General features: G+C 67.8%; 72 protein-coding genes, 7 tRNA genes, 2 rRNA genes and 2 pseudogenes. 49 read left to right on the top strand and 34 right to left on the bottom strand.

Annotated elements, in window-relative coordinates; all coding sequences use genetic code 11:
* The first annotated feature begins 167 nt into the window (after positions 1 to 167).
* The 5 genes from NBY65_RS28260 to NBY65_RS28240 all read left to right on the top strand — a co-directional run bounded on the left by NBY65_RS28260 (position 168) and on the right by NBY65_RS28240 (position 3,899).
* Positions 168 to 244, top strand: a tRNA-Ile gene (locus NBY65_RS28260).
* A 24-nt stretch (positions 245 to 268) separates the two neighbouring features.
* Positions 269 to 344 (top strand) — tRNA-Ala (locus NBY65_RS28255).
* A 433-nt stretch (positions 345 to 777) separates the two neighbouring features.
* A 23S ribosomal RNA gene (locus NBY65_RS28250) occupies positions 778 to 3,514 on the top strand.
* 127 nt (positions 3,515 to 3,641) lie between these two features.
* Positions 3,642 to 3,756: ribosomal RNA gene (gene rrf / locus NBY65_RS28245) — 5S ribosomal RNA — on the top strand.
* Between the two features lie 66 nt (positions 3,757 to 3,822).
* Positions 3,823 to 3,899, top strand: a tRNA-Met gene (locus NBY65_RS28240).
* 58 nt (positions 3,900 to 3,957) lie between these two features.
* Here the strand turns inward: NBY65_RS28240 and NBY65_RS28235 are convergent.
* Positions 3,958 to 7,509, bottom strand: a complete 3,552-nt coding sequence (locus NBY65_RS28235) for a PAS domain-containing protein (protein WP_150038909.1) — start codon at positions 7,507 to 7,509, stop codon at positions 3,958 to 3,960.
* Positions 7,510 to 8,162: 653 nt separating this feature from the next.
* Between NBY65_RS28235 and NBY65_RS33935 the strand changes: the two are divergent.
* Positions 8,163 to 9,893 (top strand): annotated as a pseudogene (locus NBY65_RS33935) (methyl-accepting chemotaxis protein); the annotation flags it as partial.
* Between the two features lie 190 nt (positions 9,894 to 10,083).
* On the opposite strand, the gene NBY65_RS28220 reads toward NBY65_RS33935, so the two are convergent.
* Positions 10,084 to 10,174: transfer RNA gene (locus tag NBY65_RS28220), tRNA-Ser, on the bottom strand.
* Positions 10,175 to 10,268: 94 nt separating this feature from the next.
* A complete protein-coding gene (locus tag NBY65_RS28215; RefSeq protein WP_162530368.1) occupies positions 10,269 to 11,642 on the bottom strand; it encodes an MFS transporter in 1,374 nt (457 codons plus the stop codon).
* 629 nt (positions 11,643 to 12,271) lie between these two features.
* Between NBY65_RS28215 and NBY65_RS28210 the strand changes: the two genes are divergently transcribed.
* Both NBY65_RS28210 and NBY65_RS28205 read left to right on the top strand, forming a co-directional pair.
* Positions 12,272 to 13,387: an NADH:flavin oxidoreductase/NADH oxidase gene (locus NBY65_RS28210; RefSeq protein ID WP_150038906.1), complete on the top strand. Its 1,116-nt coding sequence runs from the start codon at positions 12,272 to 12,274 to the stop codon at positions 13,385 to 13,387.
* 368 nt (positions 13,388 to 13,755) lie between these two features.
* Positions 13,756 to 14,868 carry a LacI family DNA-binding transcriptional regulator gene (locus NBY65_RS28205; protein WP_150038905.1) on the top strand — a complete coding sequence of 371 codons (1,113 nt, stop codon included), beginning with the start codon at positions 13,756 to 13,758 and terminating at the stop codon, positions 14,866 to 14,868.
* 61 nt (positions 14,869 to 14,929) lie between these two features.
* Here the strand turns inward: NBY65_RS28205 and NBY65_RS28200 are convergent, their stop codons facing one another.
* Entirely contained in the window at positions 14,930 to 16,258 is a 1,329-nt protein-coding gene (locus NBY65_RS28200; protein ID WP_162530367.1) for a glycosyltransferase, read from the bottom strand.
* Positions 16,259 to 16,585: 327 nt separating this feature from the next.
* Between NBY65_RS28200 and NBY65_RS28195 the strand changes: the two genes are divergently transcribed.
* The 4 genes from NBY65_RS28195 to pyk all read left to right on the top strand — a co-directional run bounded on the left by NBY65_RS28195 (position 16,586) and on the right by pyk (position 20,886).
* Positions 16,586 to 17,536, top strand: coding sequence for a sugar kinase (locus tag NBY65_RS28195; protein WP_150038903.1), 951 nt, complete (start codon positions 16,586 to 16,588; stop codon positions 17,534 to 17,536).
* 30 nt (positions 17,537 to 17,566) lie between these two features.
* On the top strand, positions 17,567 to 18,211 hold the full coding sequence (eda, locus tag NBY65_RS28190; protein WP_150038902.1) for a bifunctional 4-hydroxy-2-oxoglutarate aldolase/2-dehydro-3-deoxy-phosphogluconate aldolase: 645 nt from the start codon (positions 17,567 to 17,569) through the stop codon (positions 18,209 to 18,211).
* Positions 18,212 to 18,234: 23 nt separating this feature from the next.
* Positions 18,235 to 19,251, top strand: coding sequence for a type I glyceraldehyde-3-phosphate dehydrogenase (gene gap, locus NBY65_RS28185; protein ID WP_150038901.1), 1,017 nt, complete (start codon positions 18,235 to 18,237; stop codon positions 19,249 to 19,251).
* A 138-nt stretch (positions 19,252 to 19,389) separates the two neighbouring features.
* The gene (pyk, locus tag NBY65_RS28180; RefSeq protein ID WP_150038900.1) at positions 19,390 to 20,886 is read left to right on the top strand and encodes a pyruvate kinase; all 1,497 of its coding nucleotides are present in this window, start codon (positions 19,390 to 19,392) and stop codon (positions 20,884 to 20,886) included.
* Between the two features lie 105 nt (positions 20,887 to 20,991).
* On the opposite strand, the gene NBY65_RS28175 is transcribed toward pyk, so the two are convergent.
* The 17 genes and pseudogenes from NBY65_RS28175 to NBY65_RS28095 all read right to left on the bottom strand — a co-directional run bounded on the left by NBY65_RS28175 (position 20,992) and on the right by NBY65_RS28095 (position 41,626).
* The gene (locus tag NBY65_RS28175) at positions 20,992 to 21,813 is read right to left on the bottom strand and encodes an ABC transporter ATP-binding protein (protein ID WP_150038899.1); all 822 of its coding nucleotides are present in this window, start codon (positions 21,811 to 21,813) and stop codon (positions 20,992 to 20,994) included.
* The gene (locus tag NBY65_RS28170; protein ID WP_150038898.1) at positions 21,810 to 22,607 is read right to left on the bottom strand and encodes an ATP-binding cassette domain-containing protein; all 798 of its coding nucleotides are present in this window, start codon (positions 22,605 to 22,607) and stop codon (positions 21,810 to 21,812) included. Before NBY65_RS28170 ends, NBY65_RS28175 begins: the two co-directional genes overlap by 4 nt.
* Positions 22,604 to 23,455 (bottom strand): nickel ABC transporter permease subunit NikC, encoded by an 852-nt coding sequence (gene nikC, locus NBY65_RS28165; RefSeq protein WP_239002638.1) that lies wholly within the window; start codon positions 23,453 to 23,455, stop codon positions 22,604 to 22,606. The genes NBY65_RS28170 and nikC overlap by 4 nt, the downstream gene beginning before the upstream one ends.
* Positions 23,452 to 24,393: a nickel ABC transporter permease subunit NikB gene (gene nikB / locus NBY65_RS28160; protein ID WP_150038897.1), complete on the bottom strand. Its 942-nt coding sequence runs from the start codon at positions 24,391 to 24,393 to the stop codon at positions 23,452 to 23,454. The genes nikC and nikB overlap by 4 nt, the downstream gene beginning before the upstream one ends.
* 7 nt (positions 24,394 to 24,400) lie before the next feature.
* Positions 24,401 to 25,981 (bottom strand): nickel ABC transporter substrate-binding protein, encoded by a 1,581-nt coding sequence (nikA, locus tag NBY65_RS28155; RefSeq protein ID WP_150038896.1) that lies wholly within the window; start codon positions 25,979 to 25,981, stop codon positions 24,401 to 24,403.
* Positions 25,982 to 26,294: 313 nt separating this feature from the next.
* On the bottom strand, positions 26,295 to 28,319 hold the full coding sequence (locus NBY65_RS28150) for a PHA/PHB synthase family protein (RefSeq protein WP_150038895.1): 2,025 nt from the start codon (positions 28,317 to 28,319) through the stop codon (positions 26,295 to 26,297).
* Positions 28,320 to 28,388: 69 nt separating this feature from the next.
* The gene (locus NBY65_RS28145) at positions 28,389 to 29,570 is read right to left on the bottom strand and encodes an acetyl-CoA C-acetyltransferase (RefSeq protein ID WP_150038894.1); all 1,182 of its coding nucleotides are present in this window, start codon (positions 29,568 to 29,570) and stop codon (positions 28,389 to 28,391) included.
* 62 nt (positions 29,571 to 29,632) lie between these two features.
* On the bottom strand, positions 29,633 to 30,355 hold the full coding sequence (gene phbB, locus NBY65_RS28140) for an acetoacetyl-CoA reductase (protein WP_150038893.1): 723 nt from the start codon (positions 30,353 to 30,355) through the stop codon (positions 29,633 to 29,635).
* A 60-nt stretch (positions 30,356 to 30,415) separates the two neighbouring features.
* A complete protein-coding gene (locus NBY65_RS28135) occupies positions 30,416 to 30,658 on the bottom strand; it encodes a hypothetical protein (protein WP_150038892.1) in 243 nt (80 codons plus the stop codon).
* Positions 30,659 to 30,955: 297 nt separating this feature from the next.
* Positions 30,956 to 31,276: a sll1863 family stress response protein gene (locus NBY65_RS28130; protein WP_150038891.1), complete on the bottom strand. Its 321-nt coding sequence runs from the start codon at positions 31,274 to 31,276 to the stop codon at positions 30,956 to 30,958.
* A gap of 30 nt (positions 31,277 to 31,306) precedes the next feature.
* The gene (lpdA, locus tag NBY65_RS28125; protein ID WP_150038890.1) at positions 31,307 to 33,001 is read right to left on the bottom strand and encodes a dihydrolipoyl dehydrogenase; all 1,695 of its coding nucleotides are present in this window, start codon (positions 32,999 to 33,001) and stop codon (positions 31,307 to 31,309) included.
* A 34-nt stretch (positions 33,002 to 33,035) separates the two neighbouring features.
* Positions 33,036 to 34,400, bottom strand: a pseudogene (aceF, locus tag NBY65_RS28120) (dihydrolipoyllysine-residue acetyltransferase); the annotation flags it as partial.
* The gene (gene aceE, locus NBY65_RS28115) at positions 34,393 to 37,050 is read right to left on the bottom strand and encodes a pyruvate dehydrogenase (acetyl-transferring), homodimeric type (protein WP_150038889.1); all 2,658 of its coding nucleotides are present in this window, start codon (positions 37,048 to 37,050) and stop codon (positions 34,393 to 34,395) included. The gene aceE and the pseudogene aceF, both read right to left, overlap by 8 nt.
* A gap of 262 nt (positions 37,051 to 37,312) precedes the next feature.
* Entirely contained in the window at positions 37,313 to 37,768 is a 456-nt protein-coding gene (locus NBY65_RS28110; RefSeq protein WP_150038888.1) for a CopD family protein, read from the bottom strand.
* A complete protein-coding gene (gene parA / locus NBY65_RS28105) occupies positions 37,765 to 38,394 on the bottom strand; it encodes a ParA family partition ATPase (protein WP_150038887.1) in 630 nt (209 codons plus the stop codon). The genes NBY65_RS28110 and parA overlap by 4 nt, the downstream gene beginning before the upstream one ends.
* A 68-nt stretch (positions 38,395 to 38,462) precedes the next feature.
* Positions 38,463 to 38,999, bottom strand: coding sequence for a cytochrome b (locus NBY65_RS28100; RefSeq protein WP_150038886.1), 537 nt, complete (start codon positions 38,997 to 38,999; stop codon positions 38,463 to 38,465).
* A gap of 101 nt (positions 39,000 to 39,100) precedes the next feature.
* Entirely contained in the window at positions 39,101 to 41,626 is a 2,526-nt protein-coding gene (locus NBY65_RS28095; RefSeq protein WP_162530366.1) for an ATP-binding protein, read from the bottom strand.
* Positions 41,627 to 41,905: 279 nt separating this feature from the next.
* On the opposite strand from NBY65_RS28095, the gene NBY65_RS28090 reads away from it, so the two are divergent.
* From NBY65_RS28090 to NBY65_RS28080, 3 genes are all read left to right on the top strand, one after another.
* On the top strand, positions 41,906 to 43,336 hold the full coding sequence (locus NBY65_RS28090; RefSeq protein WP_150038884.1) for an NAD(P)H-hydrate dehydratase: 1,431 nt from the start codon (positions 41,906 to 41,908) through the stop codon (positions 43,334 to 43,336).
* A 129-nt stretch (positions 43,337 to 43,465) separates the two neighbouring features.
* Positions 43,466 to 45,844 (top strand): transketolase, encoded by a 2,379-nt coding sequence (locus NBY65_RS28085; RefSeq protein WP_150038883.1) that lies wholly within the window; start codon positions 43,466 to 43,468, stop codon positions 45,842 to 45,844.
* Positions 45,845 to 45,903: 59 nt separating this feature from the next.
* Positions 45,904 to 46,611, top strand: coding sequence for a hypothetical protein (locus NBY65_RS28080; protein WP_150038882.1), 708 nt, complete (start codon positions 45,904 to 45,906; stop codon positions 46,609 to 46,611).
* 31 nt (positions 46,612 to 46,642) lie between these two features.
* Here NBY65_RS28080 and panD read toward each other — a convergent pair whose 3' ends face one another.
* A complete protein-coding gene (gene panD / locus NBY65_RS28075) occupies positions 46,643 to 47,119 on the bottom strand; it encodes an aspartate 1-decarboxylase (RefSeq protein WP_162530365.1) in 477 nt (158 codons plus the stop codon).
* A 209-nt stretch (positions 47,120 to 47,328) separates the two neighbouring features.
* Between panD and NBY65_RS28070 the strand changes: the two genes are divergently transcribed.
* The 31 genes from NBY65_RS28070 to dnaE all read left to right on the top strand — a co-directional run bounded on the left by NBY65_RS28070 (position 47,329) and on the right by dnaE (position 83,167).
* Positions 47,329 to 49,776 (top strand): recombinase, encoded by a 2,448-nt coding sequence (locus tag NBY65_RS28070; RefSeq protein WP_150038880.1) that lies wholly within the window; start codon positions 47,329 to 47,331, stop codon positions 49,774 to 49,776.
* Positions 49,777 to 50,032: 256 nt separating this feature from the next.
* Positions 50,033 to 50,117: transfer RNA gene (locus NBY65_RS28065), tRNA-Leu, on the top strand.
* Positions 50,118 to 50,158: 41 nt separating this feature from the next.
* Entirely contained in the window at positions 50,159 to 51,526 is a 1,368-nt protein-coding gene (tig, locus tag NBY65_RS28060) for a trigger factor (RefSeq protein WP_150038879.1), read from the top strand.
* 109 nt (positions 51,527 to 51,635) lie between these two features.
* On the top strand, positions 51,636 to 52,277 hold the full coding sequence (locus NBY65_RS28055) for an ATP-dependent Clp protease proteolytic subunit (protein WP_150038878.1): 642 nt from the start codon (positions 51,636 to 51,638) through the stop codon (positions 52,275 to 52,277).
* A gap of 218 nt (positions 52,278 to 52,495) precedes the next feature.
* A complete protein-coding gene (clpX, locus tag NBY65_RS28050; RefSeq protein WP_150038877.1) occupies positions 52,496 to 53,749 on the top strand; it encodes an ATP-dependent Clp protease ATP-binding subunit ClpX in 1,254 nt (417 codons plus the stop codon).
* A 381-nt stretch (positions 53,750 to 54,130) separates the two neighbouring features.
* Positions 54,131 to 56,467: an endopeptidase La gene (gene lon / locus NBY65_RS28045; protein ID WP_239002641.1), complete on the top strand. Its 2,337-nt coding sequence runs from the start codon at positions 54,131 to 54,133 to the stop codon at positions 56,465 to 56,467.
* Between the two features lie 223 nt (positions 56,468 to 56,690).
* Positions 56,691 to 56,954: an HU family DNA-binding protein gene (locus NBY65_RS28040; RefSeq protein WP_150038875.1), complete on the top strand. Its 264-nt coding sequence runs from the start codon at positions 56,691 to 56,693 to the stop codon at positions 56,952 to 56,954.
* Positions 56,955 to 57,039: 85 nt separating this feature from the next.
* Positions 57,040 to 57,111, top strand: a tRNA-Val gene (locus tag NBY65_RS28035).
* Positions 57,112 to 57,629: 518 nt separating this feature from the next.
* Positions 57,630 to 57,706 (top strand) — tRNA-Asp (locus NBY65_RS28030).
* A gap of 171 nt (positions 57,707 to 57,877) precedes the next feature.
* Positions 57,878 to 58,243, top strand: coding sequence for an NADH-quinone oxidoreductase subunit A (gene ndhC, locus NBY65_RS28025; RefSeq protein ID WP_150038874.1), 366 nt, complete (start codon positions 57,878 to 57,880; stop codon positions 58,241 to 58,243).
* A 7-nt stretch (positions 58,244 to 58,250) separates the two neighbouring features.
* Complete coding sequence (locus NBY65_RS28020) at positions 58,251 to 58,808, top strand: NuoB/complex I 20 kDa subunit family protein (RefSeq protein WP_150038873.1); 558 nt, start codon at positions 58,251 to 58,253, stop codon at positions 58,806 to 58,808.
* Positions 58,801 to 59,466 (top strand): NADH-quinone oxidoreductase subunit C, encoded by a 666-nt coding sequence (locus NBY65_RS28015; RefSeq protein WP_150038872.1) that lies wholly within the window; start codon positions 58,801 to 58,803, stop codon positions 59,464 to 59,466. Before NBY65_RS28020 ends, NBY65_RS28015 begins: the two co-directional genes overlap by 8 nt.
* A complete protein-coding gene (locus NBY65_RS28010; protein ID WP_239002637.1) occupies positions 59,463 to 60,683 on the top strand; it encodes an NADH-quinone oxidoreductase subunit D in 1,221 nt (406 codons plus the stop codon). Before NBY65_RS28015 ends, NBY65_RS28010 begins: the two co-directional genes overlap by 4 nt.
* A gap of 3 nt (positions 60,684 to 60,686) precedes the next feature.
* On the top strand, positions 60,687 to 61,334 hold the full coding sequence (gene nuoE / locus NBY65_RS28005; RefSeq protein ID WP_150038871.1) for an NADH-quinone oxidoreductase subunit NuoE: 648 nt from the start codon (positions 60,687 to 60,689) through the stop codon (positions 61,332 to 61,334).
* Positions 61,335 to 61,338: 4 nt separating this feature from the next.
* Positions 61,339 to 62,631, top strand: a complete 1,293-nt coding sequence (gene nuoF / locus NBY65_RS28000; RefSeq protein WP_150038870.1) for an NADH-quinone oxidoreductase subunit NuoF — start codon at positions 61,339 to 61,341, stop codon at positions 62,629 to 62,631.
* A 4-nt stretch (positions 62,632 to 62,635) separates the two neighbouring features.
* The gene (nuoG, locus tag NBY65_RS27995) at positions 62,636 to 64,696 is read left to right on the top strand and encodes an NADH-quinone oxidoreductase subunit NuoG (protein ID WP_150038869.1); all 2,061 of its coding nucleotides are present in this window, start codon (positions 62,636 to 62,638) and stop codon (positions 64,694 to 64,696) included.
* A gap of 7 nt (positions 64,697 to 64,703) precedes the next feature.
* Complete coding sequence (nuoH, locus tag NBY65_RS27990; RefSeq protein ID WP_150038868.1) at positions 64,704 to 65,711, top strand: NADH-quinone oxidoreductase subunit NuoH; 1,008 nt, start codon at positions 64,704 to 64,706, stop codon at positions 65,709 to 65,711.
* A 48-nt stretch (positions 65,712 to 65,759) separates the two neighbouring features.
* Positions 65,760 to 66,248 carry an NADH-quinone oxidoreductase subunit NuoI gene (gene nuoI, locus NBY65_RS27985; protein ID WP_150038867.1) on the top strand — a complete coding sequence of 163 codons (489 nt, stop codon included), beginning with the start codon at positions 65,760 to 65,762 and terminating at the stop codon, positions 66,246 to 66,248.
* A gap of 54 nt (positions 66,249 to 66,302) precedes the next feature.
* Positions 66,303 to 66,995 carry an NADH-quinone oxidoreductase subunit J gene (locus NBY65_RS27980; RefSeq protein ID WP_150038866.1) on the top strand — a complete coding sequence of 231 codons (693 nt, stop codon included), beginning with the start codon at positions 66,303 to 66,305 and terminating at the stop codon, positions 66,993 to 66,995.
* Positions 66,995 to 67,303, top strand: a complete 309-nt coding sequence (nuoK, locus tag NBY65_RS27975; protein WP_150038865.1) for an NADH-quinone oxidoreductase subunit NuoK — start codon at positions 66,995 to 66,997, stop codon at positions 67,301 to 67,303. Before NBY65_RS27980 ends, nuoK begins: the two co-directional genes overlap by 1 nt.
* 4 nt (positions 67,304 to 67,307) lie before the next feature.
* On the top strand, positions 67,308 to 69,245 hold the full coding sequence (nuoL, locus tag NBY65_RS27970) for an NADH-quinone oxidoreductase subunit L (protein WP_150038864.1): 1,938 nt from the start codon (positions 67,308 to 67,310) through the stop codon (positions 69,243 to 69,245).
* A 5-nt stretch (positions 69,246 to 69,250) separates the two neighbouring features.
* Positions 69,251 to 70,771, top strand: a complete 1,521-nt coding sequence (locus NBY65_RS27965; protein ID WP_150038863.1) for an NADH-quinone oxidoreductase subunit M — start codon at positions 69,251 to 69,253, stop codon at positions 70,769 to 70,771.
* Positions 70,771 to 72,195 carry an NADH-quinone oxidoreductase subunit NuoN gene (gene nuoN / locus NBY65_RS27960; protein ID WP_150038862.1) on the top strand — a complete coding sequence of 475 codons (1,425 nt, stop codon included), beginning with the start codon at positions 70,771 to 70,773 and terminating at the stop codon, positions 72,193 to 72,195. The genes NBY65_RS27965 and nuoN overlap by 1 nt, the downstream gene beginning before the upstream one ends.
* A complete protein-coding gene (locus NBY65_RS27955; RefSeq protein WP_150038861.1) occupies positions 72,192 to 72,950 on the top strand; it encodes a biotin--[acetyl-CoA-carboxylase] ligase in 759 nt (252 codons plus the stop codon). The genes nuoN and NBY65_RS27955 overlap by 4 nt, the downstream gene beginning before the upstream one ends.
* Before the next feature lie 3 nt (positions 72,951 to 72,953).
* Positions 72,954 to 73,766, top strand: a complete 813-nt coding sequence (locus NBY65_RS27950; RefSeq protein ID WP_150038860.1) for a type III pantothenate kinase — start codon at positions 72,954 to 72,956, stop codon at positions 73,764 to 73,766.
* Positions 73,767 to 73,802: 36 nt separating this feature from the next.
* A complete protein-coding gene (locus NBY65_RS27945) occupies positions 73,803 to 75,449 on the top strand; it encodes a ribonuclease J (RefSeq protein WP_150038859.1) in 1,647 nt (548 codons plus the stop codon).
* A gap of 5 nt (positions 75,450 to 75,454) precedes the next feature.
* Positions 75,455 to 75,715, top strand: coding sequence for a DUF1467 family protein (locus NBY65_RS27940; protein WP_150038858.1), 261 nt, complete (start codon positions 75,455 to 75,457; stop codon positions 75,713 to 75,715).
* Between the two features lie 447 nt (positions 75,716 to 76,162).
* A complete protein-coding gene (proS, locus tag NBY65_RS27935) occupies positions 76,163 to 77,467 on the top strand; it encodes a proline--tRNA ligase (protein ID WP_150038857.1) in 1,305 nt (434 codons plus the stop codon).
* Positions 77,468 to 77,605: 138 nt separating this feature from the next.
* On the top strand, positions 77,606 to 78,859 hold the full coding sequence (locus NBY65_RS27930; RefSeq protein ID WP_150038856.1) for a lipoprotein-releasing ABC transporter permease subunit: 1,254 nt from the start codon (positions 77,606 to 77,608) through the stop codon (positions 78,857 to 78,859).
* Positions 78,852 to 79,535, top strand: coding sequence for an ABC transporter ATP-binding protein (locus NBY65_RS27925; RefSeq protein WP_150038855.1), 684 nt, complete (start codon positions 78,852 to 78,854; stop codon positions 79,533 to 79,535). Before NBY65_RS27930 ends, NBY65_RS27925 begins: the two co-directional genes overlap by 8 nt.
* 212 nt (positions 79,536 to 79,747) lie before the next feature.
* Positions 79,748 to 83,167 (top strand): DNA polymerase III subunit alpha, encoded by a 3,420-nt coding sequence (gene dnaE / locus NBY65_RS27920; RefSeq protein WP_150038854.1) that lies wholly within the window; start codon positions 79,748 to 79,750, stop codon positions 83,165 to 83,167.
* A 75-nt stretch (positions 83,168 to 83,242) separates the two neighbouring features.
* Here dnaE and NBY65_RS27915 read toward each other — a convergent pair whose 3' ends face one another.
* From NBY65_RS27915 to NBY65_RS27880, 8 genes are all read right to left on the bottom strand, one after another.
* Positions 83,243 to 84,208 carry a D-2-hydroxyacid dehydrogenase gene (locus NBY65_RS27915; protein WP_150038853.1) on the bottom strand — a complete coding sequence of 322 codons (966 nt, stop codon included), beginning with the start codon at positions 84,206 to 84,208 and terminating at the stop codon, positions 83,243 to 83,245.
* Positions 84,209 to 84,230: 22 nt separating this feature from the next.
* Complete coding sequence (locus NBY65_RS27910) at positions 84,231 to 86,204, bottom strand: transketolase family protein (RefSeq protein WP_150038852.1); 1,974 nt, start codon at positions 86,202 to 86,204, stop codon at positions 84,231 to 84,233.
* Between the two features lie 100 nt (positions 86,205 to 86,304).
* Positions 86,305 to 88,185, bottom strand: coding sequence for a TRAP transporter large permease (locus NBY65_RS27905; RefSeq protein ID WP_162530364.1), 1,881 nt, complete (start codon positions 88,183 to 88,185; stop codon positions 86,305 to 86,307).
* 5 nt (positions 88,186 to 88,190) lie between these two features.
* Positions 88,191 to 89,234, bottom strand: coding sequence for a TRAP transporter substrate-binding protein (locus tag NBY65_RS27900; protein WP_239002636.1), 1,044 nt, complete (start codon positions 89,232 to 89,234; stop codon positions 88,191 to 88,193).
* Between the two features lie 58 nt (positions 89,235 to 89,292).
* A complete protein-coding gene (locus NBY65_RS27895) occupies positions 89,293 to 90,180 on the bottom strand; it encodes an NAD(P)-dependent oxidoreductase (protein WP_239002635.1) in 888 nt (295 codons plus the stop codon).
* On the bottom strand, positions 90,177 to 91,166 hold the full coding sequence (locus NBY65_RS27890; RefSeq protein ID WP_150038851.1) for a transketolase family protein: 990 nt from the start codon (positions 91,164 to 91,166) through the stop codon (positions 90,177 to 90,179). The genes NBY65_RS27895 and NBY65_RS27890 overlap by 4 nt, the downstream gene beginning before the upstream one ends.
* Entirely contained in the window at positions 91,163 to 92,011 is an 849-nt protein-coding gene (locus NBY65_RS27885; RefSeq protein ID WP_239002634.1) for a transketolase, read from the bottom strand. Before NBY65_RS27885 ends, NBY65_RS27890 begins: the two co-directional genes overlap by 4 nt.
* A 48-nt stretch (positions 92,012 to 92,059) precedes the next feature.
* Positions 92,060 to 92,809, bottom strand: coding sequence for an SDR family NAD(P)-dependent oxidoreductase (locus NBY65_RS27880; protein WP_150038850.1), 750 nt, complete (start codon positions 92,807 to 92,809; stop codon positions 92,060 to 92,062).
* Between the two features lie 109 nt (positions 92,810 to 92,918).
* Here NBY65_RS27880 and NBY65_RS27875 point away from each other — a divergent pair, with 109 nt between their 5' ends.
* Entirely contained in the window at positions 92,919 to 93,845 is a 927-nt protein-coding gene (locus NBY65_RS27875) for a LysR family transcriptional regulator (protein WP_150038849.1), read from the top strand.
* Here the strand turns inward: NBY65_RS27875 and NBY65_RS27870 are convergent.
* A complete protein-coding gene (locus NBY65_RS27870) occupies positions 93,808 to 95,076 on the bottom strand; it encodes an MFS transporter (protein WP_150038848.1) in 1,269 nt (422 codons plus the stop codon). The genes NBY65_RS27875 and NBY65_RS27870 overlap by 38 nt on opposite strands.
* 7 nt (positions 95,077 to 95,083) lie before the next feature.
* The gene (locus NBY65_RS27865; protein ID WP_150038847.1) at positions 95,084 to 95,716 is read right to left on the bottom strand and encodes a flavin reductase family protein; all 633 of its coding nucleotides are present in this window, start codon (positions 95,714 to 95,716) and stop codon (positions 95,084 to 95,086) included.
* Positions 95,717 to 96,009: 293 nt separating this feature from the next.
* Between NBY65_RS27865 and NBY65_RS27860 the strand changes: the two genes are divergently transcribed.
* The gene (locus tag NBY65_RS27860; RefSeq protein ID WP_239002633.1) at positions 96,010 to 97,350 is read left to right on the top strand and encodes an ammonium transporter; all 1,341 of its coding nucleotides are present in this window, start codon (positions 96,010 to 96,012) and stop codon (positions 97,348 to 97,350) included.
* A gap of 211 nt (positions 97,351 to 97,561) precedes the next feature.
* Complete coding sequence (locus NBY65_RS27855) at positions 97,562 to 98,098, top strand: GNAT family N-acetyltransferase (RefSeq protein ID WP_203330346.1); 537 nt, start codon at positions 97,562 to 97,564, stop codon at positions 98,096 to 98,098.
* Here the strand turns inward: NBY65_RS27855 and NBY65_RS27850 are convergent.
* Positions 98,091 to 99,050: a 2-hydroxyacid dehydrogenase gene (locus tag NBY65_RS27850; protein WP_150038845.1), complete on the bottom strand. Its 960-nt coding sequence runs from the start codon at positions 99,048 to 99,050 to the stop codon at positions 98,091 to 98,093. The genes NBY65_RS27855 and NBY65_RS27850 overlap by 8 nt on opposite strands.
* 83 nt (positions 99,051 to 99,133) lie before the next feature.
* Positions 99,134 to 99,532 (bottom strand): hypothetical protein, encoded by a 399-nt coding sequence (locus NBY65_RS27845; protein WP_150038844.1) that lies wholly within the window; start codon positions 99,530 to 99,532, stop codon positions 99,134 to 99,136.
* Positions 99,533 to 99,680: the final 148 nt, after the last annotated feature.

Raw genomic sequence — 99,680 nt, 5'->3', positions numbered from 1 at the left:
GGTCTTGGGAGGCTCCGAAATGGATCCTGTTGCTCACAACGGGATCCGAGAAGTCCTGTGGCGGATGCCATAGGCGACCCGTCTGTCGGGTGCCCTCCGGGCGCCGCCAACGTATCCCTTCCCTGCGACGACGATGATATCTCCTCGAGAGAGGATCTCCTGGCTTAGGGCTAGTAGCTCAGCTGGTTAGAGCACACGCTTGATAAGCGTGGGGTCGGAGGTTCAAATCCTCCCTGGCCCACCACATGCCGGTGGGTCTGTGACGGTTGGGGGTGTAGCTCAGCTGGGAGAGCACCTGCTTTGCAAGCAGGGGGTCGTCGGTTCGAACCCGATCACCTCCACCAATCTTCTGGTGGCCGGTTGAGCTGAGAAGCTCCCGGTGAGAGGGTTCAGGCGTCGCAGTGGAATTCCGAGTTTCCGCGTCTGAGCTGTCCGCATTCCCGAGGGAAGCGGGCCGTTTGGCGTCGGGATGTGATCCGGGTGACCGGGTTGTTGGTCTTTGTCAGTGTGAATCAGGTTCTGGTGCGTCTTTGGGCGCGCTGCCAGGGGAGGGTGGTCCACAGCCATCATTCTCCGAAGCCACAAGTCTGACCGGTACGGATATCTCCGCGAGGGGGTGTCACGACCCGTGGCAGCAGCGAATGCGTTCAAAGGCGTCATGTGTGTGCTGAGTTCGAGGCCTGCCGTGTTGCGGAGTGTCTGCATCACCCGAAAGGGCTGGTGTGGATGGTTCCTGTGCATGGTGGGTCATGACGGACCGTAAGGTTCGTTTGGAGATCTCGAGCGCGATAAGGGCATTCGGTGGATGCCTTGGCACCAGGAGGCGATGAAGGACGTGGCACGCTGCGAAAAGCCATGGGGAGCCGCGAGCAGGCGTTGATCCGTGGATATCCGAATGGGGAAACCCACCCTTAGGGGTATCCTGAACTGAATCCATAGGTTCAGGAGGCAAACCCGGGGAACTGAAACATCTCAGTACCCGGAGGAAAAGACATCAACAGAGATTCCGCTAGTAGTGGCGAGCGAACGCGGAACAGGCCAGTGGCCTGGCGATTGTAAGCAGAAGGGTCTGGAAAGGCCGGCCAGAGCGGGTGATAGCCCCGTATGCGTTTAGATCGTTGGGTCCTTGAGTAAGGCGGGACACGTGAAATCCTGTCTGAACATGGGGGGACCACCCTCCAAGCCTAAATACTCCCTGGTGACCGATAGCGAACAAGTACCGTGAGGGAAAGGTGAAAAGCACCCCGATGAGGGGAGTGAAATAGACCTGAAACCGAATGCCTACAAGCAGTCGGAGCCGCATCTGCGGTGACGGCGTACCTTTTGTATAATGGGTCAGCGAGTTTCTGTTCGCGGCAAGCTTAAGCCGATAGGCGTAGGCGCAGCGAAAGCGAGTCTGAACAGGGCGTTCAGTCGCGGGCAGAAGACCCGAAACCGAGTGATCTAGCCATGGCCAGGCTGAAGGTGGGGTAACACCCACTGGAGGGCCGAACCCACGCCTGTTGAAAAAGTCGGGGATGAGCTGTGGCTAGGGGTGAAAGGCCAATCAAACTCGGAAATAGCTGGTTCTCCGCGAAATCTATTGAGGTAGATCGTCGTGTGATCACCCTCGGGGGTAGAGCACTGGATGGGCTAGGGGGTCCCAAAGACTTACCAAACCTAACCAAACTCCGAATACCGAGGAGTGCAGCGCGGCAGACAGACGGTGGGTGCTAAGGTCCATCGTCGAGAGGGAAACAGCCCAGACCGCCAGCTAAGGCCCCCAAATCGTGGCTAAGTGGGAAAGGATGTGGGAATTCCAAAACAACCAGGAGGTTGGCTTAGAAGCAGCCATCCTTTAAAGAAAGCGTAATAGCTCACTGGTCTAATAGAAATCCTGCGCCGAAAATGTAACGGGGCTCAAGCCACGTGCCGAAGCTGCGGGTGCAGAGCAATCTGCGCGGTAGCGGAGCGTTCCGTAGGCCTGCGAAGGGAGTGGGGTGACCCCTCCTGGAGGTATCGGAAGTGCGAATGCTGACATGAGTAGCGACAAACAGTGTGAGAAACACTGTCGCCGAAAGTCCAAGGGTTCCTGCGCAAGGTTAATCCGCGCAGGGTGAGCCGGCCCCTAAGGCGAGGGCGAGAGCCGTAGTCGATGGGAACCAGGTTAAAATTCCTGGGCCTGCTGGAAGTGACGGATGTGAAACGTGGTGGGGGCTTATCGGATTGTCCCTGCGGCCGGAACATCCCGGGAAACAGCTCCAGCGTATAGACCGTACCCGAAACCGACACAGGTGGACTGGTAGAGTATACCAAGGCGCTTGAGAGAACGATGTCGAAGGAACTAGGCAAATTGCCCGCGTAACTTCGGGATAAGCGGGACCCGGCTGTGGGCAACCATGGTCGGGTGGCACAGACCAGGGGGTAGCGACTGTTTAGTAAAAACACAGGGCTCTGCGAAGTCGAGAGACGACGTATAGGGTCTGACGCCTGCCCGGTGCCGGAAGGTTAAGAGGAGGTGTGCGAGCACTGAATTGAAGCCCCGGTAAACGGCGGCCGTAACTATAACGGTCCTAAGGTAGCGAAATTCCTTGTCGGGTAAGTTCCGACCTGCACGAATGGCGTAACGACTTCCCCACTGTCTCCGGCATCGGCTCAGCGAAATTGAATTCCCCGTGAAGATGCGGGGTACCCGCGGTCAGACGGAAAGACCCTATGAACCTTTACTGCAGCTTTGCAGTGGCATTAGGAGAGCACTGTGTAGGATAGGTGGGAGGCTTTGAAACCGGGGCGCCAGCTTCGGCGGAGCCAACCTTGAAATACCACCCTGGGCGCTTCTGATGTCTAACCGCGATCGGTCAGCCCGATCCGGGACCCTGCATGGCAGGCAGTTTGACTGGGGCGGTCGCCTCCCAAATGGTAACGGAGGCGCGCGATGGTGGGCTCAGGCCGGTCGGACATCGGCTGCTGAGTGCAATGGCATAAGCCCGCCTGACTGCGAGAGCGACAGCTCGAGCAGAGACGAAAGTCGGCCATAGTGATCCGGTGGTCCCGCGTGGAAGGGCCATCGCTCAACGGATAAAAGGTACTCTAGGGATAACAGGCTGATCTCCCCCAAGAGTCCACATCGACGGGGAGGTTTGGCACCTCGATGTCGGCTCATCACATCCTGGGGCTGGAGCAGGTCCCAAGGGTTCGGCTGTTCGCCGATTAAAGTGGTACGTGAGCTGGGTTTAGAACGTCGTGAGACAGTTCGGTCCCTATCTGCCGTGGGTGAAGGAGACTTGCGAGGAGCTGTCCCTAGTACGAGAGGACCGGGATGGACGCACCTCTGGTGAACCGGTTGTCGCGCCAGCGGCACCGCCGGGTAGCTATGTGCGGACAAGATAACCGCTGAAAGCATCTAAGCGGGAAACTTCCCTCAAAACCAGGTCTCCCCGAGGGCCGTGCAAGACCAGCACGTCGATAGGCCGGATGTATACGCGCGGCAACGCGCTCAGCTAACCGGTCCTAATCGCCCAACAGGCTCGATCATCTCCCCCATCACGCACAGCAGTCATCCACACCAACCGCCACTCAGGCCTCACCACGCACACACACCGACGCAAACACCAGAACCTGCCCCCACACCCTGACACACACAATCAGGGTGGGTTTGACGACCTGGTGGCTCTGGCGGGGTCCCCCCACCCGATCCCATCCCGAACTCGGCCGTGAAATACCCCAGCGCCCATGGTACTGCGTCCTAAGACGCGGGAGAGTAGGTCGCCGCCAGGTCTTCAAACCCACCCTGACCCCACCACACCAACACTCCCAACACGCCCCATCAGTCGACAGCTTCGCCGCGGGGTGGAGCAGCCCGGTAGCTCGTCAGGCTCATAACCTGAAGGTCATAGGTTCAAATCCTATCCCCGCAACCACCATACCAACCGCCGCCGATGCCCACGCATCGGCGGCGGTTCGCGTTTGTACACTTCGCTATCCGGCCATCACGCCGACATTCCGGCTCTGTCCAAGAACCCGCTCGAGGCGATCGACCAGCACCTCCGCATCGGCGGGCTTGCGCACCAGTGCGAACGGGCCACCGCGTTCCACCATTTCCAGTTGATCCGGGCTCGCCCCACCCGTGTGGCCGGTCACCAGTACCGCAGGCAGGCGAGGCCAGCGACGGCGCAAGGCGGTGATCAGCCCGAACCCGTCCAACGCGCCCGGCATCGACAGATCGGTCACCACCGCCGCCGGGCGCGGCCCGTGCTCCAGTTGCGCCAGCGCCGCCGCTCCGTGTTCGGCCGCCGCGACGCTGAAGCCGCGTTCCTGCAATTGCGCCACCAGAACCTCGCGCACATCCGGCTGGTCCTCCGCCAGCAGGATGCTGATGCCCCGTTCCCCCGTCATCGCCGCGCCGGCGGCGGTCGGGGCGAGGGCAGGCAGGGCCATGGGACACATCTCCTCCGTCCCTTGGGGCAACCAAAGCGAGACGGTCGTGCCATGGCCGGGCGTGCTCTCGATGGTCAGCGCGCCGCCTGATTGCTCGGCGAAGCCACGCGCCATGGCCAGGCCCAGGCCGGTGCCCTTGCCCTTCGGCTTGGTGGTGAAGAACGGCTCGGTCACCCGTGCCAGTACCTCGGCCGGCATGCCTTCGCCCGCGTCGATGACCGAAAGCCGCAGGAAAGGTCCCGGAGGCAGCCCCGGCGGCGTGTCCCCGGTCCGGATCGAGGCCGCCTCAGCACGCAGCACCAGCGCGCCGCCCCGCGGCATGGCGTCACGGGCATTGTTGGCCAGGTTGACCAGAACGGCCTCGAGCTGGCTGCGATCGGCGAACACCGCCGGAAGCTCTGGCGCCGCTTCAACCCGCAGCGTGATGTCGGCCCCGAGCGTGGAATGCAGCATCTCAGCAAGGTCGCCGAGCAGCGAGGCGGGGGCGATCGGCTCGGGGCAAAGCTCGCCACGTCGTGCGAAGGCCAGCAGCCGTCCGGTCACCGCCGCGCCGCGCTCCGCTGCCTGTTGCGTGCGGTCAAGGAATTGTCGCGCGCTCTCCGGATCGCGCTCCAGTCGCTTGCGCACCAGCATCAGCCCACCCTGCACGGCCTGTAGCACATTGTTGAAATCATGGGCGATGCCACCGGCAAGCCGCCCGAGCGCCTCCATCCGTGCGGCCTCGGCGAGGCGCAGCTCGCTCTCCGCCAGGGCGCGCCCGCGCCGCTCGGCGAGCGCTTCCAGGTGCCTTGCTTCCCGCGTCAGCACCGCCTCGGCCTCGCGCCGTGCCGTCACGTCGAAATTGAGCCCGACCATGTGCGGGGCCTGTCCGTCCCCACCGGGGATCGCGTGACCATGGCCGCCGATCCAGCGCAGACCGCCGCCGGGCAGGCTGACCCTGAACTCGTGGCTGAAGGCGCCGTTGCCCGTCTCCAGCGCGGCCGTGATCGCGGCTTCCAGGCCCGGCCGGTCTTCCGGATATACCCGGTCGAGCACCATTGCGCCGGTAGGCGGGCCCTCCGCCGGATCCAGCCCGAACAGCTCGAACTGCCGCGCGTCCCATTCCAGGCGGCCGGTGGCGAAATCCCACGACCACAGCCCCATTCGCCCTGCTTCCAGCGCCAGGCGCAGCCGTGCCTCGCTTCTGGCCAGCGCCGCCTCGGCCGCGCGCCGCTCGGTCACGTCGAGCTCGACGACCACGCCGCCGATGATGGTGCCGGCGGCATCGCGGATGGGGGCGGCACTGTTGAGGAAGCAGCGCCGGCTCGACCCGCCGAAGGGCAGGCATTCGACCAGCTCCCCGCGCACCACCTCCCCCCGCAGCAGGGCGCGCGACATGGCCCATTCATGCGCCTGGATGCGTTGGCCGGTCGCCGGCCAGAAGCCGACCCAATTGGCGTAGTGCTCCCAGCTTTCCGTCGGCGGCAGGGAGCCCCAGAGGTCACGGTTGGCGGCGTTGTCGCGCAGGATCCGTCCCCTGGCGTCGGCGATGATGACGCCCACCGGCAAGGCGTCGAGCACGACGGCGAGCGTCGCCTCGCTCTCGCGCCGGGCCGCTTCCGCCTTCCGGCGCATCGTCGCATCGAGCAGGATGCCCGCGGCCCGGATCGGCCGGCCGACGGGATCGCGCTCGATCTGGCCGCGCGCCAGCACCCAGCGTTCTCCCTCGCCGGGCCCGAAGGTGGCAGGCCGACACTCGACCTCGTAGGGCCCCCCTTGCGCGAGGGCATGCCGCCAGCGTGCCACGACCCGGGGCCGGTCCTTCGGATGGACCGCCTCGATCCAGTCTTCCGCGGTGAATCGCGTGGTACCCACGCCGAGCAAGGCCGCGGCCTCCGGCGACCAGAAGCCCTGCCTGGAGGTGAAATCGAGCTCCCAGGTGCCGACACCTGCGCCTTCGGTCGCCAGCCGCAGCCGGGCCTCGGTCTGGCGCAGGGCGGCCTCGGCCGCGGCGAAGCCCTGGCGCAATTCTTCCAGTTCGATGATCTCCGCCGGCGGCAGCGCCGCGGCGGTGGCGGTGCTGCCGCCATCGACCGCGATCGCGCGGGCATGCGCGACGAGGCGGCGCACCGGGCGCAGCACCCGGCGTGCCACCAGCAGGGCGAGGCCGCCGGCAAGGGCCAGCGCGACCATGCCACCGGCGGCGAGGCCCAACAGTGGCCGGCGCCAGGCCGCGGCCAGGGTCTCCGTCGGTTCCGCCACGACCAGGGTCCAGCCGGGCGCGCCGGTGACAGTGCGGAAGGCGAAGGCCCGCTCCACCCCGAGCAGACCCCGGCCATAGTACAGACCTGCTTCCTGCCCGGCATAGGCGCGCATGTTCTCGGGCGGGATGGAACGGCCGACGAAGCTGTCGTGCAGGGCGGTTCGCGCCACGATCACGCCCTGGCTGTCCAGCAGCACGGCAAAGGCGTCCGGCGGCAGGTCCGGCACCGACAGCAGATCGCGCAGCCGTTGCACGCCGGGCGAGACCCCGGCCATCAGGGCGACATCCCCCCTGGCGTTCCGGACGGGCACGCCGATGGTCAGGACGAAGCTGCCGGAGGCGGTGTCGGCCAGGTCACCCACCGCGGGCCGGGCGGTGGTGAACACCTGCTCGACCAGATCCCGCGCGGCGATGGCGGATAGTCCCGGCGAAGGCTGGGTGGTCACCAGCGCAGCCCCGTCGCGGCCGAGCACATGCACGCTCGCGCCGAGGTCTTCCGCGATCCGGCGTGCATGGGCGCCGAGCGCCGGCAGGTCGGGCATGCCCGGATCCGGTCCAAAGGCCGGGGAGGCGGCAAAGGCCGTGAGGGCGGCCTTGTTGCCGGCGATCTCGCGGTCCACCGCCGCCGCCAGGGCGCTGGCGGTGTCGCGCAGGCGTCCCTCCGCCGCGCCGCGATAGCTTGCGGCCATCTGCCAGGCGGCGAGGCCGCCAATGGCAAGCGCGGGCACCAGTACCGCCAGGACCAGGCCGAGGAGCAGGACGGCAAGGCGCGGAGAGGGCGGCAGCCTCGCGGGACCGGTATCGGGATGGTTCATCCTGGCGATCCCGGCCTCGTTTCCCACGTCTCTCATGGCAACGGCACCGGGGATCCCTGTGGTCCGCCAGGAGTGCGGAGGGGCGGCCGCCAGGCCAGGAGCGGGCAGCGAAGGCTGTCCAGGTTTCCCTGCCAGGCAGACATCGTCTTGTTCCTTTCGCGGCCGCGATCGATCTCTAACCCAGGGGGCTGACAAATAATATCTGTACCAGGAAATATCTCTTAAAGGGAACAATTTCCGCAGAATGTCAGAATTCTGCCGGCACTGGCGCGCACAGGCTAGCTGATTTCTATCCGTCGATTTATATCGATAAACAATATGTGCAGGATTGTGTGTCTATGATTGGTCGGTTGCGAGTTTTAACTTCAATCATCTCCGATGTTGGCCGCACGACGAAGCTGGTTCCATTTGTCTCCATATAACTTTATATATCGGAAGATTTTCGTAATACTTCAGCGGGCGGTCAATTTGATTACCGCCCGCAACAGGCAGGATTGCGCATGCATTTCGGTCGCCGTCCCCGTGCAGGCCGTGGCTCCGACGCCATTGAACCGGTGGTGTCACCCACCCCTGCGCAAACAGTTTCGCAAGGGCCCGCATCCCCCCCGCAGCTCCGCACTGTGTCGGCGAGTGTTGCCGGGCTGACGCCCGAACTCCTGGCCGGGCTTGGTGCGCCCACCCTCGTGCTTGGCTTCGTCTCGCCGCATGTCGATGGCGAGGCGGTGGCGCGGCGGCTCACGGCGGCATTCGGTGGCGGCACGCGGGTCGTGCTGGTCTCCACCGCTGGCGAACTCTGCGGGCGCCCCGGTGCCACCATCTACCAGCCGGCTTCCGGCACCTGGGACAATGTGACGCTGCTCGCCTTCCCGGCCGGCCTGCTCGCGGATGTCAGCCTGCATGCCGTGCCGCTGCAGTCCGAGGATCTGCGCTCCGGCACGCTGCGGCTCTCGGTCGAGGAACGGGTGGCGGCGATACGGCGCAACCTGGAATCGGTGTCCCCTGCATTCCCACTCGATCCGTGCGACACCGTGGCGCTGACCTTCTTCGACGGGCTTTCGGCCAGCGAAGGTGTGTTCATGGAAGCGGTCTATGCTTCCGGCCGCTTCCCCGTGCTGTTCATCGGCGGCTCGGCCGGCGGCAAGTTCGATTTCGTGGCCACCTGGCTTCATGACGGCCAGCGACGGCTGGAGCATCATGCTCTCGTCATCCTGTTGAAGCTGGCCCCGGGTGTGACCTGGGGGGTGTTCAAGACGCAGAATTTCCGTCCCACCGGCAAGGTCTTCACCTTGTTCGAGGCCGATCCGATGCGTCGCACGGTGACCAGCGTGATTGACCCGCGCACGCTCGAGGTGACGGGATTCATCCCCGCCCTGTGCCGTCATTTCGGCTGCGGCGAGGCCGAGCTGGAGCGTCGCCTGCAACGCCACACCTTCGCGTTGTCGCTCGAAGGCGATCTCTGTGTCCGCTCGGTTGCCGCCATCGATACCGCAGCTTGCGTCGTGCGCTTCTATTGCGATGTCACGTCGGGCGATGACCTGCTGCTGGTCGAGGCCACCGATTTCGTCGAGCAGACCGAAACCGATCTTGCGACCTTCCTGCGTGGCCGGCCCGCGCCGCTCGGCGCGATCCTGAACGACTGCATCCTGCGACGGCTCAACAACGCGGACGCGCTCGCCCGCATGTCCTGCTTCTCGAGCTTTCCTGCCGCCGGATTCTCGACTTTCGGCGAGTTGCTCGGCACCAACCTGAACCAGACGCTGACGGGTCTGTTCCTGTTCCCCGCCGGTGGGGTCGTGGATGATTATCTCGCCCGGTTTCCGGTGCACTATGCCCGCTTCGCCGCGGCCTCTGCCCGGCGCGAGGTCAACCGCCTGCAGCAGATCAACCGCTTGCGCCAGAGCCTGGTGGCCGGCCTCGCGCCCTATACCGACATGGTCGGCATATTGCGCAGCGCCCTCGATGAGATGATGGAGTACGCGACCAGGATGGGGCAGTCGCTGGAGGCGATCGGGCGGGGCCTTGTGCACCATGCCGAGGCCTTCCGCCAGCAACAGGGGCGGCGGGATGAACTGGTGGCCGGCGTCACCAGGCTCGCCGAGGCCCTGAAGGCGGTGGAATCCGTGCTTGGCGTGATCGACGGCATCGCCGGCCAGACCAACCTGCTCGCGCTCAATGCCACCATCGAGGCGGCGCGCGCGGGCGAGGCGGGGCGCGGTTTCGCCGTGGTTGCCAGCGAGGTGCGCAAGCTTGCCAACGACACCCGCGCTACGCTTGGGCGCAGCCAGGAGGCCATCGGGCAGACGCGCGATTCGGCGGGCGGACTCGGGACGCGCATTGCCGACATGGTCGGCCGGCTCACGGAACTTGCTCAGGAGAGCGATGGCCTGGCGGTGACGGTGCGGGGGGTGATGAACGAGATCGGCACCGTGCAGCAACGCATCGCACAGACGAATCTCGCGGTGAAGGAACAACTCGCCGCGTTGCCGCCGACCCTGGAATACGTCGCCTATCTGCGGCGGCTGGAAGAGAAGCGGAAATAGCGTGCCGGCATCGCGAGATGCGGCGATCCGGGACACCGGATGCGATGGATATGACGGTTCAGGTGAAAGCTGGCGGAGGGAGTGGGATTCGAACCCACGGTACGCTGTTAACGCACACACGCTTTCCAAGCGTGCGCCTTAAGCCGCTCGGCCATCCCTCCAGGGTGCCTGCGAGAGGCCGCACCATAGCAGCCGTTCCGGGCAGATCAAGCGCCACCCCGCGGCATTCCTGCATTTCCGTCATCAATCGGGGCATCAGCCATCTGCGGGCGACAGGCACGGGGCCGGCGCGTCCGGTTCCGGGGCGCCGCTGCGCGGGGCGAGCCGGGTTTCCGGCATGACCAGCCAGACCACGACGCAGGCGGCGACTCCGGCAGCCGCCAGGCCCAGGAAGGCTGTGGCGGCCCCGGACGCGTCGGCGAGCGTGCCGGCGGTGCCGGTGCTGACCGCGGCGCCCAGCCCGACCGCAAGCCCGACCACGCCCATGCCGAGGTTGAAGCGGCCATGGTCGTGGGTGATGTCGGCCACCACCAGCGGCAGCATCACGCCGAACACCGCCGCGCTGATCCCGTCCAGGGCCTGGTAGGCGACCATCATCTGCGGGCTGCCGTCGCAGGCGAACAGGGCGGCGCGCAGTGGCAGCACGATGAAGCCGATCAGCAGCACCGGGCGGCGCGCCCAGTGATGCGCCAGCCGGCCGAGTTGCGGCGAGATCAGCGCCGCCAGGATCTGCGGCAGGATGATCGAGGCCGGCACCACCAGGTCGATCAGCCGGTCATGCAGCAATGCCACCCTGCCGCTTCCGCCCGTGGCCAGCGCCAACTCCGGCGCCTGCGTCGTGGCACGGGTGATGGCACTGGCCGCCAAGGGCAGCAGCGCCGCATTGCCGACCTGGAACAGCGCCACGCAGGCGGCGAAGATCAACAGCCGGCGGTCGCGCAGCACCCGCCGGGCCGGCGTGGGCGCGTCTCCGCGACCCAGGCCGCCGAGCGCGCCGCGATGGCTGGTCCGGCTGCGCGCCGCCGCCATCGCGCCCGGGCGGATGAACTGCAGTGTCAGCAGCGCCGCCGGGGCACAGGACGCGGCGAGCAGGAAGATGGCCTGGTGGGAGAACCACAGCGCCACCGCCCCCATGATCCCCGCCGCGACCGTCGAGCCCATGGCGGCGAAGCGCACATTGTGGCCGAGCCGCTCGCCGAGATGCTCCTGGCGCGCCAGCGCCAGGGTGATGGCGGCGATCGCCGGGGCCAGCACGCTGCCGGCCATGCCCTGCAGGATCAGCGCGGCATAGACCGGAAGCCGCAGCTTCATGGTGGCGATCAGCAGCGAGGCGCTCATCAGCGTCAGCAGCGCGGCCGCCACGACGGCCCGCTTGTTGGGAACCCAGTCCACCAGCAATCCCGCCGGCACCTGGCTTGCCACGGCCGCCACAGTGCCGGCGCTCAGCACGAAGCCGATCTCGCTCGCGCTCCAGCCCTGCGTGGTGAGGTGGACCGCCAGGAAAGCCCCGAAGCCCGTCTGCATCAGGGCGACCAGGAAATTGAGCCAGTTCAGCCCGGCGAGGCTGGTCATGACCTCCGGCTCGACCTCGACCACGGTCGGGACGGAACGGCTCAGGGCGACGGACATGGGGGCCCTCCGCACCGGCGCGGGGACCGGTGCCTCTGCTTGACGCGAACACGGCGCACGCGGACGAGGAGCGGCGGCAGGCAAAGGAGGGGAGATGCCCAGGGGGCGAGGGGGGACGGCCGTCGGGTCGCGCGCAGGGGGGCGGCACGCACCGGAGGCACCGAGGCGCCTCGATCCGTCGTGTTGCCCGTCGCGGTGCCCGCTTCGGCATTGTCGTGTCAACCACCGGGCAACATCATCCGGACCGGCGCTGGCCCGCCGATGCAGTTGCCCACCCAAACAAAAATCCGGATTGCGCTGACTGTCAGAGGCCAACGCGAAAGCAGCCGGGGCGCCCAATGCGCCATGGCGACGATGCGCGTCTGTGCCAGTGGCACATTGATCTGCCTCAAGGAAAAGGTGTGGCGGCGCCGTTTTGTTGCTGACTGTGTCCTTGAGAGGTAATGCCTGCTTCATCCATGGGGGGCAGGATCTATTGTCGCTTTCCGCGTCGAGGGCAGGGGGCATGTGCGCAACGGTAATATTCCGGGCGCACCGCGCCGGCACAGCTTGCAGGAACCGCGACCTGGCCCATGATTTGATCGATCGTGCATGACCGCCGCCCGCCCGCGGCATTCCGGAGGAGCGCGATGAGTCGTCTGTTCGAGCCGCTGCAGATCGGCGGCCTTCGCCTGGCCAATCGCATCGTCATCGCCCCGATGTGCCAGTACTCGGCCCGGGACGGCGATGCGAGCGACTGGCACATGATCCATCTTGGCCATCTCGCCCTCTCCGGCGCCGGGCTGATGATCCTGGAGGCGACCGCGGTGTCGCCGGAGGGACGCATCTCGCCGCAGGATCTCGGCCTCTGGTCCGATGCCAACGAGGCCGCGCTCGCCCGGGTGCTGGCGGCGATCCGCGCCTATTCCCCGATCCCCGTCGCCGTCCAGCTCGGCCATGCCGGCCGCAAGGGATCGAGCCGCGCGCCCTGGGAGGGCGGGGCGCAGATCCCTCCGGACGCGCCCGGCGGGTGGAAGACGCTCGCGCCCTCGCCGGTGCCCCATGCCCCCGGCGAGGACGCCCCGCAGGCGCTGGATCGCGCCGGGCTCGATCGCGTGCGCGCCGATTTCGTGGCGGCGGCGCGGCGCGCAGCGCGGCTCGGCCTGGACGGCATCGAGATCCATGGCGCCCACGGCTATCTGCTGCACCAGTTCCTCTCGCCGATCGCCAACCGGCGCGAGGATGACTATGGCGGCAGCCTCGAAAACCGCATGCGCTTCCCGCTCGAGGTGTTCGAGGCGGTGCGCGCCGCCTTTCCCGCCGACCGGCCGGTCTGGATGCGCATCTCCGCCACCGACTGGGTGCCGGGCGGCTGGGACATCGAGGGCACGGTGGCCTTGTCGCGAGAGTTGCAGGCGCGCGGTTGTGCCGCGATCCATGTCACCACCGGCGGGGTGTCGCCCGACCAGGCGATCCGGATCGGGCCAGGCTACCAGGTGCCCTACGCGAAGCGGGTCAAGGACGATGTGGGACTGCCGACGATCGCGGTCGGCCTGATCACCGCGCCCGCGCAGGCGGAAGCCATCATCGCCAATGCCGAGGCCGACGCCGTCTCCCTGGCCCGGGCCATGCTCTACGACCCGCGCTGGCCGTGGCATGCGGCGGCGGCGCTCGGGGCGCGGGTCGTCGCGCCGCGCCAATACTGGCGGTCGCAGCCGCACGAGTACAAGGACCTGTTCGAAAACGCCGGTTCCGGACAACGCTGAAACCGCGCCGCGCTCCCGGTTGACGGGCGGCGCTTTCGCCGGACCCGTCGCGGCGGCCGGGGCAGACGCCAGGAGATATGCAGCTACGCGACGGACGCGGGGCTGATTGGAGGGGCGCCTCGGCCGGCCATCCCTGGGCGGGGGGGCCATCGCCGTGGATGCATCATCCTGACAGCATCTTTACTGGCCGGATCGTGCCAGGCATCGCGCCGGCATCGGCAGTAATCCGCTACCACCGTTCTCGTTCAGGTTGTCGTCTGCACCGATTGCGATTCGGTGAGAATCGCCGCATTGCTTGATCAGGGTCAAGGCGGGCGATGCCGCTTTCGACACTATTATCAGATGCGCCTTTATTCGACGGAGTAGTCATGTTACGGCGTTTGCCTGCCGATGTTCGCCGCGGGACAACCGTCAGGCGTGCGGCAACCATCGCGGACGTGGCAGCCTATGCCGGCGTTTCCAAGGCGACGGTGTCCCGTTTCCTCAGCGGCCGGTCCGATGTTCTGTCGGAGACCACCTGGAAGCAGATCCAGGACGCGATTGCGGCCCTCGACTACCGCCCGAGCCAGATCGCGCGCAGCCTCAAGGGCGGGCGAACCCGGCTGATCGGCATCGTGGTGGCGGATGTCACCAATCCCTATTCGGTCGCGGTGCTGCGCGGTGCCGAGGATGAATGCCAGCGGGCCGGCTACATGCTGGCGCTCTGCAACAGCGGCGGCAGCCATGCCAAGGAACAGGAACTGCTGGCCGGGCTGCGCGCCTACCGCATCGAGGGCCTGATCCTGAATTCGGCCGGCATCGCCGCGGACCAGGTGTCCGACGCGCTGCCGGACGGCCTGCCCATCGTGTTGCTGGACCGCAAGCTGCCGCCGGGGCGGTTCGATTTCGTCGGCCTCAACAACATCGCCGCCGCGACCGAGGCGACACGCCATCTGGTCGGGCACGGCTTCGGCGATATCGCCCTGATCGCCGAACCCATCACCGGGGTCAGCGTGCGCACCGAGCGGGCGCTCGGGTTCCGCCAGGCCATCGCGGAGAACGAAGGCTGCACCGGCACCGTGATCGAGGTCGACCTGCACCAGCCGGACGCGATGCAGCAGGCCGTGGCGCGCTTCCTCGCCACCCCCTCGTCACGGCGCAAGGCGGTGATCGCGGCGAGCGGCCTGGTGACCTTGCGGACCGTGCAGGCCATTCAGTCCCTGGGGCTGCACATGCCCGATGATGTTGGCCTGGTGGGCTTCGACGAACTCGAATGGTCCGCCCTGGTGCCGCCGGGAATCACCACGATCGCGCAGCCCACCTACGACATCGGCGTCGCCGCCGTGCGCAACCTGCTCGCCCGCCTGGCCGGCCATCGTGACGAGCCGCACAGCACCATCTTCACCGGCACGCTGATCGAGCGCGGTTCCTCCGCCAGCGAGGCCGGTCTGCGTCCCATGGCGGTTCCGGCGCCTGCCCAGCCCGCGGCCGGGCTGGTCTGAGCCCTGCCGGCCCCGGGCCGGCTGCCATCCGCCCGGGGCCGGCAAGGCCTTCGCCCGCGTCCTATCCGGCGTCCTCGCAGGCCGGGGCGGGCGTGGCCGCCGGTGCCGCGGCAATCCGTTCCACCAGCGCGGCGACTTCGAAGACAGCCTGATTCCGTCGCACGTTCCGCCGGATCGCCTGCCGGAAGCGTTCCAGATCCGTCGTCATCGTTCGCACCGCGTCGACGATGTTCCGCCGGAAGCTCCGCACCGACAGGCCGATGCCGTTGTTCAGCACCCAGTCCACGTTCGGGCGTTCCTGCGGCATCGTCGCGTTGTTGCACTGGACGATTACCGGACAGCCCATGTGGATGGCCTCGCTGATGCTGCCGGGACCGGGCTTGCCGATGAAGAAATCGGCAAGCCGCATGTAGTCGGCTACGTTCGGCACGAAGCCGACCGCGTGGCATCCGGCCACGCCCTGCAGGGTGCGCAACAGCGTCCGGTTGCGGCCGCACATCACGATCGTCTGCACGTCCGGGGCGAAGGTCCGCAGCTTCTCGACGATCCGCTCGGAGACCAGCGCGCCATTGCCGCCGAACATGATCAGGGCGGTGGGGCGGTCCGGGGACAGGCCGAGTTCGTGTCGGGTCAGCCGTGGTTCCGCGGGCAGGTCGTAGAAGCGGCTGCCCAGCATCATTCCCGAGACGCCGACGATGTTGGCGGGATCGTAGAAGCCGGTCGCGCGCGCCTGCGCGAGGGCGCGATCGGTGCCGCAGACGATGACCTGGTCCTGGTCCTCCATCCAGAAGCGCGGCGGACAATCGACCATGTCCGTCATCACGGTGACGTAGGGGACATGGGCGTGGACGGCGCGCAGGGCCCGGAACATGACGCCGTTGAAATTCGGGATCACCGAAACGACGATATCCGGCCGGGGGCTGCCGGGCTCCGCCCAGTGCCGGCGCAGCTCCTGTTCGAGCCGTGGCGCATGCCGCCGGATATAAAGCTTCAGCATCGGCAAGATGGCGCCGACCCCGTAGGTGACCCCGGTCTTCAGCGCGGTGTTGTAGATCGACTGCGTCTGCACCGGGCCGAAACGGACATTGGGCGCGATCGGCGTCAGCACCCGGCGCAACGGCGTCGTCACCCGGCCGGTCAGCCGGTAGATCGGATCGACCGGCTCGAGCAGCTTCTGCAGGTCGACCGGCACGACGTGCCAATGCGGATTGCGGGCCGTCAACGCTTCCTTCAGGGCAAGCATGGCCGCCCGATGGCCGCCGCCGGCATCGAAATAGAAGATCTCGACGCGCGCCGGTCGGCCCGTGCCGGGATCATTGCCGGGGCGATGCGTGTGGAATGATCCTTCCTGGTCCGGCGAGCCGCCGGTCTGCTGCAGGTCTTGCGTCACACCCATTCCTTCCTCACCGGCGCGAGCCGGCCGTGGCACCGTTCCGGCATGTCCATCGGCAGGAGATACGTTGCCAGGGCCGGGGCGCGAAAGCGGGGATTGCGGTCAGGAGAGGTGATGGCGTCGCTTTCTGGCCGGCCTGTCGCAAATCGCAAGTGGTGGCCGGTGGCAATGCTTAGAATCTTGTTTTTGCACATGATTCTTCTGCCGACCCTGGCAGTGCCGCCAACCACGAGGCATTGATTTGAATCAATGACGAAGCAAGGGGCGGGATTATTGTCATGTCTGTGAAACCGGTTTCATAAAGGGCCGGTCCGGACAAAGAAAATGACAATGACAGAGCTGGATGTCGTGACTTTCGGGGAGGCCATGGCCTTGTTCGTTGCCGAGACTCCCGGCGACCTGGCCAGTGTCGAGAATTTCACCCGGCGCATGGCTGGCTGCGAGACCAACGTGGCCGTCGGGCTGGCGCGCCTCGGCCTGCGGGTTGGCTGGGTCAGCCGGCTGGGCTGCGATCCGTTCGGCCGCTTCATCCGCGCGACCCTGGCCGCCGAGGGCGTGGACTGTTCCCACGTGACCGACGACCCGACCCGGCCGACCGGGATGATGTTCAAGGGCAAGACCCTCGATGGCAGCGACCCCGCCATCCACTACTGCCGCAAGGGCGCGGCGGCGAGCCAGTTGAACGTGGCGGAATACGACCCGGCCTATTTCGGCGGCGCCCGCCTGCTGCACGCGACCGGCGTCGCCGCGGCGCTCTCGCCCGCCAACCTGGAATTCGCCCTGCACGCCATGACGCAGATGGCACGGCTCGGGCGCAAGGTGTCCTACGATCCCAATCTCCGCCCCTCGCTCTGGCCGAGCCGCGACGTCATGGTGGAGCGCATCAACCACATGGCCGCGCAGGCGCACTGGGTGCTGCCGGGGCTGAATGAAGGCCTGATCCTGACCGGCTACGAGCGGCCGCGCGACATCGCCGCCTTCTACCTCGATCGCGGCGTGGAACTGGTGGTGGTCAAGCTCGGCGCCGATGGCGCCTATTTCCGCACCGCCACGCAGGACGGCATCGTGCCGGGCGTGCGGGTGGAGAAGGTGATCGACACCGTGGGCGCCGGTGACGGCTTCGCCGCCGGCCTGATCAGCGGCCTGCTCGAAGGCGAGTCGATCGAGGAAGCCGTCATGCGCGGCAACCGCGTCGGCGCCTTCGCCATCCAGGTGATCGGCGACATGGACGGCCTGCCCACGCGCATGCAGCTCGGCGTGCCCGAGCTGGTCTGATCACGCGTCCCTTCGCAGCGGAGGCCCCATATGACTCATATCGCGACCACCATCGAGACGGTGCTCACGCTCGCCCCGGTGATCCCGGTGGTGACCATCGCCGACCTGCGCCATGCGGTGCCGCTGGCACGCGCTTTGGTCGAAGGCGGCACCCCGGCGATCGAGGTGACGCTGCGCACCCCGACTGCGCTTGACGCGATCCGCCTGATCGCGGCCGAGGTGCCCGGTGCCGTGGTCGGCGCCGGCACGATCATCGAGCCGCGCCAGATCGGCGAGGCGCTGGCGGCTGGCGCCCGCTTCCTGGTCAGCCCCGGCACCACGGACGAACTGGTGCGCGAGGCGGTGCAGTCGGGCGCGCCGCTGCTGCCCGGCGCGGCCACCGCGTCCGAGGCGATGCGCCTGCTCGCGGCGGGGTTCGTGTTCCAGAAGTTCTTTCCCGCCGCCGCGGCGGGCGGCGCGCCGGCGCTTGCTTCGCTGGCCGCGCCGCTGCCGCAGATCCGCTTCTGCCCCACGGGCGGCATCTCCGCGCAGGATGCCCCCACGTATCTGCGCCTGAAGAACGTTCTTTGCGTCGGCGGTTCCTGGCTCACGCCGGCCGACGCGGTTGCTGCCGGCGACTGGGAGCGGGTCCGCTCGCTCGCCCGCGCCACGGCCGGCCTGCGGCCGGCTGTCTGAGACTGGAAGGAAGAATCCGCATTATGCCAGTGAAAATCGCCATTAACGGCTTCGGGCGGATCGGCCGCCTGGTGCTGCGCGCGATCATCGAGAGCGGGCGCGAGGACCTGCTGCCGGTCGCCATCAACGATCTCGGCAGCGTCGAGGCCAATGCCCACCTGCTGCGCTATGACAGCGTGCATGGCCGCCTGCCCGCCGAGGTCGAGGTGTCCGGCGACACCATCACCATCCGTGCCAATGGCCGCGTCTGGGGGCCGATCAAGGTCTCGGCCGAGCGTGATCCGGCCAAGGTGCCCTACCAGGGCGTCGACGTGGCCATGGAATGCACCGGGCGCTTCACCTCCAAGGAAAAGGCCGCGGCGCTGCTGCAGGCCGGCGCGCGCAAGGTGCTGGTCTCCGCCCCGGCCGATGGGGTCGACGCCACCATCGTCTATGGCGTGAACCACAAGGTGCTCACCCCGGACATGACCGTGGTGTCGAACGCCTCCTGCACCACCAACTGCCTCGCCCCGGTCGCCAAGGTGCTGCACGAGACCTTTGGCATCGAGCGCGGCTACATGGTCACGATCCATTCCTATACCGGCGACCAGCCGACGCTCGACACGCTGCACAAGGACCTGCACCGGGCCCGTGCCGCCGCGCTGTCGATGATCCCGACCAGCACCGGGGCGGCGAAGGCGGTCGGCCTCGTGCTGCCGGAGCTGAAGGGCAAGCTGGACGGCAGCTCGATCCGCGTGCCCACGCCGAACGTTTCCCTGGTCTCGCTCGACGTGGTGCTGACGCGCCAGCCGGCCGACAAGGCCGAGATCAACGCGGCGCTGAAGGCGGCTGCCGAAGGCGAGCTGAAGGGCATCCTTGGCTACAACACGGCGCCGCTGGTCAGCGCCGATTTCAACCATGTCCCCGAATCCTCCACCTTCGACGCGAGCCAGACCGCGATCGTCGATGGCGGGCTGGTCCGGGTCATGAGCTGGTACGATAACGAATGGGGCTTCTCCAACCGCATGGGCGACACCGCCGCGCTGTTGGGCAGCCTGTAGAGCAGCACGGGACGGCGCCGCCATGGCGCCGTCCGCCACAACAACAAATCAGCATCGGCACGCGATCGCGCCGGTCGGCAACGGCCAGCGTGGAGGCGCTTTCGCTCGTCCGGCAGCATCGCGAGAGGCAACACCATCATGAACGTCAGCTCCCCCCTCAGCCTGGCCCGCCCGCTGCCCGAGAGCGGATTCGCCGGCGTCGGTGAACGCGGCCGCTTCCGCCGTCATCGCCGCACCAAGATCATCGCCACCCTCGGGCCGGCAAGCTCGACCCCGGAGGTGCTGGCGCGCCTGTTCCAGGGGGGCGCGGACGTCTTCCGGCTCAATTTCTCCCATGGCAGCCACGAGGATCATCGCCAGCGGATCGTCATGATCCGTGAGCTGGAGCAGAAATTCGGCCGCCCGATCGGCATCCTCGCCGACGTGCAGGGGCCGAAGCTGCGTGTCGGCCGCTTCGCCGGCGGGCGCGTGCAACTGCAGACCGGGCAGCGCTTCCAGCTCGATCTCAACCCGACCCCGGGCGATGCCACCCGCGTCAACCTGCCGCATCCGGAAATCATCCAGGCCGCCGCCATCGGCACCACGCTGCTGCTCGATGACGGCAAGCTGCGCCTGCGCGTGGTGCGCAAGCGCGACGACATGCTGGAAACCGAGGTGACCGTCGGCGGCCCGCTCTCCGACCGCAAGGGCGTCAACGTCCCCGACGTGGTGCTGCCGATCCCGGCGCTGACCACCAAGGACCGCGAGGACCTCGCTTTCGCGCTCGACCACGGCGTCGACTATATCGGGCTGTCCTTCGTGCAGCGCCCCGAGGACGTCGCCGAAGCCCGCGCGATCGCCGCCGGCCGCGCCTGGATCATGACCAAGATGGAAAAGCCGCAGGCGCTGGAGAATCTCGACGAGATCGTGCGGCTGTCGGATGCGATCATGGTCGCGCGCGGCGACCTCGGCGTCGAACTGCCGCCCGAGGAAGTGCCACTGGCACAGAAGCGCATCGTCCGCGCCGCGCGGCAGGCGGGCAAGCCAGTGGTGGTGGCGACCCAGATGCTGGAAAGCATGATCACTGCCCCCGCGCCGACCCGCGCCGAAGCCTCCGACGTGGCGACCGCCGTATTCGACGGGGCGGATGCGGTGATGCTCTCGGCCGAGACCGCGGCCGGGCAGTTCCCTTACGAAGCCGTCAACATCATGGACCGCATCGTCGCCCGGGTGGAGCAGGATCCGGGCTGGCGGGCGATCATCGAGGCGTCTCGGCCCGCGCCGGAACGCTCGACCGCCGACGCCCTCGCGGCAGCGGCGCGGCAGGTGGCGCATACCATCGGTGCCGCGGCGATCTGCGCCTTTACCGCTTCCGGCAGCACCGCGCTCCGCGCTTCCCGCGAACGGCCCGAGGCACCCGTCATCAGCCTGACGCCGGACGCGGCGACGGCGCGCCGGCTCGCGGTGGTGTGGGGCGTGTACGCCGCCGCTTCGCCGGAAACCCGCACCGAAGCCGACCTGGTCAACAGCGTGGTTCGACTGGTCACACAGGCCGGACTCGTCACGATCTCCGCCGATATCGTCCTGCTTGCCGGCAAGCAGTTCGGTCAGGCCGGCGGCACCGACGCCCTGCGTATCGTGCGCGCTGCCCCGTAAGGGGCAGCGGTGGGGCTTTGCCCCACACCCCACCAGGAGGCTTTGCCTCCTGGACCTCCACCAAGGGCCATAAGGCCCTTGGATCCCATTCTTTGCCGCGCAGCGCTATTGGGGTGCAGGGGCCTTGTGGCCCCTGCTGGGTCCAGGGCGAAGCCCTGGCCTTGCCGGCAGCATGGCTGCCTGCAGCCGTGCCAGCGCCGGAATCGCCGGTTCCGGCGCGAACGGATCATCCACCTCGACCGGCCGGCCATCTTCCATCACCAGGACCCGGTCCGCGAACCCGCGCAACAGCCGCAGGTCATGCGTGATGAAGAGAAAGCCCACGCCATGCCTGCGGCGCAGCCCCGTCAGCAGTGCCAGCACTCGCGCCTGCGTGGTCAGGTCGAGACTGCTCACCGCCTCATCCAGCACCAGCAGCCGCGGCTGCAACGCCAGCGCCCGCGCGATGCACAGCCGTTGCAATTGGCCACCGCTGAAACGATGCGCCAGCCGCGACAACGCACCGGGATCAAGCTCCACCTGTTCCGCCAGCTCCCGGACACGGGCCCGCAACGGTGCCCCGGAGAGGCCCGCATAGCGTAGCGGCTCGGCAATCACCTCGAAGGCGGAGAATCGCGGACTGGTCGCCCCGTAAGGGTCCTGGAATACCGCCTGGATCGCACGGCGCGTGGCAGCCGCCATCCGTCCCCGATCATCGAGCAACGGCATGCCGTCGAAACGGACCTCGCCGCTGTCCGGCCACTCCAGGCCGAGGGCAATGCGCGCGAGCGTGCTTTTGCCGGCGCCGCTGGGGCCCAGCAACGCCACGCATTCACCGCGGCCCACATCAAGGGAGGCACGATCGAGCACACGCACCGCCTCGCGCGGGCCGAACAGGCCGCCCTGCCGGTACGATTTATCAACCTGCCGCAGTTCCAGCAGACTCATGCGCAGAGTGCCTCCGGCTGCAGCGCGAAATGCACGTCCAGCAGCGCGCGGGTGCAGGGATCGCGCGGTGTGGCGAACAGTCCGTGGGCATCACGGGATTCGACGATGCGCCCTTCGATGAGCACTGCCACCTCGTCGGCCAGCCGCGCCACCACGGACAGGTCGTGCGTCACCAGCAGGATGCCGATGCCGCGATGCCGGCGCAGCCCGTCCAGCAGATCGAGGATCTGCGCCTGCACCACCAGATCCAGGTCGGTGGTGGGCTCGTCGGCGACCAGGAACGGCGGATCGCAGGCCAGTGCCAGGGCGATTGCCACCCGTTGCAACATGCCCCCGCTGAGCTGGAACGGATAAAGCTCCAGCAGCCGGGCCGGCGCATCGAACCCGACCTCCGCCAGTCGCGCCACCGCGGTTGCCCGTGCGGCGCGCGCACCTGTTCCGGTCAGGGCCAGCGTTTCCTGGAAATGCCGGCCGATCGTCACGATCGGATTGAAGCAGCCCGTGGGGTTCTGCTGCACCAGCCCGACCGTGCGTCCGCGCAGCGCGACGACGCCCGCCTCGGTCAGCTCCACGCCATCGAGGCTGATGCTACCGGCGCTGCGCCGCACGCCGCGTGGCAGCAGCCCGAGCAGGGCGAGCGTGCTGAGGCTCTTGCCGCCGCCGCTGGTGCCAACCAGCGCCTGCACGCGGCCACGGGTGATGCCGAGATCGATGCCATCGACCAGCACCACCGGGGAGGCGGGCGATCCCGTTTCCAGCCGCAGGCCGCGCAGGGCGAGATCAGGCGGGCTCAATGCTCGTGCCCTCCCGTTGCGGGCCCGGCCAGGGTCGGATCGAGCCGGTCGCGCGCGGCGTCGCCCAGCAGGTTGAACGCCATGACGGTCACCAGGATCGCGGCCCCCGGTACCAGGATCAGCATTGGCGCCGTCCAGACGAAGGGCCGGGCATCGTTGATCATGATGCCCCATTCGGGGGTCGGCGCCGCCACCCCCAGGCCGAGGAAGGACAGCCCGGCGACATGCAGCATCCAGTGGCCCAGGTCGAGCGTGGACAGCACCACCAGTTGCCCGGCGATCGCCGGCAGGATGTGCCGGATCAGGATTGCCGTCCGCGATCCCCCGGCCACCCGTGCCGCGGCGATGTGGCCGCGCTGGCGCAGTTCCAGGGTGAGGCCACGCACCAGCCGCGCGTACCAGGCCCAGTGCGACAATGTGATGGCAATGATCACATTGGTCATCCCGGTGCCGAGCACGCCGATCAGGAACAACGCCAGCACCAGCGTGGGAATGGTCATGAAGGCGTCGCAGGTGCGCATCAGCACGGCATCGACGATCCCTTCGCAATAACCGGCGATGCCACCGACGATGCTGCCGATCGTCAGCACCAGCGCGAAGATCAGCGCGACCGCGCCGAGCGAGGTGCGGGTCCCGAACACGACGCGCGCGAACTGGTCGCGGCCGAGATGGTCGGTGCCCAGCCAGTGCTGTGCCGAGGGGGCCAGCAGCCGCGCTTCCGGATTGACCTCGGTCGGATCGAACGGAGTGATCCACGGCGCCAGCAACGCCACCGCCGCCAGCAGCCCGACCAGTCCCAGGCCGATCCACATGATCCAGGGACGCTCGGTCCCGGCCTGTCCGGTCATGTCAGGGTGCGTCCCAGGCGGATGCGGGGATCGATCCAGGCATAGGCGATGTCGATCACCAGGTTGCAGATCACGTAGATCATGGTCATCACCACCACGAAGCCCTGTAGCGCCGGGAAGTCGCGGTTGGAGATCGCCTGCAGTGCATAGCGCCCCACGCCGGGCCAGCCGAACACCACTTCCACCACCATCGCGCCGCCGAGCAGCTCGCCGATATGCAGGCCGATCGCGGTGAGCGGCGGGATCATGGCATTCAGCAGCACATGGCGCCCGATGACCGTGCGCTCGCTCAACCCGCGCGCCCGCGCGAACACCAGATGCCGGTTGCCCAGTTGCCCGAGCACGCTGCTGCGCACCAGCCGCAGCATGATCGAGGCCGACATCGCCGCCGTCGCGATCGCCGGCAGGATCAGGTGCTCGGGGCCGCCGCGGCCCATCGCCGGCAGCCAGCCGAGCGTGACCGCGAACAACAGGATCAGCAGGTAACCAAGCCAGAAATTCGGCACCGACACGCCAAGGAAGGCGACCACCCGGGTCAGGTGATCGGGCCAGCGATTGCGCGCCAGCGCGGCGACGACGCCAAGCGGCACGCCAAGGACAATCGTCAGCGCCAGCGCGGCGGCGGCCAGTTGCAGCGTCGCCGGCAGGAAGGTGGCGATATCTTCGAGCACCGGGTGCCGTGTCACCCAGGAGACGCCGAAATCGAGCCGCACCACGCCGGCCAGCCAGCTCAGGTACTGCACGGCGAGCGGCCGGTCGAGGCCAAGCTCGGTGCGTGCCTGCGCCACCGCCGCGTCGGTCGGCGGAATCTGCGACAGGCGCAGGTAATCCATGGCCGGATCGCCCCGACCCAGATGCAGCATCAGGAACAGCGCGAGCGAGACGATCAGCAGCAGCGGCGCCAGCGACAGCACGCGCCGGAGGATGAATCCCGACATCGGTGCCTCAGCCCGCGAGCGCCAGACGCTCGAACGGGATCTCGTTCCGGGTCGGGCCGAACGGCATGCGGCCGAGCGTCCTGCGCATCACCAGCTTGTTGGCGAGATAGGAGATCGGCAGGTAAACCGCCTGCTCGTGCAGCGTCCGCAGCAGCCACGCATACTCGGCACGCCGCTTCGTGTCGTCAGCTTCGACCAGTACTTCGCTGATCCGGCGGTCGATCTCGGCTTTCATCGGCAGGCCGCGCTGCGCCTGCCAGTCTCCGTGGGAGGGTGTCCGCATCGAGGCCATGAAGGCATGCGGATCGTACGGGGCGCCCCAGGTGTCGCCGAAGATCATGCCGAATTCGCCGGATTTCTGCCGTGCATAGAAGCTGCTCGCTTCCTCGCCGATCAGCCGCACCGCGATGCCCACCCGCGCGAGATCGCCCTGGACCGTTTCGGCGATGGCCTTCTGCAGGGCTTCCGTGCCGATGAAGGCGAGATCGAGGCTGCATGCCTGCCCTTGGCGGGTGCGGACCTTGCCGCCCGCCGGCAAGCTCCAGCCGGCCTCGTCGAGCAACCGCGTGGCCCTGGCCCGGTCGAAGGCGAAGGGCTCCAGCGGCACGTCGGTGTAGGGAAAATTGGGCGCGAACAGGGTTTCGGCGACCGGCTCGCTGTCGAGCAGGATGTTGCGCACCAGCGACGGCCGGTTGACGGCATGCAGGATCGCCCAGCGTACGACGGGATCGGTGGTCGGCCCCCGGCCCGAATTGAGCAGCAGCAGCCGTGAGGCGAGCGGGGGCGAAATCGCCGCCGTGAAGCGTGGGTCCGCTGAGAGACGGCGGAACGCGTCGCTGTCGAGCAGGTCGGTTCCGTAGAGCAGGTCGATCTCGCCGCTCTGCAGCGCCAGCGCCCGCGTGGTCGGATCGGGGACCACCTTGATCACCAGGCGCTCGACCTGGGGCGCATCCCCCCAATAGGCGTTGTTGCGCAGAAACACGTCGCGCTCGCCCCGCACTGTCTCGGCCAGCTTCCAGGGGCCGGTGCCGATCGGGGCGGCAATTCCGGCGGCGGTGTTGCCCCCGGGCGGGATCGCCGCCGGGGAGAGGAACCGCAGCGGCCGCACCAGCGCCAGTTCCAGCAGGGTCGGGTAATAGGGGTTGCGCAACCGCAGGCGGATCGTCATGGCGTCGAGGACATCGAGGCCCTCGATCTGGTTGATCAGGTCCAGCCACTGGTGCCGCGGCCGATTGGCGAGCACGGCATCGACATTGGCCTTCACCGCGGCCGCGTCGAACGCCACCCCATCGGTGAAGCGCACGTTCTCGCGCAGGCGAAAGACGTAGCTGCGGCCATCATCCTCGATGGTCCAGGCGGTTGCCAGACATGGCTCGATCCGCCCGCCTTCGACGTAGCGGACCAGCGGCTCGTAGACCATCGCCTGTGCGAACATCTGGTTGGGCGAATAGAGATGCGGGTTCAGGGGACCGACATTGACTGGCCACGCGACGGAAACCGTTGTCGATCGGGACGCGGTGGCAGAAGCGGGCAGGCAGGCAAGCGCAGCCAGCCCGGCGCTGCTGGCCAGCAAGGAACGGCGAAGCACGGGATGCCTCCACGGAACGAACCGCCGCGCCCCATCGCCGGGATGCCCCCGTGTAAGACGACAACGACGTCAGCGGTGTGACGAATTCTGAAAAAATCCTACCATCACGACGGCGAGAGTGTCCACACGGATATTTGCAGATGCATGCACAATTGCCGCCGACCCTACGTTGATGTGCAGGCGGCATTATTGCTGACTAGGAAATATATGATGCCAGGCCCGACTGCGCCTGGGGGAAGGGAAGGCCAGGAGGTGGGGCCTCCTGGCGCGCTGCTCTTCCTGGGGGGCGTGCGATGACGTCCGCCCTGTTTCCTTATTTCTCCAGAACGTAGGTTCCGGGGGCATCGTGCAGCGGTGGATGCGTGGCGTTGCCCAGCGTGGGCAGGGCTTGTCTGGGTCCCGAGCGCTCGGCGAGCCAGGAGGTCCAGTCCGTCCACCAGGTGCCGTCGTGCTTCGTCGCGCCCTGCAGCCAGGTCGTCGGTGTTGCCGGGGCCGGGGTGGCGTCGTTGGTCCAGTAGTTTCCCTTGCTGCCCGGCGGGTTGATCATGCCGGCGATATGGCCCGAGGACGCCAGGATGAAGCGCACCTTGCTGCCGACCAGTTGCGTGACGCGCCAGGCGGCATCCCAGGGCACGATGTGATCCTTCTCGGCGCCGACCGCGTAGAGATCGAGCGTGATGCGGCCAAGGTCGATCGGCTGGCCCTTGAGCGTGACCTTGCCCGGGACCATCAGGTTGTTCTCCAGGTAGGTGTTGCGCAGGTACCAGCTATGGGCGGCGCGGGTCATGCGGGTGCCGTCGCTGTTCCAGTAGAGCAGGTCGAAGGCTGCCGGCTTCTCGCCCATCAGGTAGTTGTTGACCACGTTCGACCAGATCAGGTCGTTGGAGCGCAGCAGGTTGAACATGTTCGACATGGCGCGGCTGTCGAGGTAGCCGCGTTCCATCATCTGCTGCTCGATCAGCTCGATCGCCGGTTCGTCGATGAACACGGCGGTGTCGCCGACGCGCGTGAAATCCTGCAGCGACACCATCAGGGTCAGCGAGGTGAAGCGCTTGTCCCCCTGTGCCGAGAGCAGGGCAAGCAGGATCGTCATCAGCGTGCCGCCGATGCAGTAGCCCATGGTGTTCAGGGTCTGGCTGCCGGTGATGTCGCGGATGACGTCACTTGCTTCCATCGGGCCGAGGCCGATGTAGTCCTCGATGGTGATGTCTTCCATCGACGCGTCGGGGTTCTTCCACGAGATCATGAAGACCGTGAAGCCCTGCGCGACCAGGAAGCGGACCATGCTGTTCTTCGGCTGCATGTCCATGATGTAGTACTTGTTGATCCAGGGCGGCACGATCAGCAGCGGCACCTGGTGCGCCTGCTCCGTGCTCGGGGTGTACTGGATCAGTTCCATCAGCCGGTTGCGATGGACGACCTTGCCGGGCGTGAGCGCCAGGTTGCGTCCCGGCGCGAAGGCGGTGGCGTCCACCATGCTCAGCCGGCCGGCCCGCAGGTCATCGGCGAGGTTGCGCGTGCCCTCGACCAGGCTCAGCCCGCCGGTCTCCATGATCCGGCGCAGCGCGGCGGGATTGGAGAACAGCATCAAGGTTGGGCTGGCGGCATCGATGAACTGGCGCAGATGGAAGGTTAGCCGCCGGCGCTCGGCTTCGTCGAGGTCGTTGGCCTCGCCCTGTTTCAGCAACCAGTCCGAGGCGAGCAGATAGGCTTCCTTCAGCACGCGGTAAGCGGGATTGAGCTGCCATTCCGGTGCGGCGAAGCGCTTGTCGGTTGGTTTCGGGGCGGCGGGGATCGGGCCGGAGGCCGCTTCCAGCCAGCGCTGTCCCGCTTCGTTCCAGGTGGCGAGAGCCGTTTGCCAGAGCCGCATGTTGAGTTCGGTAACCGATGCGAGCGCCGTCTCCGGGCGTCCCATGCCGCGCAGCCAGACGATGCGCAGCGCGCGTGCGACCTCGCCCCAGTCCACCGGCACGATGTCGCGCAGCGGATTGGCGTTCCATGTCTGGTCGATCGTGCGCAGCAGCGGATCGTTCGAGAGGATGTGGTTGATTTGCTCGATGCCGGTTGAAAGCAACGATTGCAGGGCATCCGGCGTCATCTGCCACCAGGCGCGGGCCGCATCGGGCTGGCCGGGCGGTACCGGGCCCGGAATTGAATCGAGGAAGGATGTCCACAGGCCGAACATGACGTCCGAACCGGGGATATGCGCGGATGGGCCGCCGGCTCTCGCGGGGTCCTGCCTCCCGGGGGCCCGGCCTTCGGGGGGATGCGTGTCGTTGCCCGTCTGCCGTGCTGTCGGCTTCGGCCGACGGTCGTCGGGACCTTGCTCATGCGGCATCGTTGCCTCCCTGTCCGGTTGGTGGCGCCGCCGCGTGACCGCGGCGGCGCAGGCAGGGCTAGTCTGTCATCACGCGGCGCGCCGTTCCAGACACATGGCAATCCCCATGCCTCCGCCGATGCACAGCGTCGCCAGGCCACGTTTTGCATCGCGCCGCCGCATTTCATGCAACAGGGTCGTCAGCACGCGCGCCCCCGAAGCCCCGATGGGATGGCCGAGCGCGATGGCGCCGCCATTGACATTCACCTTGCCGGTGTCCCAGCCGAGCTCCTTGTTCACCGCGCAGGCCTGGGCGGCAAATGCCTCGTTGGCCTCGATGAGATCGAGCGAGCCGACATCCCATCCGGCCTTCTGCAGCGCCTTGCGGCTGGAGGGGATCGGCCCGGTGCCCATGATCGAGGGATCGACGCCCGCGGTCGCCCAGGAGACGATGTGCGCGAGCGGCTCGATGCCGCGCCGGCGCGCTTCCTCGGCGCTCATGACCACGACCGCCGCGGCGCCGTCGTTGATGCCGCTGGCATTGCCCGCGGTGACGGTGCCGTCCTTGCTGAAGGCCGGACGCAGTTTCTGCAGCACCTCGAGCGTGGTTTCGGGCCTGGGGTATTCGTCGGTGTCGACCACCACGTCGCCTTTGCGGCCCTTTACCGTGACCGGGACGATTTCGTCACGGAAGCGGCCGGCCTTGATCGCCTCGTCGGCCTTGCGCTGGCTGTCGGCGGCGAACTGGTCCTGCTCGGCGCGGGTGAGCTGGTACTTGGTGGCGACGTTCTCGGCGGTCGTGCCCATGTGGTAGCCTTGGAAGGCATCGAACAGGCCGTCCTTCAGCATCGTGTCCATCAGGGCGAGGTCACCCATCTTGGTGCCGACGCGCATCTGTGCGCAATGCGGCGCCTGGGTCATGCTCTCCTGGCCGCCGGCGACGATGATGCTGGCATCACCGGTGGCGATCTGCTGGGCGGCGAGGGCAACCGCGCGCAGGCCGGAGCCGCAGAGCTGGTTGATGCCGAAGGCGGTGCGCTCGACGGGGATGCCCGCGGCGACCGAAGCCTGGCGGGCCGGGTTCTGGCCCGCCCCCGCGGCGAGGATCTGGCCGAGGATGACCTCGTCCACTTCACCGGGATGGATGCCGGCGCGTTCGATGGCGGCCTTCACGGCGATGCTGCCGAGCGCATGGGCAGGAAGGGTGGCGAAGGCGCCGTTGAAGCTGCCGACCGGGGTGCGGGCGGCGGAGGCGATGACGATGTCGGTCATGGATCGTTTCCCAAAGCTCGCAACAGGGATCAGCCAAAGTTACATGGTCGCGGTGACCGGGCTCAGTACATGTGCTGGCCGCCGTTGATGGAGAGGGTGGAGCCGGTGATGAAATCGGATTCATCGGACGTGAGGAACACGACGCCACGGGCGATGTCCTCGGCCCGGCCGAGCCGTCCCACCGGAATGCGGCCGATGATCTTCTGCAGCACTTCCTCCGGCACCGCGCGCACCATGTCGGTGTCAACATAGCCCGGGGCAATGGCATTGACGGTGATGTTGTAGCGCGCGCCTTCCTGCGCCAGCGCCTTGGTGAAGCCGTGGATGCCGGATTTCGCCGCGGCGTAGTTGACCTGGCCGTACTGCCCCGCCTGGCCGTTCACCGAGCCGATATTGACGATGCGACCGAACTTGCCGGCGCGCATGCCGTCCCAGGTCAGCTTGGACAGGTTGAAGCAGGAGCCGAGATTGGTGTCGATCACCGCGTCCCAGGCGTCGCGCGAGAGCTTGTTCATGGTGGCGTCACGGGTGATGCCGGCATTGTTGACCAGGATCTCGATCCGGCCGACTTCGGCTTCGATCTGCTTGACCGCCGCGGCGCATTGCTCGTAATCGGCGACGTCGAACTTGTAGCAGCGAATGCCGGTCTGCTCGGTGAAGGCCTGGGCCGCAGCGTCGTTGCCGGCGTAGCTGGCCACCACCGTGCGGCCGGCCCGCTGCAGGTGTTCGCTGATCGCAGCGCCAATGCCGCGCTGGCCGCCCGTCACCAATGCTACCCGTGCCATCTTACTTCTTTCCTTCCTCACTTCGACACCGCATGGAATGGCGGTGCCCCTTACGGATCGTTACTTATTTTGGAGCTTGACATGCATCCCGATCTGGCCGGGCAGGCCCCCTGCCAGGACGCCGGATGCCGTCGTCGCGGCGCCATGCATCGCAGCTTCTTCCATTTTGTAAAGGGATCGGTACATCAACCGAGCGAAATATCCCTCGATCATCATGCTTCCCCCGACCGGAAAACTGCGCTGGCTACCAAAGGTAGAATATTCCTGGTTAAATACAAGCAATAGAAATCCAGGAACCGGCATCCCGGGGCAATCTTGTGCCGGTTCGGGGATGATCCGGACCCTGCGGGGAGATGGCCTGCCACCGGCGTCACGCCGCCGGACCGGTCCCATGCGCACGGGCATGCAGGTCGGCGTTCACAAGATGGCGATCGCGCGGGGCGGCCGGGTGGTCCGACTGACTGAGCAAGTGCAGCATGCCGACGCCGTGGCATCCGATGGCGACGGCTATTGCCTGGTTTCCCCCTCGTCATTGGTTCCGGCATGCTGTTCCTGTAGCGGCCGGGATCCCTCCCGGCCGCCGTTGCGGATGCAGGCGGATCAGCCGAAGCGCGACAGCGCGTCCGCCCAGCCTTTCTGCAGTTGCTCGAAGGCCCGCTGCTGTGCCGTGCGCATGTCCTGCCAGGCGGCTTCCTGGGCCTGCCGTGCCTGCGCCAGCAGCCGGCTGGCCTGTTCGACGTTGTCGCGCATGGTCTGCACCGCGCGCTCGTAATTGGTGCGGGCTTCCGCCCCCATTTTTTCATAGGAGGCGCGGGCATCCGAGCCCGCCTGGGTCAGGCGCTCCTGGTACTCCTTGATCTGTCCCTGCCAGACCGCGATCTGGCCTTCCAGTTGCTGGGCGAATTCCTGTTGCAGCGTCATGGTCCGTTTGCTCCCTTGTTTGCGCTGAGGTCAGCGTCGTTTCGGCAGGTAGAGATCGGTGATGGTGCCCTCGAAGGCTTCCGCCGCCATGGCCACCGTCTCCGACAGGGTCGGGTGCGGATGGATGGTCAGGCCGATATCCTCGGCATCCGCTCCCATTTCGATCGCCAGCGCCGCTTCGGCGATCAGTTCACCGGCATTGGGGCCGACGATCCCGCAGCCGATGACGCGGTGCGTGGCTTCGTCGAACAGCAGCTTGGTCATGCCCTCGTCGCGGCCGAGCGAAAGTGACCGCCCGCTCGCCGCCCAGGGAAACACGCCCTTGCCGTATGGGATGCCCTTCGCCTTGCATTCGGTTTCGGTCAGGCCGGCCCAGGCGATTTCGGGATCGGTATAGGCGACCGAGGGAATCACCTTGGCGTCGAAATGGCTGTTCCGGCCGGCGGCGGCCTCGGCAGCGACCCGGCCTTCATGCGTCGCCTTGTGGGCGAGCATGGGCTGGCCGACGATGTCACCGATGGCAAAGATGTGCGGCACGTTGGTGCGCATCTGCCGGTCCACCGGCACGAAGCCGCGCTCGTCCACCGCCACGCCCGCGGCCTCGGCGGCGATGCCGCGCCCGTTCGGGCGGCGGCCGACCGCGACCAGGATGCGGTCGAAGCTGGCGGAGGGTGGGGCCTTGGCGCCTTCGAAATGCGCCACCAGCCCGTCCGGCGTCGGCTCCACCTTCGTCACCCTGGTCTTCAGGTGGATCGCCTCGTAGCGCTTCTCCAGGCGCTTGCCGAGCGGGGTGACGAGGTCGCGGTCGGCGCCGGGGATCAGCTGGTCCATCAGTTCCACGACCGTCACCGCGCTGCCGAGCGCGTGGTACACCGTCGCCATTTCCAGCCCGATGATGCCGCCGCCGATCACCAGCAGGCGCTTCGGCACGTCCTGCAGATCCAGCGCGCCGGTGCTGTCGATGACCCGGGGATCGTCATGCGGGATGAAGGGCAGGGTCACCGGCTCCGATCCCGCGGCGATGATGGCGCTGTCGAAGGAGACGGTGACCGGCGTGGTGTCGCCGCCGTTCACCGTGACCTGGTTCGGCGCGGTGAATTTGCCGGTGCCGCTGACCACGCTGACCTTGCGCTGCTTCGCCAGTCCCGCCAGGCCGCCGGTCAGGCGCTTCACCACGCCGTCCTTCCAGTCGCGCAGCCGGTCGAGGTCGATCTCCGGCCGGCCGAAGCGCAGGCCGGCATGGCCCATCTCCTGGGTTTCCTCGATGACCTTGGCCGCATGCAGCAGCGCCTTGGACGGGATGCAGCCGACATTGAGGCAGACGCCGCCGAGCGAGGACCAGCGTTCGACCAGCACGACCTTGCGGCCGAGATCGGCGGCACGGAAGGCGGCGGTGTAGCCCCCCGGTCCGGCGCCGAGCACCAGCACCTCGGCATGGTGGTCGCCCTTCGCCGCTGCCACGGCCGGCTTCGGGGCCGGGGCCGCCGCTTCCTCGCTGTCGAGTAAGGCGATCACGCTGCCTTGCGACACACGGTCGCCGACCTTGACCCGCACCTCGCCGATCGTGCCCGCCCGTGGCGCCGGCACGTCCATGGTGGCCTTGTCGGATTCCAGCGTGATCAGCGGATCCTCCGCCTTCACCTGGGCGCCCGGTGCGATGTGCACCTCGATGACCGGCACGTCCTTGAAGTCGCCGATATCCGGGACCGTGATTTCCACCGTCATCCTCGCGTCGCTCCCTCCTGAAGCATTGGCTGCATCACAGCACCAGGCGCCTGACATCCTCGAGCGAGTTGCAGAGATGGCGGGCGAAGCGGGCCGCCAGTGCCCCGTCGATGACGCGGTGGTCGTAGGAGACGAACAGCGGCAGCATCAGTCGCGGCAGGAAGGCGGTGCCGTCCCAGACCGGGGCCATGCGCGACCGCACCACGCCCAGGATCGCCACTTCCGGCGCGTTGACGATCGGCGTGAAGGTGGTGCCGCCGATGCCGCCGAGGCTGGAGATGGTGAAGCAGCCTCCCTGCATGTCGGCGGCACTCAGCTTGCCTTCACGGGCCTTCTTCGAGGTCGTGCCAAGATCCTGGCTGAGTTCGATGATGCCCTTGCGGTCGACATCCCGGATCACCGGGACCACCAGCCCCTCCGGCGTGTCCACGGCGACGCCGATATGGGTGTAGCGCTTGAGGATCAGGCTGGCCTTGTCCGGGCCGAGCGAGGCATTCACTTCGGGGAAGGCCCGCAGTGCCGCGGCACTCGCCTTGAGCAGGAAGGCAAGCAGGGTGACGCGGTAGCCCTTCTCCTTGCCGGCGGCATCGAGTTCCTTGCGGTAGGCGTCGATCTCGGTGATGTCCGCCTCGTCGCCATGGGTGACGTGCGGCACGTTGAGCCAGGAGCGGTGCAGATGCGGACCCGAGAGCCGCTTGATGCGCGACAGCGGCACTGTCTCGATCGGCCCGAATTTGGCGAAATCCACCGCCGGTATCTCGGGAATTCCGGTGCCGGCGGCCGCCGGTGCGGCGCCGGGCGCGTCTGCCGGCCCGCGCAGGAAGGCCTTGACGTCCTCGGCGGTGACGCGGCCCTTTTCGCCGGAGCCACGCAATTGAGCCAGGTCGACGCCGAGCTCGCGCGCGAGCCGGCGTACCGACGGGCTGGCATGCACGCCGGTGAAGTCACGTTCCACCTGCGCCTGTGGCTGCACCGATGCCGGCGTAAGCGCGGTTGGTGCCCCCGGCTGTGGCGCGGGCGGCGGCGCGGCGGGCCTCGGGGCGGGCTCCTGCAGGTCGATCACCGAGGGTGGCGGTGTCACCGGCGCTTCCCCCGGCGCGTCCTCGCCGCGCAGCCGCACGATCGGGCTGCCCTCGCTGACGCGGTCGCCTGCCTTGATCAGCACCGCCTCCACGGTGCCGGACATGGTCGAGGGCACGTCCATCGTCGCCTTGTCGGATTCCAGCGTGACCAGCGGGTCATCGACATTGACCTGGGCGCCGGGCTGGACGTGCACCTCGATGATGGGCACGTTCTTGAAGTCGCCGATATCGGGGACCTTGATCTCGTTGATGGCCAGCATCCTGGCGTCGCTCCCTGTTGCGTCGATCGTCGGGCCGCGCGGGCGGCGTTCAGACGGTCGCGGGGTTGGGCTTGTCGGGGTCCAGGCCGTATTTGCGGATCGCCTCGGCGGCGCGTTCGACCGGGATCGCGCCGTCCTGCGCCAGGACCCGCAGCGCGGCGAGCGTCACCCAGCGACGGTCCACCTCGAAGAAGTCGCGCAGGGCCCGGCGATAATCGGACCGGCCGAAGCCGTCGGTGCCGAGCACGTGATAGCGGCGCGGCACATGGGCGCGGATCTGGTCGGCGAACATCCGCACATAGTCCGTCGCGGCCACCACCGGCCCGTCATGGCCGTCGAGGCAGGATTGCACATGGCTGCGGCGTGGCGGCGCGTCCGGGTGCAGCAGGTTCCAGCGCTCGACATCGACCGCCTCGCGGGCGACTTCCGTGAAGCTGGGCACGCTCCAGATGTCGGCGACCACGCCCCAGTCCTCGGCCAGCATGTCGGCCGCCGCGATCACCTCGCGCAGGATGGCGCCGCTGCCCAGAAGCTGCACCCGCGGCCCCTGGCCCTCGGCGGCGCGGAACAGGTACATCCCCTTGACGATGTCCGGCGCCGCGCCCTCGGGCATCGCCGGGTGCTCGTAATTCTCGTTCAGCGTGGTGATGTAGTAATAGACGTCGTCCTGCTCGGCGACCATGCGACGCAGCCCGTCCTGCACGATCACCGCGACCTCGTAGGCGAAGGTCGGGTCGTAGGAGACGCAGTTCGGGATCACCGCCGAGAACACATGGCTGTGCCCGTCCTCGTGCTGCAGCCCTTCGCCGTTCAGCGTGGTCCGCCCGGAGGTGCCGCCGATCAGGAAGCCGCGGCAGCGCATGTCACCCGCCGCCCAGGCGAGGTCGCCGACGCGCTGGAAGCCGAACATCGAATAGTAGATGTAAAACGGGATCATCTGCGTGTCGGAAACGCTGTAGGAGGTCGCCGCCGCGATCCAGGACGACATGGCGCCGGCCTCGTTGATCCCTTCCTGCAGGATCTGCCCGCTGGTGTCCTCCTTGTAGAACATCAGCTGGTTGGCATCCTCCGGCCGGTACAGCTGGCCCACCTGGCTGAAGATGCCGAACTGGCGGAACATCCCCTCCATGCCGAAGGTGCGGCTTTCGTCGGGCACGATCGGCACGATGCGCCGGCCAATCTTCTTGTCGCGCAGCAGCGTGTTGAGCACCCGGACGAAGGCCATGGTGGTGGAGATCTGCCGCCCTTCGGTCGCCTTCAATTGTCCCTCGAAGGCCGCAAGGTCCGGTACCGGGCAGGGCTGCGAGACGGTCCGGCGCCGCGCCGGCAGAGCCCCCCCGAGCGCCTGCCGATGCTCGCGCAGATACGCCATCTCCCGGCTGCCTTCCTCGAAGCGCAGGAACGGGATCTCCTTCAGCTGGTCATCGGTCAGCGGCAGGCCGAAGCGGTCGCGGAATTCCTTGAGATGGGTCTCGCCCATCTTCTTCTGCTGGTGGGTGATGTTCTGGCCTTCGCCGGCCTCGCCCATGCCGTAGCCCTTGATGGTCTTGGCGAGGATCACGGTGGGCTGGCCGCGATGCGCCGCCGCCGCCGCATAGGCCGCATAGACTTTCTGCGGGTCGTGGCCGCCGCGGGTCAGCGCCCAGATCCGCTCGTCGCTCCAGTCGGCGACCATGGCCTTGAGCTCGGGATACTTGCCAAAGAAATGCTCGCGCACATAGGCGCCGTTCTTCGACTTGAAGTCCTGGTATTCGCCATCGACCGCCTCTTCCATCCGCCGCAGCAGGATGCCGGAGGTGTCGCGGGCGATCAGCTCGTCCCAGCCGCCGCCCCAGATCACCTTGATGACGTTCCAGCCGGCGCCGCGGAAGATTCCTTCCAGTTCCTGGATGATCTTGCCGTTGCCGCGCACCGGCCCGTCCAGGCGCTGCAGGTTGCAGTTGATGACGAAGATCAGGTTGTCGAGCTTCTCCCGCCCGCCCAGCGAGATCGCGCCCAGGCTTTCCGGTTCGTCGGTCTCGCCGTCGCCGAGGAAGGCCCAGACCTTGCGCCCCTCGGTCGCGGCGAGGCCGCGGCCGTGCAGGTATTTCAGGAAACGCGCCTGGTAGATCGCCATCAGCGGGCCGAGGCCCATCGACACCGTCGGGAAATTCCAGAAATCCGGCATCAGCCAGGGATGCGGGTAGGAGCTGAGCCCGCCGCCGCCGACTTCCTGGCGGAAGCGCAGCAATTGCGCCTCGTTCAGCCGGCCTTCGACGAAGGCGCGGGCGTAGATGCCCGGCGAGCTGTGGCCCTGGATATAGACCAGGTCGCCGCCCTGGCGGTCGGTAGGGGCGCGCCAGAAATGCATGAACCCGACATCGTACAATGTCGCGGCCGATTGGAAGCTGGCGATGTGCCCGCCCAGTTCGGAGCTTTCCTTGTTGGCGCGCAGAACAATCGCGAGGGCGTTCCAACGGATATAGGAGCGGATGCGATGTTCGATGGCGCGGTCGCCGGGATGGCGCGCTTCCTGGTCGGGGGGAATGGTGTTCAGGTACGGCGTATTGGCCGAGTACGGCACCGGGGTGCCGCGCCGCCGCGCCCGGACGAGCAGTTCGTCGAGCAGGAAGGCCGCGCGATCCTGGCCCTCGACCTCGATCACTCCCTCAAGGGACTCCAGCCACTCCCGTGTCTCGGTGGGATCGGCATCCCGCAGGCTGCTCATTCCGCGTTTCCCCTGTTCTTATCTGGATCAATATCATTTCGACAGCGTTCGGCACGCGTCTTTGGCGTACGCTGCTAGGGCAACACGCCACGGGTGTGCGCGGTAGGCCGCAATTTCTCACATCGCCGCGATACTGTTCGGCACTTGTTGCGTGGCCCGACAGGATGCGCATTCCCGATGGAATGCGCCGCCGCCTTCCGCGCGAACGGTCGCATTCCTGTGGCGGGCGATGTCGCGGCTTCGTGACAGGGGCGGGCGGCGTTCAGCCGCCGAGTGCCGCCACCATCGCGGTGAGCAGGCCGAGCACCAGATTGATGGTCACCAGCCGGCGGATCCACTGCACCGCGCCGCCGGCCCGGCGCAGGTCGCGTCCTGCCATGGCGGCGCGCATCCGCGCCCAGGGTCCGGCCACGATCCCCAGGAAGATCAGGGACATGGCCAGTCCCGTGCCGGTCATCAGGCGGACATGCCAGGGCAGGGGGGTGGGGCCACCATGGAGAAGGTGGATCATTGACAACCCGGTCGCGCCGAGGATCGGCATCGCGTACCAGACGATCCGGAAGAACCGGCGGAACACCTGTTCATGCAATTCCAGGCGCAGCGCCCCTTCCAGGAAGGCCATGCCGGGACGCAGCACCACAAGGGCGAAGAACATGCCGCCGACCCAGACGATGGCTGCCAGCAGATGCACTGCCAGCAGCACCCCGCCCAGGGTCATGCCAGCACGGACTCGATCTCGGCCAGCAGGGCCCGCAGTTCCTGGGCCGCGGTGGAGCGCGGCTCGGTTTCGGTGATGCCGAGCCCTTGCGCGAAGGCGCCGGCGAAGCCGGTGCGGTTGCCCAGCGTGGCCGAGAGCACCGGCCAGCCGTTGCGGGCGATTTCCGCCTCCGCCCCGGCGCGCAGCTTGCCGCTGGCCGGGGCGCGGTTGAGCACCAGCCGGGCATGGCGCTTTTCCTCCGCCACCAGGCGCAGCGTGCCGGTGGCGGCCCACAGGTCGGGCGGGCTTGGCTGCACCGGCACCAGCACCAGCGTGGCATTGCGCACCGCCAGCCGTGCGTCGGTGTCGATCTGCGGCGGGCTGTCGACGATCAGCAGGTCGAAGGAGCGGTGCATGCGATCCAGCTCGCCGCCCAGCCGCCAGCCGGAAATATCGGAAAATCCCACCGCGGGCAGGGGGGATTTGTGTTCGACCCGCAGCGCATGCCAGCGCGCGAGGCTGCGTTGCGGGTCGATGTCGAGCAGGCCGACACGGCGCGTGGGGGCCAGCGCGGCGGCCAGCTGGGCCGCCAGCATTGTCTTGCCCGCCCCGCCTTTTTGCTGCGCGACCGTGATGACCACCGCCATGGATTCTGCTCCGCTGCGCTGCGGCAGGTATTAACCTGCCGCGCGGTACGATGCTACCGGGGGACGGATCAGAGCATCCGGCGCAGCGTGTCGTCCTTCAGCAGGTAATGGTGGCCGAGCGCCGCCGCCGCGTGCAGGCCGATCAGGGCGAGCAGGGCGTACTGCATGATGTCGCCGTGCAGCAGCTTCATCGCCTCGTTGATCGCCGGCCAGTCGCCGGTCAGCGAGGGGATCTGGTAGCCGAAGAAATCGCTGGCCCGGCCGCGGGAGGCGCGGCGCAGATAGCCGGTGATCGGCAGCAGCAGCGTCGCCGTCAGCAGCAGGTAATGCATGCTCTTGCGCAGCAATTCGCCGATGAACGGACCCGTCACCTGCGGCGGGCGCGGGCGGATCAGCAGGCGCAGCACCGTCAGGCCCAGGATCAGCAGCCCAAAGGAGGTGTGCAGGTTCATGGCGGCGGCGTTGAGCGGGTTGTCGCGGCCCGCTAACTCATGCACCCAGTAGGTCAGGAACATGCCCGCCATCAGCAGGACGGTGATCCAGTGATACGTCCTCGCCGTGAATGAGTAGCGGGGGATGCGAATGCTCGCCGTGGTCGTGCTCATGCCTGGGGATCCATTGCATGCGGGTGGGGCAAGCTTGCGTTACCGATGCAACGATGGCAGGTCAACCACAACGGTGGCCGGTCTCAGGGGCGCGGGCCGGCTCAGGGCAGGGTTGTCACGGTTCCGCCGGTGGCCGGCAGCTCAGTGAACAGCACGATGCCAAGCAGGTGGGTGATGCGGCCGTCGCCCCCGGCCAGCGGCATCAACAGCCGCTCGAACAGGACGCAGGGTCCTTCGTCCATGGCATAGCGGGCATAGTCGTAGGACGGGACGCGGTTGACCACGCAGCGACGATAGGCGGCATCCAGCGGGCCCAGCACGTTCGGCTCCGCGCCGTCCACGCTCTCGCCCGCCAGGGAGCGCCCGAGCCGCTCGGCCAGGTCCCGGCCGAAATGGACATAGCGGAAACCAAAGGCGACGCTGTCCCCCGGCACGGAGGATTGTTCCGACACGGACACGACGAAGGCGCTCGCGGGCAGTCCCGCCATGTCCGCAAGCACGACATCGGCATGTGGCAGCAGTTGCGGCGGGTGGCGCAACCCCTTCCATCGCTCGTAGGCCCGCCGCAGCGCGGCCGAGCGGAGGCGGTCGCGGAACCGGTCGACGCCCCCGCCCTGCGCATCCTCCGGCGAGGGCACGCGCCCGAGCGCCTCCAGCACGAGGCCGGCGAGCTGCCGCCCGGTAAAGGGCTTGCACAGCGTCCGCTCGCCGATGGGGGGATCGGCGGTCGTCACGGCGGTCAGGACCACCATCGGCGGATGCTGTGGCGTCTCGCGCAGATGGTCGGCCAGGCGGAGCTTGTCCGCGGTTGCCATCGCCGCCTCGGCCACCACCAGGTCGATCCGGCCGGTGGTGAGCATCATCGCCATGGCGGCTTCGGCATTGCCCGCTTCCAGCACCGCATAGCCCAGTGCGCGCAGCATGCCGGCGATCACGCGACGCACCCCGTCATCGGCATCGGCCACCAGCACGGTCGCGTTGCCGTGCAGGCGCCGGTCATCATGTTCCTTAAATGTAACGTTCTGGTCGGGCTCCACCTGCGCCCGCTTCAGGCACAGCGTGATGGTGGTGCCCGCGCCGGGGGCGGTGTCGATGCGCAGCGTGCCACCTGACTGCCGGGCGAATTCATGCGCCGAGGCCAGCCCCAGCCCGGTGCCCTTGCCGCGCGGCTTGGTGGTGAAGAACGGCTCGATGGCGCGAGCGCATACGTCTGAAGTCATGCCGCCGCCGGTATCGGCGACGGCGATCACCACGTAGTCGCCCGCCGGCAGCTCGACCGGGGCGGCGGCGGCGGGCAGGTTGCGCAGCGTGACCGTCATGGTCCCGCCGTCCGGCATCGCGTCACGTGCATTGGCCGCCAGGTTCAGCAGCACCGCCTCCAGCCGCACCGGGTCGGCGATCACCGCCCAGAGGTCGGAGGCCAGTTCGAACTGGCACCGCACCTGCCGCCCGACGGTCAGCAGCACCATGTCCTCCATCGCGCGCACGAGCTGCGCCACGTCGACCACGACCGGGCTGAGTTCGGCCTTGCGCGCGAAGGCCAGCAACTGGCGCACCAGCGCGACCCCGCGGTTCGCCGCCCTGGTGCCACGGTCGAGGCAGGTCAATTGCTCCGGCTCGTACAGCCGGGTGCGCAGCAGGTCGTGGTTGCCGAGGATGGCGGCGAGCACGTTGTTGAAGTCGTGCGCCACCTGGCCGACCATCTGCCCGAGCGCCTCCAGCTTCTGCGTCTGCAGCAGCATCTCCTGCGTCGCCTCGCGCCGGGCGATCTCGGCCTGCAGCTCGCGCGCGATCCCGGCCAGTGCCTCGGTGCGTTCGATGACGCGGCGTTCCAGCTCGGCATTGATCTCCCGCAGCGCCATCTCGGCGCGCCTGCGGTCGGTCACGTCGCTGAAGAAGGCGGCGAAACGGCCCGGCCCGCTGCGGAAGGCACGCACCTGGTAGGCCCGGTCAAGCCGTGGCAGCACGCGCTCGACGGTGATTGGCTGGCCGGTGGCGACCACGTGGGCGTAGGTCTGGATCCAGGCCGCCTCGATGTCCGGCACCACCTCGCGGCCGAGCTGGCCGATGATATCGGTTAGATTCCGGTCGACCAGCCGCGCGAACCCCTCGTTGGCCTCGAGATAGCGGATGTCGACGGCCTTCTGTTGCGAGTCGTAAATCATCTCGCCGAGGCAGAAGCCTTCGAACATGCGGGCGAACAGCGCCCGCCAGTACGCTTCGCCGCGCAACGCCTCGCCGCGCAACGCCTCGCCGCGCATCGGCGTGTCCTGCTCCCCGGCCGGATTGGCGTCCCCGTTGGCCGCCGCCTGCGGCTGCCACCACACCAGGGTCATGGTCCGGTCATCGGTGCGATCGGGCCGGGTGATGCAGGCACGCGCCGGCAGCTTCCTGCCATCCCGGCACAGGAATTCCTTGTCGTAAGGCCGACAGGCCCCGTCCCGCATGGCTTCGTTCAGGGCGGCCGCGTCGGCGCCGGCCCAGGCGGGAGGCGTCAAGGTGTCGCAGCGCAGCCGGCCGCTTCGCACCTCGTCCTGCGACAGGCCCAGCCGGGTCAGGAAAGCAGCATTGGCGTCTGTGATCCGGCCCTCGGCATCGGCATGCACCACGCCGACGGCGGCCGACATTGAACGGCCATCCTGGGCGATGCCCGGTTGCTCCCAGCCGGAGGGACCCGGCATCGCGGGCCTGACCGGCTGATCAGCGGACCCGGGAGCGAACATTTCTGAACTGCGCTATATTTCTTCCCAGCTTCGATCCTCTGACAAACCGCCGTTATGGTCAACAGTTTGCCAATCAAGGCGGCATCATCCCGCGAAAGATCCGGATCCGTTGCCCCGCTCACATGGCCGCAGGATCCGGCCTTCCCCCTCGCGGCACCGCCACTGCTCTGGCACCATCCACGCATGCCTTTCCATCCAACCGCCTTCACCCCGCTTGACCTGCTGACCCCCGCCGAGACGGCGGCGGCCGACCGTGCCGCCGTGGCGCTCGGCCGCCCCGTGGCCTGGCTGATGGAGAATGCCGGGCGGGCGGTGGCACGGGCGGTGCGGGCCCGGCTGCGGCCCTGCCGCACCCTGGTGCTGTGCGGGCCGGGCAACAATGGCGGCGACGGCTATGTGGCAGCCCGTTATCTCGCCGCGGCTGGCTGGCCGGTCGGGGTCGCGGCGCTGGCCCCGGCCAAGGGCGAGGCCGCCGCGGCCGCCGCGCGCTGGCGTGGTCCCGTCACCGCCTTCACCGCCGCGGAGGCCGCGCGGGCCGAACTGGTGATCGATGCCGTGTTCGGCGCCGGGCTGGCACGTCCGCTCGATCCGGCCGTGGCGGAGGTGCTGCGCGCGGCACGCCGGCTGGTCGCGGTGGATGTTCCGAGCGGGCTCGACGGCGCCACCGGGACGGTGCGCGGCTTCGCGCCCCAGGCCGTGCTGACGGTGACGTTCTTCCGGCTCAAGCCCGGCCATCTGCTGCTGCCCGGCCGCGCCCTGTGCGGGGAAACGGTGCTGGCCGATATCGGTCTGCCGGCGGCAGCGCTGGCCGCCGCCCCGCCGCGCGCCTTCCGCAATGCGCCGGGGCTGTGGACCGTCCCCTCGTCCGGCGCGGAAGATCATAAGTACAGTCGCGGCCATGTCACCGTGCTGGGCGGCGCCGTCATGACCGGGGCCGCCCGGCTGGCGGCCGCCGCGGCGCGCCGGGCCGGCGCCGGCATGGTGACGATCGCCGCCACCGGCAGCGCCGCCGTCTATCGCGCCGGCGAGCCGGGTCTCATCGTCGATGAACGGCCCCTGGCCACGTTGCTGCAGGACAGCCGTCGCACCGCCTGGGTCTGCGGCCCTGGCCTGGGCGCCGAAACCGCCCGGAGCCTGTTGCCGGCGTTGCTTCCCACCGGGCGCCAGGTGGTGGTCGACGCCGATGCCCTGACCATCTGCGCCGGCCAGCCCGAGCACCTGCGGGGGGCCTCGGTGCTGACGCCGCATGCCGGCGAGTTCGCCCGCGTCTTCGGCCCGCCGGGCGAGGACCGCCCGGCGGCGGTACGCGCGGCGGCGGCCCGCACCGGGGCGGTGGTGCTGCTGAAAGGGGCGGATACCCTGGTTGCCGCCCCGGACGGCCGGGTCGCGATCAACGACAATGCGCCCCCCTGGCTCGCCACCGCCGGGGCGGGTGACGTGCTCGCCGGCATCATCGCCGCCTTGCTGGCGCAGGGCATGCCGGCCTGGGAGGCGACCTGCGCCGCCGCCTGGGCGCATGGGCGGGCCGCTGCCCTGGCCGGCCCGGGCCTGATCGCCGAGGACCTTGCCCCGCTGCTGCCCCGCGCCCTCGCCGAGGCCCGCGGGGGTGGATAAAGCGCGACCGTGACGGGGAACTGCCTGTATGATCCCCGGCGGATCGATGACCAGCATGGGACCACCGCCGGTGAAGGCCGGCGCACTGCTTCCACCGCCGCGCGGGGGTGGGGCTGAGGGGCGGAGGAAATGAACGCACCGGTTGCAACCGCCGTTCCGGCGCAAACCGCCGAGCGGCGTCTCGAATTGCTTCGGCAGATCGAGCGCAAGCTGCTGTGGCTGTCCGCCTGGACCATCCACAACGCCAATCACCTGCGGCCCAATCGGGACGGGTTGAAGGTGGGCGGCCACCAGGCTTCCTGTGCCTCGGTGATCTCGATCATGACCGCCCTGTATTTCGAGATCCTGCACCCGCAGGACCGGGTGGCGGTGAAGCCGCATGCGGGCCCGGTGTTCCATGCCGTCAACGCCCTGTTCGGGCGGCAGACCCGCGAGAAGATGGAACGGCTGCGCCAGCTCGGCGGCGCGCAATCCTATCCCAGCCGCACCAAGGACGGTCCCGAAGTGGATTTCTCGACCGGCTCGGTCGGGCTCGGGGTGGCGATGACCAGCTTCGCTTCGCTGGTGGCCGATTACGTGCGCCTGCACGAACTCGCCCCGGAGGGCCCGCCGCCCGGCCGCTATATCGCCATCGCCGGCGATGCCGAGCTCGACGAGGGCAATATCTACGAGGCGTTGCTGGAAGGCTGGAAGCACGGCATCAGCAATGTCTGGTGGATCGTCGACTACAACCGCCAGAGCCTGGATTCGGTGGTGCCCGACCGCCTGTTCGGCCGCATCGAGGGCCTGTTCCGCGACATGGGCTGGAACGTGGTCACGATGAAATACGGCCGCAAGCTGCAGGCCGCCTTCGCCTGCGAGGGCGGCGAGGAGCTGCGGCACTGGATCGACGACTGCCCCAACAGCCTCTATTCGGCGCTGACCTTCCAGGGCGGTGCCGCGTGGCGCCAGGCGCTGCTGACCGATCTGGGGCGCTCGCGCGGGGTGCGCGCCATCATCGACCCGCTGACCGATGACGAGCTGGCGGCGCTGATGACCAATCTCGGCGGCCATGACGTCGAGTACATCATCGAGACGCTGCGTGCCGCCGAGGCCACCGACCAGCCGACCTGCTTCATCGCCTATACGATCAAGGGCCGTGGTCTGCCCTTCGCCGGCCACAAGGACAACCATGCCGGCCTGATGACCCGGGAGCAGATGGACGTTTTCCAGGCGGCCATGCAGATCCGGCCGGGCCATGAATGGGACCTCTTCGAGGGGCTGGAGGCCAACGAGGAGGAGCTGCGCGACTTCATCGCCTCGGTGCCCTTCGCGACGCCGCTGACCCCGTCCGGGCGGGTGCTCTCCGCGCCGGTGGTGGCGGTGCCGGAGACGCTGCCGCAGCCGAAGCTGGTGGGGCGGAAGCTGTCCACCCAGGCCGGCTTCGGCGACATCCTGGCCGAGATCGGGCGCGGGCAGGGGGCGTTACGCGACCTCGCCCGGCACATCGTCACCACCAGCCCGGACGTGACGGTGTCCACCAATCTCGGCCCCTGGGTGAACCGGCGCGGCATCTTCGACCGGCATACCCGCAACGATGTGTTCCGCGACGCCAAGCTGGCCAGCGCGCAGCGCTGGGGCATGGCGCCGGCGGGCCAGCACATCGAGCTGGGCATCGCCGAGCAGAACCTGTTCCTGTTGCTGGGGGCGGCGGGGCTGTCGCACAGCCTGAACGGTGGGCGGCTGCTGCCGGTGGGCACGGTCTATGACCCCTTCGTCAATCGCGGCCTCGATGCGCTGATCTATGCCTGCTACCAGGACGCGCGCTTCCTGCTGGTTTCCACCCCGTCCGGCCTGTCGCTCGCGCCCGAGGGCGGGCAGCACCAGAGCATCAACACGCCGCTGATCGGCATGGCCGCCGACCGGCTGGCCGCGTACGAACCCACCCATGTGGACGAGCTGGCGATCCTGCTGCGCCATGCCTTTGCGCACATGCAGGATCCGCAGGGCTCGGCGGTGTGGCTGCGCCTGTCCACCCGTTCGATCGAGCAGCCCGAGCGCAGCCTCGATCCCGCCGCGGTGATCGCGGGCGGGCACTGGGCGGTGCCGCCGCGTCCGGGGGCACGGATCGCGCTGGCCTATCAGGGGCCGGTCGCGCCCGAGGCCGAGGCGGCCTTCGCGGTGCTGCGCGAGGAGGAGCCCGGGGCCGGGCTGCTCGCCGTCACCAGTGCCGACCGGCTGCATGCCGGCTGGCTCGCCGCGGCGCGGGCCCGGCGGGCGGGCGAGCGGGGTGCCACCAGCCATGTTGAGCGCCTGCTGGCGCCGCTCGCGCCGGGGGCGGCGCTGGTGACGGTGCTGGACGGGCATCCGGCCAGCCATGCCTGGCTCGGCGCGGTGAGGGGGCAACGTGTGGTGCCTCTCGGCACCGACCGCTTCGGCCAGAGCGGCGACATCCCCGACCTGTATCGCGAGTACGGCCTGGACGAGGATGCCATCCTGGATGCCTGCGCCCAGGCACTGCTGGGCTGACCGGCCAGGCGAATCCTGTTCTACCCTGGCGGGAGGATGGCACGGAAGGGCGGCACGGAGTGACGGAACGATCGAATACGGAAACGATGGCGGGGCGCGACGACGCCGAGTCCTCCGCCAGGCCCGGACGCCCCATCCATATCTCCGGCTATGACCGCAAGGGCCGGGATTTCTATGCGACCCCGGCCTGGGTCACCGAGGCGCTGCTGCGCCATGTCCGCTTCCGCGGCCGGGTCTGGGAGCCCTGCTGCGGCACCGGCGCCATCACCACGGTGCTGCAGCGCCACGGCTACGAGGTGACCTCCACCGACATCGCCGATCACGGTTTCGGCACGCCCGGCATTGATTTCCTGGGCTGCGGGGCGGTGCCGGACGGGTGCAGGGCGCTGGTCACCAACCCGCCCTATGGCGACACCGGTTCGCACCGGGGCCAGGAGAAATCGCCGGCCGCCATGCTTCGCTTCGTCGAGCACGCCCTGCGGCTGACCGCCGGGGTGCAGGGACAACTGGCCTTGCTTGTCCGATTCCAGTGGGTTGCCGGGCAACGGGCGGCGGCGCTGATGTCGGCCGGCCCGTTCGCCGCGGTGATCGCGCTGACCCAGCGGATCTGCTGGTTCGACCGGGGGGCCGACACCAACGCCGCCCAGCACCATCATGCCTGGGTGGTGTTCGATCACGCCCATCCGCCGGGCCAGCCGCCGGCCCTGCTGTTTGCCGGGGCGGACCGACCGCGACCGCAGGGGGAGCCCCCGCGCACCGCTCCTTGATTGCGGGAGGAGCGGCGACCGGCCGGCCGCGTCAGGCCACGTTACCGCGCCGCGCGTGTTCGCTGCCGACTCGCAGCGGGATCGGCAGGGCGTTGCCGGTTTCGTTGTGGATGGAGAAGGTCCAGCGGCCCTCCGCGTCCTGGCCGGCGACATAGGTCATGCGGCCGGTCACGTGGTTTTGCGCGTCGAAGGTCAGCACCGTCGGCCGGATCGAGGCGATCTCGTGCGGCTGGATATAGGCGGAACTGCAGATGATCACCGCATCCCCCGGCTGGCAGGTGCGCGCCGCCGCCCCGTTCAGCACGCAGCAACGCGAGCCGCGTTCCCCGTAGATCACGTAGGTGGAGATCCGTGCCCCGGAATTGCGGTTCCAGATCTCCACGAATTCCATGGGCAGCAGACCTGCGGCTTCGCAATGGTCGGGGTCGAGCGTGATCGAGCCATGATAATTCAGGTTCGACTCGGTCACTGTGATCCCATGCAGCTTGGCGGCGACGACCTTCCGCACGCTTGATCCCTCCATTGGCAACCGCTGACTGCGGCATCCTCGCCAGGCCCACGTCCTCTCGCCACAACGATTTTCGGCGCGGCCCCGTGCATGAACGCACGGTTGAGCCCCACCCCGCCGCGGCCCGCGCCCCGGATTGACACGACGCGAATCGCTTCCATATGTTGTGCGTCCTTCGCATTTGGCCCCACAATATATAGGAATTGGCGATGGACGGCTCGATCGCGCCTGGCGTGCTGGATCACGCGGAATTGGCCTTGTCCGGCGGCCTCGCGGCGCTCGCCCGCGCCTCTGCCTTCGGGACACAGGCGCTGCCGGCGCGTGCGCTCGAGCCCGGCATGGGCCTCGCCGTCGCCCGGCGCACCGTGTTCCGCCCGCAGGATGCCGAAAGCTTCGGCCGTGTCGCCGATCGTGTCGCCGCCGGCAACATGTCGCTGCTCGGCCGCTCGCTGATCGCGGCCGAGCAGGACGAGCAGGCGCGGCTGCGCAATGCCATCGCCACCGGGTCGCTGCTCACCTCCGGGCGGCACCTGCAGCACGGCGATGCCGAGCAGGCCGGCCGCAACATGGAGGTGTTCACCAACTGCGCCACCGCCATCGCCAGCTTCGCCAAGTTCTACCTGCTGCTGAACGGCTCGGGGGTCGGCCGCGCCTATGACGACGAGCTGATGGCGGTGGACTGGGCGGAGGCGCCGGAGATCCTGCTGCATCTCGACCCGGCGCATCCCGACTATCCGAAGACCGACTCCGAGCTGCGCCAGTTCGCCGCGGAGCTGTCCTTGCTGCCGGGGGCCGGGGTGGAAGCCGACATCGCGTCGGTGCGGGCCGCGATCGGTCGCGCCTTGTTGCCCGATCTCGCCATCCTTCCCGCCGGGGCGCGGCTGCACCGCATCGCCGACAGCCGCGAGGGCTGGGCCAAGGCGCTGGAGGAGCTGGAAAGCCTTGCCTTCCAGCGCGCAAGCGGCCTGCCCCTGGTGTTCGACCTGTCGGCGATCCGGCCGAAGGGGGCGCCGATTCGTGGCATGCAGGGCCGGCCAGCCTCCGGCCCGGTGTCGCTGCTGCGTGCCCTGCTGAACATCCGCCGGCACGTGATCGAGCCGGCGCGGGCCCGCGCCGGCTCGCAGGACAGGCTGTCGCTGTGGGAGCAGGCGATGCTGGTCGATCACCACCTGTCGGTGGAGGTCCAGGTCGGCGGCGCGCGGCGGGCGGCGCGCATGGCCACCAAGAGCTGGCGCGACCCCGGCATCTTCCGCTTCATCCGCTGCAAGAGCGAAGGCGGGCTGTGGACGGCCAACAACTCGGTGATGGTGGACCATGATTTCTGGCGGCGCGTCGCCGAGGGCAAGGCGCAGGCGGCGGAGGACGCGTTGACCCGCCATGCCGTGGCGGTGTTCGACGAGGTCACCCGCTGCGCCTACATCAACGGCGAGCCCGGCCTGATCAACGGCGACCGGCTGGAGGACCTGCGCACCGGCTCGGCGCGTGCCAAGCCGGTGCATGAGGATGGCCGCGATTTCCGCTCCGGGCGCTACCAGGTCGACCACGCGCATGCGCTGCTGGCCGATCTGTCGCGGCGCGCCAACGCCGCCCGCTTCCCGGTCACCACCAATCCCTGCGGCGAGATCGTGCTGCACGTGACCGGCGGCTATTGCGTGATCGCCGATTTCGCGCCGCTGCTGGCCTGCCCCGGCAGCCCGGATGAGTACGTGCCGGGCTGCCTGCCGGAAGACGAGGCGGCGCTGTGGGATGCGCGGGTCGTCGAATCGGTGCGGCTCGGCGTGCGTTTCCTGATCCGCGCCAACACCATGGACGCCCTGTATGCCGAGGAGGTGCGCCGCACCAACCGCATCGGCATCGGCCCGACCGGCCTGCATGAATGGGCCTGGGTCCGGTTCGGCCTGTCCTTCACCGACCTGCTGGACGAGGCGCGGTCCCGCCCGTTCTGGGACATGCTGTCGCATCTCTCGGCGGTGGCGAAGGCCGAGGCGAACCAGTACGCCGCGGAACTCGGGACCACGGCGCCCTTCACCGTCACCACGGTCAAGCCGGCCGGGACCACCAGCAAGCTGTTCGGCCTGACCGAAGGGGCGCATCTGCCGGCGCGGCGGCAATATCTGCGCTGGGTGATGTTCCAGGGCAGCCGCAACGCGGACGGTACCTGGGCGACGGCCAGCGACCCGTTGTTGGCGGACTACGAGGCGCGCGGCTACCCGGTCCGCTGCCTGACCAGCTTTCCCAACATGTCGATCGTCGGCTTCCCGACCCTGCCGCTGATCCAGCGGCTCGGGCTCGGCGAGCAGTTGGTGACCGCCCCGGAAGCCAGCCCCGAACAGCATTACCGCTGGCTCGAGCTGCTGGAACGCCACTGGATCGGCGCGGAACGGGGGAATCAGGTTTCCTATACCCTGAAAGTGTTCACCGACCGGCACGGGCTCGACTCCTTCCGCGACATCGTGCTGCACAACCAGCCGCGCATCCGCTGCTGCGCGGTGCTGCCGAGCCGGCCGGACCACGAGCTTGGCTATGAGTACCTGCCCGAGGAGGAGGTGGCGGAGGACCGATTCGCCGAAATCGTGGCCGGAATCGAGGATCCGGCGCTGCACGAGATGATCGACCTCGCGCATCTTCAGTGCGCCAGTGGGGTGTGCCCGATCTGAGACGCGCGGGGCGCTGCCCCGCCCCTGCCAGGGGCTCCGCCCCTGGACCTGGCCAAGGGCTTCGCCCTTGGAACCCATGTTTTCTGTGCCGCGCAGCGCGAATGGGGTGCAGGGGTCCCCTGACCCCTGCCGGGTCCAGGGCAGAGCCCTGGCCTTAAATAGGGCGGGAGCCCTGGTTTTCTTCATGTCGGCCGCTGCCTTCCACTTGCCGGAAGGCCAGTGGTGCGCTACCTCCGCCGGCTCACGGCCGCCGGGTGCGGGCGTGGTGGAATTGGCAGACACGCCAGATTTAGGTTCTGGTGGCGCAAGCCGTGGGGGTTCAAGTCCCTCCGCCCGCACCACCGGCCGGCCGCTGGCCAGCTTTTCGAGGATTTTCCGGATCATGCAGGTTACCGAGACGTTGTCCGACGGGCTGAAGCGCGCCTACGCCGTCGTGCTGCCGGCCGCCGACATCGAGAGCCGCCGTAGCCAGCGGCTGGCCGAGCTCGGCAAGACCCTGAAGATTCCGGGGTTCCGTCCTGGCAAGGTGCCCGCCACCGTGGTGAAGCAGCGCTATGGCAGCGCCGTCTCCGCCGAGGTGCTGGAGGAAAGCGTCAACGAGGCGACCCGCAAGGTGCTCGCCGATCGGGGCCTGCGCGCCGCGACGCAGCCCAAGGTGGAGCTGGTCAGCCTCGACCCGGCCGCTGATATCGAGTTCAAGTTCGAGCTGGAGCTGCTGCCCGAGATCACGATCCCGGATTTCGCCGCGATCGAGATCACCCGCCTCAAGGCCGAGCCGGCCGAGGAGCAGATCGCCAAGTCGCTGGAGGATCTCGCCCGTCGCCAGCGTGAGCTGGTCGAGGAGCCGGAGGCCCGTCCCGCGGCGGCCGGTGACTTCCTGACCATCGACTTCGTCGGCAAGGTCGATGGCGTAGCCTTCCCGGGCGGCACCGGGTCGGACATGGATGTCGAGGTGTCCGGCCCCGGCTTCATCCCGGGCTTCACCGAGCAGATGGTCGGCCTCGCCCCCGGCGAGACCCGTACTATTGATGTAACGTTCCCAGCAGAGTACGGGGCGAAGGAGCTGGCCGGCAAGGCGGCGACCTTCGAGCTCACCGCCAAGAAGCTGAAGCGCGCGGTGGTGCCGGCGATCGACGACGAGCTGGGCAAGAAGCTCGGCTTCGAGAACCTCGACGAGGTCAAGGACGCGCTGAAGAGCCGCTTCCAGCGTGAGCTCGACCAGCTCGCCCGGCTGCGCACCAAGCGCCAGTTGCTGGACGCGCTGGCCCGGCAGGCGGATTTCGCCGTGCCGGAGAGCCTGGTGGAGGCGGAATTCGCCCAGATCTGGCAGCGCCTGGAAGAATCGCGCAAGCAGGGCGAGATGGAGGCCGATGACGCCGGCAAGGACGAGGACACGCTCAAGGCGGAGTACCGCGGCATTGCCGAGCGGCGCGTCCGCCTGGGGCTGCTGCTCTCCGAGGTTGGCCGGGCCAACGGCATCACGGTGGGCGCCGACGAGCTGAACCGGGCCGTCCACATGGAGGCCTCGCGCTATCCCGGCCAGGAGCGGCAGGTGCTGGAGTTCTTCCACAAGAACCCGCAGGCGGCCGAGGGGCTGCGCAGCCCGATCTTCGAGGAGAAGGTCGTCGATTTCGTGCTGGAACTCGCCAAGGTGACCGACACCATTGTCACCCCGGAAGAGCTGGCGAAGGATCCGAACGCGGCCGGCGAACCCGGTCAGACGGCGGGGGAGGCGGCTGCGGCGGTTTGACCGACGCGGCACGAACCCTATTTAACGCTTCTCGGGCAGGTGAGTTGGCCTGCCGTCCCGGGGCAGCCAGCCCCGGGGCCGCGTCGCATTCGGCAAGGAAGGTCGCAAGATGAGGGATCGTGATCCCGTCGAAATCTACAACAACACCCTCGTGCCGATGGTGGTCGAGCAGACCGCGCGAGGGGAGCGTGCCTACGACATCTATTCGCTGCTGCTGAAGCAGCGGATCATCTTCCTGACCGGCGCGGTGTATGACCAGGTCAGCAGCCTGATCTGCGCGCAGTTGTTGTTCCTGGAGAGCGAGAACCCGAACAAGGACATCTCGTTCTACATCAACAGCCCGGGCGGCGTGGTGTCCTCGGGGCTCGCGATCTACGACACCATGCAGTACATCCGTTCCCCGGTCAGCACGGTGTGCATTGGCCAGGCCGCCTCGATGGGCAGCCTGCTGCTGACGGCGGGGGCGGCGAAGAAGCGCTATGCCCTGCCGAATTCGCGCATCATGGTGCACCAGCCCTCCGGCGGGGCCCAGGGCCAGGCGACCGACATCGAGATCCAGGCGCGTGAGATCCTGACGCTGCGCAAGCGGCTGAACGAGATCTATGTCCGCCATACCGGCCAGCCGATCGAGGCGATCGAGCGCAAGCTCGAGCGCGACACCTATATGTCGGCGGAGGAAGCCCGGGATTTCGGCATCGTCGACCAAGTGGTGGAAAGCCGGCCGACTCCGGCCGAGGCGGAGCGGAGCTGACCGCGCTTTCGCTCCCAAGGTGACGGGGCGGTTGCGGACGCGCTCCGTCATGCCTATGTCACCGAAGCCGGGTCACCCAGGCACGCCCTTTGCATGAACCATTTGGTGTGCTTGGGCGGGGCAATAGCGCCTGGGTCCCGGCTTATCCTTGTCCCCGCCATGTGGCGGGGGGTAGATTGGCGCGCGTGCTTCCCCGAAGGTGCGGGGCAGGAGTGCTCATGAGCAAGTCCGGCGATTCGAAGAACACCCTTTATTGCTCGTTCTGCGGCAAGTCGCAGCACGAGGTCCGCAAGCTCATCGCCGGTCCAACCGTTTTCATTTGCGACGAGTGCGTCGAGCTTTGCATGGATATCATTCGCGAGGAGCACAAGACGCACCTCGTGAAGTCGCGCGACGGCGTGCCTACGCCGAAGGAGATCTGCAAGGTCCTCGACGACTACGTGATCGGCCAGATGCACGCCAAGCGCGTGCTGTCCGTGGCGGTGCACAATCACTACAAGCGGCTGGCCCACGGCGCGAAGAACAACGACGTCGAGATCGCCAAGTCCAACATCCTGCTGGTGGGCCCCACCGGTTCGGGCAAGACGCTGCTGGCGCAGACCCTGGCCCGGATCCTGGACGTGCCCTTCACCATGGCCGACGCCACCACCCTGACCGAGGCGGGCTATGTCGGCGAGGATGTCGAGAACATCATCCTCAAGCTGCTGCAGGCGGCCGACTACAATGTCGAGCGGGCGCAGCGCGGCATCGTCTATATCGACGAAGTCGACAAGATCAGTCGCAAGTCCGACAATCCCTCGATCACCCGCGACGTCAGCGGGGAGGGGGTGCAGCAGGCACTGCTGAAGATCATGGAAGGCACCATTGCCTCCGTGCCGCCGCAGGGCGGGCGCAAGCATCCGCAGCAGGAATTCCTGCAGGTCGACACCACCAACATCCTGTTCATCTGCGGTGGCGCCTTCGCCGGGCTGGAAAAGATCATCGCCGCCCGCGGCAAGGGCTCGGGCATCGGCTTCGGCGCCGAGGTCCGTTCCCCCGACGAGCGCCGCACCGGGGCGATCCTGCGCGAGGTGGAGCCCGAGGACCTGCTGCGCTTCGGCCTGATCCCCGAGTTCATCGGCCGCCTGCCGGTGGTCGCCACGCTCGATGACCTGGACGAGGGCGCGCTGGTCGAGATCCTGACCAAGCCGAAGAATGCCCTGATCAAGCAGTACGCACGCCTGTTCGAGATGGAGGGGGTGAAGCTGTCCTTCACCGATGACGCCCTCGGCTCGGTGGCCAAGCGGGCGATCGCCCGCAAGACCGGCGCGCGTGGCCTGCGGTCGATCATGGAAGCCATCCTGCTGACCACGATGTTCGACCTGCCGAGCCTCGACGGTGTCGAAGAAGTGGTGATCAACCGCGAGGTTGCGGAAAGCCGGTCGAATCCGTTGTTCCTCTATGGAAAGGAGCGCGCCGAGGGCACGGCCTGAGGCGCCTTTCCAGGGCTTCCGCAAGGCCTGCGCCGCCCCCGGGGGCGAGGCGGAGGATTTCAAGTCCTTGTGGCATGATCGGGGCATGCCGATATCCGGGTCGTTGGTACGGACTTCCGATTTCAACTGTCGTGACTGCGTCAACCTGTAAGTCTTTTGGTTGCGCGATCCCTCCGGTTGCTTGACGATGCCCGTGATGCCGCGGCCCGTGCCTGGATCGTAGGGCGGGCTGCGCCGACTGTCCGAAGGAGGTCATCGATGACGGAAGCCGATCGTCCCCCCTCTGGCGGGGATCGCCCGGAAAAGGCCGAGGGGAAGGCCAGCGTGCGCGCCGAATTGCTGCCGGTGCTGCCATTGCGCGATATCGTTGTCTTCCCGCACATGATCGTCCCGCTTTTCGTCGGACGCGAGAAATCGGTTCGCGCCCTGGAAGCGGTGATGAAGGACGACAAGCAGATCCTGCTGGTCGCCCAGAAGAACGCTGCGCAGGACGACCCGTCGGTGGACGATATCTACCGGGTCGGCACGGTTTCGACCATCCTGCAGCTGCTCAAGCTGCCCGACGGTACCGTGAAGGTGCTGGTCGAGGGCGGCCGACGGGCGCGCATCGGCGGCTTCAAGGAAACCGACGCCTATTTCGAGGCCTTCGTCGAGGCGCTGCCCGACCGTGAGCCCGAAGGCAAGGAACTGGAGGCGCTCGGCCGCACCGTGATCGGCCAGTTCGAGCAGTACATCAAGCTCAACAAGAAGATCGCGCCCGAAGTCCTGGTGTCGCTGAACCAGATCGAGGAGCCGTCCAAGCTCGCCGACACGGTCGCGGCGCATCTCAATCTCAAGATCGCCGAGAAGCAGGAACTGCTGGAGATCGCCGGCGTCGGCGAGCGGCTGGAGCGCGTGTTCGGACACATGGAGTCCGAGATCGGCGTGCTGCAGGTGGAAAAGCGCATCCGCAACCGTGTCAAGCGGCAGATGGAGAAGACCCAGCGCGAGTACTACCTGAACGAGCAGCTGAAGGCGATCCAGAAGGAGCTGGGCGAGGGCGAGGACGGCAAGGACGAGACCGCCGAGCTTGAAGCCAAGATCAAGAAGACCCGCCTGTCGAAGGAGGCGCGCGAGAAGGCGCTCGGCGAGCTGAAAAAGCTGCGCACGATGTCGCCGATGAGCGCCGAGGCGACGGTGGTGCGCAACTACCTCGACTGGATCCTCTCGATCCCCTGGAAGAAGCGCAGCAAGGTCAAGAACGACGTGGTCGAGGCCGAGAAGGTCCTCGATGCGGACCATTACGGACTCGAGAAGGTCAAGGAACGCATCCTTGAATATCTCGCCGTGCAGGTGCGGGCGAGCAAGGTGCGCGGGCCCATCCTGTGCCTGGTCGGGCCGCCTGGCGTCGGCAAGACCTCGCTCGGCAAGTCGATCGCGCGGGCGACCGGGCGCAGCTTCGTGCGCATGTCGCTCGGCGGCGTGCGCGACGAGGCCGAGATCCGTGGTCACCGCCGCACCTATATCGGCTCCATGCCCGGCAAGGTCATCCAGGGCATGAAGAAGGCCAAGACCTCCAATCCGCTGTTCCTGCTCGACGAGATCGACAAGCTGGGCGCGGACTGGCGCGGCGACCCGTCGTCCGCGTTGCTGGAGGTGCTGGACCCCGAGCAGAACGCCACCTTCAACGACCACTACCTTGAAGTGGACTACGACCTGTCGGACGTGATGTTCGTCACCACGGCGAACAGCCTGCGCATGCCGCAGCCGCTGCTCGACCGCATGGAGATCATCCGCATCCCCGGCTACACCGAGGACGAGAAGGTCGAGATCGCCCGGCGGCACCTGATCGGCAAGCAGTCGGAGGCGCACAGCCTGAAGGCCGAGGAATGGTCGATCAGCGACGACGCGCTGCGTGACCTGATCCGCTACTACACGCGCGAGGCCGGCGTGCGGAATCTCGAGCGTGAGATCGCCAACCTCGCCCGCAAGGCGGTGAAGGAGATCGTCACCAAGAAGACCAAGAAGGTCGCGATCACCCGCAAGAACCTCGACAAATACGCGGGCGTGCGCCGCTTCCGCTTCGGCGAGGCGGAGACCGAGGACATGGTCGGTGTCGTCACCGGCCTGGCCTGGACCGAGGTGGGCGGCGAGATCCTGAGCATCGAAAGCGTGATGCTGCCGGGCAAGGGCGCGGTGAAGACCACGGGCAAGCTCGGCGACGTGATGCAGGAGAGCGTCTCGGCGGCCCTGTCCTATGTGCGCAGCAGGTCGATCACCTTCGGCATCAAGCCGACGGTGTTCGAGAAGCGGGACATCCACGTCCACGTGCCGGAAGGCGCGACTCCGAAGGACGGGCCATCAGCCGGCATCGCCATGGCGACGTCGATGGTCAGCGTGCTGACCGGCATCCCGGTGCGTCGCGACATCGCCATGACCGGCGAGATCACGCTGCGCGGGCGGGTGCTGCCGATCGGCGGGCTGAAGGAGAAGCTGCTGGCGGCCCTGCGCGCCGGGATCACCACGGTCTTCATTCCCAAGGAGAACGAGAAGGACCTGGCGGAGATCCCGGACAACGTGAAGAAGCACCTGCAACTGGTGCCGGTCGCGCATGTCGACGATGTCATCGCCCAGGCCCTGGTGCGCAAGCCCGATCCGATCGAGTGGGTTGAGCCACCCGAGCAGCCGGTGGCGACTGCCGCCACCGACTCGGCGGCCGGCGCGCCTCTGCCGCACTGATCCGGCCCACCGCGTCAGCCAAAACGGCTCGTCCCTTCGGGGGCGAGCCGTTGTTTTTTGCGTCGAAACAGCAACAGATAGCCGATTTTTCGCGGATTTCCCTGCACGTTTCGTTGACGGCGCGGAAAATCGGCCTCTAGTGTCCGCGTTGATGGCTCACGACTCGGCGGGCCATGGCATCAACGCGAGGCAACGTTCAGTCAGGGGGCTTGTTGTGAACAAAATGGATCTTGTCGCCAAAGTGGCGGAAACAGCGGATCTTCCGCGCGCGAAGGCAGGAGACGTGGTGGAGGCGGTGCTTGCCGCCATTCAGGAAGGTCTGAAGGACAGCGGCGAAGTTCGCCTGGTCGGCTTCGGCACCTTCGAAACCGTCAAGCGCAAGGCATCGACCGGCCGCAATCCGCGCACCGGCGAGCAGATCGAGATTGCCGAATCGACGTCTGTGAAGTTCAAGGCCGGCAAGGCGCTGAAGGACGCTGTCGGCTGAATTGCCATGGCGCCCCGATGGGGGGCGCCTGCGCGCTTCCCTTGGCTGCAACACCGCGCTATCGAAGCCCGGCGCAGCCGGGCAGGGGCGGTTAGCTCAGCGGTAGAGCGTCTCGTTTACACCGAGAGGGCCGGCGGTTCGAATCCGTCACCGCCCATTCCCTTGCCCGCTCCCCGCATCTGATTTCCAGTAACCCGAATCGATCCCGCGCGGTGGCAGCCACGGCGTCACGGATTCGTGCCCTGCGCCGCGCTGCAGCGTCGTCCTGGCCGTTTCCCGATTCGTCGCGGAACGAGCCACCGCGCGCTCTCCTGATCATCCCCACGCGTGTCCGGAGGCGCGGCCTGGTCCGTGTGCGTGGCCGCGCGGCCCGAATCATGGGGCCGTGCCCGGCTGCCGGCGCTGCGTCCGGCCCATCACCAGAAGCGACCTACCGGGCGACCTACCGGGCCGCGGCCGATGGGCATCATGTCCCTGTCTTCGGTCGCCATTGCGCACGCCCCTTACGACCTGGCGTTTCTTCTTGTTGTCATAAGCGTTTTTGCGATGAGGCGGCGCCTGCCGGACAGCGGGCGGCGATAGGGAGGTGAAAAATTTCACCTCCCGTGTCGATTTCCGGCGATAGCCCGCTTGACGCCAATCGCCAGTGGCTCTACATCCCGGCTCCTCGCTGCTGCGGGTGTAGCTCAGTTGGTTAGAGCGCCGGCCTGTCACGCCGGAGGTCGCGGGTTCGAGCCCCGTCACTCGCGCCAGTGGCGTTCCTCTTTGGAACGCCCCATCTTCTCCTGAAAAATCCATCTTTTCAGTCACGGCTGCCCTATAGCGGGGTGAGCGCGTTGCCGCTAATGTCCCGCGCGCCGTGGGCCGGGGGGGCTCCGCGGCGTTCTGGCGTACGCGTCAGGCCGAAGCAAAGGACTGAGAAAATGGCTCCGCTCCTGGCCGATTATTTTCCGATCCTGGTATTCATCGGGATCGCTGTTGTCATCGCCGTGGCGATGGTGGCGTCTTCGTTGATTGCCGCGCGGCAAAACCCGTATCCGGACAAGCTTTCGGCCTACGAGTGCGGCTTCGAAGCCTTCACCGATGCACGCCAGCGATTCGATGTCCGCTTCTATCTTGTTGCCATCCTCTTCATCATTTTCGATCTCGAGGTGGCGTTTCTGTTTCCCTGGGCAGTCAGCCTGTCGGAGATCGGCGTCTTCGGCTTCCTCTCGATGCTGGGCTTCCTCGGCGTCCTGACAGTCGGTTTCGTCTACGAGTGGTGCAAGGGCGCGCTGGAGTGGGAGTAAGGCGATCATGAACGCATCGGACACGACCATCGCCTGGAACCGCGATCCCCTGCCCCCGGGACCGGCCCAGGACGCAGTGATCAAGGGCATCACCGGCGAGATTGAAAACAAGGGCTTCGTCATCGCCCAGATGGACAAGCTGGTGAACTGGGCGCGCACCGGCAGCCTATGGCCGATGACCTTCGGTCTGGCCTGTTGTGCGATCGAGATGATACACGCCTACATGCCCCGCTATGATCTCGACCGGCTTGGCATCATTCCACGTGCGTCGCCGCGGCAGAGTGATGTCATGATCGTGGCGGGCACGCTGACCAACAAGATGGCGCCGGCGCTGCGCCGCGTTTACGACCAGATGCCCGAGCCGCGCTGGGTGATCAGCATGGGCAGCTGCGCCAATGGTGGCGGCTACTATCATTTTTCCTATTCGGTCGTGCGTGGCTGTGATCGCGTGGTGCCGGTGGACGTCTACGTTCCCGGCTGTCCGCCAACGGCCGAGGCTCTCGTTTACGGGATCATGCAATTGCAGAAAAAGATCCGTCGCACGGGGACGATTCTCCGTGGCTGAAGTGCAGGGCATTGCACCCGAGGCAACGGGACAGGCAGGGCAGGGCAGTGCCGCGGCGACCTTGGCCGAGGCGGTGGCGACGCTTCCGGGCGTGATCCGCACCTTCCTCGAGAAGGGCGAGCCCGTGGCGGTGGTGCAGCGCGATGTGCTGGTCGGGGTGATGACCACATTGCGCGACGATCCGCGCTTCGCCCTCGAGCAGTGCATGGATGTCTGCGGCGTCGACTGGCCGGACCGCGCCGAGCGCTTCGACGTCGTCTATAACCTGCTGTCGGTGTCGCTGAACCAGCGCCTGCGTGTGATCGTGACCACCGACGAGCAGACACCGGTTCCCTCGGTCTGCGGGGTATGGCCGGCCGCGACCTGGTGGGAGCGCGAAACCTGGGATCTGTTCGGGATCGTTTTTTCCGGTCAGCCGGACCTGCGTCGCATTCTCACTGATTACGGATTCGAAGGTCATCCGTTGCGCAAGGACTTCCCGCTCACCGGCTACGTGGAAGTCCGCTATGACGAGGATCGCAAGCAGGTGGTCTACGAACCCGTGCGGCTGACCCAGGACTGGCGGAGCTTCGACTTCCTCTCGCCGTGGGAGGGCATGACCACGCTGCCCGGGGACGAGAAGGCGCGCGAGAAGCGGGCAGTGGGGACCGGATCGTGACCGAGACCGTCGTCAGCAAGGAGCCGGTGACGGCTTCGGCCAGGACCGTCGAGTTCGACAGCCAGGCCATCAATTTTGGCCCGCAGCATCCGGCGGCGCATGGTGTGCTGCGGCTGGTGCTGGAGATGGATGGCGAGGTGGTGGAGCGCGCCGATCCGCATATCGGCCTGCTGCACCGTGGCACCGAGAAGCTGCTCGAGTATCGCAACTACCTGCAGGTCGTGCCGTACTTTGACCGGCTCGACTATGTGAGCCCGATGGCGCAGGAGCACCCCTTCGTGCTTGCCATCGAGAAGCTGCTGGGCATCGAGGCACCCGAGCGCGCCAGGTGGATTCGCACGCTCTTCTCCGAGATCACCCGCGTGCTCAACCACCTGCTCAACCTGACCACCTACGCGCTCGATGTCGGCGCCATCACGCCGTCGCTCTGGGGCTTCGAAGAGCGCGAGAAGTTGATGGAGTTCTACGAGGCGGCCTCGGGCGCGCGGATGCACGCCAATTATTTCCGCCCCGGCGGGGTTTCCCGCGACCTGCCGGCCGGACTCGAGGATCGCATCGCCGCCTGGGCCGAGGACTTCCCACGCTGGATCGACGATCTTGAAGGCCTGCTCACGACCAATCGCATCTGGAAGCAGCGCACCGTCGATATCGGCGTGATCACCGCCGAGGAAGCGCTGGCCTGGGGCTTCTCCGGGCCGCCGCTGCGTGCCTCCGGCGTGCCGTGGGACCTGCGGCGGGCGCAGCCCTACGAGATGTACGACCGGGTCGAGTTCAAGGTGCCGGTCGGGCGCAACGGCGACTGCTACGACCGCTACCTCGTGCGCATCTGGGAAATGCGCGAGAGCGTCTCGATCATCAAGCAGTGCCTGGCGCAGATGAAGCCGGGCCTTGTGAAGTTTCCGGACCGCAAGTTCACGCCGCCGCCGCGCACCGAGATGAAGCGCTCGATGGAAGCGCTGATCCACCACTTCAAGCTGTACACTGAAGGATTCCACGTTCCGCCAGGGGCCACCTACACGGTGGTGGAGACGCCGAAGGGCGAGTTCGGCGTCTATCTGGTGGCTGACGGCACCAACCGTCCCTATCGCTGCAAGATCCGTCCCACCGGCTTCGCCTTCCTGCAGGCGATGGATTTGCTGGCGAAACGCCATATGCTGGCGGACTGCACCGCGATCATCGGATCGCTCGACGTGGTTTTCGGCGAGATCGACAGGTAGGACATGGCTTTGCAGAAGGAAGGCCCCGTCGGCGGCGAAGGGCCGACGAGTTTCAGCTTCGACGCCGAGAGCGAAGCCGAGATCCCGCAGATCCTGGCGAAGTATCCGCCGGGCAAGCAGGCCAGCGCGGTGCTGCCGCTGCTCTATCTGGTGCAGCGGCAGATGGCGCGCGCCAGCGGCAGCGCCTGGGTGCCGCGCGTGGCGATGGACGAGATCGCCCGGCGGCTCGGCCTGGCACCGATTCGCGTGTACGAGGTGGCGACCTTCTACCTGATGTTCAACACCCGGCCGGTGGGCAAGTACCACCTGCAGGTCTGCACCACCACGCCGTGCTGGCTGCGCGGCTCCGAGGAGGTGGTGAAGGCCTGCCGCGAGGCGACCGGCATCAAGGACTGGAAGGAAACCAGCGCGGACGGGCTGTTCACCATGACCGAGGTGGAATGCCTCGGCGCCTGCGTGAACGCCCCGGTGCTGCAGGTGAACGACGACTACTACGAGGACATGGATGCCGAGCGCGTGAAGGCGCTGATCGAGACGCTGAAGCGCGGCGGCGAGCTTCCCAGGCCCGGTTCGATGGCAGGACGACAGGCCTCGGCCCCGGAGGGAGGACCCAACACGCTCACCTCGCTCTCCTTCGAAAAGGCACGATGACCGGATGCTGAGCGACCAGGATCGGATTTTCACCAATCTCTACGGTCTGCACGACCCCTATCTGAAAGGGGCCCGCGCCCGCGGCGACTGGGACAACACCGCCGCCCTGCTGGCACGCGGCCCCGAGGCCATCGTCGAGGAGATCAAGGCGTCGGGCCTGCGCGGCCGCGGCGGCGCGGGCTTCCCGACCGGCCTCAAATGGTCGTTCATGCCGAAGGAAGAAGGGCCGCGGCCACACTACCTGGTGGTGAACGCGGACGAATCCGAGCCTGGCACCTGCAAGGACCGCGACATCATCCGCCACGATCCGCACAAGCTGATCGAAGGCTGCCTGATCGCGTCCTTCGCCATGCGCGCGCATGCCTGCTACATCTACATCCGCGGCGAGTTCTACAACGAGGCCCGCGCGCTGCAGCGGGCCATCGACGAGGCCTATGCGGAAGGCCTGATCGGCAAGAACGCCTGCGGCTCCGGCTGGAATTTCGACCTATACGTGCATCGCGGCGCCGGCGCCTATATCTGCGGCGAGGAAACCGCGCTGATCGAGAGCCTGGAAGGCAAGAAGGGCATGCCCCGGCTGAAGCCGCCCTTCCCGGCGGCGGTCGGGCTCTATGGCTGCCCGACCACGGTCAACAACGTCGAGAGCATCGCCGTCACCCCGACCATCCTGCGCCGTGGTGCCGCCTGGTTCTCCGCCCTTGGCCGGCCGAAGAATTCCGGGACCAAGGTGTTCTGCATCTCCGGCCACGTGAACAAGCCGTGCAATGTCGAGGAGGAACTCGGCATTCCGCTGCGCGAGCTGATCGAGACCTATGCCGGCGGCGTGCGCGGTGGCTGGGACAACCTGCTGGCGGTGATCCCGGGCGGGTCATCGGTGCCGGTGATCCCGAAATCCGTCTGCGACACGGTGCTGATGGATTTCGACAGCCTGCGCGAGGTGCGCTCCGGCCTGGGCACCGCCGCGGTGATCGTGATGGACAAGTCCACCGACATCATCAAGGCGATCGCGCGGCTCTCGGCCTTCTACAAGCACGAGAGCTGCGGCCAGTGCACGCCTTGCCGCGAGGGAACCGGGTGGATGATGCGGGTGATGAACCGCATGGTGGAAGGTCGTGCCGAACCCGAGGAGATCGACACGCTCGACCAGGTGACGCGGCAGGTGGAGGGGCACACGATCTGCGCCCTTGGCGACGCCGCGGCCTGGCCGGTGCAGGGGCTGATCCGGCATTTCCGGCCGGTGATCGAGGACCGAATCAAGCAATACAAGGCTGGCGGCGCCAGGCTGGCGGCGGAGTAGGGGGATGGTGAAAGTTACTGTCGACGGGATCGAGGTCGAAGTCGCTCCCGGCTCCAACGTGCTGCAGGCCTGTGAGGCGGCGGGGCGCGAGGTCCCGCGCTTCTGCTATCACGAGCGCCTGTCGGTTGCCGGCAATTGCCGGATGTGCCTCGTCGAGATCGAGAAGGCCCCGCCCAAGCCTTTCGCCTCCTGCTCCTATCCGGTGGCCGACGGCATGGTGGTGCACACCGACACGCCGATGGTGCGGGCGGCGCGGCGCGGCGTGATGGAATTCCTGCTGATCAACCATCCGCTCGATTGCCCGATCTGCGACCAGGGCGGCGAGTGCGACCTGCAGGACCAGGCCGTCGGCTACGGCATGGACCATTCCCGCTACGCCGAGAACAAGCGCGCGGTGAAGGACAAGAATCTCGGGCCGCTGGTGAAGACCACGATGACGCGCTGCATCCACTGCACGCGCTGCATCCGCTTCAGCGCCGAGATCGCCGGGGTGCCGGAGCTCGGCGCCACCGCCCGTGGCGAGAGCATGGAAGTCACCACCTATGTGGAACGGGCGCTGTCTTCCGAATTGTCGGGCAACCTGATCGACATCTGCCCGGTCGGCGCGCTGACCTCCAAGCCCTATGCCTTCGTGGCGCGGCCCTGGGAGCTGCGCAAGACCGACAGCGTCGATGTGTTCGACGCCGTCGGCGCTTCCATCCGCGTCGACAGCCGCGGCCCCGAGGTGCTGCGCGTGCTGCCGCGCATCAATGAAGACGTCAACGAGGAGTGGCTGGCCGACAAGAGCCGCTTCGCCATCGATGGGCTGAAGCGCCGCCGCCTGGATTCCTGCTGGGTGAAGCGTGACGGCAAGCTGCAGCGGGCGAGCTGGCCCGATGCCTTCGAGGCGATCGCGAAGAAGCTGGACGGGGTGGACGGCGAGCTGGTCGGTGCCGTGGCCGGCAACCTCGCCGATGCCGAGAGCATGCTGGCGCTCAGGGACCTGATGACGGCGCTCGGTTCGGCCAATCTCGATTGCCGGCAGGACGGGGCCGCCGCCGACGTGTCGCGGCGCGACTTCTACACGTTCAACACCTCGATCGCCGGCATCGAGGAAGCGGACGCGCTGCTGATCATCGGCAGCAATCCCCGCCGCGAGGCACCGCTGCTCAATGCCCGCATCCGCAAGCGCTGGCTGCAGGGCAATTTCCCGGTCGCCGTGATCGGCCCGCAGGCGGAGCTGACCTACGAGGCCGAGTGGATCGGCAGTTGCGCCGAGACGATCAGCGCGCTGATCGCCGGCAAGCATTCTTTCGCCGCGACGCTGCGGGCGGCGAAGAAGCCGATGCTGATCCTGGGGCAGGGCGCCCTGGCGCGGCCGGACGGGCAGTCGGTCCTCGCCGCCGCCTGGAAGCTGGCCGCCGGCAGCAACATGCTGACCGCCGAGTGGCACGGCTTCAACGTGCTGCACACGGCGGCGTCCCGCGTCGGCGCGCTCGACCTGCATTTCCTGCCCGGAGGCAACGGCAAGTCGCTGCCGCAGATGCTGCATGGCGGCGTCGACGTGCTGTGGTTGCTCGGCGCCGATGAATTCGACACCGAGGCGATCGGTCCCGACACCTTCGTCATCTACCAGGGCAGCCATGGCGACCGTGGCGCGGCGCGGGCCGATGTGATCCTGCCCGGTGCCGCCTATACCGAGAAGCACGGCACCTACGTGAACACGGAAGGCCGGGTGCAGCGTGGCTTCCTGGCGGTCTACCCACCCGGCGAGGCGCGTGAGGACTGGCGGATCATCCGTGCCTTCAGCCAGTATATCGACCGCACGCTGCCTTATGACGACATCGACGCGGTGCGGGCGCGGCTGGAGCAGATCAATCCGGTGTTCGGCCGCCTCGACATCCTGCCGCGCTTCGGCTGCACCGACCACACGCCGCCCGCGGGCAACCCGGCGGCGCTGAAGACGGCGCCGTTCGTGCCGTGGATCCCCAACTACTACCAGACCGACCCGATCAGCCGCGCCAGCCCGACCATGGCCGAGTGCGCGCGCGTTCACGTGCCGGTTCCGGCGCAGGCAGCGGAGTAGCAGCGAGATGGGCGCGTTCTTCGACACTCCGCTCGGCCTGCTGCTGCTGACCGCGGCGAAGGCCATGGCGCTGCTGACGCCGCTGCTGGTCGGCGTTGCCTATCTGACCTATGCCGAGCGCAAGGTCCTGGCGGCGATCCAGCTGCGCAAGGGCCCCAACGTGGTCGGGCCGTTCGGCCTGTTCCAGCCTTTCGCCGACGCCATCAAGATGGTCTTCAAGGAGACCGTCATCCCCGCCGGCGCCAACCGGGCCCTGTTCCTGTTCGCGCCGATGCTGACCTTCATGCTGGCGATGATCGCCTGGGCGGTCATCCCGGTGAACAATGGCTGGGCGATCGCCGACATCAATGTCGGCATCCTCTACATCTTCGCCATCTCCTCGCTCGGGGTCTACGGCATCGTCATCGCCGGCTGGGCCAGCAACTCGAAATACGCCTTTCTCGGCGCGCTGCGCTCGGCGGCGCAGATGGTCTCCTACGAAGTGTCGATGGGCTTCGTGCTGGTCTCGGTGCTGCTCTGCGCCGGCAGCCTGAACCTTAATGACATCGTGCTGGCGCAGCGCAACGTCTGGTTCTGCATCCCGCTGCTGCCGATGTTCGTGGTGTTCTTCATCTCGGCCCTGGCCGAGACGAACCGCGCCCCCTTCGACATCCCCGAAGGCGAGAGCGAGATCGTGGCGGGTTTCTTCGTCGAGTACAGCTCCATGTCGTTCGGGCTGTTCTTCCTTGGCGAATACGCGAACATGTTCCTCATGAGCGCGATGACCAGCATCCTGTTCCTCGGCGGCTGGCTCGGTCCGTTCGGCATCCTGCCGGCGCTCGGCCCGCTCTGGCTGACGCTCAAGATCTGCTTCCTGCTGTTCGTCTTCATCTGGGTGCGCGGCACCTTCCCGCGCTACCGCTACGACCAGCTCATGCGGCTCGGCTGGAAGGTGTTCCTGCCGCTGTCGCTGCTCTGGCTGGTGATCACGGCCGGTGTGCTGATGGCCTTCGGGTGGCTGCCCCATGCCGCCTGAGCCGCGCATGGCCGCGCCTTTCCTTCCGCCCCGGAACGGAGCTCGCTGATGGCCCTTCTCGACCGCACCGCGCGCAGCCTGCTGATGCGCGAACTGCTCAGCGGCATGGCGCTGACGTTCCGCTATATCTTCAAGGCCAAGGCCACCATCAACTACCCCTACGAGAAGGGGCCTCTCAGCCCCCGCTTCAAGGGGGAGCACGCGCTGCGCCGCTACCCGAACGGCGAGGAGCGCTGCATCGCCTGCAAGCTGTGCGAGGCGATCTGCCCGGCCCAGGCCATCACCATCGAGGCCGAGCCGCGCGAGGATGGGTCACGGCGGACCACCCGCTACGATATCGACATGACGAAATGCATTTATTGCGGGCTGTGCGAGGAAGCCTGCCCGGTGGATGCCATCGTCGAGGGCCCGAATTTCGAGTTCGCCACCGAAACGCGTGAGGAATTGCTGTACAACAAGGACCGCCTGCTTGCGAACGGCGACCGCTGGGAGCCGGAGCTCGCGCGGCGGCTCGAACTGGATGCCCCGTACCGCTGAGGGCGAGAGAGAGCGCATGAACACCAAATACGCCCGCACCGGCGGGGGCGCGCGATGATCGCGTCGCTGCTGTTCTATCTGTTCGCGGCCATCCTGCTCGGTTCGGCCGGCATGGTGGTGTCGGCCCGCAATCCCGTGCACTCCGTGCTGTTCCTGATCCTTGCCTTCTTCAACGCCGCGGCCCTGTTCCTGCTGGCCGGGGCCGAGTTCCTGGCGATGATCCTGGTGATCGTCTATGTCGGCGCCGTCGCCGTTCTGTTCATGTTCGTGGTGATGATGCTCGACATCAGCTCCGCCGAGCTGCGCAGCGGCTATCAGCGCTATCTGCCGGTGGGGCTCGCGGTCGGCCTGGTGCTGCTGATCGAGCTGGTGCTGGTGCTGGGTGGCTGGAAGATCTTGCCGGAAGCGGCGACGCTGCGCTTCGCGCCGCCGGTGCCGGGGGTGAACAACACCGCCCAGCTCGGCCGCATGCTGTACACCGACTATGTGTTGCTGTTCCAGGCGGCCGGGCTGGTGCTGCTGGTGGCCATGATCGGCGCCATCGTGCTGACGCTGCGCGACCGCCAGCTCTCGCGCAAGCAGGACATCGCCCGGCAGATCGCGCGCGATCCGGCCGAGGCGATCACGCTGATGGACGTGCCGCCGCGGACCGGCGTCGGCAAGCTCGGCATCCTGCGTCCCGAAGCACCCGCGCAACGCCAGCCCGAGCAGGCGGAGACCGCCGCGGGTCCCGGAGGGCAGCCCTGATGGTCGTCGGCCTGTTCCATTACCTGTTCGTCGCCGCGGTCCTGCTGGTGCTGGGCATCTTCGGCATCTTCCTCAACCGCAAGAACGTCATCGTCATCCTGATGTCGATCGAGCTGATCCTGCTCGCCGCCAATCTCAACCTCGTCGCCTTCTCGGCGGCGCTCGGCGATCTCGTCGGCCAGGTCTTCGTGATGTTCGCGCTCACGGTTGCCGCGGCCGAGGCGGCGATCGGGCTCGCCATCGTCGTCATCTATTTCCGCAACCGCGGCTCGATCCAGGTCGAGGACGTCAATATGATGAAGGGCTGAGCCGATGCTGTTCGCCGTCGCTGTCTTCGCGCCGCTGCTCGGCTCCACCATCGCCGGGTTGTTCGGCAAGGCCATCGGAGACCGGGCTGCCCAGGCGGTCACCATTCTCTGCATGGTGCTGGCCTCGATCTGCGGGGTCACCGCCTTCGTCCAGTTGATCTATCTCGGCGCCGCGCCGGGCGTGGTGTCGCTCGGCACCTGGGTGGAAGCCGGCAGCTTCCACGTCGACTGGGCGCTGCGCTACGACGCGCTGTCCGCCGCCATGGTCGCCATGGTCACCACCGTCGCCACGCTGATCCACATCTACAGCGTCGGCTACATGAGCCATGACAAGACCATCTGGCGCTTCTTCAGCTACCTGAGCCTGTTCAGCTTCGCCATGCTGATGCTGGTGACGGCCGACAACCTGCTGCAACTGTTCTTCGGCTGGGAAGGCGTCGGGCTGGCGAGCTACCTGCTGATCGGCTACTGGTACGACCGTCCCTCGGCTTGCGCCGCCGCCATCAAGGCCTTCGTCGTCAACCGTATCGGCGACCTTGGCTTCGCGCTCGGCATCGCGCTGGTCTTCTGGACCTTCGGCTCGATCGAGTTTGCCACCATCTTCGGCGCTGTCGGCCAGCACCAGAACGACGTCTACAGCGTGCTCGGCGGCACCTGGCGCGCCTACGAGGTGATCGGCATCCTGCTGTTCATCGGCGCCATGGGCAAATCCGCGCAGCTCGGCCTGCATGTCTGGCTGCCCGATGCGATGGAAGGGCCGACCCCGGTTTCGGCGCTGATCCATGCCGCGACCATGGTGACGGCCGGCGTGTTCCTGATGGCGCGGTTCTCGCCGGTGCTGGACTTCGCCCCGGGCGCGCTTGGTTTCGTCGCCTTCATCGGCGCCTCGACCGCGCTGTTCGCCGCCACCATCGGCTGCGTGCAGAACGACATCAAGCGGGTGATCGCCTATTCCACCTGCTCGCAGCTCGGTTACATGTTCATCGCCGCCGGCGTCGGCGCCTACCAGGCCTCGATCTTCCACCTGCTGACGCACGCTTTCTTCAAGGCGCTGCTGTTCCTCGGCGCGGGCAGCGTGATCCATGCCATGTCCGACGAGCAGGACATCCGGCGGATGGGCGGCATCTGGAAGAAGATCCCGCTCACCTACGGCGTGATGTGGGTCGGCAGCCTGGCGCTGGCCGGGGTGTGGCCCTTCGCCGGCTTCTATTCGAAGGACGCTATCCTCGAAGCTGCCTGGGCCTCGGGCTCGACGGTCGGGCAGTACGGGTTCTGGTGCGGCCTGATCGCGGCGTTCCTGACCGCCTTCTATTCCTGGCGCCTGATCATCCTGACCTTCCACGGCAAGCCCCGGGCCGACCACCACACCATGGAGCATGTGCACGAAAGCCCCTGGGTGATGACCGGGCCACTGGTATTGCTGGCGATCGGCGCGATCGTCACCGGCTTCAGCTTCCACGAACAACTGCTCGGCCCGGACTGGACGCATTTCTGGGGCCAATCGATCCAGCTCGCCCCCGACAACCACGTGCTGCACGAGATGCACGAGCTGCCGGCCCTGGTCGGGCTGGCGCCGGCGATCGTCGGGCTGCTCGGCATCGCCACCGCCTACGCGCTGTATATGCTCAGACCGGAGATCCCCGGCGAGCTGGCTGCGCGCCATCGCGGCATCTACCAGATGCTGCTGAACAAATACTATTTCGACGAGTTCTATAACGCTGTGTTCGTCCGTCCCGGCATGGCGCTGGCGCGGGTGCTCTGGCAGGTCGGCGATGCCACCATCATCGACGGCGTGCCCAACGGCGTGGCCTCGCTCACCACGGACAGCTCCGCGCAGGTGGTGAAGCTGCAGACCGGCTCCCTAGCCGCCTATGCCTTCGCCATGCTGATCGGCCTCGTGGTGCTCAGCATGATCGTCCTCCTGCTGTTCGTGCTCGGGTGAGTGCCATGAACGCTGCCGGCTTTCCCGTGCTCTCGCTGATCACCTGGCTGCCGCTGGTGGGCGGGGCCGTCATCATGGCGGTGCGCGGCGACGAGGCGACCGTCGCTGCCAACGCCCGCTGGACCGCGCTCTGGACCAGCCTGATCGTGTTCCTGCTTTCACTGGTGCTCTGGTTCGGCTTCGACACCGCCGATCCCGGCTTTCAGTTCATCGAGAGCCTGTCCTGGCTGCCGCAATGGGGCATCACCTACAAGATGGGCGTGGACGGCATCTCGGTGCTGTTCGTGCTGCTTTCCACCGCGCTGACGCCGATCTGCATCCTGGCGAGCTGGGAGGCGATCACCTCGCGCGTGCGCGAGTACATGCTGTCCTTCCTGATTCTCGAGACGATGATGGTCGGCATGTTCTGTGCCCTCGACTTCGTCGTATTCTACATGTTCTTCGAAGGCGTGCTGATCCCGATGTACCTGATCATCGGGGTCTGGGGCGGTCCGCGCCGGGTCTATGCCGCCTTCAAGTTCTTCCTCTACACGCTGGCGGGCTCGGTATTGATGCTGCTGGCGCTGCTGGCGATGTGGTACACCGCCGGCACCACCGACATCCCGACACTGCTGCAGACGGCCTTCCCGGCCTCGATGCAGACCTGGCTGTTCCTGGCCTTCTTCGCTTCCTTCGCGGTGAAGGTGCCGATGTGGCCGGTGCACACCTGGCTGCCGGATGCGCATGTGGAGGCGCCGACCGCGGGCTCCGTCATCCTGGCGGGGGTGCTGCTGAAGATGGGGGCCTACGGCTTCCTGCGCTTCTCGGTGCCGATGCTGCCGCAGGCCTCGGCGAGCTTCGCGCCGTTCATCTTTGCCCTGTCGGTTGTCGCCGTCATCTACACCTCGCTGGTGGCGCTGGCGCAGACCGACATGAAGAAGCTGATCGCCTATTCCTCGGTCGCCCACATGGGCGTGGTGACGATCGGCATCTTCACCTTCAACGTGCAGGGCATTTCCGGCGCGCTGTTCCAGATGCTCAGCCACGGCGTGGTTTCCGGCGCGCTGTTCCTTGTTGTCGGCGTGGTCTACGACCGCATCCACAGCCGTGAGATCGCCCGCTATGGCGGGCTGGCCGACCGCATGCCGGCCTATGCCTTCACCTTCATGCTGTTCATGATGGCGAGCATGGGCCTGCCCGGCACCGCTGGCTTCGTCGGCGAGTTCCTGGTGCTGGTCGGCGCGCTCAAGGTGAATTTCTGGCTGGCCCTGCTGGGTTCGCTCGGCATGATCCTCGGCGCGGCCTACATGCTCTACCTGTATCGCCGTGTCATCTTCGGCACGATCACCCGTGCCGACCTGCGCGACATCCTCGACCTCTCGCCGCGCGAGGTCGCGGTATTCGCGCCGCTCGTGCTGCTCACCCTGTGGATGGGCGTCTATCCCGCCAGTTTCACTGGTTTCTGGGATGCCGCCGTCGGCGCCATGGTGCAGCGGCACCAGGCCGCACTGGAAGCCGCCACCAAGCTCGCCGGAGTGCTGCACTGATGAACTGGTACCTCGCTCTGCCCGAGATCGTGCTGGCCCTCTGTGGCATGGCCATCCTGGTCTTCGGCGTGCTGCGCAAGGGGGATGACACCTTCCAGCTCTGTTCCTGGCTGACCGTCGGCGCCTTCCTGCTCGCCGCCATCCTGGTGATCGCCGGCGGGGAAGGGGCCGCCTACGAAGGCCAGTTCACCAGCGATGCCTTCAGCGGCTTCGTGAAGGTGCTGGTGCTCGCCGCCGCCGCGCTGGGCGTGATCGTCTCGCTCGACTACGCCGCCCATGCCAACATGCGCCGCTTCGAGTTCCCGGTGCTGATCCTGTATGCCACCGTCGGCATGATGCTGATGGTCTCGGCGTCGAACCTGATGACGCTGTACGTGGGGCTGGAGTTGCAGTCGCTGGCGATCTACGTGCTGGCCAGCTTCGCCCGCGACGAAGTGCGCAGCAGCGAGGCCGGGCTCAAGTATTTCGTGCTCGGTTCGCTCGCCTCCGGCCTGCTGCTCTATGGCATCTCGCTGGTCTACGGCTTCACTGGCACGATGGATTTCGCCCAGCTCGCCTCGGCGCTGAGCGATCCGGCCAAGGCGTCCCCCGGCCTGATCGTGGGCATCGTGTTCCTGCTCGCCGGGCTTGCCTTCAAGGTTTCGGCGGTGCCGTTCCACATGTGGACCCCCGACGTCTATGAAGGCGCGCCGACCCCGGTCACCGCCTTCCTGGGCACCGCCCCCAAGGTGGCCGCGATCGCGATGCTGGTGCGGGCGATGGCGACCCCGTTCGGCGACCTGCTCGGGCAGTGGCAGCAGGTGGTCGTGCTGATCTCGATCCTGTCGATGCTGCTCGGCTCGCTCGCCGCGATCGGCCAGCGCAACATCAAGCGGCTGATGGCCTATTCCTCCATCGGCCACATGGGGTACGCGCTGATCGGGCTGGCCGCCGGCAGCCAGGCGGGCATCCGCGGCGTGCTGATCTATATGCTCACCTACGTGTTCATGAACCTCGGCACCTTCGCCATCATCCTGGCGATGCGCCGCCGCGGCCGCATGCTGGAGCAGATTTCCGATCTCTCCGGCCTGGCGCGGACCGATCCCGGCATGGCCCTGGCCATGGCGGTGTTCATGTTCAGCATGGCCGGCATCCCGCCTTTCTCCGGCTTCTGGGGCAAGTATTTCATCTTTACCTCGGCCGTGCAGTCGGGGCTGTGGACGCTCGCCGTGATCGGCGTGCTGACCAGCGTGATCGGCGCCTACTACTATATTCGTATCGTCAAGGTGATGTATTTCGACGCCCCCGTGGAGGCGTTCGACGCGCGCCCACGCGCCCTCTCGGTGGTCGCCGCCCTCTCGGCGGTCTTCACCACCTTCTTCTTCCTCTTTCCCGCGCCCTTCGTGGCCGCGGCGGAGGCAGCGGCCAAGGCGCTGGCGGGGTGACAGTCCCCGCCGGCTGGCGGCTCGAGGTTCACGACCAGCTTCCGTCCACCGCCGATCTGTGCCGCCGGCGCGCCGAATCAGGGGCGCCCGGCGGCCTTGCCATCCTGGCGCGCCGGCAGACCGCCGGGCGCGGCACAAGGCTGCGTCCCTGGCAGGGGGCGGAGGGCAATTTGTTCCTCAGCGTGCTGCTGCGCCCGGGTGGGACGATGCAGGGGGCCGCGCAATGGTCGCTGCTGGCCGGGGTGGCGCTGGCCGAGGCGCTGGCAGCGCATCTGCCGGAAGGCGCGGCGCTCGGTCTGAAATGGCCCAATGACGTGTTGCTCTCCGGCCGCAAGCTCGCCGGCATCCTGACCGAGAGCGCCTCCGGCCCGGAGGGTAACCTGGCCTGGCTGTCGCTCGGGCTCGGCGTCAACCTCGCCGTGGCGCCGGCGCTGACGGACCGGCCGACCGCCTGCCTCGCCGAACTGGCGCCGCCGCCCGCGCCCGAGGCCTTCGCCGCCACCTTGCTGGCCGCGATCGACCGCTGGTGCAGCATCCGGGCCGGGGAGGGGGAGGCGGGCGGATTCGCCGCCGTGCGCGCCGCTTTCCTGGCACGCACCGTTGCGTACGGAACCCATCTGGCGCTGCGGCTCGGCGATCGTATTCTGGACGGCACGTTTGCCGGGCTGGGCGAGGATGGAACCCTGAAGCTGCATACCCGCGAAGGGGTGCGCGCCTTCGCCGCCGGTGAGGTGACGATGGGAAATGGAGCCTGATCCATGCTGCTGGTGATCGACGCCGGCAACACGAACGTGGTGGTTGCGGTGCATGACGGTGCGCACTGGCGCGGCACCTGGCGCATCGCCACCGAGCCGCAGCGCACATCCGACGAATATGCGGTGTGGCTGCTGACCCTGCTGCACCATTGCGGCCTGAAGCACACCCAGGTGAAGGCGGCGGTGATTGGCACCGTCGTGCCGGCGGCGCTGTACCACCTGCGCCGACTGGTGCGCGACTATTTCGATGTCGAGCCGCTGATCGCCCGGTCCACCGTGAACTGGGGCTTCCAGATCAAGGTGGACAGCCCTTCCGAGGTGGGGGCGGACCGGCTGCTCAACGCGCTTGCCGGCCATCACAAGTACAAGGGGCCGCTGGTGGCGGTCGATTTCGGCACCGCCACCACCTTCGACGTGGTCGACGTCGACGGTGCCTATCTGGGGGGGGTGATCGCGCCGGGCATCAACCTCTCGATCGAGGCGCTGCACCGTGCCGCCGCCCGCCTGCCGCGTATCGGCATCGGCCGGCCGCAGGCGGTGATCGGCCGCAACACCGTCTCGGCGATGCAGTCCGGCGTCTACTGGGGCTATGTCGCGATGATTGAGGGCATGGTCGCGCGCATCCAGGCCGAGTACGGTGCACCTTTGAAGGTGGTGGGCACCGGTGGGCTCGCCCCGTTATTGGCCGAGGGAACGATGATCATCGAGTACATCGATCCCGACCTGACCCTGGACGGGCTGCGGCTGTTGGCGGAGCGGAACCCGATCCCCAAATTGAGCCGCGACCGGACGCGGCTGCTGCCGGACCATGATTGAACGGAGCGGGACCGGGTAGCCGGACCGGGCAAGGGAATGACGCGGGCAAACTCGGATCTTGCCTTCGTGCCGCTGGGCGGCACCGGCGAGATCGGCATGAACCTGAATCTATATCGCTGTGGCGAGGCATGGCTCGCGGTGGATTGCGGCATCGGCTTCGGCGGGGCCGCCAATCCCGAGGTCGACATCATGCTGCCCGACCCGGCGTTCATCGCCGAGCGCCGGGACCGGCTGGTCGGGCTGGTGCTGACCCATGCGCATGAAGACCATCTCGGCGGGGTGGCGCATCTGTGGCGGTCGCTGCGCTGCCCGGTCTTCGCGACCCCGTTCGCCGCTTCGGTGCTGCGGCGCAAGCTCGGGGAGGCGCAACTTATCAGCGAAGTGCCGCTGCGGGTGATTCCGCCCGGCGGCAGCTTCACGCTCGAGCCGTTCCGGCTGCAATTCATCAACATGGCGCACTCGATCCCCGAGGCGCAGGCGCTGGTGATCCGCACCCATGTCGGCACGGTGCTGCACACCGGCGACTGGAAGCTCGATCCCGACCCGCTGGTCGGCGGGCGCACCGACGAGGCGGCGCTGGCGAAGCTGGGCGAGGAAGGTGTCCTCGCCATGATCTGCGATTCCACCAATGCCCTGGTGGAAGGCCATTCCGGCTCCGAGGCCGATGTGCGCGAGGCGATGACGGCGCTGGTCCGCTCTCTGCGCGGGCGGGTCGCGGTCACCTGCTTCGCCAGCAACGTCGCCCGGCTGGAAACCATCGCCCTGGCCGCACAGGCGGCCGGGCGGACGGTGGCCCTGGTTGGACGCTCGCTGCGCAACATCGATGCCGCCGCGCGGGAATGCGGCTATCTCAAAGAGGTGCCGCCCTTCGCCACCGAAGACGAAGCCGCCGACATCCCCGACGACAACCTGCTGCTGATCGTCACCGGCAGCCAGGGCGAGCCGCGTTCGGCGCTGGCGCGCATCGCGCTCGACCAGCACCCGCGCATCGAGCTGGGCGAAGGCGACACGGTGGTGTTTTCCAGCCGGGTCATTCCCGGCAACGAACGCGCCATCATCACGGTGCAGGACAACCTGGTGCGCCGCGGCGTGCGGCTGATGACCGACGCCGACCACATGATTCACGTCTCCGGCCATCCCGCACGTGACGAGTTGCGCCGGCTGTACCGGCTGGTCCGCCCGCCGGTCGCCGTGCCGGTCCACGGCGAATGGCGGCACCTGACCGCGCACGCCGAACTGGCGCAGGCGGCCGGCATCGGCTCGGTGCTGCTGGAGGATGGTGACATCCTCAACCTCGCCCCCGGCCGGGTGGAGGTGGTGGACAGCGCCCCGGTCGGGCGGCTGGTGCTGGACGGCAACCGGCTGGTGCCGATGACCGGCGGGGTGATGGGCGCGCGCCGGCGCATGCTGTTCAACGGCGTCGCCATTGCCTCGATCGCGGTGGACGAAGCAGGCCGGTTGCGTGGTCGCCCACGCCTCACCGCCCCGGGCCTGTTCGAGACCGAGGATCCGGAAATGCTGCGCATCGCCGACGAAATGGCCGAATCGGTCGCCGATCTGCCGGCACCGATTCGCCGCGACGATGCCACGTTGCAGGAAGCGGCGAAGACCGCGCTGCGCCGCGCGCTCGGCAAGCGGCTGCAGAAGCGTCCGCTGGTGGATGTGTTGCTGCTGCGGATCTGAGCGCCGTGGACGGGTGGCTGGGGATCGGCCTCTACGTCCTGATCTGGTGGACCTTGCTGTTCGCCGTGCTGCCCTGGGGCACACGGCCGATGGCCGATGCCGACCCGGCCACGGGCTGGCGCGGCGTGCCGGAACGCCCACGCATGGGGCTGAAGTTGCTGGCGACGACGCTGCTGTCGGGGGTGGTCTGGGCGATCTGCTACCTGGTGATCAGCAGTGGCTGGATCAACTTCCGGTCGGGTTGGCTGGCGCTTCCGCCGGGATAATAGGCAAAGTGCCCGAATATCGAGCAGGAATCGCTTGAGTTAAGCTCAATTCCTGTCTGAAAGGCTAAAAAACAGTCGCAAGGACGTGCGATTTCATTGGACGCCTCGCATGGCGAAGCCCATCATCACGGCCAGGAAGAGGGTTGGTTCCTCATCCTGCCGTGTGACTGGCGTTTCCTCCCTAAACTTGGCCCGCTGCGCCATGGGCGCGCGGGCCTTTTTTCTGTTTAGGCACCCGCACCCGTAATGTCACGCATTTTCGTTCGCGTAAGGGTGGCATCAACGGGATTTTATTGCAGCCGTTCCTGGTGCGACGCACAATGCTTGCGTAGCGTAATAGATTCGCCTTTTTCTCCTTGCGCCCGGCGCGGCCATTGCCGTCTGGCGAGACGACGCGTCCCTCGCTAGAACCCCGCGGCGCCCCTTCACAGACGGACCCCTGTTGCCATGCGCCTCTCCCGCAGCCTCGTGCCGACGCTCAAGGAAACCCCTGCGGAGGCCCAGATCGCCTCCCACCGCCTGATGCTGCGGGCGGGGCTGGTGCGGCAAACCTCCGCGGGCATCTACGCCTGGCTGCCCGCCGGCTGGCGCGTCCTGCAGAACATCACCCAGATCGTCCGCGAGGAGCAGGACGCCTCCGGGGCCCAGGAACTGCTGATGCCGACCATCCAGTCCGCCGAGCTGTGGCGGCAGAGCGGTCGCTACGATGCCTACGGGCCCGAGATGCTGCGGATCCGCGACCGTCACGATCGCGAGATGCTGTATGGGCCGACAAACGAGGAGATGATCACCGATATCTTCCGCCAGTCCGTTCGCTCGTACCGGGAGCTACCGCAGAACCTTTACCATATCCAATGGAAGTTCCGTGACGAGGTGCGCCCCCGGTTCGGCGTGATGCGCGGTCGCGAGTTCCTGATGAAGGACGCCTACAGCTTCGATCTCGACTATGAAGGCGCCGTCATTTCCTACCGGAAGATGATGCTGGCCTATATGCGCACCTTCCAGCGCCTCGGCGTGAAGGCGATCCCCATGGTCGCCGATACCGGCCCGATCGGCGGCAATCTCAGCCACGAATTCATCATCCTCGCGCCCACCGGCGAGAGCCAGGTCTACTACGACGGCGCCTTTGAACAGATCGACCCGACCTCCGGTGATTTCTCCTTCGATTCGCCCGAGGACCTCGCCCGCTTCTACGAAACCCTGACCACGCCCTACGCCGCCACCGACGAGAAACACGATACCGCCGCCTGGGCGAACGTCGCCGACAAGCGCGAAGGCCGCGGCATCGAAGTCGGGCATATCTTCTACTTCGGCACCAAATACTCAGGGCCGATGGGGCTGACCGTCGCCGGCCCGGACGGCAAGACCCTCACCCCGCACATGGGCAGCTACGGCATCGGCGTTTCCCGACTCGTGGGCGCCATCATCGAAGCCTCCCACGACGACGCCGGCATCATCTGGCCGGACAGCGTGGCCCCCTGGAAAGCCGCCATCCTCAACCTCAAGGCCGGCGATGCCGCCTGCGAGGCCATCTGCGAGGAAGCCTACACCCGACTCGACGGACAGGCACTGTACGACGACCGTGAAGATCGCGCGGGCGTAAAATTCGCCGATGCCGACCTGATGGGACACCCCTGGCAAATCGTCGTGGGGCCACGCGCCGCCGCCGCCGGACGCGTCGAACTGAAGCGACGCGCCACGGGGGAACGAGCCGAAGTGACCCTCTCGGACGCGCTGGCGCGGATCGCCTGAGCATGCCCTGCCGCCGCTTCCGGGGCGTTGCCCCGGACCCCACCAGGAGCTTTGCTCCTGGACCTCAGCAAGGGCCACAGGCCCTTGCATCCCATGACAAGGGGCCACGGGGTCATACGGCGGAGGCCGGTTAATCTCATGTTCAATGCTTTTGAACGCGCCGTTGCCGGCCGCTACCTGCGCGCGCGCCGCGGCGAACGCTTTGTCTCGGTCATCGCCGGCTTTTCCCTGGTCGGCATCGCCCTCGGGGTCGCCACGCTCATCATCGTGATGAGCGTGATGAACGGCTTCCGCATCGAACTGATGGGGCGGATTCTTGGGCTCAATGGCCACCTTGGCGTCTATGGGGGCGGCGCGCCGCTGGCGAATTTCGACGACCTCGCGGCACGGGTGCGCGGCCTGCCGGGCGTGGTTTCAGCCATCCCCGTGGTGGAAGGGCAGGTCGGGCTGACCAACGAACGCGGCGGCGCCTATCTCGGCGGGCTGGTGCGCGGCATCCGCCAGGACGACCTGCGCAAGCTGCGCGTGGTCGCCGACAATATCCGCGTCGGCTCGCTGAACCAGTTCCAGGGCGACGACGCGGTGGCGATCGGCGTCGGCCTTGCCCAGCGCCTCGGGCTCGGACTCGGCAGCCAGTTGCAACTGATCTCGCCGCAGGGACAGGCCACGGTGATCGGCAACATCCCGCGCATCCGCAGCTACAAGGTCGTGGCGATCTTCCAGGTCGGCTTCAACGAGGCCGATACCGGCTTCGTCTACCTGCCGCTGGAAGCAGCCCAGGTGTTCTTCCGCGTACCCAACGCCGCCACCCAGATCGAGGTCCTGACCGCCGATCCCGACCGGGTGCAGGTGGTGAACCGCGAGATCCGCACGGCACTGTCCGGCCAGCCGGTGCGGGTGGTCGACTGGACCCAGAGCAACAACAGCTTCTTCGCCGCCGTCGAGGTCGAACGGAACGTCATGTTCCTGATCCTGACCCTGATCATCCTGGTGGCGGCGTTCAATATCGTCTCGTCCCTGATCATGATGGTGAAGGACAAGACCCGCGACATCGCCGTGCTGCGCACGCTCGGGGCAGGACAGGGTGCCATCATGCGGATCTTCCTGCTGTGCGGCGCCAGCGTCGGCGTCGCCGGCACCCTGGTGGGGGCGCTGCTCGGCATCGTGTTCTGCCTCAACATCGAAACCATCCGGCACTGGCTGGAAGGGCTGACCGGCACCAACCTGTTCAACCCGGAAGTCTATTTCCTTTCGAAGCTGCCGGCGGTGGTGCAATGGCACGAAGTGGCGCAGGTGATCGTGATGGCGCTGGTGCTGTCGCTGCTGGCGACGCTGTATCCAAGCTGGCGCGCTGCCCGCACCGATCCGGTGGAGGCCCTGCGCAGTGAGTGACGCGGCCCCGCTGGAACTGCGCGGCGTCGTCCGCACCTACCGCAGCGGCGGCGGCGACCTGCCGGTGCTGCGCGGCGCCGACCTGGTGCTGCACCCCGGCGAGATCGTTGCCCTGGTCGCGCCCTCGGGCACCGGCAAGTCCACCTTGCTGCACCTCGCCGGGCTGCTGGAAAAGCCCGATGGTGGTAGCGTCTTCGTCGCTGGCCGCGACGCCGGTGCGCTCGGCGACGGCGAGCGCACCGCGATCCGCCGCGACCGGATCGGCTTCGTCTACCAGTTCCATCACCTGCTGCCGGAATTCACCGCGCTCGAAAACGTGGTGCTGCCGCAGATGATCGCCGGCAAGCCACGTCCGCAGGCGAGCGAACGGGCACGCGCCCTGCTGGAGTCGTTTGGACTGGCGGCACGGGTGGATCACCTGCCCGGCAAGCTCTCGGGCGGCGAACAGCAGCGTGTGGCGATTGCTCGTGCCCTGGCCAACGCGCCGCGGGTGCTGCTTGCCGACGAACCCACCGGCAATCTCGATGTCGGCACTGCCGCTGCGGTGTTCGAGCAGTTATTGCAGACGGTGCGTGCCCAAGGCGTGGCGGCGTTGATCGCGACCCACAACCCGGATCTGGCGGCCCGCATGGACCGGACGGTGACGCTGCGCGACGGGCAGGTGGCGCCGAGTTAAGGTCGGCCGGCGTAGGGCGGATGAGCGCAGCGTCATCCGCCATCGCGATGCACCACGAGGTAGCCGGCCTGCGTTGGCGGACCTGCGTCCGCCCTACATCTTCGCGCTACAGGGCAAAAATGGGTTCCAAGGGCGAAGCCCTTGGCCAGGTGCAGGGGCGGCGCCCCGCGCGCGGCTTTCCCGGACTCATGCTTTCGCCGTAAAAGGCGGCCATGCCGCACGCTGATTTCGTTCACCTCCGGGTCCATTCCGCCTATTCGCTCAGCGAGGGCGCGATCAAGGCCGACAAGCTCGCCGTGCTCGCCAAGGAGGCGTTGATGCCGGCGGTGGCGATCACCGATTCCGGCAACATGTTCGGCGCGCTGGAGTTTTCCCAGTACTGCTCGGGCAAGGGCGTCCAGCCGATCATCGGTTGCCAGATCGCCATCACCCGCGAGGACAACCCGCGCCTGCCGCCGGACCCGGTCGTGCTGCTGGCCCAGAATGCCGAGGGCTATGCCAATCTGCAGCGCCTGTCCTCGGCCGGCTTCATGGAGACCGATCCCAGCCTGAAGCCGCAATTGGCGCTCTCGCGCGTATGCGAGCGCGCGGATGGGCTGATCCTGTTGACCGGCGGCACCAACGGCCCGATCGCGCGGCTGCTCGCCGAGGGCCAGAAGGGCGAGGCCGAACGCCTGCTCGCCCGGCTGACCGAAGCCTTCCCCGACCGCACGGTGATGGAACTGCACCGGCACGGCCTGCCGGTCGAGCGTGCCATCGAGCCGGGCCTGATCGCGCTGGCCGATGCCGCGGGCGTGCCGCTGGTCGCCACCAACGATTGCTTCTTCGCCAAGCCCGAGATGTACGAGGCGCATGACGCGCTGCTCTGCATCGCCGAGGGCCGGCTGTTGTCCGAGCGCGACCGTCGCCGCGTCACCCCGGAACACTGGTTCAAGCCGGCCAAGGTGATGCGGGCGCTGTTCGCCGACCTGCCGGAAGCCTGCGACAACACGCTCGCCATCGCCCGGCGTTGCGCGGTGATGGCGGAGACGCGCAAGCCGCTGCTGCCGGTCTGCCCGAAGGTCCGTCCCGGCCGCACCGAGGAAGAGACGGTGCGGGCCATGGCCACCGAGGGGCTGGAACGGCGGCTCGATGCCATGCGGGCCGACGATGAAACCCGCACGCGCTATCGCGAGCGCCTGGCCTATGAGCTCGACGTCATCGCCAAGATGGGCTTCCCGGGCTACTTCCTGATCGTCGCCGACTTCATCCAGTGGGCGAAGGCGCACGGCATTCCGGTGGGGCCGGGGCGCGGTTCCGGTGCCGGCTCGGTCGCCGCCTGGGCGCTGACCATCACCGACCTCGATCCGCTGCGCTTCCATCTGCTGTTCGAGCGGTTCCTCAACCCGGAACGCGTGTCGATGCCGGACTTCGACATCGACTTCTGCCAGGACCGCCGCGACGAGGTGATCACCTATGTGCGCGGCGAGTACGGCGCCGATCGTGTCGCCCAGATCATCACCTTCGGAAAGCTGCAGGCGCGCGCGGCGGTGCGTGACGTCGGGCGTGTGCTCGGCCTGCCATTCGGCCAGGTCAACAAGGTCGCCGAGCTGATCCCGAACAACCCGGCCAAGCCGGTGACGCTGCAGCAGGCCATCGACGGCGAGCCGAAGCTGCAGCAGATGCGCCAGGACGACGAAGCGGTGCGCCGCCTGCTGGAAATCGCGCTGCAGGTCGAGGGGCTATACCGTCACGCCAGCACCCATGCGGCGGGCGTGGTGATCGGTGACCGCACGCTGACCGAGCTGGTGCCGATCTACCGCGATCCGAAATCCGATTTCCTGGTCACGCAATTCTCCATGAAATACGTGGAGCAGGCGGGGCTGGTGAAGTTCGACTTCCTCGGGCTGACGACGCTGACCATCCTGCAGCGGGCGGTGGGGTTCCTGCATGCGCGCGGCATCGAGGTCGATCTGGCGCATCTGCCACTCGATGACGCGCCGACCTACGACATGCTGCAGCGTGGCGATGCCGGCGGGGTGTTCCAGTTCGAAAGCCAGGGCATGCGGGACGTGCTGCGGCAGATGCGTCCCGACCGGTTCGAGGACCTGATCGCCGCGGTGGCGCTGTACCGTCCCGGCCCGATGGCCAATATCCCGGCCTATTGCCAGCGCAAGCAGGGCGAGAAATGGGAGGCGCCGCACCCGGAGATCCGCGACATCCTGGAAGAGACCTACGGTATCATGGTCTACCAGGAACAGGTGATGCAGATCGCCCAGAAGATGGCGGGGTACAGCCTCGGCGGCGCCGACCTGCTGCGCCGCGCCATGGGCAAGAAGATCCGCGCCGAGATGGAGAAGCAGCGCGAGATCTTCGTCACCGGCTCCACCGGGCGCGGCATTCCGGCGGAGAAGGCCGAAGAGGTGTTCGACCTCATGGCCAAGTTCGCCGACTATGGCTTCAACAAATCCCACGCGGCTGCCTATGCGCTGGTGGCCTATCAAACGGCCTGGCTGAAGGCGAACCATCCGGTGGCCTTCCTGGCCGCTTGCATGTCGCTTGCCATCAACAACACCGACAAGCTGGCGGCGCTGCGGCAGGAAGCGACACGGCTGGGCATTCGCGTTTTGCCGCCCGACATCAACCGCTCCGGCCCTGACTTCACGCTGGAGGATGATGCCGAGGGCAAGCTGTGCATCCGCTATGCGCTGGCGGCGGTGAAGAAGGTCGGCATGGCGGCGATGCAGGCGGTGGTGGCCGCGCGCGGCGACCGTGACTTCGCTGATCTGGCGGATTTTGCCGCCCGCATCGACCCGAAGCACCTGAACCGGATGCAGTTGGAAAACCTGGTGCGGGCCGGTGCCTTCGACAGCCTGGACAAGGTTCGTGCCCGTGTCTTTGGCGCTGCCGAGATGATCCTGCGCCGGGCGCAGTCCACGGCGGAGGAGCGTGACAGCGGCCAGATCGGCCTGTTCGGCGGTGGCGGCAAGGCCGAGCGCCTGCGCCTGCCGGACGTAGCGGAATGGGATCCGATGGACCGGCTCGGCTACGAGGCCGATGCGATTGGTTTCCATCTGACCGCGCATCCGCTGGATGCTTATGCGGCGGCGCTGCGGCGCCTGGGGGCGGTGCCGAGCAATCAGTTGGAACAGCGGGCTCAGGCCGGGGCGGCGCGGGTCAAGGTGGCTGGGACCGTCATCGGCAGCAAGGAGCGCATCACCCGCACCGGCAGCCGCATGGCGTGGATCAGGCTATCGGATGGTGGCGGCTCCTACGAAGTCACCTTCTTCTCCGAGGTATTGGCACGGGGGAGGGAGTTGCTTGCGGCCGGCAGTGCCGTGCTGGTGACGGCGGATATTCGCCTGGAAGGCGAGGCATTACGGATCACCGCGCATGATGTGGCGCCGTTGGATGCCGCCGCGGCGCAGGCGGGGGCGGGGATGCGGGTCTGGCTGAGCGAGACGGGGGCCGTGCCGCATATCCGGGCGCTGCTGGAGCGCGAGGGCAAGGGCAAGGGCCGGGTCGTGCTGGTGCCAAGGCTCGATGATTCGCAGGACGTGGAGATCACCTTGCCGGGTGGCTTCAACGTCAATCCGCGTCTGTCCCAGGCGATGAAGGGTGTCGCTGGCGTCGAACGGGTCGAGGATCTTTAGGAATGGGATCCAAGGGCCTTGCGGCCCTTGGCGGAGGTCCAGGAGGCAGAGCCTCCTGGTGAGCGGTCCGAGGTCTCAGTACGATCCCAGTACCAGGTTGCTGGGCGCGCCGGCGACAAAGTTCTCGATATTATCGATCAATTGGTCGGCGAGTGTTTGCTGGGCTTCGTCGCTGGCCCAGGCGACATGTGGCGTCAGGATCACGTTGGGCCGCCGTGCCAGTCGCATGATGACGCTGTCGGCCGGCGGTGGTTCGGGCGAGGTCACATCGATGCCGGCGCCGCTGATCAGGCCCTCGTCGAGGGCGTGTTCGAGGTCTTCCTCCACGACCAGTCCGCCGCGCGCGGTATTGATCAGCAATGGCCGGCGCTTCATCTGGCGGAATTCGGTCATGCCGATCAGGTTGCGTGTCTGCGGCGTCAGCGGGCAGTGCAGGGTGATGATGTCGCTGGTCTCCAGGACCTCGTCCCAGGGCGTATAGAGCGGCCCCAGGCCGCTGACGCCCTTATGGGCGGCGAACAGGGGGATCATGCCGAAGACGCGGGCGATTTCGGCGACGCGCTGGCCGAGCACGCCCTCGCCGATGATGCCCAGGCGGGCGCCGCCGAGGTCGTTGATCGGGTGGTTGAAGAAGCAGAACTGGCCGGCGCGCTGCCATTCGCCGGCGAGGGTGTCGTCGCGGAACGGGATGATGTTGCGCCGCAAGGCCAGCATCAGTGCGAAGGTGTGTTCGGGTACGGTGCGCAGCGCGTAGCCGCGGATGTTGGCGACGGCGATGCCGTGAGCCTGGCAGTACGCCTTGTCGACGCAGTCGGTGCCGGTGGCGGCCACCGCGATCAGCTTCAGGTCCGGCAGTTGCGCCAGCGTGTCGGCGGTCAGGGACACCTTGTTGATGATGGCGATGCTGGCCCCGGCGAGGCGTTCGGCGGCCTGGGCGGCGGTGGTGTGTTGGTACTCCTCCAGCGTGTGGTCGAAGCCGGGGCGGCGCAGCACCACGCGCGGACCCAGCGTGGCGCGGTCGAGGAAGACGATCTTGTGCATAAGGGGCCTCCGGAGTGGAATGTTACAGGCGGCGACGCACTTCGCCGGCGACCCGTTCCGGGGTGATGCCGAAATGGGCGAAGAGGTCTGCCTCGGGTCCGGAGGCACCGAAGCTGCTCATGCCGACGAAGCCGCCATCCTCGCCGATCCAGCGTTCCCAGCCTTGGCGCACCGCTGCCTCCACCGCGACCCGCACGGTGGTGCGGTCGATCACCTGGTCACGATAGGCGGGCTCCTGCCGTTCGAACAGTTCCCAGCAGGGCATGGAGACAACGGCGGTGGGGATGCCCTCCGCTTCCAGCATCTGGCGGGCGGCCAAGGCGAGGGCGACTTCCGATCCGGTGGCGAGGATGGTGGCGCGGCGCCTGGAACTGGCTTCGGCCAGCACATAGGCGCCGCGGGCGGCGCGATTTTCGCCGGTGCCATCCTCGCGCACCGGCGGCAGCACCTGGCGGGAGAACACCAGCGTCGAGGGACCGGAGCGGTTGGACAGGGCCGCTTCCCAGCATTCGGCGGCTTCCACCGCATCGGCCGGGCGGAAGACCAGCATGTTGGGCATGGCCCGCAGCGAGGCCACGATCTCGACCGGCTGGTGGGTCGGGCCGTTGCGGCCGATGCCGATGGAATCGTGCGAGAACACGAACAGCGAGGGCAGCCCCATCAGCGCTGCCATGCGCAGCGCCGGCCGCTCGTAATCCGAGAACGCCAGATAGGTCACGCCAAGCGGCACCACCCCGCCATGTGCGGCCATGCCGTTTACCATCGAGCCCATGGCATGCTCGCGCACACCGTAATGCACGTAGCGGCCGCCCTGGTCGGTGGCGCTGAAGGATGTCAGGTGTCGCTTGTGCTGCGTCGGCCCTTCCAGGTCGGGCGCGCCGGAAACCAGTTCGGGAATCGTCGTTGCCAGTATTTCGACGATGTCGGCGGAACTGTTGATGCCGCCCTGGGCCTTGGCAGGCGCGATGTCCCGCCGCCAGTTCCGTAGCGGTTTCTCCCAGCCTTCCGGCAGCCGGCCTTCGCGCAGGCGATCGAGCAGGCGACGGCGCTCCGGCGACAGGGCCGCGAGGCGGGCATGCCAGGCTTCGTAGGCGGGCAGGCCGCGGCGCCCGGCGGCACGCCAGACCGAAAGAACGTCATCGGGGATGGTGAAGGCCGGGTATGGCCAGTCCAGGGATTCACGCGCTGCGATCAGGTCTTCGGCGAAGACGCGGCCGCCATGGGCGCCGCGCTGGCCCTGTAGCCGTGGTAGGCCACGGCCGATCATGGTGCGGCAGGCAATCATCGAGGGGCGTGGATCCAGCGCCGCCAGACTCAGCGCCGCGTCGACCGCGGCGACATCGTGCCCGTCCACGTCCTGCACGTGCCAGCCGGCGATGCGGAAGCGCGCGCACATGTCCTCGCTCTGGGCGATGGTGATGCCACCATCGTCGGTCATGCGGTTGTCGTCCCAGAGGAAGGTGAGATGACCAAGCCGCAGATGCCCGGCGAGCGCGATGATCTCCTGGCCGACGCCTTCCTGCAGGCAGCCATCCCCCACCAGCGCGTAGGTGCGATGGTTGACCATGTCCTCGCCGAGCCAGTTGCGCAGGAACGCCTCGGCGACCGCCATGCCGGCGGCATTGGCGATGCCCTGGCCGAGTGGCCCGGTGGTGACTTCGATGCCGCTGGCGGGATCGTATTCGGGATGGCCGGCGCAATGTGAGCCAAGGCGGCGGAAGGTGCGGATCTGGTCGAGGCTGATGTGTTCGTACCCGGTCAGGTGCAGCAAGGCGTAGATCAGCATGGAGCCGTGGCCGTTCGACAGCACGAAGCGGTCGCGGTCGAACCACATCGGGTCGGCGGCATGGAATTTCAGGTGACGCGTGAACAGCGCCGTGGTGATTTCGGCGCAGCCGAGCGGGGCGCCGGGATGGCCGTCGCCGGCGTGCTCGATCGCGTCCAGGGCAAGGAAGCGGATGGCGTGTGCCAGCTTCTGCGGGGCAGGGGAGGACATGACAATACTCTCCACGACGGCCCGGTCGCGGGCCGCTGATGGCAGGCAACGAGGAAAAGCGGGGGAGAGAGGCGGGACGGCCGGAACCGCCCCGCGCTGATCAGAGGAAGCCGATCGATATCCAGGGGATCGCGGCGATCACCGCGACGCCGATGATCAAGGCCAGCAGGTAGGGCAGGATCGGCTTCAGCCCGGCATCCGGATGGATGCGGCTGACGGCGCAGGCGGAGTAGTAGCCCACGCCGAAGGGCGGTGCGAACAGGCCCACGCCCATCGAGAGGATCACCACCATGGCGTAGTGCACCTCGTGCACCCCCATCTGGCGCGCGATCGGGAACAGCAGCGGCCCGAACAGCACGATGGCGGGAATGCCTTCCAGCACGCTGCCCAGCACGATGAAGGCCAGGATGGACACCGCGAGGAAGGTGGCCTGCCCACCCGGCAAGGCTGCCATCGCCGCTGCCAGGGACTGCGAGAAGCCCGACTGGGTCAGGGCCCAGGACATCGCCGTGGCGGCCCCGATGATGAGCAGGATGGCGCCGGAGAGCGATGCCGTTTCCACCAGCATCGGCATCAGCCGTTTCAGGTCGAAGCTGCGATAGACCAGCACGCCGACGATGACGGCATAGGCGATGCCGATGGTGGAGACCTCGGTCGCCGTGGTGGCGCCGCTGATCACCGCCCAGCGGATGACGAAGGGCAAGGCGAGGCCGGGAAGGGCGATCACGAAGCACTTTCCCACCGTGCCCCAGGACGCACGCAGTCCCGTGCCCGGTGTCACCTTGCCGCGCAGGCGCCAGCGCACGACCAGGCAGAGCACCAGACCGAGCACCAGCCCCGGCAGCAGGCCGCCGGTGAACAGGGCGGCGATCGAGACGCCGGTCACCGAGCCGATGGTGATCAGCACCAGGCTGGGCGGGATCGTCTCGGTCTGCGCGCCGGTGGCCGAGAGCAGGGCCAGCAATTCGCCCTCTGGCTCGCCACGCTTTTGCATTTCCGGGAACAGCACCGGCGCGATCGCGGCCATGTCCGCTGCCTTCGAGCCGGAGATGCCCGAGACCAGGTACATGGCGCCGACCAGCACGTAATAGAGCCCGCCCCGCACATGGCCGAGCAGGCTGACCAGGAACGCCACCATGGTGCGGGCGATGCCGGTCATCTCCATCAGCAGGCCGAGCACGACGAACAGCGGCACGGCGAGCAGGATCAGATGCGCCATGCCCTCGTTCATGCGCCCGACCAGCACGATGTCGGGCACGTTGGTGGTCAGGCCGATATAGCCGAGCGTGGCGATGCCGAAGGCGAAGGCGATCGGCACGCCGGCCAGGACCATGGTCCCGACCAGCAGCACGAAGAAGATCAACAGGTTGATGTTGCCAAGCTCGTGCAGCACCGGCGCGGCGGCGACGAAGATCGCGGCGATGCCGGCCACCAGCCCGATCCCGCCCGCCAGCGCCTGCCATCCGCCGGTGCGGGCGAGGCGCAGCAGCGCCACCACCAGCATCAGCACCGAGCCGACCGGGAAGGCGGCGGCGTGCCAGGCGCCGGAGATGTCCAGCGCCGGCGTGGTGATGAAGTCCTCCTCGATGGCGAATTCCACGCCCGGCATCACCATCAGGGACAGGAACAGCACCGGCACCGCGACCGCGACCACTTCGAGGAAGGCGCGCGTTTGCGGCGACGCCTTGCCCACCAGCGCGGTCATGCGCATGTGCTCGTTGCGCTGCAGCGCCACCACCGAGCCGAGCATGGCGAGCCACAGGAACAGCGTGCTCGCCAGTTCGTCCGACCAGATCAGCGGCGAATGCAGCACGTAGCGCCAGATCACCCCGGCCAGCAGGACCACGATCTCGGCCACCACCAGCAGGGCGGCCGGGATCTCGACGAGGCGGGCGAGGGCGGCCTCCACCGGGGCCACCCATTGCGCTGCGTTGAGCAGCGGCTGTTGCCGTTCCATGGCATGAGCGTCATGAACCGACATGCCGCTTACCCCAATTTGCCGGTGGCCTGCTCAAGCAGCTCCCAGGCTTCGGGGCCATATTTTGCCTTCCAGTCGGCGTAGAAGCTGGTTCCGGCCAGTGCCGCCCGGAACGGGGCCTGGTTCACCTCGTTGAAGACCAGCCCCTTGGTGGCCAGATCCTGGCGCAGCGACACGCTGAGCCGGGCGATGTCGGCGCGCTGGTCCATGACGGAACGGTCCAGCTCGCGGGTGACCAGGGCGCGCAGGTCCTCGGGCAGGCGTTGCCAGGCGCGGCGGTTGCCGAGGATGCAGTAGCCATCCCAGACATGCCCGGTCAGGCTACAGTATTTCTGCACTTCATAGAGGCGGGTGGTGGCGATGATCGCCAGCGGGTTCTCCTGGCCCGAGACCACCTTGGTCTGCAAGGAGGAATAAACTTCATTGAAATTGATCGGCGCCGGCCCGGCCCCGAGCGCCTTGAACAACGAGGTCAGCATCGGTGCGGGCGGCACCCGCAGCTTGAAGCCGGCGAGATCGGCCGGGGTGTTGATCGGGCCGGTCGAGGTGGTGATCTGGCGGAAGCCGTTGTCGGTGATCTTGCAGACGGACACCAGCCCGACCTTGTTGATCTGCGCGCGGATGTGCTGGCCGAGCGCGCCATCCATGGCCCGCCACACCGTGTCGTAGTCATGGAAGGCGAAGCCGGTGTTGACGATGCCGCTCACCGGCACCAGGGTCGCCAGGATCGAGGTGGCGAGATTGAAGAATTCCACGCCGCCGCTGCGCACCTGCGAGAGCAGGTCGGTGTCCGAGCCAAGCTGGTTGGCCGGGAACAGCTTGATGTCCAGCCGTCCGCTGCTGGCCTCGCGGATGCGGTCGAGCGCTTCGGCCGCGCGGATGTTGCAGGGATGGGTGGGGTCCTGGCCGGTAGCGAACTTGTAGGTGAACTCGGCGGCGGCGGCGCGACGGGTCAGGATGCCGACCAGCGGCAGGGCGGTGCCGGCGGCGATCAGGCCGCGACGGGTTGGTCCGTGGCGGAATGTTCCCAAATTCATTTGATTATTGGTCATGATTTCACTCCCGTCTTGTTATCCGTGTTGTTACCCGATTGGGCCGGCGGGGGGCGAGTCAGGTTCCATTCAGGACGCGATAACTCCGGATCACCTGGCTGTCGTCCGCCGTGCCGTCGCCCCGGCCGGAACTGGCCAGGAACAACTGGTGCGCCGCCGCCGTCAGCGGCAGCGCCGCCCTGGCATCGCGCCCGGCCTGCAGCACGATGCCGAGATCCTTGACGAAGATGTCGATGGCGCTGGTGACCTCCGGCGCCTCCTGCAGCATGCGCGGCCCGCGATCGCGCAGCATCCAGCTTGCCGCGGAGGAGCCGCTCATCACCTCCAGCAGCAATCCGCGATCGACCCCGATTTTCTCGGCCAGTGCGAAGGCCTCGGCGGCGACCGCGATGTGCACGCCGCAGAGCAACTGGTTGGCGGTCTTCACCGTCGCGCCCTGGCCCGGGGTCGGGCCGACATGGAAGATCCGGTCGCCAAGGGCGGCGAACAGCGGGCGCACCGCCGCGACGCTGTCATCGGAACCGGCCGCCATGATGGTCAGCTTCGCCGCGCGTGCCCCGGCGACGCCGCCGGAAACCGGTGCATCGACGAAGCCACGGCCGCTTGCCTGCACCCGTTCGGCGATGGCGACGACGGCGGCGGGCGGGCAGGTCGCCATCAGCACCACGATACCCTGCGGCGGCAGCGCCGCCAGGGCGCCCTCGTCGAACAGGACGGTTTCGGCCTGAGCGGCGTTGACCACCATCAGCACCAGCGCGTCGGCGCCCGTCGCTGCCGCGGCGGCGGATTCAGCGGGCAGGCCGCCGGAAGCGGCCAGGGCTTCGCGCGAGTCGGCGCGCAAGTCCCAGCCATGCACGGTGAAGCCACCGGCCAGCAGGGCCTGCGCCATGGGAAGTCCCATGGCGCCAAGCCCGACGAAGCCGACCGTGCGCGGCGCGCCGGTCACAGCCAGCCGCGAATGGTCTGCACCATCGCCTCTGTCGAGATACCGTAGCGATCGTGCAACGTCGGCAGCGCGCCGGCGTCGAGGAACGCGTCCGGCAGGGCGATCTGGCGGAAGCGTGGCGCCAGCCCCGCGCGCAGCAGGCTGCCCGCCACCGCCTCGCCAAGCCCGCCGATCCGGCTGTGGTTCTCGGCCACGATCACCGGGCGGCCGGTGCGCGCGGCGGCGGCGTTGATGGCTGCCTCGTCGAGCGGCTTGATCGTGGGCACGTGCATGACCGCCACGTCGATGCGGTCCTTGCGCAGGGCCTCGGCGGTTTCCAGCGCGCGCATCGTCATCAGCCCGGAAGCGATGATCAGCGCATCCGGTCCGTCGCGCAGCAGCGCCGCCTTGCCGAGTTCGAACCGGTAGTCGTACTCGTCCAGCACCAGCGGCACGTTGCCGCGCAGCAGGCGCATGTAGACCGGCCCGTCATGCGCGGCGATCGCCGGAACCGCCTGCGAAATATCGAGCGCATCGCAGGGATCGACCACGACGATGCCGGGCATGCCGCGGAAGATGGCGATGTCCTCGGTGGCCTGGTGGCTCGGGCCGTAGCCGGTGGTCAGGCCGGGCAGGGCGCAGACCACCTTGACGTTCAGCTTTTCCTCGCTGATGCCGAGGCAGATGAAGTCATAGGCACGGCGTGCGGCGAACACGGCGTAGGTGGTGGCGAAGGGGGTGAATCCCTCGCGTGCCATGCCGGCAGCGGCGCCGAACAGCAACTGCTCGGCCATGCCCATTTGATAGAAGCGGTCCGGATGGGCGCGGGCAAAGATGTGCAGGTCGGTGTATTTGCCCAGGTCGGCGGTCATGCCGACGATGTCCGGCCGGGTTTCCGCCAGCGCCGAGAGCGCATGACCGAACGGTGCCGCTTGCGTCTTCTGTCCCTCGGCCGCGATCGAGGCGATCATGGCCGATGTGGTGAGACGAGGTTTCACGGCGCTCATGCGTGCCTCCCTTCCGACAGGACGGCGAGGGCCTGTTGCCATTCATCGGCCTCGACCCGCAGGAAGTGGTTACGCTCGCGGGCCTGCAGGAAGGGCACGCCCATGGCCATGCGGGTGTCGCAGATGATCACGCGGGGCCGTGGCTCGGCGAGGGTGCGCGCCGTGTCGAAGGCGGCGACCAGGGCTTTGATGTCGTTGCCGTCGACGCGTTGCGCGTGCCAGCCGAAGGCTTCCCATTTCGGCTGCAACGGCTCGCTGCACAGCATCTGAGTTGAGGGTCCGTCGGCCTGCTGGTTGTTGAAATCCACCAGGCAGATCAGGTTATCGAGCTTCCAGTGCGCGGCCGACATTGCCGCTTCCCAGGTCGCGCCCTCGCCCAGTTCGCCGTCCGACATCAGGTTGTAGACGAAGGCGCCGGACTTCTTGCGCTTGAGGCCGAGGCCCATGCCGACGGCGATGCCCAGGCCCTGGCCGAGCGAGCCGCCGCTGATTTCCATGCCCGGCGTGTAGCTCGCCATGCCCGACATCGGCAGGCGGCTGTCATCAACGCCATAGGTCTCAAGTTCAGATTCGGGAATGATTCCTGCTTCAATCAGCGCGGCGTAGAGGGCGATGGCGTAGTGGCCGATCGAAAGCAGGAAGCGGTCGCGGCCTTCCCAGTGCGGGTCTTCCGGACGATAGGTCAGGGCGTGGAAATAGGCGACCGCCAGCACGTCGGCGATGCCCAGCGCCTGGGCGATGTAGCCCTGGCCCTGGACTTCGCCCATGCGCAGCGCGTTGCGGCGGATGCGCCAGGCGCGCTCATCCAGGCCGGGTTGGTTCGGCCGTAACAATTCGGATGGCAAATTCTTATCTCCCTGGACGTGCGACGCACTGCGCCGCGCGGGATCGCGTCAGTGAATAAGCATGCCGCCGTTCACGTCGATCACGGCACCGGTGACATAGGCGGAGAGATCGCTGGCGAGGAACAGATACACCCCGGCCACGTCGCGGGCCTCGCCGAGGCGGGCGAGCGGAATCCCCGTCAGGATGCTGGCTTTCATCTCCGGGGTCAGCTTGCCGCCGGTGATGTCGGTCTGGATCAGCCCCGGGGTGACGCAGTTCACCCGGATATTGTCGGGGCCAAGCTCGCGCGCCATTGCCTTGGCCAGCCCCAGCACGCCCGCCTTCGCGGCGGAGTAGTGCGGCCCGCCGAAAATGCCGCCGCCACGCTGCGCCGACACCGAAGACATGCAGGCGATCGAGCCCTGGCGCCGGGCCCGCATGTGCGGCACGAAGGCCTGGCTCAGATACAGCACGCCGTCGAGATTGACCGCCATGATGCGCTGCCAGTCGGACGGGCTGATCTCCTGGAACTTCACCGGCTGGCTGATGCCGGCGTTGTTGATCAGCACATCCACCTTGCCGGTGGCTTCCAGCACGCGCGCGGCGGCCTGGCGGCAGCTTTCGGGATTGCTCACGTCGCAGGCGAAGCCGAGATGGCCGGCGCCGAGTTCCTCGGCCGCCGTGCGGGAGGCGGCCTCGTCGAGGTCAAGGATCACCACGCGGGCGCCGTGCTCGGCGAACAGACGGGCGGTGGCACGACCGATGCCACGCGGACTCGCGGCTCCTGAAATCACCGCAACCCGGTCCGTCAGTAACATTGTTTCCTCCTGAACCTGTGGTTCGCGACATTGTTGGGTGTGCAGGGGGAGGATGCACAAACGCGAAATTTGCACCGTGAGGTGAATCTGGTTCATCCTTCGCGGCCTCATGCAGCATCTCCCGCTCACTGCCCTGCGGGCCTTCGAGGCCGCCGCGCGCACCGGTTCCTTCCGCGCCGCCGCCGATGCGCTCGGCGTCACCCCGAGCGCGGTCAGCCACGCCATCCGTGGCCTGGAGGCGTCGCTGAAAACGACGCTGTTCTTCCGCGAAGGCCGGCAGATCGCACTGACCGGCCAGGGCGAGGCGCTGCTGCGTCATGTCCGCCAGGGCTTCGACGAACTCAAGCGTGGCATCGCCGCGGTGTCCGGCCGCAACCGCATGTTGCTGCGCCTGCACAGCGCCCCGAGCTTCGCCGCGCAATGGCTGGTGCCGCGCCTGCCGCGGCTGCTCGCCGACACCGAGGGGCTCGATCTGCGCATCGCCGCGAGCGTCAGCTACTCGCGTTTCCTCAATGACGAGTTCGACGTGGACATCGTCTATGGCACCGCCTGGGCCGAGCAATATGCCCGCAGCCGGCATCCGCGCATCGTCGTGCTGCCGCTGGGCGAGGAAGTGGTGACGCCGCTTTGCGCGCCCGCCCTGGCCGGACGCATCCACGAGCCGCGCGACCTGTTCGCGCAGACGCTGATCGAGAGCGACAACAAGCAGGTTCGCTGGTCCGCCTGGTTTGCCGCCAACGGGCTGGCGGCGCCGGAGCCGCGCGGGCCGCGCTTCGACCGCAGCTTCCTCTCCATCAGCGCCGCCGCCGACGGGCTCGGGGTGGCGTTGGAATCAACCCGTCTGGCCGAACGCGAACTCGCCAGCGGCCGGCTGGTGCGGCCGCTGCCACGGGCGGAGGACGTGACCTATGTCGGCCATTTCCTCACCTTCCCGCGCGCCGAGCGCTACCGGCTGGAATTGCTGGTGCTGACGGGATGGTTGGCGACCGAGCTTGGCATCACGCTCGATCTGCAGGCCCGTCCGGCCGGCGTGTGAACCGCAGCCATCCGGTGATACCGGCCGCGGCATAGAGGATGCCGAACAGCAGGACGGCGGGCGCGCGGCCGAGCGCGTCGAACAGGGCCGGCGCCACGGCGAGTGCCGCCAGCAGGCCGAGATTGTTGGCCAGGATGAAGGCGCGCACCGCGGCGGCGATGTCGGCGCGCGGCAGTTCGGTCTGGCGCAGGGTGGCCACCATGATGTCCTGCATCGGCCCGCCCGCCGCGCCGATGGCGGCGGCGAGGCAGAAGGCCGGCAGCAGCCAGGACGGCGTCAGCCATAGCCCGCCAAGGCCGAGCAGCGTCACCCCGACGCCGCCCAGGCAGATGCCGCCGAAGACCAGCCGTTCGGGATGGCGTGGCATCGGCCGGTTGCCGATCACCAGCGTGCCCAGCAGGTTGGTGCTGCCATAGGCGGAGATCACCAGCCCGTAGGCGGCGATGCCGCTGCCGCCCGGGCCGGTCACGCCGGCCGCGCCGATCATCAGTGGCACGCCCAGGAAATAGGCCGCGTACCAACTGCCGTTGACGATGCCGGTGAGGGTCAGCGCCGACCACAGCAGGCGGTGGCGCCGCACCACCCGGAAGCCGCGGATCAGGCTGGCCAGGGTGGTCTCGGGCGGTGGTGGCACGAAGGGCACCGGCCGCAGGCGGGTGATGGCGGCGATCGCGGCGGCCGAGAGCAGGAAGGTGGCGGCGTCGATGCTGACCAGATCGGCCAGTGACAGCAGCGCGCCGGCCAGCCCGACCAGACCCGGTCCGAGCAGGCGGGCGATGCGCTCGGTGGTGTCGAGCAGCGCATTGGTGGCCGGCAGCAACGTCGCGTCGCGCACCAGCGCCGGCAGGCTGGACTGCAGCGCCGGGCGGAACAGCGCGAGCCCCGCCGCGAGCACCAGCACGGCCAGCAGCAGGCTCCAGGCGGGCGGGCGGCCCAGGTTGAGCCAGGCGGCCACCAGCAGCAGCAGCGTGGCGGCGCGGGCGAGGTCGGCGCCGATCATCAGCGCCGGTTGCCGGCGCCGGTCGGCCCAGCCACCGCCGGCCAGGGTGACCGCGACCAGCACGCTCGCCTGCAGCACCGCGAGGTAGCCCGCGGCGGTGCCAAGGGTCTCGGCAGCCACCCAGCTCAGCACCACGACAAAGAGCTGGTCGCCGATCGCCGAGGTCGCCAGCGCCAGCCAGAGTAAGGCGATGGCCGGCTCGCCGAGTGGGCGCAGCAGGCGGGCAGTCACGGGCCGGTCACGTCCGGCGCTGCCAGTCGGCGAGGCTGATGCGCGGGACCTCCTCGAGGTCGGTGGTGCGGACGTACCAGCCGCCGCCGTGCATGCGGCCGACCAGGTCCAGCTTCGGCGTATCGACGTGCAGGCGGGCGGGATCGCTCATGCAATCGTCGCGGATATGCATGGCCAGCACCTCGCCGACCACCAGGCCGCGCCCCTCGTCGAGGTCGAACACCATGAAGCGGCGGCATTCCAGAGCGACCGGGCTTTCGGCGATGCGGGGCGGTGCCACCCTGGTGCTCGGCAGGGTGGTCAGGCCGGCCTCGGCGATCTCGTCCACCTCGGGGGGGAAGTCGATCGCGGTCACGTTCATCTGCGCGAGGTTGGCGTGGCTAACCAGGTTGACCACGAATTCGCCGGTCTGGCGGATGTTCGCGCCGCTGTCCTTGGCCTTGCCCGCCGCGCGGCCGCCGATGCCCAGGACCACCAGCGCCGGGTCCTGGCTGAAGACATTGAAGAAGGAGAACGGGGCGGCGTTCAGCCGGCCTTGCCGGTCCTGCGTGACCACCCAGGCGATCGGTCGCGGCACCACCGTCGAGGTCAGCAGCTTGTAGCGATCCTGCGGTGCGAGCGTCGCGAAGTCGAACAGCATGCCGGTCCCTCTTGGTCGTTATGGGCACGACACTGCGCGGGGGCAGGGGGAGCTGTCCAGCGCGGGAGACGCGGGTGTGCCTGCCATTTGGGCAGGCGGTGCGACGGCCGGATGGATCATTCCAGGTGCAATTGCTTCACCGCGTGCCAGGGAGGACTGCCTGATTTTTCGGCAGGTCACGCGGAAGCGGCGCCGGCAGCGTGGCATGCTTCTCGCTGTGGCGCCGGCGCCCCGGGCCGGGCCGGGCCGCCGGCCGGACGCCCGCCGCATCACTTCGAGGAATGCCAGACACCATGCCGCGACCTCTTCGCGTGCTGCCGCTGCTTGCGGCGATCACGACCTTTGCCTTGCCTGCCTCCGCCGCCGAGGCAGCCGCCCGGATCGAGCCCGGCGACGTCGCCTGGATGCTGCTGTGCACCGCCCTGGTGATGCTGATGACCATTCCCGGGCTCGCCCTGTTCTATGCCGGCATGGTGCGCAAGAAGAACGTGCTGGCGACGATGATGCAGTCCTTCAGCCTGTGCGCCGTGGGCACGGTGCTGTGGATGGTGGCCGGCTACTCGCTGGCCTTCGGCACCGGCGATGCGTGGATCGGCGATACCTCCCGGCTGATGCTGCACGGCATCGCCGAGACCTGGGACAAGCCGTTCACGCTGGGGGCGGGGACCGAGTACGCGGTGCCGACCACCATTCCCGAAAGTGTCTTCCTGCTGTTCCAGATGGCCTTCGCCATCATCACGCCGGCGGTGGTGACCGGTGCCTTCGCCGACCGCATGAAGTTCTCGGCGATGCTGGTGTTCCTCTCGCTGTGGTCGCTGCTGGTCTATGCGCCGCTGGCGCATTGGGTCTGGGCGCCGAATGGCTGGCTCGCGGTGATGGGGGTGGCCGATTTCGCCGGCGGCACGGTGGTGGAAGTGAACGCGGGCGTCACCGGCCTCGTCTGCGCGCTGGTGATGGGACGGCGGCTCGGCTACCGGCAGGAGAACATGGCGCCGTGGAACCTGGCGCTGGCGGTGGTGGGGGCGTCGCTGCTGTGGGTGGGCTGGTTCGGCTTCAACGCCGGCGGCGCACTGGCGGCGGGCGGGCGCGCCGCCATGGCGGTGCTGGCGACCCAGCTCGCGGCGGCCGGCGCCACCCTCTCCTGGAGCTTCGCCGAGTGGTTGCTGCGCGGCAAGCCGTCGGTGCTGGGGGCGATTTCCGGTGCGGTGGCGGGGCTGGTGGCGGTCACCCCGGCGGCCGGCTTCGTGCTGCCCGGCCCGGCGCTGGGGCTCGGGCTGGTGGCCGGGGCGGTATGCTTCTGGGCGGCCACGGAACTGAAGCAGCGGCTCGGCTACGATGACAGCCTGGACGTGTTCGGCGTGCACGGGGTGGCCGGCATCATCGGCATGCTGGCGACCGGCTGGTTCGCCTGCGGCGCCCTCACCGCCACGGCGGAGCATCCGGAAGGGCTCTATGTCGGCGGCGTGTCGTTGCTGGGCGTGCAGGCGCTGGCGGTGGGTGTGACCATCCTGTTCAGCGGCGCGGCGAGCTGGCTGCTGCTGGTCGTGACCGAACGGCTGGTGGGATTGCGGGTGACGCGCGAGGAGGAGCGCGAGGGCCTGGATCTGACGCTGCACGGCGAACAGGTCTTCTGAGGCATCACAACCCTGAATGGATCACGCCGGCAGATTGCAACGACTTTAGATTGCCGGCGTGATCGACGACCTGCCTCCGCAGTGCGGACTTGCCATCCCGGCGCGAAGTTCTGCATGCTTGCCGCCCGCTCATCCGCGAAAGACAAGAAAAACCAGGGAGGCAAAGGATGCGCAGTGCAGCAGGACGGGTGAAGCGCCCGCGGTGGCCCTCATGATCCCCGGTGCCGATGCGGCCGGGGCCGCTGCCCCCACCGTGGTGCCCCTGGCTGCCTGGCGCCGGGCCCATGGCATCGCGCCCCCCATCCGCGCCGCCCGCCCGGAGGAATCGGCGGCGCTGACCACGCTCTGCCTGCGGGCGAAGGCCTCGCTCGGGGTCAGCGAAGACCTGATGCGGCTGTGGGTGCCGGTACTCACCCTCCCCGCCGAGGCGATCGCCGCCGGCCGCGTGCTGGTGGCCGCGGAGACGGCCCTGCTCGGGGTGGCGGCGCATGGCCCGCCGGTGGACGGCCTTGCCGAACTGACGCTGCTCTGCGTCGATCCCGCGGCGACCGCGCGGGGCGTGGGCACGGCGCTGCTCGGCGCCGTCGTCGCGCGGCTGCGGGCACAAGGCGTGCGCCGCATGACCATCCTCGCCGAACGCGGCATCGCCGGGTTCTATCGGCGCATGGGGGCGGTGCCGACCGGGTTCGCGCCGTCGCCGGCGATCCCTGGTCGGATGCTGCCGAGCCTGCTGCTGGAGCTCAGGTAACCCGGTTGGCCGGCCGGCGTCCGTGCAGCACGGCGTCGATGCCGTCCAGCACGATGTTGCCCATGGCATCGCGGGTCTCCGTGGTGTTGCTGCCCAGATGCGGCAGCAGCACGACGTTCTCCAGCCGCAGGTAGCCTGGGTTCAGCGCCGGCTCGCCTTCGTAGACGTCGAGTCCGGCGCTGGCGACGTGGCCCGAGCGCAGCGCCGCGATCAGGGCGCCGTCGTCCACCAGGGCGCCGCGGGCGGCGTTCACCACCACTGCCCCCGGCGGCAGCAAGGCGATGCGGTCGGCGTTCAGCCAGTGCTGCGTGGTGGCGCCGCCCGGCGCGTTCAGCGAGAGGATATCGCATTCCCCCAGGAAACCGGCATCGTCGCCGTGCCAGATGGCGTTGCCTTCCAGCTCCGGCGGCAGGCGGGTGAGGTCGCGGTAATGCACCTCGAGATCGAAGCCCCGCGCCATGCGGGCCAGTTCCCGGCCGATGCGGCCCATGCCGAAGATCCCCAGCCGCTTGCCCGAGACCTGGGTGCCGAGCAACTGCGTCGGTGCCCAGCCGCTCCAGCGCCCCGCCCGCACCATGCGTTCGCCCTCGCCGGCGCGGCGCGCGGCGGCGAGGATCAGCAGGAAGGCCAGTTCCGCGGTGGCCACCGAGAGCACGTCGGGTGTGTTCACCACCTCCAGCCCGCGGGCCCGCGTGGCGTCGAGGTCGATATGGTCGTAGCCGACGCTGAAGGTGCCGAGCACCTTCACGCTCGCCGGCAGCGCGTCGATGGCGTCGGCGTCGAAGCTGTCGGTGGGGCTGCACAGCACCGCGTCGCAGCCTTCGGCAAGGCGCAGGATCTCGGCGGTGCTGCGGGGCCGGTCCTCGGGATTGAGCAAGGCGTCATAGTCGCGGGCGGCGCGCGCCTCGATGGCGGGCGGCAGCAGGCGGGTGATCAGCAGGCGCTTCTTCATGGGCGTTCCCCCCCGGAATCCTTATGGACATCCTTATGACTGGTTATGGTGGGGGCAACCGGGGAGCGGAAGAGGTGCGGGGACTATCTGCCGCCACGCCCCACATTGGTGATGACGATGCCGAACAGCGCGGCCGTGACGGTGATGACGCCGATCAGCCAGCGCAGCCGGGTGGCGGTCGCCTCGGCCTCGGCGGCGAAGCGCGCGCGCGCGGCGTCGCGCTCGGCGCGGATGCGGCGGTCCAGGTCGGGGCCGGGGGCGATGGCGGCGGCGGAGTCAGCCAAATGCGGGCGCAACCGCTCCAGCGTCGCCGCGTAGTCCGCGCCTCCCGCTTCGGCCAGGGCGTCGTCGAGCGCGGCCTCGCGCGAGATCGCCCGCTGCAGCGGCAGGGGGGCGGCGAAGGTGGCGAACACGCCGGTCAGGCCGACGATGAGGAAGGCCATCACCAGGAAGGCGGACAGCGTCGCAGCGGGTCGGGCCATCGCGTCGGGAGCTCCTGTTGCGGTCGCGCACATCGCCCTTGGGCCGGCAGGCGTCAACCCGGCCCGGCCGCCGCGGGGTTAAGCCTTTGGCAACCGCCCGATGCCATGCGAGGGGAAATCCACAGCCCGGATGCCTCGGTCCAGTCCG

This window comes from Rhodovastum atsumiense, from assembly GCF_937425535.1.
GTDB classification, from domain to species: Bacteria; Pseudomonadota; Alphaproteobacteria; order Acetobacterales; family Acetobacteraceae; genus Rhodovastum; species Rhodovastum atsumiense.
This window is presented reverse-complemented; position numbering and strand designations above follow the sequence as displayed.

Excerpts from the sequence above, each read along its gene's own strand:
- NBY65_RS28235 (WP_150038909.1), bottom strand. The coding sequence starts at position 7,509 with ATGAGAGACGTGGGAAACGAGGCCGGGATCGCCAGGATGAACCATCCC.
- NBY65_RS28215 (WP_162530368.1), bottom strand. The coding sequence starts at position 11,642 with ATGTCCGTCGCCCTGAGCCGTTCCGTCCCGACCGTGGTCGAGGTCGAG.
- NBY65_RS28210 (WP_150038906.1), top strand. The coding sequence starts at position 12,272 with ATGAGTCGTCTGTTCGAGCCGCTGCAGATCGGCGGCCTTCGCCTGGCC.
- NBY65_RS28205 (WP_150038905.1), top strand. The coding sequence starts at position 13,756 with ATGTTACGGCGTTTGCCTGCCGATGTTCGCCGCGGGACAACCGTCAGG.
- NBY65_RS28195 (WP_150038903.1), top strand. The coding sequence starts at position 16,586 with ATGACAATGACAGAGCTGGATGTCGTGACTTTCGGGGAGGCCATGGCC.
- eda (WP_150038902.1), top strand. The coding sequence starts at position 17,567 with ATGACTCATATCGCGACCACCATCGAGACGGTGCTCACGCTCGCCCCG.
- gap (WP_150038901.1), top strand. The coding sequence starts at position 18,235 with ATGCCAGTGAAAATCGCCATTAACGGCTTCGGGCGGATCGGCCGCCTG.
- pyk (WP_150038900.1), top strand. The coding sequence starts at position 19,390 with ATGAACGTCAGCTCCCCCCTCAGCCTGGCCCGCCCGCTGCCCGAGAGC.
- NBY65_RS28175 (WP_150038899.1), bottom strand. The coding sequence starts at position 21,813 with ATGAGTCTGCTGGAACTGCGGCAGGTTGATAAATCGTACCGGCAGGGC.
- nikC (WP_239002638.1), bottom strand. The coding sequence starts at position 23,455 with ATGACCGGACAGGCCGGGACCGAGCGTCCCTGGATCATGTGGATCGGC.
- nikB (WP_150038897.1), bottom strand. The coding sequence starts at position 24,393 with ATGTCGGGATTCATCCTCCGGCGCGTGCTGTCGCTGGCGCCGCTGCTG.
- NBY65_RS28150 (WP_150038895.1), bottom strand. The coding sequence starts at position 28,319 with ATGCCGCATGAGCAAGGTCCCGACGACCGTCGGCCGAAGCCGACAGCA.
- NBY65_RS28145 (WP_150038894.1), bottom strand. The coding sequence starts at position 29,570 with ATGACCGACATCGTCATCGCCTCCGCCGCCCGCACCCCGGTCGGCAGC.
- phbB (WP_150038893.1), bottom strand. The coding sequence starts at position 30,355 with ATGGCACGGGTAGCATTGGTGACGGGCGGCCAGCGCGGCATTGGCGCT.
- NBY65_RS28135 (WP_150038892.1), bottom strand. The coding sequence starts at position 30,658 with ATGCCGGTTCCTGGATTTCTATTGCTTGTATTTAACCAGGAATATTCT.
- NBY65_RS28130 (WP_150038891.1), bottom strand. The coding sequence starts at position 31,276 with ATGACGCTGCAACAGGAATTCGCCCAGCAACTGGAAGGCCAGATCGCG.
- lpdA (WP_150038890.1), bottom strand. The coding sequence starts at position 33,001 with ATGACGGTGGAAATCACGGTCCCGGATATCGGCGACTTCAAGGACGTG.
- aceE (WP_150038889.1), bottom strand. The coding sequence starts at position 37,050 with ATGAGCAGCCTGCGGGATGCCGATCCCACCGAGACACGGGAGTGGCTG.
- NBY65_RS28110 (WP_150038888.1), bottom strand. The coding sequence starts at position 37,768 with ATGACCCTGGGCGGGGTGCTGCTGGCAGTGCATCTGCTGGCAGCCATC.
- parA (WP_150038887.1), bottom strand. The coding sequence starts at position 38,394 with ATGGCGGTGGTCATCACGGTCGCGCAGCAAAAAGGCGGGGCGGGCAAG.
- NBY65_RS28100 (WP_150038886.1), bottom strand. The coding sequence starts at position 38,999 with ATGAGCACGACCACGGCGAGCATTCGCATCCCCCGCTACTCATTCACG.
- NBY65_RS28095 (WP_162530366.1), bottom strand. The coding sequence starts at position 41,626 with ATGTCGGCCGCCGTCGGCGTGGTGCATGCCGATGCCGAGGGCCGGATC.
- NBY65_RS28090 (WP_150038884.1), top strand. The coding sequence starts at position 41,906 with ATGCCTTTCCATCCAACCGCCTTCACCCCGCTTGACCTGCTGACCCCC.
- NBY65_RS28085 (WP_150038883.1), top strand. The coding sequence starts at position 43,466 with ATGAACGCACCGGTTGCAACCGCCGTTCCGGCGCAAACCGCCGAGCGG.
- NBY65_RS28070 (WP_150038880.1), top strand. The coding sequence starts at position 47,329 with ATGGACGGCTCGATCGCGCCTGGCGTGCTGGATCACGCGGAATTGGCC.
- tig (WP_150038879.1), top strand. The coding sequence starts at position 50,159 with ATGCAGGTTACCGAGACGTTGTCCGACGGGCTGAAGCGCGCCTACGCC.
- NBY65_RS28055 (WP_150038878.1), top strand. The coding sequence starts at position 51,636 with ATGAGGGATCGTGATCCCGTCGAAATCTACAACAACACCCTCGTGCCG.
- clpX (WP_150038877.1), top strand. The coding sequence starts at position 52,496 with ATGAGCAAGTCCGGCGATTCGAAGAACACCCTTTATTGCTCGTTCTGC.
- lon (WP_239002641.1), top strand. The coding sequence starts at position 54,131 with ATGATCGTCCCGCTTTTCGTCGGACGCGAGAAATCGGTTCGCGCCCTG.
- NBY65_RS28040 (WP_150038875.1), top strand. The coding sequence starts at position 56,691 with ATGGATCTTGTCGCCAAAGTGGCGGAAACAGCGGATCTTCCGCGCGCG.
- ndhC (WP_150038874.1), top strand. The coding sequence starts at position 57,878 with ATGGCTCCGCTCCTGGCCGATTATTTTCCGATCCTGGTATTCATCGGG.
- NBY65_RS28020 (WP_150038873.1), top strand. The coding sequence starts at position 58,251 with ATGAACGCATCGGACACGACCATCGCCTGGAACCGCGATCCCCTGCCC.
- nuoE (WP_150038871.1), top strand. The coding sequence starts at position 60,687 with ATGGCTTTGCAGAAGGAAGGCCCCGTCGGCGGCGAAGGGCCGACGAGT.
- nuoF (WP_150038870.1), top strand. The coding sequence starts at position 61,339 with ATGCTGAGCGACCAGGATCGGATTTTCACCAATCTCTACGGTCTGCAC.
- nuoG (WP_150038869.1), top strand. The coding sequence starts at position 62,636 with ATGGTGAAAGTTACTGTCGACGGGATCGAGGTCGAAGTCGCTCCCGGC.
- nuoH (WP_150038868.1), top strand. The coding sequence starts at position 64,704 with ATGGGCGCGTTCTTCGACACTCCGCTCGGCCTGCTGCTGCTGACCGCG.
- nuoI (WP_150038867.1), top strand. The coding sequence starts at position 65,760 with ATGGCCCTTCTCGACCGCACCGCGCGCAGCCTGCTGATGCGCGAACTG.
- NBY65_RS27980 (WP_150038866.1), top strand. The coding sequence starts at position 66,303 with ATGATCGCGTCGCTGCTGTTCTATCTGTTCGCGGCCATCCTGCTCGGT.
- nuoK (WP_150038865.1), top strand. The coding sequence starts at position 66,995 with ATGGTCGTCGGCCTGTTCCATTACCTGTTCGTCGCCGCGGTCCTGCTG.
- nuoL (WP_150038864.1), top strand. The coding sequence starts at position 67,308 with ATGCTGTTCGCCGTCGCTGTCTTCGCGCCGCTGCTCGGCTCCACCATC.
- NBY65_RS27965 (WP_150038863.1), top strand. The coding sequence starts at position 69,251 with ATGAACGCTGCCGGCTTTCCCGTGCTCTCGCTGATCACCTGGCTGCCG.
- nuoN (WP_150038862.1), top strand. The coding sequence starts at position 70,771 with ATGAACTGGTACCTCGCTCTGCCCGAGATCGTGCTGGCCCTCTGTGGC.
- NBY65_RS27950 (WP_150038860.1), top strand. The coding sequence starts at position 72,954 with ATGCTGCTGGTGATCGACGCCGGCAACACGAACGTGGTGGTTGCGGTG.
- NBY65_RS27945 (WP_150038859.1), top strand. The coding sequence starts at position 73,803 with ATGACGCGGGCAAACTCGGATCTTGCCTTCGTGCCGCTGGGCGGCACC.
- proS (WP_150038857.1), top strand. The coding sequence starts at position 76,163 with ATGCGCCTCTCCCGCAGCCTCGTGCCGACGCTCAAGGAAACCCCTGCG.
- NBY65_RS27930 (WP_150038856.1), top strand. The coding sequence starts at position 77,606 with ATGTTCAATGCTTTTGAACGCGCCGTTGCCGGCCGCTACCTGCGCGCG.
- dnaE (WP_150038854.1), top strand. The coding sequence starts at position 79,748 with ATGCCGCACGCTGATTTCGTTCACCTCCGGGTCCATTCCGCCTATTCG.
- NBY65_RS27915 (WP_150038853.1), bottom strand. The coding sequence starts at position 84,208 with ATGCACAAGATCGTCTTCCTCGACCGCGCCACGCTGGGTCCGCGCGTG.
- NBY65_RS27910 (WP_150038852.1), bottom strand. The coding sequence starts at position 86,204 with ATGTCCTCCCCTGCCCCGCAGAAGCTGGCACACGCCATCCGCTTCCTT.
- NBY65_RS27905 (WP_162530364.1), bottom strand. The coding sequence starts at position 88,185 with ATGTCGGTTCATGACGCTCATGCCATGGAACGGCAACAGCCGCTGCTC.
- NBY65_RS27900 (WP_239002636.1), bottom strand. The coding sequence starts at position 89,234 with ATGACCAATAATCAAATGAATTTGGGAACATTCCGCCACGGACCAACC.
- NBY65_RS27890 (WP_150038851.1), bottom strand. The coding sequence starts at position 91,166 with ATGAGCGCCGTGAAACCTCGTCTCACCACATCGGCCATGATCGCCTCG.
- NBY65_RS27880 (WP_150038850.1), bottom strand. The coding sequence starts at position 92,809 with ATGTTACTGACGGACCGGGTTGCGGTGATTTCAGGAGCCGCGAGTCCG.
- NBY65_RS27875 (WP_150038849.1), top strand. The coding sequence starts at position 92,919 with ATGCAGCATCTCCCGCTCACTGCCCTGCGGGCCTTCGAGGCCGCCGCG.
- NBY65_RS27865 (WP_150038847.1), bottom strand. The coding sequence starts at position 95,716 with ATGCTGTTCGACTTCGCGACGCTCGCACCGCAGGATCGCTACAAGCTG.
- NBY65_RS27860 (WP_239002633.1), top strand. The coding sequence starts at position 96,010 with ATGCCGCGACCTCTTCGCGTGCTGCCGCTGCTTGCGGCGATCACGACC.
- NBY65_RS27855 (WP_203330346.1), top strand. The coding sequence starts at position 97,562 with ATGATCCCCGGTGCCGATGCGGCCGGGGCCGCTGCCCCCACCGTGGTG.
- NBY65_RS27850 (WP_150038845.1), bottom strand. The coding sequence starts at position 99,050 with ATGAAGAAGCGCCTGCTGATCACCCGCCTGCTGCCGCCCGCCATCGAG.
- NBY65_RS27845 (WP_150038844.1), bottom strand. The coding sequence starts at position 99,532 with ATGGCCCGACCCGCTGCGACGCTGTCCGCCTTCCTGGTGATGGCCTTC.